The 115,343-nt window shown below is 65.7% G+C and carries 85 protein-coding genes and 1 pseudogene (2 of these 86 running past the window's edge); 21 read left to right on the forward strand and 65 right to left on the reverse strand.

The window, feature by feature from the left end; translation table 11 throughout:
- Together ACWPOC_RS07285 and ACWPOC_RS07290 are read right to left on the reverse strand one after the other, a co-directional pair.
- A protein-coding gene (locus ACWPOC_RS07285; RefSeq protein WP_051032979.1) for an ABC transporter ATP-binding protein crosses the window boundary here: on the reverse strand, positions 1-18 show its start. It extends 726 nt beyond the left edge of the window; the window shows 18 of its 744 coding nt (coding positions 1-18); it begins with the start codon at positions 16-18; its stop codon lies beyond the left edge, outside the window.
- Complete coding sequence (locus tag ACWPOC_RS07290; protein ID WP_455408287.1) at positions 8-832, reverse strand: ABC transporter permease; 825 nt, start codon at positions 830-832, stop codon at positions 8-10. Before ACWPOC_RS07290 ends, ACWPOC_RS07285 begins: the two co-directional genes overlap by 11 nt.
- Before the next feature lie 273 nt (positions 833-1,105).
- On the opposite strand from ACWPOC_RS07290, the gene ACWPOC_RS07295 reads away from it, so the two are divergent.
- The gene (locus tag ACWPOC_RS07295) at positions 1,106-2,455 is read left to right on the forward strand and encodes an LLM class flavin-dependent oxidoreductase (protein WP_455408288.1); all 1,350 of its coding nucleotides are present in this window, start codon (positions 1,106-1,108) and stop codon (positions 2,453-2,455) included.
- 36 nt (positions 2,456-2,491) lie between these two features.
- A complete protein-coding gene (locus ACWPOC_RS07300; protein ID WP_016692073.1) occupies positions 2,492-2,689 on the forward strand; it encodes a DUF4177 domain-containing protein in 198 nt (65 codons plus the stop codon).
- A 66-nt stretch (positions 2,690-2,755) separates the two neighbouring features.
- Here the strand turns inward: ACWPOC_RS07300 and ACWPOC_RS07305 are convergent, their stop codons facing one another.
- Both ACWPOC_RS07305 and ACWPOC_RS07310 read right to left on the reverse strand, forming a co-directional pair.
- Positions 2,756-3,238: a flavin reductase family protein gene (locus tag ACWPOC_RS07305; protein WP_016692074.1), complete on the reverse strand. Its 483-nt coding sequence runs from the start codon at positions 3,236-3,238 to the stop codon at positions 2,756-2,758.
- On the reverse strand, positions 3,235-3,741 hold the full coding sequence (locus ACWPOC_RS07310; protein WP_085469551.1) for an NADPH-dependent FMN reductase: 507 nt from the start codon (positions 3,739-3,741) through the stop codon (positions 3,235-3,237). Before ACWPOC_RS07310 ends, ACWPOC_RS07305 begins: the two co-directional genes overlap by 4 nt.
- Before the next feature lie 135 nt (positions 3,742-3,876).
- On the opposite strand from ACWPOC_RS07310, the gene ACWPOC_RS07315 reads away from it, so the two are divergent.
- Complete coding sequence (locus ACWPOC_RS07315) at positions 3,877-4,536, forward strand: DedA family protein (RefSeq protein WP_447816467.1); 660 nt, start codon at positions 3,877-3,879, stop codon at positions 4,534-4,536.
- A 4-nt stretch (positions 4,537-4,540) separates the two neighbouring features.
- Here the strand turns inward: ACWPOC_RS07315 and ACWPOC_RS07320 are convergent, their stop codons facing one another.
- The 36 genes and pseudogenes from ACWPOC_RS07320 to ACWPOC_RS07495 all read right to left on the reverse strand — a co-directional run bounded on the left by ACWPOC_RS07320 (position 4,541) and on the right by ACWPOC_RS07495 (position 45,461).
- Complete coding sequence (locus tag ACWPOC_RS07320; RefSeq protein ID WP_258260426.1) at positions 4,541-5,290, reverse strand: energy-coupling factor transporter transmembrane component T family protein; 750 nt, start codon at positions 5,288-5,290, stop codon at positions 4,541-4,543.
- Positions 5,287-7,284: an ABC transporter ATP-binding protein gene (locus tag ACWPOC_RS07325; protein ID WP_455408289.1), complete on the reverse strand. Its 1,998-nt coding sequence runs from the start codon at positions 7,282-7,284 to the stop codon at positions 5,287-5,289. The genes ACWPOC_RS07320 and ACWPOC_RS07325 overlap by 4 nt, the downstream gene beginning before the upstream one ends.
- 29 nt (positions 7,285-7,313) lie before the next feature.
- The gene (locus ACWPOC_RS07330) at positions 7,314-8,372 is read right to left on the reverse strand and encodes a DNA polymerase IV (RefSeq protein ID WP_455408290.1); all 1,059 of its coding nucleotides are present in this window, start codon (positions 8,370-8,372) and stop codon (positions 7,314-7,316) included.
- 130 nt (positions 8,373-8,502) lie between these two features.
- Positions 8,503-9,723, reverse strand: coding sequence for a bifunctional 3,4-dihydroxy-2-butanone-4-phosphate synthase/GTP cyclohydrolase II (locus tag ACWPOC_RS07335; protein WP_033098024.1), 1,221 nt, complete (start codon positions 9,721-9,723; stop codon positions 8,503-8,505).
- Positions 9,720-10,217, reverse strand: a complete 498-nt coding sequence (locus ACWPOC_RS07340; protein ID WP_159418760.1) for a flavin reductase family protein — start codon at positions 10,215-10,217, stop codon at positions 9,720-9,722. The genes ACWPOC_RS07335 and ACWPOC_RS07340 overlap by 4 nt, the downstream gene beginning before the upstream one ends.
- Positions 10,214-10,717: an NADPH-dependent FMN reductase gene (locus ACWPOC_RS07345; RefSeq protein WP_006552858.1), complete on the reverse strand. Its 504-nt coding sequence runs from the start codon at positions 10,715-10,717 to the stop codon at positions 10,214-10,216. Before ACWPOC_RS07345 ends, ACWPOC_RS07340 begins: the two co-directional genes overlap by 4 nt.
- Positions 10,718-10,891: 174 nt before the next feature.
- Positions 10,892-12,160: an LLM class flavin-dependent oxidoreductase gene (locus ACWPOC_RS07350; protein WP_039958221.1), complete on the reverse strand. Its 1,269-nt coding sequence runs from the start codon at positions 12,158-12,160 to the stop codon at positions 10,892-10,894.
- Positions 12,157-13,047 carry an LLM class flavin-dependent oxidoreductase gene (locus ACWPOC_RS07355; protein ID WP_229580226.1) on the reverse strand — a complete coding sequence of 297 codons (891 nt, stop codon included), beginning with the start codon at positions 13,045-13,047 and terminating at the stop codon, positions 12,157-12,159. Before ACWPOC_RS07355 ends, ACWPOC_RS07350 begins: the two co-directional genes overlap by 4 nt.
- Positions 13,029-13,865 carry an alpha/beta fold hydrolase gene (locus tag ACWPOC_RS07360; protein WP_006552855.1) on the reverse strand — a complete coding sequence of 279 codons (837 nt, stop codon included), beginning with the start codon at positions 13,863-13,865 and terminating at the stop codon, positions 13,029-13,031. The genes ACWPOC_RS07355 and ACWPOC_RS07360 overlap by 19 nt, the downstream gene beginning before the upstream one ends.
- Positions 13,865-15,178, reverse strand: coding sequence for an NtaA/DmoA family FMN-dependent monooxygenase (locus ACWPOC_RS07365; RefSeq protein ID WP_085469544.1), 1,314 nt, complete (start codon positions 15,176-15,178; stop codon positions 13,865-13,867). The genes ACWPOC_RS07360 and ACWPOC_RS07365 overlap by 1 nt, the downstream gene beginning before the upstream one ends.
- 81 nt (positions 15,179-15,259) lie before the next feature.
- Positions 15,260-16,783, reverse strand: a complete 1,524-nt coding sequence (locus ACWPOC_RS07370; protein ID WP_006552853.1) for a sugar ABC transporter ATP-binding protein — start codon at positions 16,781-16,783, stop codon at positions 15,260-15,262.
- Positions 16,780-17,796 carry an ABC transporter permease gene (locus ACWPOC_RS07375; protein WP_016692089.1) on the reverse strand — a complete coding sequence of 339 codons (1,017 nt, stop codon included), beginning with the start codon at positions 17,794-17,796 and terminating at the stop codon, positions 16,780-16,782. Before ACWPOC_RS07375 ends, ACWPOC_RS07370 begins: the two co-directional genes overlap by 4 nt.
- A 20-nt stretch (positions 17,797-17,816) precedes the next feature.
- Positions 17,817-18,962 carry a sugar ABC transporter substrate-binding protein gene (locus ACWPOC_RS07380; RefSeq protein WP_455408291.1) on the reverse strand — a complete coding sequence of 382 codons (1,146 nt, stop codon included), beginning with the start codon at positions 18,960-18,962 and terminating at the stop codon, positions 17,817-17,819.
- A gap of 352 nt (positions 18,963-19,314) precedes the next feature.
- A complete protein-coding gene (locus tag ACWPOC_RS07385; protein WP_455408292.1) occupies positions 19,315-19,446 on the reverse strand; it encodes a hypothetical protein in 132 nt (43 codons plus the stop codon).
- Positions 19,447-19,880: 434 nt separating this feature from the next.
- Positions 19,881-20,063: pseudogene (locus ACWPOC_RS07390) on the reverse strand (GntR family transcriptional regulator); the annotation flags it as partial.
- Between the two features lie 120 nt (positions 20,064-20,183).
- Positions 20,184-20,987: a GntR family transcriptional regulator gene (locus ACWPOC_RS07395; RefSeq protein ID WP_230791987.1), complete on the reverse strand. Its 804-nt coding sequence runs from the start codon at positions 20,985-20,987 to the stop codon at positions 20,184-20,186.
- A 120-nt stretch (positions 20,988-21,107) separates the two neighbouring features.
- Positions 21,108-22,442: an NtaA/DmoA family FMN-dependent monooxygenase gene (locus ACWPOC_RS07400; RefSeq protein WP_006552848.1), complete on the reverse strand. Its 1,335-nt coding sequence runs from the start codon at positions 22,440-22,442 to the stop codon at positions 21,108-21,110.
- A 238-nt stretch (positions 22,443-22,680) separates the two neighbouring features.
- Positions 22,681-23,712, reverse strand: coding sequence for an ABC transporter permease (locus ACWPOC_RS07405; RefSeq protein WP_455408293.1), 1,032 nt, complete (start codon positions 23,710-23,712; stop codon positions 22,681-22,683).
- Between the two features lie 22 nt (positions 23,713-23,734).
- A complete protein-coding gene (locus tag ACWPOC_RS07410) occupies positions 23,735-25,270 on the reverse strand; it encodes a sugar ABC transporter ATP-binding protein (RefSeq protein WP_455408294.1) in 1,536 nt (511 codons plus the stop codon).
- The gene (locus tag ACWPOC_RS07415) at positions 25,257-26,435 is read right to left on the reverse strand and encodes a sugar ABC transporter substrate-binding protein (RefSeq protein WP_455408295.1); all 1,179 of its coding nucleotides are present in this window, start codon (positions 26,433-26,435) and stop codon (positions 25,257-25,259) included. The genes ACWPOC_RS07410 and ACWPOC_RS07415 overlap by 14 nt, the downstream gene beginning before the upstream one ends.
- Before the next feature lie 132 nt (positions 26,436-26,567).
- Positions 26,568-27,218 (reverse strand): isochorismatase family protein, encoded by a 651-nt coding sequence (locus tag ACWPOC_RS07420; RefSeq protein ID WP_455408296.1) that lies wholly within the window; start codon positions 27,216-27,218, stop codon positions 26,568-26,570.
- Positions 27,215-28,702 carry an MFS transporter gene (locus ACWPOC_RS07425; protein ID WP_455408297.1) on the reverse strand — a complete coding sequence of 496 codons (1,488 nt, stop codon included), beginning with the start codon at positions 28,700-28,702 and terminating at the stop codon, positions 27,215-27,217. The genes ACWPOC_RS07420 and ACWPOC_RS07425 overlap by 4 nt, the downstream gene beginning before the upstream one ends.
- Positions 28,695-30,338: an amidase gene (locus ACWPOC_RS07430; RefSeq protein WP_455408298.1), complete on the reverse strand. Its 1,644-nt coding sequence runs from the start codon at positions 30,336-30,338 to the stop codon at positions 28,695-28,697. Before ACWPOC_RS07430 ends, ACWPOC_RS07425 begins: the two co-directional genes overlap by 8 nt.
- Entirely contained in the window at positions 30,335-31,303 is a 969-nt protein-coding gene (locus ACWPOC_RS07435; protein WP_455408299.1) for a carbon-nitrogen hydrolase family protein, read from the reverse strand. Before ACWPOC_RS07435 ends, ACWPOC_RS07430 begins: the two co-directional genes overlap by 4 nt.
- Before the next feature lie 72 nt (positions 31,304-31,375).
- The gene (gene rutA, locus ACWPOC_RS07440; RefSeq protein ID WP_455408300.1) at positions 31,376-32,461 is read right to left on the reverse strand and encodes a pyrimidine utilization protein A; all 1,086 of its coding nucleotides are present in this window, start codon (positions 32,459-32,461) and stop codon (positions 31,376-31,378) included.
- A gap of 132 nt (positions 32,462-32,593) precedes the next feature.
- On the reverse strand, positions 32,594-33,643 hold the full coding sequence (locus ACWPOC_RS07445) for a LacI family DNA-binding transcriptional regulator (RefSeq protein ID WP_455408301.1): 1,050 nt from the start codon (positions 33,641-33,643) through the stop codon (positions 32,594-32,596).
- 151 nt (positions 33,644-33,794) lie between these two features.
- Positions 33,795-34,595 (reverse strand): ABC transporter ATP-binding protein, encoded by an 801-nt coding sequence (locus ACWPOC_RS07450; RefSeq protein WP_120282040.1) that lies wholly within the window; start codon positions 34,593-34,595, stop codon positions 33,795-33,797.
- A complete protein-coding gene (locus ACWPOC_RS07455; RefSeq protein ID WP_455408302.1) occupies positions 34,592-35,644 on the reverse strand; it encodes a FecCD family ABC transporter permease in 1,053 nt (350 codons plus the stop codon). The genes ACWPOC_RS07450 and ACWPOC_RS07455 overlap by 4 nt, the downstream gene beginning before the upstream one ends.
- Entirely contained in the window at positions 35,641-36,660 is a 1,020-nt protein-coding gene (locus tag ACWPOC_RS07460) for a FecCD family ABC transporter permease (RefSeq protein WP_455408471.1), read from the reverse strand. The genes ACWPOC_RS07455 and ACWPOC_RS07460 overlap by 4 nt, the downstream gene beginning before the upstream one ends.
- A gap of 20 nt (positions 36,661-36,680) precedes the next feature.
- Complete coding sequence (locus ACWPOC_RS07465; RefSeq protein ID WP_006552834.1) at positions 36,681-37,718, reverse strand: iron-siderophore ABC transporter substrate-binding protein; 1,038 nt, start codon at positions 37,716-37,718, stop codon at positions 36,681-36,683.
- Between the two features lie 141 nt (positions 37,719-37,859).
- Positions 37,860-38,645, reverse strand: a complete 786-nt coding sequence (locus tag ACWPOC_RS07470) for an AraC family transcriptional regulator (RefSeq protein WP_455408303.1) — start codon at positions 38,643-38,645, stop codon at positions 37,860-37,862.
- Positions 38,646-38,703: 58 nt separating this feature from the next.
- Positions 38,704-41,226 (reverse strand): phosphoenolpyruvate synthase, encoded by a 2,523-nt coding sequence (locus ACWPOC_RS07475; RefSeq protein WP_455408304.1) that lies wholly within the window; start codon positions 41,224-41,226, stop codon positions 38,704-38,706.
- Between the two features lie 115 nt (positions 41,227-41,341).
- Positions 41,342-42,397 (reverse strand): AAA family ATPase, encoded by a 1,056-nt coding sequence (locus tag ACWPOC_RS07480; protein WP_120282036.1) that lies wholly within the window; start codon positions 42,395-42,397, stop codon positions 41,342-41,344.
- Positions 42,397-43,026 carry a nicotinamide riboside transporter PnuC gene (pnuC, locus tag ACWPOC_RS07485; protein WP_455408305.1) on the reverse strand — a complete coding sequence of 210 codons (630 nt, stop codon included), beginning with the start codon at positions 43,024-43,026 and terminating at the stop codon, positions 42,397-42,399. Before pnuC ends, ACWPOC_RS07480 begins: the two co-directional genes overlap by 1 nt.
- Positions 43,027-43,147: 121 nt before the next feature.
- Positions 43,148-44,026 carry a sulfurtransferase gene (locus tag ACWPOC_RS07490; RefSeq protein WP_120282034.1) on the reverse strand — a complete coding sequence of 293 codons (879 nt, stop codon included), beginning with the start codon at positions 44,024-44,026 and terminating at the stop codon, positions 43,148-43,150.
- Between the two features lie 214 nt (positions 44,027-44,240).
- Positions 44,241-45,461, reverse strand: coding sequence for an MFS transporter (locus ACWPOC_RS07495; protein ID WP_120282033.1), 1,221 nt, complete (start codon positions 45,459-45,461; stop codon positions 44,241-44,243).
- A gap of 11 nt (positions 45,462-45,472) precedes the next feature.
- Between ACWPOC_RS07495 and ACWPOC_RS07500 the strand changes: the two genes are divergently transcribed.
- Positions 45,473-46,138, forward strand: a complete 666-nt coding sequence (locus ACWPOC_RS07500) for a FadR/GntR family transcriptional regulator (RefSeq protein WP_120282032.1) — start codon at positions 45,473-45,475, stop codon at positions 46,136-46,138.
- Between the two features lie 9 nt (positions 46,139-46,147).
- Here ACWPOC_RS07500 and ACWPOC_RS07505 read toward each other — a convergent pair whose 3' ends face one another.
- Complete coding sequence (locus ACWPOC_RS07505; protein ID WP_120282031.1) at positions 46,148-46,507, reverse strand: hypothetical protein; 360 nt, start codon at positions 46,505-46,507, stop codon at positions 46,148-46,150.
- Between the two features lie 82 nt (positions 46,508-46,589).
- Between ACWPOC_RS07505 and ACWPOC_RS07510 the strand changes: the two genes are divergently transcribed.
- Positions 46,590-47,156, forward strand: a complete 567-nt coding sequence (locus ACWPOC_RS07510) for a helix-turn-helix domain-containing protein (protein WP_455408306.1) — start codon at positions 46,590-46,592, stop codon at positions 47,154-47,156.
- 3 nt (positions 47,157-47,159) lie between these two features.
- On the opposite strand, the gene ACWPOC_RS07515 is transcribed toward ACWPOC_RS07510, so the two are convergent.
- Complete coding sequence (locus ACWPOC_RS07515) at positions 47,160-47,963, reverse strand: NmrA family NAD(P)-binding protein (RefSeq protein WP_120282029.1); 804 nt, start codon at positions 47,961-47,963, stop codon at positions 47,160-47,162.
- 284 nt (positions 47,964-48,247) lie between these two features.
- On the opposite strand from ACWPOC_RS07515, the gene mreB reads away from it, so the two are divergent.
- Positions 48,248-49,237, forward strand: coding sequence for a rod shape-determining protein (gene mreB, locus ACWPOC_RS07520; RefSeq protein WP_088898761.1), 990 nt, complete (start codon positions 48,248-48,250; stop codon positions 49,235-49,237).
- Between the two features lie 4 nt (positions 49,238-49,241).
- Here mreB and ACWPOC_RS07525 read toward each other — a convergent pair whose 3' ends face one another.
- From ACWPOC_RS07525 to ACWPOC_RS07535, 3 genes are all read right to left on the reverse strand, one after another.
- Complete coding sequence (locus ACWPOC_RS07525) at positions 49,242-52,070, reverse strand: FtsW/RodA/SpoVE family cell cycle protein (protein WP_455408307.1); 2,829 nt, start codon at positions 52,068-52,070, stop codon at positions 49,242-49,244.
- A complete protein-coding gene (locus tag ACWPOC_RS07530) occupies positions 52,057-53,157 on the reverse strand; it encodes a hypothetical protein (RefSeq protein ID WP_455408308.1) in 1,101 nt (366 codons plus the stop codon). The genes ACWPOC_RS07525 and ACWPOC_RS07530 overlap by 14 nt, the downstream gene beginning before the upstream one ends.
- 336 nt (positions 53,158-53,493) lie before the next feature.
- Positions 53,494-54,231 carry a hypothetical protein gene (locus ACWPOC_RS07535; protein ID WP_455408309.1) on the reverse strand — a complete coding sequence of 246 codons (738 nt, stop codon included), beginning with the start codon at positions 54,229-54,231 and terminating at the stop codon, positions 53,494-53,496.
- Between the two features lie 109 nt (positions 54,232-54,340).
- Between ACWPOC_RS07535 and ACWPOC_RS07540 the strand changes: the two genes are divergently transcribed.
- Positions 54,341-55,885 carry an HD domain-containing phosphohydrolase gene (locus ACWPOC_RS07540; protein WP_455408310.1) on the forward strand — a complete coding sequence of 515 codons (1,545 nt, stop codon included), beginning with the start codon at positions 54,341-54,343 and terminating at the stop codon, positions 55,883-55,885.
- Between the two features lie 209 nt (positions 55,886-56,094).
- Here ACWPOC_RS07540 and ACWPOC_RS07545 read toward each other — a convergent pair whose 3' ends face one another.
- From ACWPOC_RS07545 to ACWPOC_RS07560, 4 genes are all read right to left on the reverse strand, one after another.
- A complete protein-coding gene (locus ACWPOC_RS07545; protein ID WP_159418789.1) occupies positions 56,095-56,460 on the reverse strand; it encodes a VOC family protein in 366 nt (121 codons plus the stop codon).
- Between the two features lie 187 nt (positions 56,461-56,647).
- The gene (locus ACWPOC_RS07550; protein WP_455408311.1) at positions 56,648-57,673 is read right to left on the reverse strand and encodes a DUF2235 domain-containing protein; all 1,026 of its coding nucleotides are present in this window, start codon (positions 57,671-57,673) and stop codon (positions 56,648-56,650) included.
- Positions 57,674-57,837: 164 nt separating this feature from the next.
- Entirely contained in the window at positions 57,838-58,107 is a 270-nt protein-coding gene (locus ACWPOC_RS07555) for a carboxypeptidase-like regulatory domain-containing protein (protein WP_363888995.1), read from the reverse strand.
- Positions 58,095-59,060, reverse strand: a complete 966-nt coding sequence (locus tag ACWPOC_RS07560; RefSeq protein ID WP_106200267.1) for a trypsin-like serine peptidase — start codon at positions 59,058-59,060, stop codon at positions 58,095-58,097. The genes ACWPOC_RS07555 and ACWPOC_RS07560 overlap by 13 nt, the downstream gene beginning before the upstream one ends.
- 328 nt (positions 59,061-59,388) lie before the next feature.
- Here ACWPOC_RS07560 and ACWPOC_RS07565 point away from each other — a divergent pair, with 328 nt between their 5' ends.
- The 7 genes from ACWPOC_RS07565 (at position 59,389) to ACWPOC_RS07595 (ending at position 68,772) form a co-directional block, all read left to right on the forward strand.
- On the forward strand, positions 59,389-61,245 hold the full coding sequence (locus ACWPOC_RS07565) for a DNA/RNA non-specific endonuclease (protein WP_455408312.1): 1,857 nt from the start codon (positions 59,389-59,391) through the stop codon (positions 61,243-61,245).
- 44 nt (positions 61,246-61,289) lie between these two features.
- On the forward strand, positions 61,290-61,610 hold the full coding sequence (locus ACWPOC_RS07570) for a hypothetical protein (protein WP_455408313.1): 321 nt from the start codon (positions 61,290-61,292) through the stop codon (positions 61,608-61,610).
- A gap of 105 nt (positions 61,611-61,715) precedes the next feature.
- A complete protein-coding gene (locus ACWPOC_RS07575) occupies positions 61,716-63,587 on the forward strand; it encodes a M12 family metallopeptidase (RefSeq protein ID WP_455408314.1) in 1,872 nt (623 codons plus the stop codon).
- Between the two features lie 414 nt (positions 63,588-64,001).
- Complete coding sequence (locus ACWPOC_RS07580; RefSeq protein ID WP_455408315.1) at positions 64,002-65,039, forward strand: HNH endonuclease domain-containing protein; 1,038 nt, start codon at positions 64,002-64,004, stop codon at positions 65,037-65,039.
- Between the two features lie 125 nt (positions 65,040-65,164).
- Positions 65,165-67,036, forward strand: a complete 1,872-nt coding sequence (locus ACWPOC_RS07585) for a DNA/RNA helicase domain-containing protein (RefSeq protein WP_455408316.1) — start codon at positions 65,165-65,167, stop codon at positions 67,034-67,036.
- A gap of 244 nt (positions 67,037-67,280) precedes the next feature.
- On the forward strand, positions 67,281-67,850 hold the full coding sequence (locus tag ACWPOC_RS07590) for an HNH endonuclease (RefSeq protein ID WP_455408317.1): 570 nt from the start codon (positions 67,281-67,283) through the stop codon (positions 67,848-67,850).
- 151 nt (positions 67,851-68,001) lie between these two features.
- A complete protein-coding gene (locus ACWPOC_RS07595; RefSeq protein WP_455408318.1) occupies positions 68,002-68,772 on the forward strand; it encodes a replication protein in 771 nt (256 codons plus the stop codon).
- Between the two features lie 86 nt (positions 68,773-68,858).
- Here ACWPOC_RS07595 and ACWPOC_RS07600 read toward each other — a convergent pair whose 3' ends face one another.
- From ACWPOC_RS07600 to ACWPOC_RS07615, 4 genes are all read right to left on the reverse strand, one after another.
- Complete coding sequence (locus ACWPOC_RS07600; protein WP_455408319.1) at positions 68,859-69,569, reverse strand: hypothetical protein; 711 nt, start codon at positions 69,567-69,569, stop codon at positions 68,859-68,861.
- A gap of 113 nt (positions 69,570-69,682) precedes the next feature.
- A complete protein-coding gene (locus ACWPOC_RS07605; RefSeq protein WP_455408320.1) occupies positions 69,683-70,633 on the reverse strand; it encodes a hypothetical protein in 951 nt (316 codons plus the stop codon).
- 77 nt (positions 70,634-70,710) lie between these two features.
- Positions 70,711-73,680: a Z1 domain-containing protein gene (locus tag ACWPOC_RS07610; RefSeq protein ID WP_455408321.1), complete on the reverse strand. Its 2,970-nt coding sequence runs from the start codon at positions 73,678-73,680 to the stop codon at positions 70,711-70,713.
- A 92-nt stretch (positions 73,681-73,772) separates the two neighbouring features.
- Positions 73,773-75,281: an ATP-binding protein gene (locus tag ACWPOC_RS07615; RefSeq protein ID WP_455408322.1), complete on the reverse strand. Its 1,509-nt coding sequence runs from the start codon at positions 75,279-75,281 to the stop codon at positions 73,773-73,775.
- 490 nt (positions 75,282-75,771) lie between these two features.
- Here ACWPOC_RS07615 and ACWPOC_RS07620 point away from each other — a divergent pair, with 490 nt between their 5' ends.
- The 7 genes from ACWPOC_RS07620 to ACWPOC_RS07650 all read left to right on the forward strand — a co-directional run bounded on the left by ACWPOC_RS07620 (position 75,772) and on the right by ACWPOC_RS07650 (position 95,114).
- Positions 75,772-79,890, forward strand: a complete 4,119-nt coding sequence (locus tag ACWPOC_RS07620; RefSeq protein WP_455408323.1) for a protein kinase domain-containing protein — start codon at positions 75,772-75,774, stop codon at positions 79,888-79,890.
- Positions 79,890-83,483, forward strand: coding sequence for a BREX-2 system adenine-specific DNA-methyltransferase PglX (pglX, locus tag ACWPOC_RS07625; protein ID WP_455408324.1), 3,594 nt, complete (start codon positions 79,890-79,892; stop codon positions 83,481-83,483). Before ACWPOC_RS07620 ends, pglX begins: the two co-directional genes overlap by 1 nt.
- Positions 83,484-83,515: 32 nt before the next feature.
- Positions 83,516-87,244: a DUF6079 family protein gene (locus tag ACWPOC_RS07630; RefSeq protein WP_455408325.1), complete on the forward strand. Its 3,729-nt coding sequence runs from the start codon at positions 83,516-83,518 to the stop codon at positions 87,242-87,244.
- Positions 87,241-90,051, forward strand: coding sequence for a BREX-2 system phosphatase PglZ (pglZ, locus tag ACWPOC_RS07635; RefSeq protein ID WP_455408326.1), 2,811 nt, complete (start codon positions 87,241-87,243; stop codon positions 90,049-90,051). Before ACWPOC_RS07630 ends, pglZ begins: the two co-directional genes overlap by 4 nt.
- A complete protein-coding gene (brxD, locus tag ACWPOC_RS07640) occupies positions 90,048-91,343 on the forward strand; it encodes a BREX system ATP-binding protein BrxD (protein ID WP_455408327.1) in 1,296 nt (431 codons plus the stop codon). Before pglZ ends, brxD begins: the two co-directional genes overlap by 4 nt.
- 3 nt (positions 91,344-91,346) lie before the next feature.
- A complete protein-coding gene (locus tag ACWPOC_RS07645) occupies positions 91,347-93,437 on the forward strand; it encodes a DEAD/DEAH box helicase (protein WP_455408328.1) in 2,091 nt (696 codons plus the stop codon).
- Positions 93,438-93,755: 318 nt separating this feature from the next.
- Positions 93,756-95,114 carry a hypothetical protein gene (locus ACWPOC_RS07650; RefSeq protein WP_455408329.1) on the forward strand — a complete coding sequence of 453 codons (1,359 nt, stop codon included), beginning with the start codon at positions 93,756-93,758 and terminating at the stop codon, positions 95,112-95,114.
- 135 nt (positions 95,115-95,249) lie between these two features.
- Here the strand turns inward: ACWPOC_RS07650 and ACWPOC_RS07655 are convergent, their stop codons facing one another.
- The 12 genes from ACWPOC_RS07655 to ACWPOC_RS07710 form a co-directional block, all read right to left on the reverse strand.
- Complete coding sequence (locus ACWPOC_RS07655; protein ID WP_455408330.1) at positions 95,250-96,191, reverse strand: HNH endonuclease; 942 nt, start codon at positions 96,189-96,191, stop codon at positions 95,250-95,252.
- A 275-nt stretch (positions 96,192-96,466) separates the two neighbouring features.
- Complete coding sequence (locus tag ACWPOC_RS07660; RefSeq protein WP_455408331.1) at positions 96,467-98,155, reverse strand: DUF262 domain-containing protein; 1,689 nt, start codon at positions 98,153-98,155, stop codon at positions 96,467-96,469.
- 134 nt (positions 98,156-98,289) lie between these two features.
- Positions 98,290-98,520 (reverse strand): hypothetical protein, encoded by a 231-nt coding sequence (locus ACWPOC_RS07665; RefSeq protein ID WP_455408332.1) that lies wholly within the window; start codon positions 98,518-98,520, stop codon positions 98,290-98,292.
- A gap of 79 nt (positions 98,521-98,599) precedes the next feature.
- A complete protein-coding gene (locus tag ACWPOC_RS07670; RefSeq protein WP_120282009.1) occupies positions 98,600-98,821 on the reverse strand; it encodes a PASTA domain-containing protein in 222 nt (73 codons plus the stop codon).
- A 443-nt stretch (positions 98,822-99,264) separates the two neighbouring features.
- Entirely contained in the window at positions 99,265-100,428 is a 1,164-nt protein-coding gene (locus ACWPOC_RS07675; RefSeq protein WP_455408333.1) for a TRAFAC clade GTPase domain-containing protein, read from the reverse strand.
- Positions 100,428-101,444, reverse strand: a complete 1,017-nt coding sequence (locus ACWPOC_RS07680) for a hypothetical protein (RefSeq protein WP_455408334.1) — start codon at positions 101,442-101,444, stop codon at positions 100,428-100,430. The genes ACWPOC_RS07675 and ACWPOC_RS07680 overlap by 1 nt, the downstream gene beginning before the upstream one ends.
- Positions 101,444-104,173 carry a GAP1-N2 domain-containing protein gene (locus ACWPOC_RS07685; protein ID WP_455408335.1) on the reverse strand — a complete coding sequence of 910 codons (2,730 nt, stop codon included), beginning with the start codon at positions 104,171-104,173 and terminating at the stop codon, positions 101,444-101,446. Before ACWPOC_RS07685 ends, ACWPOC_RS07680 begins: the two co-directional genes overlap by 1 nt.
- 1 nt (position 104,174) lies before the next feature.
- Positions 104,175-106,187, reverse strand: coding sequence for a hypothetical protein (locus ACWPOC_RS07690; protein WP_455408336.1), 2,013 nt, complete (start codon positions 106,185-106,187; stop codon positions 104,175-104,177).
- A gap of 14 nt (positions 106,188-106,201) precedes the next feature.
- Positions 106,202-108,931: a magnesium transporter gene (locus ACWPOC_RS07695; RefSeq protein ID WP_455408337.1), complete on the reverse strand. Its 2,730-nt coding sequence runs from the start codon at positions 108,929-108,931 to the stop codon at positions 106,202-106,204.
- Position 108,932: 1 nt separating this feature from the next.
- Positions 108,933-112,508 carry a tubulin-like doman-containing protein gene (locus ACWPOC_RS07700; RefSeq protein WP_455408338.1) on the reverse strand — a complete coding sequence of 1,192 codons (3,576 nt, stop codon included), beginning with the start codon at positions 112,506-112,508 and terminating at the stop codon, positions 108,933-108,935.
- A gap of 42 nt (positions 112,509-112,550) precedes the next feature.
- Positions 112,551-115,298, reverse strand: coding sequence for a vWA domain-containing protein (locus tag ACWPOC_RS07705; RefSeq protein ID WP_455408339.1), 2,748 nt, complete (start codon positions 115,296-115,298; stop codon positions 112,551-112,553).
- Positions 115,295-115,343 carry the end of a hypothetical protein gene (locus ACWPOC_RS07710; RefSeq protein ID WP_455408340.1) on the reverse strand. The gene runs 299 nt beyond the window's last position, so 49 of the gene's 348 nt are visible here — the last part of the coding sequence; the start codon falls outside the window, past its right edge; it ends in the stop codon at positions 115,295-115,297. Before ACWPOC_RS07710 ends, ACWPOC_RS07705 begins: the two co-directional genes overlap by 4 nt.

A 115,343-nucleotide genomic window follows, 5' to 3' on the forward strand; every position in this document is an offset into this window, starting at 1 on the left:
GGTCACATCAGTTGCCATCGAACGACCTCCTCCAGGTGAGCAGGCGGGCTTCGAGGGCACGCACGATGAAGATCGAGAGCAGACCGAGGAGGGCGTAGACGGCGATCAGGACGAAGACCACGTCGAGCTGGAAGTATTCGCGGGCGTCGCTCATCATCCGTCCCAGACCACGTTTGGCGTTGATGGTCTCGGCGAAGATCAGCGACAGCCACGCACCGGTCAGGGCGAGTCGCAGGCCGATGAGGAATCCGGGCAGCGCGCCCGGCAGGATGACCCGCCGGATCAGTTCGCGGCGCTGGACACCGAACGATCGTGCTGCTTCGACGAGTCCGGCGTCGACGCTCCGGATCGCGGAGAACGTGTTGATGTAGATCGAGACTGCCACGGCGAGGGTGATGAGCAGGACCTTCGGGGTCTCGCTGATACCGAACCACACGATGAGAAGCGGAACGAGCGCGAAATTCGGTACGGCACGCAGGATTTCCATATTGGCGTCGACGAAGTTCTCACCCACCCGCGACAATCCGGAGACCAGCGCGAGGACCAGACCAAGCGCGATGCCGATGAGCAGGCCGTTGCCGACCCGCAACAGGCTGACCGTCATGTGTTCCTGCAGTTCCCCGCCGGCGATCAGTCGCCACGCCGCGGTGAGCACCGACAGCGGTCGGGGAAGGACGTTCTCGCCGAACAGGCCGCTGGACGCGGCGAGTTGCCACGCCACGACGAGCAGGACCGGCCCGAGCAGCCGCTGGACCGAACGCGGAATGCGGGACGAACTGCGGGTCTTCCGGCTGATCGCGGTGGGATCGATCAGTCCCGATGGTCCGGTCATCGCAGGCGTGTCCGCCGCGTCCGGTGTGGTCCTGCGCGTCCTGTCGAGGATGGTCGCCACGATCAGCTCACCCCGGTCCGGCGTCGAAGCATGTGATTGCTCGTCATGGCCGCCGACAGTAGGGAGTGCCCGCACGGACGAACCACCCTTGTGATCGAGGTGATCGCAATCGGCCGCCGCGGAGGACGCAGCAGGAATCACCGTGATCACAACGGTTCGCTCCGCGTCGGAAATGGACTGCACTGGCAAGGATCTCTGTCGGGACTTCGGAAGGTGTCCGCCTTGCCCTCTCAGCTCCATCTCAACGTGTTCATCACCGGCGCCGGCCACCACGAGGCGTCCTGGCGTCTGCCCGGTACCGCACCGGAACGGGTCGACGACGTGCACTACTTCCGCGAGATCGCGCAGACGGCCGAACGCGGGAAGTTCGACTCGATCTTCTTCGCGGACGTCCCGGCCGTGGGTCGTCACTACGACCGTGTGGCCCAGAGCAGCTTCGAACCGCTCACCCTGCTGTCCGCGTTGGCACTGGTGACCGAGCGGATCGGGCTCATCGGCACGGTCTCGACGACCTATACCGAGCCGTACAACCTTGCGCGCCAGTTCGCTTCGCTCGACCACATCAGCCGTGGACGTGCGGGCTGGAACATCGTGACGTCCTGGTCGTCCGCCGCCGCGTACAACTTCGGTGTCGACGGACGACCCGGCCACTCCGACCGCTACACCCGCGCCGCCGAATTCCTCGACGTCGCAACGGCATTGTGGGACAGCTGGGAGGACGACGCGGTCGTGCTCGACCGCGACGCCGGCGTCTACGCCGATGCGAGCAGGGTGCACCGGATCGACCACGCGGGCACGCACTTCCGGGTGCGCGGACCGCTCGACGCGGCACGCTCCCCACAAGGCCGACCCGTGCTCGTCCAGGCCGGATCGTCCGCCGACGGTCGCGCGTTCGCCGCGCGTTACGCCGAGGCGATCTTCACTGCGCAGGTCGACCTCGACGATGCGCGCGTGTTCTACCGCGACGTCAAGCGGCAGGCCGCCGAGTTCGGACGCGATCCCGAGGCTGTGAAGATCCTGCCCGGCCTCTCCCCGATCGTGGCGTCCACCGAGGCCGAGGCGCGGCGCATCGAACAGGATCTCGCCGACCTGTCGATCCCCGAGGTCGGACTGGCGCACCTGTCGGCGCGGTTCGACGACGTCGACCTGTCGGGCTTCCCGCTGGACGGACCGGTGCCACTGCACGCTCTGCCCCGCCCCGAGGACGTGCAGGGAGCGCAGAGCCGATCACGCATCATCTTCGACCTCGTCGAGCGCGAGCCGGGTCTGACGCTGCGCGAGTTGCTGCACCGGCTGGCCGGGGCCCGCGGTCACGGCACGGTCGTCGGCACACCGGAACACGTCGCCGATCGCATCGTCGCATGGTTCGAGGTAGGCGCCGCGGACGGTTTCAACATCACGCCGCCCTACCTGCCCGGCTCGTTCGAGGTCTTCGTCGACGAGGTCGTGCCGATCCTGCAGCGTCGTGGAGTGTTCCGCACCGAGTACGAGGGCACCACACTCCGCGACCACTACGGACTGTCGCGGCCGGCCGGACTGTTCTCGCAGGTCCCCGCCTCATAGCGGAGCAGTTTCGCCGCTCGGTCGTACTGTGGAGCCATGTACTCGTACAAGGTGGTCGAGATCCGCGAAGGCATGTTCGGTGGCAAGATGTCCGGCGACAAACTCGAGAAGATCCTCAACGACCACGCCCGCCAGGGGTGGCGTCTGAAGGCCATCACCTCGGCCGACATCAAGGGACGGGTCGGTCCCGGCGGCGTCGAGGGAATACTCGTGACGTTCGAACGCGAGGAGTGAACACGATTTCGGTGGTTCCGGCCCCGCTGAGCGGGGGTGGAACCACCGAAATCGGTCCTCTGCGGGTCAGGAGGCGAGCAGGCGGCGGAACGAACTGCGGTGGAACACGATGGGTTCGACGTCGGCGTCGGTGAGCAGTTCGTTGATGCGCAGCACGACGATGGCGTGATCGCCCGCCGGGACCTCCTGCTCCACCGTCACGTCCATGCGCACGCTCGTGCCGGACACGAACAGGGCACCGCCCTCGCGGCTCTCGATGTCGATACCGGCGAAGCGGTCGCCGTTCTTCGCGGCGAGCACCCGCGCGGCACCGTCGTGCTCCTCGCTGAGCACGCTGATGCCCAGGTGCGGGAGCGACGACAGTCGCGGCCACGTGGTCGAGGTGTTCTGCACGCAGAACGAGACGAGCGGCGGGTCGAGGGACACCGGCACGAAGGTGCTCGCCGCCATCCCGATCCGCTCCCCGTCCACCTCCGCGCAGATCGCGACGACGCCCGAGGGGACGTGCGCGAATGCCTGACGCAGAGACGGTCCGTCGAGAGTGGTCATGAGGCAGCCTCGTTTCGGAGTGCGGCGGACAGCACCGGCGACCAGCGTTCGGCGTAGTCCGCGATACGGGTATCGGTTGTGTAGGTCGAATCGTGAAGATACAGGCCGGGCGCCGGGGTCGTGGCGCCCAGTTCCACCAGGACGGGCTTGAGCAGCAGGTCGGGCGCGAGTGCGTGAGCGGGCCCGGCACCGAGCATGAGCGGCACGGCGACGACGTCGCGCAGTCCGTCACCGGTGGCGAACTGGTCGAGGAACAACTTGAGGACGCCCGTGTAGGTGGCCTTGAAGGTGGGGCTCGCGAACACCACGAGATCGGCGGCCGCGACGGTCTCGACAGCGGCGGCGACCTTCTCGTCGCCCCAGCCGAGCAGCCCCGCGCCGAGTGTGATCACGTCCACAACGTGATCGGGCTCTCGCCCGGTGAGAGCCGTGGCGAGGCGGGCTCCGGCGTCGAGGGTTCGAGATGCGGGCTTCGGGTTGCCCGCGACGACAACGATCGTCACTGGAGTTTACCTTCCGGATCGGCCCTCCGGCGGAGAGCGAAGTACACCGCCATCCTTCTCCCCGGTCACACGGACCGGAACCGTTTCGATCCGGACGAGCGGAAACCTCGACGCCCCCTCGGTAGGGTCGGGTGGATGAGTGTCGCGGAATCACAGTCAGCCCCCACCGACGGTCTCGCGGGTTGGGCGCTCGACCTGATGGACCGCCTCGGCGGTGTCGGTGCCGGGATCGCGATCGCTCTCGAGAACTTCTTTCCTCCGCTGCCCAGCGAGGTCATCCTGCCGCTCGCCGGGTTCGCGGCGAGCCTGGGCAGCTTCACCCTGTTCGGTGCGCTGTTCTGGACGACCCTCGGTTCGGTGGTCGGCGCTCTCGGTCTGTATTCGATCGGCCGCTGGGTGGGTGAGGACCGGATCCGTAAGGTCGTGCGGAAGTTGCCGCTCGTCGACGTCGAGGACCTCGATCGTTCGACCGCGTGGTTCGAGCGGCACGGACGCAAGGCCGTCTTCTTCGGTCGGATGGTGCCCGTCTTCCGCAGTCTCATCTCCATCCCCGCCGGTGTCACACAGATGCCGATCTGGCAGTTCCTGGCCTTCACCACCGCGGGCAGTCTGATCTGGAACTCGATCTTCGTGCTGGCCGGTTACCAGCTCGGCGAGAACTGGAGCGCCGTGGAACCGTATGCCTCGGTGCTGCAGTACGTCGTGATCGCCGTCGTCGTCGCGGTGATCGGTTACGCGCTCGTGAAGCGGATCCGCTCGCGGTCGAAGGACAGTGCTTCGGAGAGCCGCGACTGACGGCTCAGCCCCACACGGTGATCGCCGCGCACGCGCCCGCGACGACCAGGACGGTGACGACGTCTCCGAGCCGCAGTCGCAGTGGCGGGCGGGTCGCCGATCGTGGTCCCCGCACCGACAGTGCATCGCCGAGATCGCGGACCTGCCGCATCGACACCGACACCACCGCGCCGACGGCGTCGATCACCTCGTGCCACCATCCCGCCGGATTGCGGAAGCCGGGCCGGCCGCGCACCTTGCGGGCGGCGAACAGCACGCGCATCTCGGCACGCACGGTCGGCAGCATGCGCAGCGCCAGCGCGCACACCGTCACCCATTCGTCGACGGGCAGCCGCACCAACCGCAGCGGGGCGAACAGGACCGGCAGGGCGTCGACGAGATCGGACAGCCGCGTCGTCCACCCGACCAGCGACGCAAGGACGAGCAGGCCCACGCCGAGCAGAATCGTCCGGAGGTAGGCGGTGAGTCCGCCACCCGCGGCGTTGAGTACCAGGCCGACGGCAAGGACCGCGAACACCCACCACGGAATCGTCGGGACCACCCCGCGGGGGATGCGCGCGACGAGCACGCCCACGCCCAGCACGGCGAGCAGGATGCCGAGCCCGATCCAGCTCGGCGCCAAACTCACCGCCACCGACAGTGCCGCTGCCGACAACACCTTCGTACCCGCCCACACCCGGTGCAGGGGTGTCTCCCGCGGCACAGGTCGCAGCAGGATGACGGGGCGGCGCTGCCGCGTACGTGTGCGACTCATGTGATCACCGCTCCCGTCTGCTCCACGATGCGTCCGTCCTCGAGAACCACGGTGCGCGAGCACACCTCTTCCATGCCGTGCAGGTCGTGGGAGATGACGACGATGGTGACGTGCTCGACCGCGCGCAGGTGGGCGAGGATCGAGACGACCTCGCGGCGGCCCTGCACGTCCAGCCCGGCCAGCGGTTCGTCGAGCACGAGGACCCGCGGGGTGCGAGCGAGCTGGGCGGCGATCGCGACCCGCCGCATCTCTCCTCCGCTGAGCCGGTCGATCGGGCGGTCGATCAGTTCGGGACGCAGACCCACCCGGTGCAGGACGGCGGCGACGTAACCGCGGTCGGTGTGCGGGAGTCCGGCCACCTCGGAGATCTCCTGCGCGACGGTCGGTCGTTGCAACTGGAGCCGGGCCTGCTGGAAGACCATGCCCACTTCCCCGTGCAGGTCGGCGGTCGGGGTGTCGTGCAGGACGGCCGTTCCGTGGGTGGGGCGCATCAGTCCGGCGACGATCCACGCGAGCGTCGACTTGCCCGAACCGTTCTCCCCGACGACGAGCATTCCTTCGCCGCGGCAGATCGTCAGCGACACCTCGCGCAGGGCGGTGTGCGCCCAGGGCGTGCCGGCCGCGTAGACGTGCGTGACGTCGCGTAGTTCGAGAACCGGCTGCGGGAAGGACGGGGCGGTCGCCGGGACCGGCGACGGCAGTGGCTGCGGCGCAACCCGCGGGACGATCCGGCCGTCGGCGATGTGCACGACGCGGTCTGCGGCGCGGGCTTCGTCGTCGAGGTGGGTGACGAGCACGACCGCGGTGCCGTCGTGCGCGACGTCCGCGAGCAGGCGGATCAGGTCCGCGCGACTGTCCGCGTCGACCATCGCGGTGATCTCGTCGGCGATGAGCAGTGCGGGTCGCCGGGCAAGAGCGCCCGCCAGTGCCAGTCGCTGCAGTTGCCCGCCGGACAGATCCTCCGTGGCGCGATCCTCCATCCCGACCAGGCCGACGCGGGCGAGCAGATCCTCGACGTCGACGTCGTCGATCCCCCACCGCAGGTCCTCGGCGACCGTGCGACCGAGCACCTGACTCTCGGGATGCTGCAGGATCATCGCGGTGCCACCGGGGCGTCCCGGCCCGACGGGCCCGGGACGGTCGACCAGGCCGACGGTCGGCTCCAGTCCCGCGAGCAGCCGCACGAGTGTCGACTTGCCCGAGCCGTTGCCGCCGACGATCGCGACGAACTCCCCCGGGTCGATCGTGAGGTCGATGTCCGACAGGGCGTCGCGGTCGGTTCCCGGATACCGGTAGCCGGCCAGACGCAGTGCGACGGGCAGCGGAGCCGGGTCGGCCGTGGGGTCCTGCTCGGGCCAGTCGACCGATCGGGTCGCCCACGTACTGCGCAGGGCGACCACCCGGAAGATCCCGAAGCACAGCAGTGCGGTGCCCACGGTCCCGATGAGCACTGCGCCACCGATCCACACCCACCACAGCCGCACCATGATCTCGAGGGTCCGGTCCCAGGTGTCGACGAACTGCTGGCCCGCACCCGCTGCCTCGAACGCCCGGATCGTGCCGCGCATGGATGCTTCGAGGGCCTCGAGCAGCAGCACCCTGGTCCGGTCGAACAGCAGCAGCAGACCGCATGCGGCGGCCGCGAGCAGCAACCCGGCCGGGACGGATCCGGCCAGCACCGCGAGCACCGCGGCGTGACCCCACCGGCGGTGCGCGAACCCGACGAGCGTTCCGATACCGGAGAGGACGACGACCGCGGCGACGGCGAACGGCCCACCGGCCACGAGCGCAACCACCCCGGCGGCGACCGTCGCGGCGACGATCGCGCGCAGGCGGCCGGTCGCGGCGAGGAAGGCGACGGGCAGCGCGACCAGCACTTGGGCGACACCGACGGGTATCAGTCCCGCGACGACCGACAGCACAGCCGTCAACGTCCCGAAGACTGCCGCTGCGGCGGCCTCCGGTGGTCGTAGAGGTCCCCGTGTCCTGGTCACCGATCGCACCGGGCCCAGTCTGCCAGCCGCTAGGGCGACCGCACGTTCTCCGGTGGCGTCATCTCCACCCGCACTCCGACGAGCCGCACCTCCCGCTCGTGATCGAAGCGGTCGAGCAGTCCGACGGCCGCATCCGTGACGGTCGCGAGGTCCGTGGTGGGCGACGGAAGAGCGACGCTCGCGGTGTGGGTGACGAACGGCGCGTAGCGGATCTTCAGCGCGACCCGCACTCCCTCCCGTCCCTCCCCGCGGACGTCGTCGACGGCCCGCGCCGCGAGGTCGCGTACGCACTCGGTGATCGCGTTCCAGTCGCCGACGTTGTGTTGGAAGGTCGTCTCCCGGCTGCGCGACCGCGCCACCCACGGTTCCGCCGACACCTCCGTCGAGCCCGCACCGGCGCCGAGGCCGACGAGCCACGGACCGATCTTGGGTCCGAACCGCGCTGCCATCTCGTCGACCGGGGCACGCGCCAGCTCGCGGACCGTGCGGATGCCCATGGCGTCGAGTTTCTTCACCGTGCGCGAACCGATGCCCCACAGCGAATCGGGTGAGCGCTCCCCCATCACCTCGAACCAGTTGTCGCGCATCAACCGGAAGATCCCGCGTGGCTTCCCGAATCCCGTCGCGATCTTCGCGCGCAGGACGTTGTCGCCGATCCCGACGGAACAGTGCAGCCCGGTCGCGTCGAGCACGGCGGCCTGCACCGCGCGCGCGAACGCCTCCGGATCGTCGGTCTGCACACCCATGAACGCCTCGTCCCAGCCGAGCACGTCGACGACCGTGCCGAAGCCGCGAAGGGTGTCCATCACGACCTGCGACACCTCGTTGTAGGTATCGGCGTCGACAGGGAGGAAGACCGCGTCGGGGATCTTGCGTGCGGCGACCCGCAGCGGCATCCCTGACCCCACCCCGTGCTCGCGCGCCTCGTACGACGCGGTGGAGACCACGCCGCGCTCGGTGGGATCACCGCGACCGCCGACCACCACCGGATGGCCCGCCAACTCCGGATTGCGCAGCACCTCGACCGCGGCGATGAACTGGTCGAGGTCGACGTGGAGGACCCACTGGTCGATGCCGGGCGTGCCCATGCCGACAACCGTAGGACGCGCGGTAAGTGTGCGTTCGAGAATTCCGACAGTGTCCGGGTTCGCTCGCCGAAACGAGGTTTGCCCCTGCTGCAGCAGGGGCGAACCTCGGTTCGTGCAGCGAGGATCCGATTCAGTTCTGCGCCGCGGGCAGCATGTGCCCCATCCGTCGCCGCTTCGTTTCGAGATACCGCACGTTCGCCGGTGCGACGCCGACGTGCAGCGGTTCCCGCCCTGCGACGACGATGCCGTTGTCCTCGAGTCCGGCGATCTTGGCGGGGTTGTTGGTGAGCAGTCGCACCGAGCCGATGCCGAGATCGTGGAGTATCGCCGCGGCGCCGCCGTATTCGCGTCCGTCGGCCGGTTCGTCGAGTTCGAGGTTGGCTGCGACCGTGTCGAAGCCGCCGTCCTGCAGTCGGTAGGCCGCGAGCTTCTTGAGCAGGCCGATCCCCCGGCCTTCGTGTCCGCGCAGATAGACGAGGACGCCGCCTTCCTGAGCGATCCGTTCCAGCGCGGTATCCAGCTGGGGGCCGCACTCGCAGCGCTGCGACGCGAACGACTCGCCCGTCAGACACTCCGAATGCACCCGGACCAGCGGGGCGTCACCCAACGGTCCGGCGATGAGCGCCATGTGATCGGCGCCGGTGTGGCGGTCGAGATAGCCGACGGCACGGAAGGTTCCGAAGCGGGTCGGCATCGATGCCTCGTCGGCCCTCACGACCCGTCCGGACGGCACCACCGGTGACGGAAACGGATGCGCCGCGCGGTAGCGGATCAACTCCTCGATCGTGAGCACGGGCAGGTCGTACTGCGCTCCCAGCGCTTCGATCTCCGGCATGCGCATCATCGATCCGTCGTCGGAGACGAGCTCGGCGATCACACCGACCTGCGGCAGACCCGCGAGTGCACACAGGTCGACGGCGGCTTCGGTGTGACCGGGACGCTCGAGCACTCCACCGGGGCGGGCCCGCAACGGCAGAATGTGGCCGGGGCGGATCAGATCGCGCGAGGTGGCCGTCGGATCGGCGAGCACACGCAGGGTCGTAGCACGATCCGCGGCACTGATGCCGGTGGTGACGCCTCGCGCGGCGTCGACCGTGACGGTGTAGGCGGTCTGCTTCGGATCCTGGTTGTCGGCGACCATTGCCGGCAGGTCCAGGGCGTCGGCGCGGGCACCGGTCATCGGGGCGCACAGCAGACCCGAGGTGTGTCGGACGGTCCACGCGATCCATTCCGGGGTCGCGTGCTGCGCGGAGAGGATGACGTCGCCCTCGTTCTCCCGGTCCGCGGCGTCCGAGACGAGGACCGGCTTGCCCGCCCGCAACGCCTCGAGCGCCGCCTCGATGCGGCTCACGACGCCACCAGACGCCGGAACGAGCTGCGGTGGAAGACGATCGGTTCCGTCGCGTGATCGGCTTCGTCGCAGAACAGTTCGTGCACGCGCAGCACGACGATCGCGTGATCGCCGGCCGGCACCTGCTGTTCGATCGACACGTCCATCCGCACACCGCAGCCGTCGATGAACAACGCTCCGCTGTCACGGGTCTCGGTCTCGATGCCCCCGAACCGGTCGCCGTTCTTAGCTGCGAGCACCCGGGCCGCGATGTCGTGTTCGGACGACAGGACGCTGATGCCCAGGCGCGGCTGCGCTTCGAGCTTCGGCCAGGTGGTCGAACTGTTCTGCACGCAGAACGCCACCAGCGGCGGGTCGAGGGAGACGGGAACGAAAGTGCTTGCGGCCATGCCGATCCGCTCACTGCCGGTGTCGGCGCAGATCGCGACGACACCCGAGGGGACGTGGGCGAACGCGCGGCGCAGGGTGGCGCCGTCGAGGGCGAGGGTGGTCATCGTGCCTCCGTCCGGATGGTGGATCGCAGCACCGGCGCCCAGCGCTCGGCATACTCGGCGATCCGGGTGTCGGTGGTGTAGGTGGAATCGATCAGGTACAGCCCCGCGGCGGGGCAGGTGGCGCCGAGCTCGACGAGCACGGGCTTGAGCAGCAGGTCGGGCGCCATCGCATGGGCCGGTCCGGCGCCGAGCATGAGCGGCACCGCCGTGACGTCGCGTAGTCCGACGCCGGTGGCGAACTGGTCGAGGAACAGCTTCAGGATGCCGGTGTAGGTGGCCTTGAAGGTCGGGCTGGCGAAGACCACGAGGTCGGAGGAGGCGACGGTCTCGACCGCCTCCTTCACCGCGTCGTCGCCCCAGCCGAGCAGGCCCGGGCCGAGGGTGACGACGTCGACCACGTGATCGGGGGCCTCCCCGGTGAGCGCGGTGGCCAGCACGGTGGCGGCGTCGAGCGTACGGGAGCCGGGCTTCGGGTTACCGGCAACGACAGTGACCTTCATGTGGATCTCCTTTCGGGCGAGGCTTTCCGCCCGTCACCGGATATTCGACCCGACGTCTGTGTCGGGAGTGCGACCGGAATGTGGCGTACATATTGCGCCGTTGCACATCGCCCCCGCAGACCGTTCACCTGCGGAAACTGTGCGACGCGGCGGTGATACCGCGGAAAACTCGATCTATCCGCCGGTGGGGACCGACCGGGCGAGGCGCTCCCGGAACGTGCCCTCCGCGTATTCGTTGCGGGCGAGTCCGCGGCGCTGGAGTTCGGGGACCAGACCGTCGAGCACCTCGTCGAGGTAACGCCGGGTGATGAGGCCTCCGCCACCGTGGAAGAGCAGGAAACCGTCGCCGCCGACGATCTCCATCGCTTCCTCCATGCGGTCCGCGACCGTCGCCGGCGTTCCGACCAGGTCGAGGGAGGTGGATTCGCCGGTGCTTTCGAGGACCTGCCGGAGCGAGGATCCCTCGGTCAGCCGCTTCATCGTGTCGAGGATGCTCTGCGCCCCGTTGGTGGTGGCGTCAGAGGGAATCGGTGCATCGAGATCGTAGGTCGAGAAGTCGATCTCGGAGATGTTGGACAGCTGGACGATCCGGCGCAGGAAGTTGTCCGACTCCGGCGAGTACATGCGGTCGCGTTTCGCAGCTGCTTCGGCGTCGGTCTCCCCCAGGATCGGTGTGACCATGTAGAGCACCCGGCATCGGTCCGGATCGCCGCCGCTGCGTTCGATCCGTTCCCGGATGCCGTCCCGGTACTTCTTCATGGCGTCGATGCCCACCGGGACGGAGACGATCAGGTCGGCCCATTCGGCTGCGAAATCCATGCCCGCGGGTGATCCGCCGGCCTGGCACAGGACCGGCCGTTCCTGCCGACTCATGGGGGCGGCCGGGCCGTTCACCCGGTAGTAGCGGCCGTCGAAGTCGATTCCGTCGGTACTCGACCACATCTCGGAGGTCACGCGGAGGTACTCGTCGGCGCGGAGGTAGCGCTCGTCGTGTTCCCACAGCTTCTCCAGCCCGACGTTCCGCGCCGCGAGGTCCTCGAACGAGGTGACGATGTTCCACCCGTTCCTGCCGTCGGACAGTTCGTCGAGCGTCGCCTGCATCCGCGCCAGCCGATCCGGTGGATACAGGCTCGTGCTCATGGTGGTCACCACGCCGAGGCGGCTGGTCTCCTGGGAGATGGCCGCCGCGAGCGGAAGCGGATCGTGTTTGGGGGCCTTCACGGTGGCCTTGAACTCCGCGACCATGTCACCGCCGAAGTTCTCCGGAACGACGCTCGAATCCTCGAGCATGACGAAGTCGATGCAACTGCGCTCGAGGGCCTTGGCCATGTCCACGTAGAAGCTGCCGTCGGTCCATGCCCGCGGATCCGGTCCTGCCCAGGGCCGGTTCCATCCGGTGGGCATGTAGTTGACGAACCATCCGAGCGTCATCGGCTCGTTCATACCGGTACCTCCTGTTCGGCGTGATACGGGACGAACTCGAAATCGGATGCGCTCAGACCGAATCGGTCGCGGAGGAGACCACCCCTCGGAGCGGGCACGAGCGCTGGTAGCGTCTCGTGCAGCACCTGCCCGAGCAGACGGCCGTCGGTGACGCCGCAGAAGGCGTAGCCGTCGGCCGAGGTCACCGGGGGTGCGGCCGTGGCCTCCCCCGCGACTTTCAACAGCACGCGATCCGCGCTCGCCCGCGCTCCGGGAATGTCCTCCTCGGATCCGACGACGAGAACGTCGGCGACGTCCGATTCTGCTGCGTTCGGCCGATATTCGGCGAAGCGCACCGCGCGTCCCTGTGGTGGGCGGGGCGCGTTCAGCGGACCGCGGGTGGAAAAGTAGGGGCCGTGATAGTTCGTGACATGGACGCAGTCGGCATCGACGTATCTCCCGGAGGGCACGTCCGCGACGAGAGCGTCGGGCTCCCACGAGTTGCCGAGCGCGGCGGTCGCGGCGAGATAGTCGGCGAGCGCGTCCTGCCGTTCCGCTGCGGTCGCGGTGCCGGCCGACCAGCGTCCACTGTCGTCGGAACAGGTGGTGCCGGTGTCGCGACCGGAGACGAACCATCCCGCGCGGCCGCGGGTCAGGGCGTCGAGCGTGCCCAGGGCTCGGGCGGTGAGGAAGGGCGGCCGGCTCCACGGTGAGATCTCCGCGACGAGACCGATCCGCGGCGCACGCCGTGAGGCCGCTGCGGCGAGCAACAACGCCTCCGGGCAGTCCGCCTCGTCGGGAAGGACCACCGCATCGGCACCGGCGAGATCGAGGTGGAGGACGGTGCGGAGCATCGTCGCAGCGTTGCCGGGTTCGAGGAACCACACGGCTATCGGGCTGGTGGGCATTCGACCTCCTCGGAGACGTCGGTGAGGAATTCGATGTAGTGCTCGAGGACCGTGGCGGGATCCTGGTCGAGGATGTATCCGCCGCCCTCGAGGGGGACGTACCGTGCGTGTGGGATCGCCCGCCTCGTTTCCGGGACGTAGGGATGGAGCACGTCGGAGGTGCCACACAGCAGGAGCGCCGGGGCCGCGACGGCCTCCAGCAGAGCACCGACATCGGTGGAGAAAACCGCGAGATACGCTTCGTGCCAACGCAGTCCGGCCCGGAGCTTGTCCACCACCTCGCGATGCCGGAGCGCGACGTCCGGCGCGAACGCGAGGTCCGCATCGATCGTTCCGACCTGTTCCCAGGCCGTCAGCAGATGTGCACCGTCGGCGGCCGGCGTCATCGCCGTGACCCCGGCGTGCCACCGGGCACGGTCCTCCGGCGACATGGCCACCGCCCCGACCATCGCCAGACTCGCGGTCCGGCCGGGGTGACACGCTGCGATCGTCGCTGCGATGGCGGCACCGGTGTGATGCCCCAGCAGGTGCGCGTGCAGGACACCGAGGGAGTCGAGCAGCGCGATCATGTCGTCGGCCCACCACTGCAGGGCGTACTGCTCACGTGGGGCGAAGGACATCCCGAAGCCCGGAGTGTCCGGGGCGATCAGCGTATAGCGCTCGCCGTGACCGGCCTCGAGGAACTTCGCGGCGAACGCCTCGTACATCTCCGACGACGAGGCCGTCTGGTGCAGCAGGAGCACGACCTCGGGGCCCGACCCCGCCGTGCGGGCGTGAATCTGCCCGCACGGCGTGTCGACATAGATGCGATACATCATCAGCTGAACGAGCGGAGGTTCTCGCGCAGCGTGGAGTGGGCGTAGTCGGTGCGCAGCAGACCGCGGCGCTGCAGCGCGGGAGCGACACCGTCGGTCATCTCGGCGATCGACTGGCGGCTGATGGGCTGTCCGTAGATGAGGAAACCGTCGCCACCGACCTCCTGCATGAACTCGTCCATCTGTGCGGCGATCGAATCCGGGGTACCGACCATTTCGGTGGTCTGGACGCGCATTCCGCTGAAGCCCTCGCGGATGGTGCGGCCGCCGAGCTGCTTGCGCCAGACCTCGAGCTGGCTCTGGTGGCCGTTGGTCGAGACGTCGTCCGGGATCGGCTGATCCGGGTCGAACTGGGAGAAGTCGATCTCCATGGTCGCCGCGAAGTGCGCCATCTGGACCTCGAAGTTGTGTTCCTTGCGGGCGTACCAGGCGGCGTTCTTCTCCTTGGCCTCCTGTTCCGTCTCACCGACGATCGGGTACACCACCGAGAACACCTTGATGTCGTCGGGATTGCGGCCGAACTTGGCCGCTCGGGCACGGATGTCGGCGCGGTATTCCTTCGCTCCCTCGACGCCGTGCGGGATGGTGAGGATGATGTCGGCGTGCTTGGCGGCGAAGTCGCGTCCGCGCGGCGATCCGCCTGCTTGGCAGAAGACCGGACGCCCGCCCGGTCCCGGAGGAACGTTCAGCGGTCCGCGCGACTTGTAGAAGCGACCTTCGTGGTGGATCGGATGGACCTTCTTGTAGTCGGCGTAGTAGCCGCTCTCCGGGTCGGCGAGGATGGCACCGTCCTCCCACGATCCCCACAGCTTCATCGCGACGTCGACGAACTCCTCGGCCATCTCGTACCGGAGATCGTGTTCCGGCAGTTTGTCGAGGCCGTAGTTCTGGGCGGCGAGGTCCTCGCTGGAGGTCACGATGTTCCAGCCCACTCGGCCACCGGTGAGGTTGTTGAGCGTCGCGAACTGCCGCGCCAGCTGGTAGGGGTGGTAGAAGGTCGTCGAGGCGGTGGCGATGATGCCGATGTGCTCGGTGGCGGCGGCGAGCATCGAGGCTGCCACGACCGGGTCCATCTTCGGTGCGTAGCGGGCATGCTTGAGTTCGATCTCGGCGGTGCCGCGGTAGATGTCGCTCACCATGAGCGAGTCCTCGATCATGAGGAAGTCGAAGCCGGCCCGCTCGAGGTTCCGAACCATGTCGACGTAGAAGCGACCGTTGAAGTAGTTGGTGGTGGCGTCGATGCCGCTGTACGGCGACTTCCATTCGGGGGCAGCGAGGTTGCCGAACCAGCCGAGACGGAACGGATCTGCAGTCATGTTCGTGGTCCTTCTCTTCGTCGAACGCGGTCCCGCTGTCGCGGGGCCCGGAGTCGGTGCCGTCGGGATCCGACGGCGAGGTCAGTGGGTTGCCAGGAGCGCGTCGTCCGCCGGGGACTCGCAGGCTTCGAGCAGTTGCTGCTCGGTCAATCGCGGACCGGACAGTTCGTCGATCAGGCGGCCGTGGTGGAGCACCAGCACCCGATGGCACACGGCCGCGAGGAGTTCGTGTTCACCGGAGAACACCACCACCGCAGCGCCCTTCGTCGCTGCTGCCATCGCGTCGGCGAGCAGGTCCTTGGCCGAGCCGGGATCCACACCCTGGGTCGGTTCGTCCAGGAGCAGGACCTTGGGGTCCAGTTGCAGCCATTTCGCGAACACGACCTTCTGCTGGTTGCCGCCGCTGAAGGCGGACATCGGCAGTTCGGGACGGTTCGGGTGGACGTTCACCTCGGTCATCAGCCGGGCGGCACGCTCACGCATCGCGTTGATGTCCAGCCCTTTCCAGCGCCGGTGCCGGTGCACCACGGGGAGGATCACGTTCTCCTCGGCGGTGCCTTCCACCCAGCATCCGTCACGCAGCCGGTTCCCCGGGACGAGGGTCATCCCGTGGTCGATCGCCTGCCGCGGATCACTCGCGCGCAGTTCGGTTCCGTCCACCACGACGGTTCCGGCGGTGGGCTTCTCGGCCCCGGCCAGGAGCATCGGCAGTTCTTCCTGCCCCATGCCCGCAAGGCCGGTGACGCCGACGACCTCGCCGGCGCGGACCGTGAGATCGACGTCCGTGACGCGCCGGCCGGTGAGTCCCCGCACCGTCAGGCGCGGGGCGCCGAACTCCACGCCGGGAGGGGCCGGGTAGAAGTCGTCCATGCGCCGCCCGAGCATGTGGGCGACGAGTTCGGAGCGACTCGTGTCCTCGATCGCGACCTCGACGACGTCGCGGCCGGCGCGCATCACCGTCGCGCGGTCGCACACCTCCATGACCTCGGCGAGCCGATGGCTGATGAAGATCACGCCGGCACCGGTGTCCGCGACGCGCCGCATGAGCGCGAGCAGCCGGGACGCCTCGGGACGGGGCAGAGCGGCGGTCGGCTCGTCGAGGATGAACAGCTGCTCGTCGGTGTTGCCGTCCATCAGGCGCATGGCCCGCACCACCGCGAGCAGGGCGCGCTCGGCGGGGCTGAGGGTCGACACCTGGGCGTCGAGCGGGAAGTCGAATCCGAGCCGGTTCATCAGTTCCCGGTAGACGGCCTTCTCCCGTCCGACCCGCACCGGGGCCAGCAGGCGGGCACCGTACCTGGCGTTCGCTCCCAGGTTCTCGAGCACGGTCATGTCGTCGACCAGCCCGATGTCCTGGTGGATGACGGCGATGCCGTGTTCGTGCGGAGCATCCACCGGCAGGGTCAGGGTACGGCCGAACACCTCGACCGAACCCTCGTCCGGTGTCACCACCCCGGTCAGCGACTTCACCAGTGTGCTCTTGCCGCAACCGTTCTGGCCGAGCAGAGCGTGGACCTCGCCGGGGCGGACGTGCAGGTTCAGGCCGTCGAGCGCGACCGCGCCACCGTAGGACTTGCGCAGGCCGACCACGTTGAGTGCCGTCATGTCCGGGCTCCTGCCCGGCGCTTGCCGACCAGCTTGGCGGCAGTGACGGACACGATGAGCGCGAGTCCGTAGAAGACGTTGGTCACCCAGGTCTGCGCGCCGAGCAACTGGAGTGCGGTGATGCCGACGGTCAGCAGGTAGAGGGCAGCGACGGTGCCCCACGCGTTGAACCGGCCCACGGTGATCGCGGTCGCGCCGAGGAAGGCCGCCGCAAAGGGCTGCAGCATGTACTGGGCGCCGACGCTCGGGTCGACCGCTCCGAAGTATCCGGCGAAGCAGATGCCGATGAAGGCCGCGATCAGGCCGGACACGATGTACGCCGAGGTCCGGATGCGGTCGACGGAGATGCCGGCCAACCGTGCCGCGGCGCGGTTGCCCCCGATGAAGACCGTGTACCGGCCGAGCGGCGTGCGCTGGTAGACGTACCAGAGCACCACCACGAGCACCCAGGCGTACCAGGTGATCATCGGCAGGCCGAGCAATTGCGAGCGGGAGAAGTTCACGAAACCGTCGGGGACGCCGGCCACGATCCGGCTGTCGGTGATCAGGTACGCGAAACCTGCCAGCGCCGTGTACGAGCCGAGTGTGGCGACGAACGAGTCGACACCCACCCGCACCACGATGAGTGCATTGATGGCTCCGACCAGCGCACCGAGGGCCAGGGCGGTGAGGATCGCGACGTAGGCCGGATAGCCGTTCTTCGTCATCACGGCCACGATCGCCGCTGTCGCCACCATCGTCTGCGAGATGGAGAGGTCGAAGTCTCCGAGTCGGAGCACGATAGTCGCGGTCAGAGCGAGCAGGAGCACCAGGGACTGGGCGTTGAGCATCGTGGTGAACAACGATGCCGTGCGGAACTGAGGGAGGGTGGCGACACACAGCAGGACGAGCAGTCCGAGTGCGCCGACGAGGGCCCAGCGTTCGAACGCCCCGTCGAAGCGGGAGGAACTCTTCGTCACGGGGGATACCGTCTCCGTGAGCGTCGTGTCGGGGGTCGTGGCGGAAGTCGTCATGGGATCTCCTGTTCGGCCGGTTATTGAGCCGAGGACCACGCGGACACGAATGCCGCCTGGTAGTCCGTATATTCGGGCGCGATCGACTCGACGCTCGCATCACCCACGTTGTCGGCGTCGACGACGCGGGTCGGGATCACGTAGCCCGGAGCGCTCTCACCGAGGATCGCGCGGGCGAGGTCGTCGACGGCCAGCCAGCCGATCCAGCCGGCGGGCGGGGTCGCGATGTCCATGTCCTGGCCGGAACCGCCCGCGATCGCGTCGAGGTTCGGCTGCAGACCGTCGCGGCTGAGCACCTTGGCCTTGGAATTGGCCGCGGCCAGCACGGGGTCCACGTAGGTCACGGCGCTGTCCCACACGGGGAAGATGTAGTCGATGTCGGGTTGGCGCTGCAGCGTGGTCTGCAGCTGGCTGCCCACATCGGTCGCCACATTGGCGACGTCGACGTCGATGATCATCACGGTGCAGTCGGGGCATTCCGCCTCGATCTGCGACTTCGCACCCTGGGCGAGGTAGTCCCACACGGTGACCGAGGTGGACGAGATGATCGCCAGGTTCCCGGCGCAGCCGCTGTCGGCCATGACCCAGTCGGCGGCCATCGCCCCGTCGGCGCTGAAATCCGCGGTGAGGTTGCCGTACATGCCCGACGGGACCGCGTCGTCCGGATCGGAGTTGAGGGTGTTCTGCACCGGGATGCCGGCGGCTTCGGCGGAGGCCAGTGCCGACGACACCACGCTCGGATCGATACCGACCAGGATGATGCCTGCCGCCCTCTGCGCGACGGCCTGTTCGATGCCTTCGTTGAAGCGGTTGGTCATGCCCTGACCGTCGAAGCGGACCACCTTCATCCCGGCGGCCTCGGCGGCTTCCTCGACACCTTCGACCATGTCCACTGAGAACTGGTTCATCGTCACGGTGATGAACCAGATGGTGTCACCTTGGAGCGCGGCGAGGTCCAGGGGTGCGGTCGGGGCGATCAGCTCGGACGGGGCGGTCGCGGCGGCGAGACGCGCCTGCACGCCGTCGACACATTCCTGCGCCGAGGCGGAGAGGGTCCTGTCCGAAGTGTCGTCCGATCCGACGTCGGTGGCCGCCGTGCAGGCGGACAGTGCGAGCGACGCACCGAGGAAGAGGGCCCCGACGGCCGTATGCTTGAGCGATTTCATGCGTTCTCCGGTTCCAGCTACACGCCCGTGATGCAGTGCATCGGCCGGGCACGGGATCGAGTTCACGGCGACACCACAACTCGTTCGCCTCAGTGACGACGCTCAGTCAACGCGGCATCGATTTCGCCGCCTGGTCGACGCATTTGCGCGTCGATTTCGCCGTGTAACCCTCTCGGGCGCTGCATCCGGTGAGCGATTCGTGCAGGTCGACGGGGTCGGCCGGTCCGAGCTCGATCCGGCATCCGGTCAATACGCCGAGAGCGCTCCCCTATTCGCCGGGGCCGCACTCCCCCGGAAAGCGGAAATGCCCGCATTCCTTCCGGAATGCGGGCACGTCCTCCCGAGTCGATCGTCAGGTGCGCGTCACTGCCTCCACCCGTTCGGGTGCCGTGCCGAGCGGGAAGGACACGCGATCGGCCCGGTAGTACGAGAAGGTGTACTCCTGCACGGTCCCCTCCACATCGCGCAGGAGCTGTTCGCGCATGAGTACGGGGGAACCCTCGCGCAGGCCGAGTACGCGGCGGTGTCCGTGTCGCAGGCGACGGCGTCGATCACGGTGTCCACCTTGCCCAACGGGACGCCGTAGACCAGTGCGAAGGCGTCGGCGAGACTCGGGCAGCGTTGCCACACCTTGGGCTGCTCGTACCGCTCGCGGTAGTAGGCCATTCGCACCCCCAACGGTTCCACGCCGGAACTCGTCACGTGTTCGAAGACGTGCTCGACGAGTCCCACACGGGTGTCGTGGGTTCCGAGACGCGTCCTGATGGACGGCCCCGACGGCACCACGCGATTGTCGGTCTGCCGCACCGCGAAACCGGGCGGGGTGTGCCACGGCAGGATGTCGTCGACGGGGACCTGGAAATACTCCTGCCGCACACGGGTTCCCGTACGCCGGCGCCGTTCCACCAGTCCGTCGGCCGCGAGTTGCTGGAGTGCCTCCCGGACCCGGGCCCGCGGAATACCCATGGTCTTGACGAGGCGGTCCTCGACGAGTTGTTCGTCGTCGACGAGAAAACCCGACCGGATCAACGATCGGATCAAGCCGTATGCGCGGCGTGTCTGATTCGTCGAACCTCGCACTGATGAATCGTCGCGACGCATGTCCTGCTGCACTGTGCCTCCTGGAACACCGACCGGACTCCACGCCGGTCATGGGTCGTTTATATCCCATCGGCGTTTCGAAATCGTTACGAGGACAATCCCACTCGACTCCGATGTCTCTCAGCGCAGGGGGTGGTGTCGCTCCGGGTCCTGCCCGCCGGTCGCGTGCAGGTGCGGAGAAGCAACCGCGGCGGTCGACGGGCGCCCGTGGACGAAGGTGACACGGTCGGCGCGGTAGTGATCGAATGCGATCTGGATGGGGCGCTCGTGGGAGTCGTAGAAGGTCTGGTTGCGTACGACGACCGCGGAACCCTCGGCGATCCCGAGGATCCGGGCGGTGCGCGCGTCGGCGGTCGTCGCTCCGATCGAGGTGTCGATCCGGGACACGGTGCGTCCGAAGAACCGGGCGGCGACCTCGCTCATCGCCGCGCGCCCGTCGTAGCTCACCGCTTCGAAGGACGCCCGGAAGTACGCCGTGCGGATACCGATCACGGTGCCGTGCAGCACGAACGTGTTCTCCACCATCCGCAGGCGACGATCCGAGGTCGACAGCCGGGTCCTGAGCAGTGAGGTGCTGGGAACCGTGCGCTGTTCGGTGATGACGATGTCCATCTCGTCCGGCGGTCCGTCGGCGAGACGGATGTCCTCCAACGCGATCCGCACTCCCGTGTTCACCACGATCGTGCCGCTGCGCGGATGCCGTTCGACGACTCCCTCGTCCGCCAGTTTCCGGAGTGCCTCACGGACGGCGGTGCGGCTCGCGTCGAGGTGGGCGATCAACTGGTCCTCGACGAGCACCTGGTCCTCGGCGTAGATGCCGTGGTGCACCGAGGCCAGCAGCATGTCGTGCACGCGCCGCGAGAGGGTGTTGCGGTTGCCGGCCGAGCCACCCACCGCGCGGGGATGCGTGGCTCGCTCTCTCATGATGACGTTCTCTCTCATACTTCTCGGTCTCCGGAAATTACGGGCCGGTGGACAGCGGAGGTGCCGAAACCGGTCGAGGACCGCATCGGGTGGATGCGGTCCTCGACCGGTGCCACCGGATCAGAACTCGTGGATGTTCTCGTTCAAGGTCGTGTAGGTGTATCCGTCGCGGATCGCTCCGCGACGCTTCAGTGCGGGGGCGAGTCCGTCGGCGATCTCCGCGATGCTGTGGCGGGTCATCGGCGAGTACAGCAGGAAGCCGTCACCCCCGACCTCGTCCATGATCTCCTCCATCTTCGCGGCCACGGTGTCTGGGCTGCCGACGAGACCGAGGTCGGTGATCTGGAACGACTCGGCCGCGACCTGCCGCAGGGTCTTGCCCTCGGTGTCCTGGAAGAGGTTGGCGATCGAGGAGCGCTCACCGTTGCCCTTGGACAGGTCGATGTCGGCGACCGGAGTGTCGAGGTCGATCGCACCGAAGTCGATGCGCCCGCCGCTCGTGTAGCTCATGTTCCAGAGGTTGTACTCCACCGCGGCATCGGTGTACCGGTACCGGCGCAGCGCCTCGGCCTTCTCCCGCGCCTCGGCGTCCGTGGGCGCGACAATCGGGGTGGCGAGGAACAGCAGTTTGATGTCGCTCGGCTTGCGGCCGTGGGTGATCATCCTGCGGTGGATGTCGTCCCGGTAGGCCTTCATGTCCTCGACGGTCTTGCACATCGCCATCTGCGTGTCGCCGTGGCGGGCGGCGAGCTCGCGGCCCGGCACCGAACCGCCGGCCGAGACGACGGGAATGTCGCGCTGCGGGCCGGGGATCGTGTTGAGGGGGCCGCGCGAACGGAAGTATTTGCCCTCGAAGTTGATGGGGTGGACCTTGGTGTGGTCGGCGTAGATGCCGTTCACGTCGTCGGCGACCACGGCGTCGACATCCCAGGAGTGCTGGAGCTGCTTGACGACGTCGACCCACTCCTCGGCCATCCGGTACCGCTCGTCGTGATCGAAATGTTGCTCGAAGCCGAAGTTCTGGGCCACGCGGTCGGTCACCGAGGTGACGACGTTCATGCCCACCCGGCCCTCGGTGAGGTGGTCGAGCGTGGTGTAGAGGCGGGCGGCGAGATAGGGGTGGTACTGGATCGTCGAGACGGTGGGAACGATGCCGATGTGCTTGGTGCGCTGGGTCATCAGCGGCACGAGGGGCATCGGATCGTTCTTCGGTGCCATGAAGCCCCGTCGGAGCGACACCTCCGCGGAACCGTTGTAGCTGTCCTCGACCATCGCGGTGTCCTCGATGAGGATGTAGTCGAAGCAGGCGCGCTCGAGCGAGGCCGCGAGATCGACGTACAGGTCCGGCTTCATCCAGTCCCGCATGTTCGCGCCGGTGTACACACCGTCGCCGCCGGCCGGGTTCCAGGGCTGGATGCCGAAGCCGCTTCCGAGAAACCATCCGAGATGAAACATGTCTTCCGCCTTTTCTTTCCGAAACTGGGTGACCGCATGTCCGCGGTGGCGTGTGAAGTGTCGTCGGTGAGCGGCGGCGATTCGGTTCCGTAGCGGTAACGCGCGCGTTGCGCGAGTCTTCGGAGCGGGGTTCCGGAGCGTTCGTCCTGATACGGGACGAGTGCCCCGCCGTGTTGCGCAACCGTGACAGCCGCGCAATACGACGAGGCACTCGCATTCGACGATCTCGCGGCCCGTCTCAGCGCGTGGAGCGTGACGCCGTGCGGCGCCGCACCGCGCCGGACAGCGCGACCGCGACCACCAGTGCGCCGCCGTAGAACAACTGCTGGACGAAGCTGGCGACACCGAGCATCTGCAGGCCGACCACCCCGGCGACGAGGAAGTACACCGCGACCAGCGTGCCGAACGCGTTGAAGCGGCCGGGGACGATCGCGGTGGCGCCGAGGAAGGCGGCCGCGAAGGCGGGCAGCATGAACGACTGGCCCGAAGACGGGTCGGCGCCACCGAGCATGCCGGCGTAGACGATGCCGGCCAGAGCCGCGACGAGCGCGGAGGTGACGAGTACGCCGCCGCGGATGCGGTCGACGTGCAGGCCGCTGAGCCGGGCCACCTGGGCACCGCGTCCGACGAAGAGCAGTCGGCGTCCGATCGGGGTGTACTGGAAGACCACCGCCATGATCAGCACCAGGGCGAGGGCGTAGTAGAACTGCAGCGACACCCCGAAGATGCGGGTGCCGATGGTGGCGTCCACGAGTGCGGCGTCGACACCGGTGACCGAGGTCGAGTCGGAGATCCACTGCACCACACCGAGGACGACGGTGCCGCTGCCGAGGGTCGCGATGAACGAGTCGATCTGCAATCGCACGACCAGCAGTGCGTTGATCAGGCCGACGACGAGGCACGCGAGTACGGCGACGGCGATGGCCGGTAGCAGCGACCAGCCGTGTTGCACGTTCAGCACCGCGATCGTCATAGCGGCCAGCGACATCGTCGACACGGCCGACAAGTCGAACTCACCGGCGGTGAGCGGGACGATCAGTCCCAGGGCCAGGACGAGCAGGACGGCCTGGGATCCGAGGATGTTCTGCAGGTTGTTGGCGGTCGGGTAGGTCTCGGGTCGCAGGGCACTGAACACGACGATGACGGCGATCAGGGCCAGGACGAGTGCGTACTTCTCGAACAGCGGACCGAGAGAGCGACGGGGGCGCGCGGGATCCGATTCGGTGGATGCGGTTTTCGCGGTGGTGCTCTTGTCGATGGTGACGGACATCAGGCGATCACTTCCTGTCGGGTCAAACCGAGGACACTGTCTTCAGACCGAGAACACTGTCCGAGATGTGGTGTTTGGAGAGGTTGTCGCCGGTGAGTTCGGCGACGACGTGCCCGTGGGAGAAGACGAGGACGCGGTCGCACAGGACCGACAGTTGCTCGTAGTCGGAGCTGGCGACGACGATGCCCGCTCCCCCACGCGCGGTCTCCCGCAACATCTCGAAGATGCGGGCGCGGGCACCGATGTCCACACCCTGGGTGGGTTCGGCGAGGAGCACCAGTACCGGGTCGGTCTGGAGCCACTTGCCGAGCAGAGCCTTCTGCTGGTTGCCGCCGGACAGCGACCCGTAGACGGCCTGCGGGTCCCGTGGCCGGACGTCGCAGTGTTCGGCGAGCGCGGTCGCGATGTCCTTCAGTGCTCGTGGTTTGACGAAGCCTGTACCGAGCACGGGCAGGGTGACGTTCTCGGCGACGGTCAGTTCGGGCGCGCTGCCTTCGACCTTGCGGTCCGGCGGCACGTAGACGACCTTGCGGGCGAGCGCGTCGATCGGTGTCATCGCGGGCAGGTCCACGCTGTCGTCGCCGACCGTCAGCCGCCCGCCACGGGCCTGCCGCGCCCCGTACAGGGCGGGGAGCACGTCGTCGTAGCCGGAGCCGGCGATGCCGGTGAGTCCGATGACCTCCCCGGGCCGCACGTCGAACCCGACGCCGTCGACGGTGGTGGTCCCGAGGTCCTCGATCCGGGCGAGGGCCGGTACGTCCTCGAAGTCGCGGACGGGTCCGGCGACGCGCGGGTCGGCGGAGTCGAGACTGCGTCCGACGATGAGGTCGATGAGCGAGGTCGCGGTGAGGTCGCGGGTGCGGTGCGTGCCCTGCGACACCCCGTCGCGCAGCACGGTGACGCGGTCGGTGTGGTCGAGCACCTCGTCGAGATCGTGGGAGACGAACAGGACGGCGGCTTTCTTGTCGGCGACGATCTCGCGGACGACGGCGAACAGCAGGTCGGTGCCCTCGCGGGGCAGGAAGACCGTGGGCTCGTCGAGCACGAGCAGGGTGCGGCGCTCTCCCAGTTCCTCGGTCGCCCGCAGGATGGCGAGGAGGGCACGTTCGGTCTCGTTCAGGCTCGACACCGGTGCGTCGGGGTCGATATGGAGTCCGAAGCGCTCGAACAGTGCTCGGGCGGTGCGCTTCTCGCGCCGCCACGAGATCCACGGCGTCGATCCGGCCACGACCGGTCCGACGCGGAGGTTCTCGACCACCGACAGGTCGGGCACGAGGGCGAGGTCCTGGTGGACGAAGCTGATGCCGAGGTCGCGGAATCCACCGGCCGGGACCGGCAGTGTCACGTCCCTGCCGCGCACCTGCAGCGCGGCGCCGGGGTCGGGGGCGTGGAAGCCGGCCAGGACCTTGATGAGCGTGGACTTGCCGGAACCGTTCTCCCCCAGCAGACCGTGCACCTCACCGGCGTGGATCGTCAGGCCGACCTTCTTCAGCACCGTGTGCTCACCGAAGGTCTTGGACAGACCGACGATGTTGACGATGGGATCAGGACTGCTCACTGGGCCCCCACAGTGCTTCGTAACCGGTGACGTAGGCCGTGCCGTAGCCCTTGTCGGGCTGCGGCGGGGTGCCGGTCTCGTCGATGTTCTCGGCGGTGATGAGCTTGAGCGGGGTCTCCTGCGCACCGTTGGGGACTGGGTCGTAGCCGAGCAGGAGGCGACCGGCCTGGTCCATCGTCGCCCACGCGAGCCACGGGATGGATTCACCGACGTTCATGGTGACGATGCCGTCGTCCTGCTGGATCTTGAGGACGGCGGGGGTGCCGTTGACCGAGGAGATCTCGACCTGCCCGGTCTTTCCTGCGGCCTTGATGCCCGACTGGGCGTAGAGCGACATCGAGTCGTAGATGGGCAGGATGAAGTTGATGTTCGGGTCGGCGGAGAGTGCGGACTGCACCTCGGACTGGATCTTGGTGGCCCACTCGGTGACCGGGACGTTCACGATCTTGTAGGTGCACTTCGGGCAGTACTGCGCGATCTCGTCCTCCATCGCGGCCACCTCGGCCTTCGCCGGCGGAACCTCGTTGGAGGTGATGATGAGCGCGTTGCCCTCGCCTTCGGTGCGGTCGATCATCCAGTCGACGGTGAGCCGGTTGGCCTCGGAGAGCGGGGCGTCGGTGGTGGCGTCGATCAGTCCTTCGAGGTCGGCGGGCACCGGTTCACCGCGCAGGATGGTGTGGGTGAGCAGAACAGGAATCCCGGCAGCGTCGGCCTTTTCGAGTGCCGGCTTGATGAGGGATGCGTCGACACCCTGCGACAGGATGATGAGGTCGACCTTCTGGTTCACGGCCTGTTCGACACCGGTGGCCCACTGGGCAGGCTGGCCCTGGTTCGTGTACTCGATCCAGGTGGCGCCGTAGCTTTCGGCGACCTTCTTCGATTCCTCGTCGACGGCGACGTTGTACGGGTTCTCGCTGTTGGTGGGGATCGCGAAGATCGTCTTGCCTGCGATGTCCTTCATCGGGAACGGCTCGGCCTCGAGCGTGAACTCCGGGTCCGCCTCGTACAGGGCGAGCTGGGCGCGGGCGTACTCGATTCCGGCGGTGACGTCGGCGTCGGACACGTCGCCGCCACCCGAACCGTCACTGCTGCACGCGGCGAGACCGAAGACGGCCGAGAAGGCGAGCGCGGCGATCGCGGCGCGGCCGGGAAGGGAATGACGCATGGATTCTCCTGGGGGATGAGGAGTGTGCCGAAGAAGAAGCGGCCGCGTCGTTGCGGGACCGGCTGGGGAAGGCGATGACTTCGAATGTATCCGCAGCGTGTTGCATGCGGCGACATCCTTGGTTCGATCGTGTTAATTGCGTGCGGAGATCGTCTCCAGGTACTCCTGCGCCCGGGCGAGCGGCCACACCTCCGCCATCTTCTGCTGCATATCGAACAGGTTCGACGAATGGATCGCCGGATCACGATCCCCCACAGCGTCTTCCACGACGATCGGAACGAAGCCGTGCTGCATCGCATCCAGTGTCGTCGCGCGGACGCAACCGCTGGTGGACAACCCGGCGATGAGCACGGTGTCCACGCCGAGCGACGTGAGGTGCGAATTGAGAGTGGTCCCGAAGAACGCACTCGGATACTTCTTCGTCACCAGCATTTCCGCGCACGTCGGTTCGAGACCCTCGATCAACTCTCCGTACGGACTGCCTTCGCAGAACGCGACGAGAGTGCCCGACTTCTTGAAGAACACCCCGGCGTCGGCACCGTCGGCACGCAGGCGGACCTCGGTGATCACCACCGGGATTCCGGCTTCGCGCGCCGAGGTGAGCAGGGCGCGCATCGCCTCGACGTTCTCCTCCACCCCCGCGTACAGCGGGCAGTCGGGATCGATGTAGGCGCGGGCGGGGTCGACGACGATCAACGCGGGACGACTCCCGGGCTGCAGTTCCTGCCCGAAACCGGCGCGGGCGTAATCGACGGCCTGTTCTGCACGATCGACGATGGTCATGCGGACTCCTTCAGTGGGGTGACGGATTCGAGGGTGTGGACGGTCGCGGCCGGATTGCGGCGCGGAAAAGCGAGGCACACACCGACACCGAGCAGGGCGACGACGGCGAGCGTGATGCCGACCGCTCGCACGTTGTCGACGAACCGCGCCACCTCCGCACTGCCGAGCGTGCCGAGAGTTCCGCCGTAGGCGGCCTGGCGGGCAGCGGCGCTGAGGCCGGCAGTGGCGAAGACGAGCGCCAGTGCGGTGCTGAGCAGGTAGCCGACGTTCTGCAGGGTCGAGCGCAGTCCGTTGGCGATGCCACGGCGGTCCGCGGGGGCGGTGAGCATCAATGCGCTGGTGCTCGGTGTCATGAACAGTCCGGTGCCGCAGCCGAGTACGAACAGGAAGGGCGCGGTCGCCCCGAGCGAGCCGCCGTCCGGCGACAACAACAGTGCCACTCCGAGCAGACCGACGGCGTTGAGTCCCATGCCGGTCGCGGTGAGCGTGCGAGGACTGAAACGCAGCATCAGAGATCCCGCTGCTGCCGCGGCGACGACGGTGCCGATCGCGACCGGCATCACCAGCGCACCAGCGGCGACCGCGGAAATTCCGCTCACCGCCTGCCCGTACAGCGACACGAGCAGCGTCACGGCATAGGTGGCGATCGCATTGACGAGCACCGCGGCGAGAACGAGCGCGATACCCCGGTTACGGAACAACGACAGGTCGACGAGCGGATGGGTCCGTCTGATCTGCACCGCGACGAACGCTACGGCGAGGACGAGGCTCGCTGCGCCGCACGCCCAGGGCAACCAGGGCGTCGAACCGACCCCCGGGGTGAGAGCCAGGACGACGGCGGCGAGCAGCGCGGTGGACAGCACCGCGCCGGAGACATCGAAGGGTTCCCGGGTCACCGCTCTGGAAGGACTGCGCGGAATCACGGCGATCGACGCGGCGATCGCGAGCAGCCCCACGGGCAGCACCACGAGGAACAGCCCGCGCCACCCGAAGACTGCGGTGGCGGCACCGCCGATCACCGGTCCCACCACCTGCGCGACGGCTGCGACCGTCGCGTTCCAGCCCAGCGCCCGGCCGAGGGTCCGCGGCGGGAAGGTGTCGGTGAGCAACGCCGTGTTGTTCGTGACGATGGCGGCGGCCCCGGCCCCTTGGAGCACCCGGGCCGCGACGAGCCATCCCGCCGACGGCGCCAGCATGCACAACCCCGTCGCGACGGTGAAGGTGATCAGTCCCGCGAGGTAGAGCGGCCTTCGCCCGATGATGTCGGCGAGCCGCCCGAACACCAGGATCAGGGCGGTCGTGACGAGCATGTAGCCGAGCAGTATCCACGTCGACTGGGCGCCGGAGGCATCGAGTTCGCGTGCGACCGTGGGCAGTGCGACGGTCAACCCGCTCAGGCTGAGGAACACCGCGACGACCCCGATGCTCGTCGCCGAGAACACCCGCCACGGATGCGGATGACGCTGCGGGGCCAGGCTATCCATCGGACCGGCGGTTGTGGACGTCGGTGACGGATTGGAGCACCTGCGCCAGGCGCAGGCACGTGTCGTCCGCCCACGGCCGTCCTACCAACTGCACACCGACCGGCATCCCGTCGGAGAAGCCGGCGGGCGCCATGACGGCGGGCAGGCCGAGATAGTCGAACAGCCCCGTGTTGCGGCCGACGATCGACTGCATCGGGTACCGCACCCCGTCGATCTCCATCGTCACGTCCGACAACCGCGCCGCCGTGGCGCCGATACCCGGCGTGACGAGCACATCGATACCCGCGGTGTCGAAAGCGCGGATCGCTTCCTGCTGGGCGAGCGTACGCCGGCGCACCGACCGCAGATAGTCCACCGCCGAGGGCACGAGTCCGCGCGCGATCCGCACCTGCGTGCCGATGTCGTACAGCGCGAACTTCTCCAGGGCGCCCTCCTGATTGGAGGCCAGCTCGCAGGTCATGACGATCGTGACGTCGTCGTGGAGACGGTGGGCGTCCGGGATGTCGACGGGCACGATCTCGGCGCCGAGGTTGCGGAAGGTGTCCACGACGGTCTCCCAGGCGGCAAGTACGCCGGCGTCGCACAGTTCGGTGAACCAGGTCGTGGGGACACCGAGGCGTACACCGGCCAGGGACGGTGCTGCGGCTGTTCCCGCGGCCACGAGTCCGTCCCGCACCTGCTGTGCTGTGTCGTCCGGTACGGCAGCCGGGTCGTATCCGTCCGGCCCGGCGAGCACCTCGAGGGCGATCCGCAGGTCGGCGGCAGAACGTGCCATGGGACCGATGTGGTCGAGGCTCCACGACAGCGACGCGACGCCGGTGCGCGGCACGAGACCGTAGGTCGGCTTGATGCCGGTGAGATTGCACAGGGCGCTGGGCACCCGGATCGATCCACCGGTGTCGGTGCCGAGAGCGAGCGGGACGAGCCGCGCGGCCAGGGCGCCGGCCGAACCGGTCGACGATCCCCCCGTCCACCGGTCCCGGTCCCACGGATTGGTCACGGCACCGTAGCGGGCGTTGTGCGGTGCACCGCAGGCGAATTCGGTGGTGGCGGTCATGAGCACGGGGATGGCTCCGGCCGCGCGGAGGCGCGCTACGACGGTCGCGTCGGTCGCCGCGATGCGGTCACCGGTGGTCCGCGAGCCTGCGGTGACGGGCGCCCCGGCCACGTCGATGATGTCCTTGACGGCGAAGAAGATGCCTTCGAGCGGGCGGGCGGTGCCGTCGCTCCATCGTCGGTCCGAGTCCGCGGCCGCGTCGTCGGCGCCGTCGATCACGGCGAGGATTGCCCCTCCGGACAGTTCCGGGTCGCTCCACCGGGCCCGCAGCGCGTCGAGGGCGGCGGTGGGTGTGGTCGCGCCGGACCGGTAGGCGGCGAGCAGGTCGAGGACGCCGAGTTCGTGCACGGGTGCGTCGGTGCGGACGGTGTGGGCGGGCACCTCGATCGGCGAGGCGAGGGCCGGGCTCGCTGCCAGCAACGCGGTGGAATGGGCGGGCTCGCAGGCCGGGCCGTCCGGCACCGGGGCCAGGGGTGTGCGTCGCCCCGCCTCGAGGAGCGGCTCCATGTCGGCGTGGGCCTGTGGGAGCAGGTCGTCGACGGTCGTGGCGGTGAGGTCGGGATAGTCGGTGGTCGTCATCGGAGCACCTCCGTCGTCGCGGAGGCCGGCCGAGGCAGCGGAGCGGGCCGCACGGTGCCCGCGGTGAGGTCTGCGAGCAGGCGCAGCACGTCCGGGCGCCGGTCCCGGGTGAGCGGGAAGGCGGCACGTTGCGTGGGGACGGCGTCGAGGTCGAGGGTGAAGCGCAGCGTCTCCCCCGCACGATGGGCCGGGGCCTGGGCGACGATCGCACCGTTGGGGGCGATCACGCACGACAGGCCGAAGTAGTCGACCGTCACCCTGTTGAGGGTCTCCGGGCCGGCGCGGTTGGCCGCGACGATCCACATCTGCGATTCGAGGGCGCGGGTCTGCAGCTCGGCGAGGAAGAGGTCCTCGCGGGTGCCGAGCGACGAGACGATCGCGAGCATCACCTCGGCGCCGAGTGCACGGGCGACCGCCCAGTTCTCGGGGAACGTGCGGTCGTAGCAGATGACGCACCCGAACCGGGTGCCGAAGGCGTCGACGGTCGCGGGCGCCTGCCCGGGCGCGAAGTGGTACTTCTCGTCGATGTCGACGTCGCCGACCTTGCTCGCCGGCAGCGACAGTTTCCGGTAGGCAGGCAGTGTTCCGCCGTCGGGGGTGCGCCAGCTCAGGATCTCGCCGGTGGCGTCGATCATGACGACGGAGTTGTGGGTGACGTCGTGGGCGGTACGTTCGAAGACACCGAAGGCGATGGCGCAACCGAGTTCTCGCGCGAGTGCGCCGAACAGGTCGGTGGCGTCGCCGGGGATCGTCTCGGCCCAGGACGTGCGGTCGACGTCGTGGCTGGTGCAGAAGTAGGGGGTGGTGATCAGTTCGGGCAGGACCAGCAGGTCGGGTGTGGTGCCGTCGCCGTCGGGTGCGGCTGCCGCGCGCACGAGGGCGGCGAGCCCGGCAAGGTTACCGAGGAGGTCCTCGGTCAGTTCGCCGGCCTGAACGATGGCGACGTCGAGGGTGCGCGAAGTCAAGAGGAACCTCCTGGAAATGGGAGGACGGGTGGGAGCGCGGCTCGACGCTCACGCTCCCACCCGTCGTTCGTGTCAGGCTGCGGCGGCCTGGATGGTGTTGCGGCTCTTCATCAGAGGCTGAATGTGGGTGCCGAAGTTCTCGATGCCCTCGACGAAGTCGTCGAAGGTGAGCATGATGCCCTTGATGCCCTCGAGTTCCGCGACCTCGTCGAGCATCTTCGCGACGGTCTCGTAGGAGCCGACTAGGGTGCCCATGTTGAAGTTCACCGCGCCCTCGGGAAGCGAGATGGTCTTCGCCGTGGAGGAATCGTCGGCGGTGGCGTCGGCGGCGGACTGGTCGGCCATGTATCCGAGTGCGGCGAGGTCGGCGTTGTCGTGGTAGTCCTTCCACTTCGCCTGTGCCGCTTCGTCCGTCTCGTCGGCGATGATCATGAACAGGGTCAGCGCACCGACGTCCCGACCGGTCTCACCGGCTGCGTCGACGAGGGTTGCCACGGAGTCCGAGATGGCGGTCGGGGTGTTGATCCCGGTGCCCATGATGAAGTTGAAGTCGGCCATCTCGGATGCGAACTTCATGCCGCTCTTGGACTGTCCCGCCGCGACGATCGGCACCCCGCCTCCGGTCGGGCTCGGCGAGAGCACACACTCGTCCATCGTGTAGTGCTCACCCTTGAAGTTGCTGACGCCATCGGCCCACAACTGCTTCATCACCGTCACATACTCGGTGGCCTGCGCGTAGCGGTAGCCGAAGTACTCGTCGCCGGGCCACAGACCCATCTGCGTGTATTCGTTGGGCGCCCAACCGGTCACGATGTTGACGCCGAACCGTCCGGGAGCGATCGAGTCGATCGTCGACGCCATCCGGGCGACCATCGCCGGCGGCAGGGTGAGGATCGGAGTGGAGGCGAACAGCTTGATCTTCTCGGTGACGGCCGCGAGACCGGCCATGAGCGTGAAGGATTCGAGGTTGTGGTCCCAGAACTCGGTCTCGCCACCGAAACCCTTGAGCTTGATCATCGAGAGCGCGAAGTCGAGGCCGTGCTTCTCCGCCTTCTGCACGATCGTCTTGTTGAGCTCGAACGACGGCATGTACTGCGGGGCGCTCTTGGAGATGAGCCAGCCGTTGTTGCCGATGGGGATGAAGACGCCGATTTCCATGTCACTCACTCCTGAGAGGCGGGGAGATTCGAGGAAGCGATCCGGCGGCACTGCCTGGCTCGCTGTGACTTCGAATGTATTCAGGAGTTGTTGCCGGATGTGTGTCGACGGGTAACGGGATTGTTGCCCGCGTTAACGATCGGCGACGGATTGCGCAAACGGTACCGCGCAGGGGGCCGCACTCCCCCGCGGCACCCACTCGACGTCGAAGTTCCGGTGCACCGGCCGCCCCTCGTTCCCGTCGATGCGCGCCAGGAGCAGCTCCGCCGCGGCCACAGCCATGTCCTCGAGCGGTTGGCGCACGGTCGTCAGGTCGAATATCGACCAGCTCGACTGCTGCAGGTCGTTGTATCCGACCACCGAAACCTCGCCGGGCACATCGAGATCGAGCCGCTTGGCCGCGTCGAGCGTGCCGTACGCGATGTAGTCGGTCGCACAGAACACCGCCGTAGGACGATCCGGTCCGGCCAGCAGCATCAACCCACCGGCGAGACCCGTGGCCGCGTCCACTGCACCACGATGGACGCGCCCCTCGTCGATCGGTACACCGCGCTCCTCGAGCCGGTCGCGGAAGCCCTTCTCACGCAATCGGATGCTGGGGTTGTCCAACGGACCGGAGATCAGGGCGATGCGGGTGTGCCCCATGTCGAGCAGATGGTCGGCGACGAGCCTGCCACCACCGATGTTGTCGGAGGTCACCCGATCCACCCGGTGCGCGTACCGACCGTCGACGTCGCGGTTGAGGATGACGAGGGGAATCCTCCAGTCGATGATCTCCGAGACCATCGGTGAATCCAGTCGCGAGGAGATGAACACCACGCCGTCCACCAGTCCCCCGCGCAACGCGAGGATGTCCTTCTCCAGAGATCCCTCGGTGCGGTCGCTCATGAGCAGGACCCGGTAGTCGTTGTGAGCGAAGCAGTCCTGCAGGGTGTTCACCAGCGTCGGGTACGACGGGTTGTGCAGGTCGCCGCTGACGATCCCGATGGTCGACGACCTCCGGGTGATCAGGCTCCGGGCCGTGACGTGCGGGACGTACCCCATCTCCTTCGCGAGAGCCCGGATGCGCAGGCGGGTCTTCTCCACGACGCGCGGGTCGTCGCGCAGGGCACGCGAGACCGTCGACTGCGACACTCCTGCGCGGCGAGCGACGTCGTAACTGGTGACCGACCTGTTCCCCATTCCCGGATTGTAGGGACACGAGACAGGGAGAGCAGAGTTCACGCGGAGAACAGGACGAACCCTCCGTCCTCTCCCGCGCATTCGCTACGACTTCTGCTGTCCGCTGCAGAAATTTCCGTAGCGGATGACCATTCCTGTAGCGGATGGACGGTCACATGATGTGGTGCCGACCCACGGGCAGGACGAGCGGCTTGCCGGAGACGGGATCGGAGATCACGCGACTGTCCAGACCGAAGACCGCCTTCACCGTCTCCCCGGTGAGCACGTCCGAGGGGTCCCCCGAGGCATAGATGCTGCCGTCGGCCATCGCGACGAGGTGGTCGGCGTACCGCGCGGCGAGGTTGAGGTCGTGCAGGACCATCACGATCGTCGTGCCGCGATCGCGGTTGAGGTCGGTGAGCAGGTCGAGGACCTCCACCTGATGGCTGACGTCGAGGAAGGTGGTGGGTTCGTCGAGCAACAGAAGGTCGGTCTGTTGCGCCAGCACCATCGCGATCCACACGCGCTGCCGCTGACCGCCCGACAGTTCGTCCACGGAACGCTCGGCGAGTTCGGTGGTGTGGGTGGCGGCGAGCGCATCGGCGACCGCCGCGTCGTCCTCGCGGCTCCAGCGCGAGAGCACCCGTTGATGAGGATGCCGGCCACGGCCCACGAGGTCGGCGACGACGATGCCCTCGGGTGCGATCGGCGACTGCGGCAGCAGCCCGAGGGTGCGGGCGAGCTTCTTGGCGGGCAGGCGGTGGACGTCCTTGCCGTCGAGCAGGACGTGCCCGCCGCGCGGCGACAGCAACCGCGACATCGACCGCAGCAGCGTCGATTTCCCGCACGCGTTGGCGCCGACGATGCACGTGATCCGACCCGGCGGCACCTGCAGGTCGAGGTTCTCGACGACGGTGCGATTGCCGTAGCCGAGTTCGAGATTCTCGGCGATCAGGGTGTGCGTTGCGGTCACAGCGAGCCTCCCGCGCGGTTGGAGCGAATGATGAGGTAGACGAGATAGGGCGCGCCGAGCGCACCCGTCACCACCCCCACCGGGTAGCGCGTGCCGAAGGCGTACTGGCCGACGAAATCCGCGACCAGCACGAGCAGTGCCCCGACGAGTGCCGCCGGGACGAACAGCGACGTGCCCCGCCCCACGATCCGCGCGGCGATCGGGCCGGACAGGAAGGCGACGAACGCGATGGGTCCGGCCGCGGCGGTGGCGAACGCGATGAGCCCGACCGCGGAGACGATCGCGAACACCCGTGTGCGTTCGACCCGCACGCCGAGTGCCTGCGCCGCGTCGTCGCCGAGCTGGACCATCGACAGGTTGCGCGTCTGCACGAGCAGCACGGGACCCAGCACCACCAGCGCGACGATCACAGGCACCGTCGCACCCCACGTCGCACCGTTGAGGCTGCCGGTGAGCCAACGCATCGTCTCCTGCAGGTCCCACGTCGCTGCGGTGCTCAAGAGGTAGGACGTGACGCTGTCGAGCATGGCGGCGATACCGATACCGATGAGGATCAGGCGCGTGCCCGCCACCCCACCACGGTAGGACAGTCCGTAGATCAGGAGAGCCACGGCGAGACCGGCGACGATCGCGAAGACCGACACCCCGGTGCCACCGAGCCCGAGCACGATGATGGCGAAGGCCGCCGCGGCACTCGCGCCGGAGCTGATGCCGATGATGTCGGGGCTTGCGAGCGGGTTGCGCAGCATCGTCTGGAAGGTGATGCCACCGAGGCCGAAGCAGACGCCGGCGACCACCGCGAGGACCGCGCGAGGAAGCCGGAGGCGGCCCACCGCGAAGTTCGCGCCGGCCACGTCCTGTCCGAGGACGACGCGCAGCACGTCCTCGGGCGGGTAGAAGGTCCGGCCGAACATCAGGCTCGCCACGAAGGCCGCGACCACGAGGGTCGCGAGCACGGCGATGACGAGACGGCGTCGGCGTCCCCGTCGTATCCGGCTCGCGGCGAGGTCGTCGATGCCGGTGTCGATGGTCTCGAGTGTGGCGGTCACAGTTCGCGCAATTTCTGCCGTCGGACGATGTACACGAAGAAGGGCGCCCCGATGAGCGCGGTGATGATGCCGACGTCGATCTCGGCGGGTCGCGCCACGATGCGGCCCACGACGTCGGCGGCGGTCAGCAGTCCTGCTCCCACGAGAGCGGAGAAGGGCAGCAGCCACCGGTTGTCGATGCCGATGAGCAACCGGCACAGGTGCGGCACGACGAGGCCGACGAACGCGATGGGACCGGCGATGGCGGTCGCCGCCCCGCACAACAGCACCGCACCGAGCGACGAGATGCCGCGGGCGAGAGCGACGCGCTCTCCGAGCCCGGCAGCCATTTCGTCACCGAGCGCGAGCGAATTGAGGCTGCGCGCCGACAGCAAGCAGATGACGAAACCGACGACGAAGAACGGCAGCGCCTGGGAGATGGCGTCGTAGTTCGCGCCGCCCACGCCGCCGATCTGCCACGACCGCACGCTGCCGGCGATGTCGCCGCGCGGCAGGATCACGGCGGTGACGAACGACGCGAGCGCCGCCGAAGTGGCGGCACCGGCGAGGGCGAGTTTGAGGGGTGTCGCTCCCCCACGCCCGAGCGACCCGATCGTGTAGACGAACACCGCAGCAGCGGCGGCACCGATGATCGCGATCCAGATGATCGAGGTCTGCGTCCACAGTCCGAACCACGCCATGCCGATCACGACGGCGAGCGAGGCGCCCATATTGACGCCGAGAATGCCCGGGTCCGCCAAGGGATTACGGGTCACCCCCTGCATCACGGCACCGGCGAGACCGAGCGCCGCGCCGACCAGCAGCGCGAGCACCGTGCGCGGGATGCGCTTGGCGATCGCGCCCTGACCGATGTTGTCGGTGGCGCCGCCGAGGGCCGCGACGATGTCGGCCCAGTCGACGTTGCGCGAACCGATCGTGATCGATGCGATCACCAGCAGGACGAGCACACCGAGCAGAACGAGAAGCCAGACGGAATTGCCGATGGCCGAGCGCCCCTTCTCGGGGGCGCTCGGCATCGACTCGTCGTGTAGTGCGGTCACTCCGCGTTCGTCTTGGCAGCTGCGTCGGAGAGCAGCTGGACGTAGTCGGAGAGGACCCAGGAGATGGCCAGCGGCGTCGGGTTCGCTGCGGTACCGAGCGGGCCGGAGCCGTCGAGGAAGACGATCGAGCCGTTGCGGACGGCGGGCATCTGCGACAGCAGCGGGTCGGCTTCGAGCGCGTCGACGAGTTCCTGGTCGCCGTAGGTGACGATGATCTGCACGTCGTCGAAGACGTCGACCTGCTCGGCGCTGACCTTCTTGGAGAAGGCGTCGTCGGTGGAGGCGTCCGCGACGCTCTTCGGGGTGGCCAGTCCCAGGTCCTCGAAGAAGGCGGCGCGGGTGTCGTTGGCGGTGTAGAAGCTGACCTGGCTCAGGTCGGCGGTGTCGACGTGGGTGAGGAACATCGTCGCCTTACCCTCGAGTTCGGGGTGGGCGGCGGCCGCGTCGGAGATCTCCTGCTCGAGGCTCGCGACGAGCTCCTTGCCCTCCTCGGCCATACCCAGCCCGGCGCTGTTGAGCTCGATCATGTCGCGCCACGAGGTGGCCCAAGGAGCTTCGGGGTACGCGACGACGGGAGCGATCTCGCTGAGGGTCTCGTAGTCCTCCTGCGTCAGACCGGAGTAGGCGGCGAGGATGACGTCGGGGTTCGTATCGGACACAGCCTCGAAGTCGATGCCGTCGGTTTCGTCGAACAGCACGGGGGTCTCGGCGCCGAGTTCCTCGAGACGTTCCTCGACCCACGGCAGCATGCCGTTGCCGTCGTCGTCACCGAAGTTGGCGGCTGCCATTCCCACCGGCACGACGCCGAGCGCGAGCGGCACCTCGTGGTTGGCCCAGTTGACGGTGGCGACGCGTTCGGGTTTCTCGTCGAGGGTGACGGTGCCGAGCGCGTGCTCGATGGTGATCGGGTACTCGCCCGAACCGGCGGAGCCGGACTCGGCGGTGTCCGAGGAGTCGGAGGATCCACAGGCGGTGAGACCGAAGGCGACCGCGACGGATGCGGCGGCGATCGTCAGAAAGCGCTTCGAACGCATGGAGGCAGAACTCACTCTCGTACGGGATGGGGACTCGGCCCTATCTGCCGCGAGCAGTTAGGCGAGGTTTGCCTAAACTTAATGTCGATCCCCGTCCGACGCAATCGCTCGATCGGGACATCTCCTGTAGCGATCGGGACATCAGCCGACGCGGAACACCCCGGGCGTCGTGCCGGTGACCCGGCGGAAGGCCGCACCGAACGCACTCGCCGACCGGTAGCCCACCTGCTCGGCGACGTCGTCGACGTCGGTGCCGTGACCGAGCAACATCACCGCTCTCTGGGCACGCACCGCCGCGACCCAGCGCCCGAGACTCAGGCCGGTCTCCGACCGGAAGGTGCGAGTGATGGTGCGGGTGCTCACACCCAGTTCGGCCGCCCAGTCCGAGAGCGTCCGCGGATCGCTCGGGTCCTCGGCGATCGCCTCGACGATCGGCCGCACGACCGGCGACGAGGGCACCTGCACCATCAGTTCGTTCTCGGCCGGTGCCAGCACGTCGATCACCATGCGTTCGGTCAGCGAGCGCGAGTCGTCGCCGAGGCGATCGTCCGTCAGCCGGTCGAGCAGCAGTCGCAGCAGGGATGTCATCTCCACCGCCACCGGTCCGTCGGACAACGACGGGGCCGAGTCGATCCCGAAATGCGCGGTGCGGTACCAGGTTCCGGCGGGCAGGACACCCCAGTGCAGCAGGCCCGCCGGAATCCACAGGCCCATGGTCGGGGTGATGGTCCATGTGCGCGAACCGATGGTCGCGGTGGAGGCACCTCGGTCGTTCCACAGCAGTTCGTGCGTCGGATGCGAATGCGCCTCGAAGCGGGTGTCGCGGGAGACGAGCTCGTCCATGCCCGCGATGACGAAGGGCACGTCGATCTCGCCGGCCTCGTAGACCGGCAACGTCCTGCTCTCGACCGCCTCGACGCTCTTCACCCGACGCCCTCCTCCGCTCCGCGACGACGACAATCCTCACATGTCCCGCCGCCGCGGCTCAGGTCAGGATCTCGACGTACCCTTCCGTGCCGTGTACGCGGATACGCTGCCCGTCGCGGATGATGCGGGTCGCGCCCTCGACACCCACGACGGCCGGCAACCCGTACTCGCGCGCGATGACCGCGCCGTGGGTCATCACACCACCGACCTCCGTCACCAACGCGCTGACGGTGACGAACGCCGGGGTCCAGCTGGGGTCGGTGAACGCGGTGACCAGGATGTCGCCGGGTTCGAGATCGGCCCGGTCCATGTCGGTGACCACGCGGGCGCGGCCCTCCACGACACCGGTGGACACCGCGATACCGGGCAGGGCACCGTCGGGCAGGCCGTCACGGCTGTACGCACCGGTGAGTGTCTCGCCTGTCGACAGCAATACCCGAGGGGGTGTGAGAGGGGCGAACGAGGCGAACTCCCGCTTCCGCTCGGCGACGAGGTCGCCGACCGGTCGTGGTGCGCGCACCACGTCCTCGAGTTCGTCGAACCCCAGGAAGAAGATGTCCTCCTTCTCGTCGATCACCCCGGCTCGGACGAGACGCTCCGCCTCACGCAGCAGCGCCTGCTTGTAGACGAAGTAGCGGCCGATCATGCCGTATTTCGGATACTCGCGATATCCCGCGAAAGCGCGGACCCGGTCGACGAGCCTCTCTATCTCCCGCGCCTTCTGCTCCCCGTCGGGCAGACCCCGGACGCGTTCGAGGAGTTCGCGCTTCTTCTCCTCCGCTTGCCGGCGGCCCTCGTCGAAACGCTGTGTCGCGGCACCGGGTTCGAAGTTGTCGAGATTGCTCACGATCATCGGCACCAGCATCGTGGGGCGCTCGCCCCACCTGGGCCGGGTGATGTCGATTTCCCCGACACACCGTCTGCCGTACTTGCCGAGGAAGTCATCGAATGCCGCTCGTACCTGCGGTCCGCCCTCACGCGCGCCGAGTGCGTCGAGGAAGCGTGCGTCGTCGAAGCCCTCCTCGTCGACCTGCCGCAGGAACGCCACGACGTCCGGGTACGGGCGCGCGGCATCGGCGACGTCGAGCAACGCCAACCCCATCTCCGACGTGACGTTGTAGGGCACCGAGCGGGAGACGACGTCCGCAACGTTCTTCTCCCCCAACCATTCCTGCCCCGACTCGTTGAGCCGCTCGGCCGCCTGCATACCGGCAGCGAGCACCTCTCCGACCTCTTTACCGAACAACGAATCCTGCAGCTCGCGGATGTCGGCGCGGATGACATCGAGTAGCGCCGAACCGGTTTCGTTCTCGATGCGACGTGCCGATTCGGCGATCGCGGCCTCGTTGCGGGCGACGAGTTCGGGCACGACGGCCGGGTCGATCTCGTCCGGGGCAGGTGGCAGACCGACCCGCGCGGCGGCAGGGTCGTCCGGGCGCGTCGGGACGAATCCTCGATCGAGCACGGTTCGCAGCGCGCCGCCGAAGAGCGGGTCGGAGCTGCCGATCATCCCGACGATGCCCGGCCCCTGGGTGGGTGAGGCCAGCATGGGCGTGACGTCGACGAACAGCCGTCCACCCGCGTGCCGCATGGGCGCACGGCTGGTCAACTGCCACACGGAGATTCCCAGTGGCTTCAGCGGATCGGTCATCATCTGCTGGTGACCGACGGACAGGTACACGTGGTTGTCATCGTCGCCGGTCTCCGGAACGGGAAACAGCGTGGTGATCGGGCGGCTCTGCACGATGTGGAAGACGTCGTCGGCCAAGCACCATTCGATGTCCTGGGGACGCCCGAAGTGCGCTTCGATGCGTCTGCCCAGCTGCACGAGTTCGACGAGGTGCGTGTCGGTCAGCACCGGTACCTCCTGGCGCTGCGTCCGGTCCACGACCTCGCCGGCACGCACCGCGTACGCGTCGGCGTTCACCAGACCCGACACCAGGTCGTCACCCAACCCGGCGACCGCATCCACCCGGGACACCGTCCGGTCCGAGGTGACGGGATCGGCGGTGAACAGAACACCCGAGACCTGCGGGAACACCATCCGCTGCACGACCACCGCCATGTGCACCTTCCGGTGGTCGAAGCCGTTGTTCACCCGATAGGCGACGGCGCGCTCGGTGAACAACGAGGCCCAGCACCTGCTCACGTGCCGGAGAACGTCCTCGACGCCCCGGATGTCCAGGTAGCTGTCCTGTTGCCCCGCGAACGACGCCGTCGGCAGATCCTCGGCGGTCGCGCTCGAGCGCACCGCGACGGGCACGCCCTCCCCGAGTTCGCGGACCCGCACGGCGATCGCCTCCGCGATGTCGCCGGGGATCATGCACTCCTCGATCTCCGTACGGATCTGCGCGCTCAGCGCTGCGATGTCGTCGGTTTCGGCCTTCGCGAGTCGCTCGAGCAGGTCGTCGACGCGCGGTAGCTCGGAGAGCACCATTCGATAGGCGTCCGTCGTCACACAGAACCCGTCCGGCACGTCGACGTCGCCGATACGCCACAACTCCCCCAGACTCGCCCCCTTGCCACCCACGATCGACACCGCCGTGCGGTCGATCTCCCGAAAATTCTGTACGTAACCCATTCCAGCTCCCCACCTGCGACTTCAATGCTGCGTGGGCGAGTATGAACCCAATTTTCGATCCTCATGAGGACCGAGGATCCGGTATAACGTGAGAAGGGGAAGACGAAATCCACCTCTACAGCGGCGCGCCGAACTGCGAGCCCAACCGCAACGCCTCGTCCGCCACCCGTTCCGCCAGGTCCACCCGTTCCTCGAGACTGCCGGTGAGCAACACCCACGAGCGCCTCGTGGCAGTGAGCGCGTCGACGAACCACTCCGTCATCTGCGCGCGGAGGTGTTCGCCGTCCCGGATGCCGTCCTGCACGAACGGAACACCGTCATGATCGGTGAGCAGATACAGCGCTTGCCGGTCGCGGACACCGCGCCACGCCCGTTCACTGCTGCCGAGATAGCGTCGCTCCCACACGGTGGTCGCGAAGGCATCGGTGTCGCAGACGAGCAGCGGAGACCCTTCCCGTGCTGCCTGTTCCTCGAGTCGCGTCTGTTCGACGGCGATGTTCTCGAAATCGTCGCCGGTCCACACGATGTCGTCGACGATTCCGGTGCCGAGCTTGTCGTAGGTGACCTGTCGGCCGTATTCCGGCACCCAGCCGGTTCGTTCCCACACACCACCGCGAGCCCGGAATCGGCACACGAGCTCTCGACTCACGGTGGTGGTACCCGTGGATTCGGCGCCGAGAACGACGATGCGGGTCGCGAGGCCGGCCCGGGCGGGTGCGTCGAGATCGTCCCAGCGTCCCGCGAGATCATTGCGGCAGGCCGTGCCGGAGGCAGGATGCGCGACACGCAGCGGGTCGACGCACACGTGCGTGGCCGAGAAGCGTCGAGCGAGTTCGTCACCGTACTTCTCGCTGGAGACCACCGCATCGACCGGAACATCGGTGACGGTGCGCGCAGCTGCTTTCATACAGGCGACCTGCGCGGTCCATACGGTGTCCGATTCCAGGTCCATCGGTGCGTCGCACGCAATTCCCGTCACGGTGACCGTGGTGTCGGCGGCGTGCGATTCCCGCATCCACGACACGCGGTCACCCAGCGGAATCGTCTCGGCCGCAGAGGACATCACGACGACGGTGACGCGTTCGGCGACCTCCGCAGCGCGCCGGACGAGGTGATGATGACCGACGTGAGGTGGGTAGAATTTTCCGATGACGAGTGCGTGCCGATACATCAGCGCACCTCCACGAGTTCCCGCTCGGCCGCCATGGAACGTCGCCAGGCGAGCAGGCCCCGAATGCACAGCAGCAGGAAGCCCGCGTACAACAGCGCCGTGAGCGTCAGCCCCTTGTGCAGGTAGAGCGGGATGTAGATCAGGTCGGCGGCGAGCCACAGCAGCCACGACTCCCACCGCTTCTTCGCCTGCCCCCACGTCGCCAGCAATGACAACACGGTGGTGGTCGCGTCCCAGAACGCAACGGTCGAGTTCGTCGCGACCTCCAGCAGTGCCGCCAGCCCGATCACCGCAGCGACACCGACGACCGCGAGCACGCTCCATTCGGTCGTGCTCGTGCCCGTCACCGGCAGGGCCTCCCCGTTCCTGCCCCGCGCCCAGTTGCTCCACCCCCACACGGCGAGCGCGATGTACACGACCTGCAGTCCGGAGTCGGCGTAGAGACCGGCGGTCGCGAAGAGCAGGATCCACACGAGGTTGTTGGCGATCCCGATCGGCCAGTTGAGGATCGACTGCCGTCCCACCAGGTACACGCACCACGCGCCGCTGACGAAGCCGATCACCTCGGCCCAGGTGGTGGGCGTACCGAGTGCGGTGAACGCCGTCGAGTTCAGAAATGCGATCATCATCGCCGCCTTTCGCTTGTGGCAGCGATTAGATCATGTTTGCTCTAACTGATGCAACGGTGAAATCAACTTCGGTGTTCTCGACAGCGCTGTGCGACGTCGAGAACACCGAAGTTTCGGAGAATCAGCGGGGGTCGGGGCCCTCCACGAGCGGCAGGGACTCGTCGGCGGTCCACGCATTGAGCGAACCGTCGTAGACCGCGACATCCGACCGACCCGCAGCGGCGAGCGCGTGCGCGAGGCCGGAGGCAGCGATACCCCCGCCGCAGTAGGTCACCGGCTTGACGTCCGGGTTGAGAGCACCTGCCCTGTCGAAGATCTCGCGTAGTTCCGCCGCCGGCTTCAAGCGTCCGGTCGACGGGTCGACGAGGTCGCCGAAGGGGATGTTGATGCTGCCGGGGATGTGGCCGCGTCGCGGGTAGGACGGGCTCTCACCGCGGTAGGTCGCGGGATCCAGGGCGTTGATGATCAGCGTGTTCGGGTCGTCGAGCGACGCCGCGATCTCCTCCGTCGACCGCACGAGCTCGGGCCGATGCCGAGGGGTGAAGGTCGCGCCGTGCGGGACCACTTGCTCGTCCGAGACCGGATATCCGGCGGCCTTCCAGGCGGGCAGTCCGCCGTCGAGCACGGCGGCGTCGTCGAAACCTTCGAGCCGCAGCTGCCACCACAGTCGCGCGGCCCAGATGCCGTTCTTCTGGTCGTACAGCACCACCCGACGTCCTTCACCGATGCCGACCGCACCGGCGGCGGTGGCGAACCGGTCCGACGATGCGGCGGTGAACGGTTGCGGCGCTTCATGATCGGAGAAGTCGGTGAACAGGTCGGCGTAGACCGCGCCGGGAATGTGTTCCTCCAGGTAGGTCGCCAACCCGGGTTCGATGTGCACGGACCCGTCCGGCGGCATGCTCAGGTGCACGGTCGCGTCGACGATGACGAGGTCCTCGTCCCCCAACTGCTCGTACAACCACTCCGCGGAGACGGTGTTCGGCTTCGTGTCGTTCATCGAGGTCCTCCTCTGCTCTCGGTGTCTCCCTCCAGTAGAGCAGCCATACGACTTGGGTGGGTTCGTCCCCGCTGAGCGGGGTCGAACCCACCGAAATCGACGTCAGATCTGTTCGGTCCAGGCAGCGGCGAGGTTCTTGCCCCGGGTCTCCGAGGCGATCCACGCGGCGAAGATCGTCACACACGCGGTACCGAAGAGCCCCGCTGGGCGGGGTCTAACCCACCGAGATCGGGCGGGCGTTCCAGCTGTCCTCGACCACCCGCGGCTTGCAGGCCTGATAGGCGCCGGTCACCAGTACCGCGACGGCGACCGTCATGAAGGCGAACGAGGCCGTCCAGCCCGAGGTGAGGTCGTGGAAGACACCGAACAGCAGCGGGCCCAGGCACGCGACGGTGTAGCCGACGCCTTGCGTGAAGCCCGACAGGGCCGCGGATCCGGCGTGGCTGCGGGAGCGCAGGTTGATGAGAGTCAGGGCCATCGGGAACGTGCTCGGCCCGAGTCCGAGCAGCACGATCCACAGGATCGGGGCACTCATCGGCGCGATCCACAGACCGGCGAACGCGATGAGGAAGCACGACGCACACGCCACGACCACCGGGAACGGATTCGTCATCCGCGCGCACAGTGACGGAGCGCCGAACGCGGAGACCAGGCCGAGCAGGGCGAACAAGCCCACCATCGCACCGCCGAAGGCGGGGCTGGCACCGGCGTCGGCGAGGATGTCCGGGATCCACGTGAACATCGAGTAGGTGACGAGGGACGTCATGCCGAACATGCCGGCCATTCCCCAGCCCACCGGCGACCGCCACACCCTGCCGTCGACGTTCCGGTCGACGGGAGCCACCTCCCCGGCATCGGCGTTCCGATGACGCAGCAGCACCCACACCCACGGAACGGCCGCGGCGAATCCGACGAGTGCCCACACTCCGAGCGAGACGCGCCAGCCGAAGGCGTCGGCGAGGGGAACCGCGACGAAGGCGGGCACGATGGTGCTCAGCTGCACGCCGACGATGTATACCGAGCTGACGAGTGCCAGCGTGTCGGAGAAGTAGCGCTTGACCAGAGGAGGGATGACGACGTTGCCGATGCCCATCCCACCGAGCGCGAGCCCCGACAGGAGCAGCAGCGACCAGGTGTCGGTCATGAGCGCGCGGGTCGCCATGCCCACACCGGCCATAAGCATTGCGATCAGCGCGGTGCGTTCGAGCCCCCATCGTCGGCCGAGCGCCGGGGTGGCGAGGCCGAAAGCCGCGAACATCGCGGTCGGGATCATGCCGAACACGCCGACGACCGTGGACGAGAAGCCGATCTCCTCACTGATCTGCGCGGCGAGCGGGCTGAACGAAGTGACCGCGAGTCTCAGCACGAGGGCCGACATCGCGATCGCACAGAACACCAACAGCCGACCACGCAGAAGACTCACACCGGAAATCATAGGATGATGGGATGACTTTGGGAAAACCTGTTCAGCGGACGAACCTGATCGAGCAGGTCACCGAGCAGTTGCGCAGTGAGATCTGCAGCGGACGCTGGAAGGTGGGCGAGAAGATCCCCACCGAACCGCAGCTGTGCGAGTTCACCGGCACCGGACGCAACACCGTCCGCGAGGCCGTGCAGGCACTTGTCCATACCGGCATGCTCGAACGCCGGCAGGGCTCGGGCACCTATGTCATCGCGACCTCCGACGTCACCGGCACCCTCGGCAAGTACTTCGCCACCGCCCACGAACGCGACGTCCTCGAACTGCGGCAGGCACTCGACGTCACCGCCGCCGTCCTGGCCGCGCGCCGACGCACCCCCGACGACGTGGCCCGGCTCGAGCAGTTACTCGCCGAACGCAACCGGTTGTTCGCCGGATCCGACACCGACGCCGCGGTGGCCGCCGACGTCGCCCTCCACCGCGGCATCGTCGAGGCCAGCCACAACGCGGTGTACCTCGAGTTCTACGACTCGCTGCTCCCGTCGATCCGGCGGACCATCGACCGGCACGTCCGCGTCACCGGTCTCGGTTTCGAACCCGAACACACCACCCTGGTCACCGCCGTCATCGCCGGCGACGAGAACGCGACCGTGGAGGCGGCGCGGGCACTGTTCGCGGAACTCACCGACTGAGGCCGCCGCTCATCGGACCCCGGCCGAGCGCAGGGCGTCCGCGAGGGTGTACGCCTCAGGAGAACTCAGGAGAAGTTCGTCGAACTCGACGCCGGGGCCACCCAGCGCGACGCGCAGCACCGGATGACCTCGCTTCATGGCGACCAGGCGCTTGATGCCGCGCGGGTGCCGGAAGGTGCCCACTTTCAAGAGGCCGGAGATCACCATGCCCGATCTGATGCCGAGGATCTCGGACGTCCATCCCGGGAGGACCTCCACGCGGGTGATCGCCGAGATCGGCATCTCCATCGCGGCGCGGCAGACCAGAAAGGCTTCCCACCGAGAGAAGGACAGGTGGAGGGTTGCGTTGTCGTATGTCGTTTCGGCCATGACGTCGGACCTTCCGTCGACGGTAAACTGGCTACAGCACTGAGAACATTATCACGGTGATAACAATGATGGGTAGGTACCGATGGCGAAGACGTCCCCGCTCGCGGAAGTCGTGCTGCACCCGGTTCGACTGCGGATCGTGCAGCAACTCGGAGGACGGCAGCTGACTACGAGCGACCTCCGGTCGGCACTTCCCGACGTCACCCAGGCCACGCTCTACCGACACGTCGCAGCATTGATCGACGCCGAGATCGTCACCGTCGTCGACGAACGTCGCGTGCGCGGAACCGTCGAACGCACCCTCGCGCTCGGCGACCGCATGGCACACGTCGGCCACGACGACCTCGCCGCGATGAGCGACGCCGAACTGCGCAATGCCTTCGTCACCTTCCTGGGTGCGCTCGGCGAGAGCTTCGACAAGTTCATCGAGGACGACGATCGGAGCCTGCGGGACTATCTGGGCTTCGGTACCACCCCGCTCTACGTCACCACCGACGATCTCGCGGAGATCCAGAGCAGGTTCGCCGACATCCTTGCCCCGTATCGCACGGATACCGGTGACGACCGGATGCGCATCACCCTGACGACCGCGGTGATACCGGCTCCTCCCGGCGCTGCTTCCGAAGAGGAGAAGCGCTCAGAGGAGTAGACCTCAGCGGAACTCGTCGACGTGCGCGTCGGCCCACTGCGCGAAAGTCGTCGCGGGCCGGCCGAGCACGTCCGCGACCGCCGTCGTCGGCAGTTGCGGGTTGTCGACGAGTTCGGCGCGACCGTCGAGATACCAACCGGCGTACTCCCCCATCGCGTCGGCGAGCACCGCTTCGGCCTCCTCGTGTGGCACTTCGACGAACGGCACGTCGCGGCCGAGGGCACGTCCGATCTCGTGGACGATCTGCGGGTGGGTCAGCGACTCCGGTCCGGTCAGGTCGTACGTCCGGCCGGCATGCGAGTCGTCGAGCAGTGCGCGGGCCGCGACCGCGGCGATGTCCTCGAGAGCGATCGGAGCGTTCGCCGCCGTGGGATAGGCGCCGAGGACCCGGCCGGTCGTGCGGATCTGCCCGGCGAAGATGGTCGCGTTCGCCATGAACTCCCCCGGTTCGAGATGCGTGCACGGCAGACCCGATGCTTCGACGTCGGCCTCGATACCGTGCCACTCCGTCCCGGGCCCTCCGGTGAGGGTGACGAACCGTTGCGCACCCGCATCCCGGGCGAGTACCGCAACATCGCGCGCTACGGCCGGAACCGGAGCAAGATAGACGGTGTCGATGCCGTCGAAGACGCCGTCGAGGGATTGCGGTCTGCCCACATACCCTTTCACCACCTCCACACCCTCGGGTAGTGCCGCCCGAGCGGGATCCACTGTCAGTGCGCGAACACCCGAGGCGCCTGCCCGCACCAGTTCGTCCACGACGAGTCTGCCGACGTTTCCGGTCGCCCCCGTTACGAGAATCGTCATTTCTCCAGGCTAGGACTGGAATCGATTCGTAGACGCCGAGTTGCCCGCTTCCATTGCAACGCAACGGAAGCGATCGCACCATCGAGTGCGGTCGGCCGCGCGTCCCCGAACCTAGGTCACGGCCCGGTCGCCCACCGAACGCTGTGCGGGCCACGAAAATATCATTCCGGCAAACACCGCTCTGCAGGTTATTCGACAGCGGTAACTTTGGGGCACCACATTCCCCTAATGCCTCTGCACCACATCATCGGAAACAACCCTGCTGGACTCTCTCGGAGGCCGACGTGCGTGGATTCGGTATCGATCTCGGAACAGCCAACACCGTCGTCGGAACTCCCGACGAAGGCATAGTCCTCAACGAACCGTCGCTGATGATGGTTCGGACGAAGGAACCGCGCCGCGCGCTCGCGATCGGCAAGGAGGCGAGCGACCTCGTCGACCGCACACCCGGTGGGATCACTCCCGTCCACCCCATACGCGACGGGGTGATCGTCGATCTCGAAACGGCACGGACATTCGTCACGGCCGTGCTCGCCCAGCTCGCACCGCGCCGCCGCTACGGCATCCGTCCGATGGGCGTCATCGCAGCTCCCGCCGGGGCCACGCCGCTCGAGCGTCGGGCGCTGCTCGAGGTGGGGCACGAGGCCGGCCTGCGGAAGGTCGGATTGATTCCCGAGCCGGTCGCCGGTGCCATCGGGTGCGGCATCGACCCGCTCGAACCCAGAACCCATCTCGTCGTCGACATCGGCGGTGGCACTTCGGAAGTCACAGCTCTCTGCTACGGCGGTGTCCTGTCGCACCGCAGTTGCCGCATCGCCGGGGACGACCTGACGAGCGCGATCCTCCGATACCTGCGCGCGGAACACCAGATCCTCGTCGGTGAACTCACTGCCGAGCGTGCCAAAGTGGGTGCGCCCGAGACCGCCGACGAACGGTCGCTCGTGGTCGAGGGTCGCGACGCCGCGACCGGCCGCGCGCGTCTGGTGACGCTCGAGACCGAGGAGATCATGGATGCGGTCCGGCCCACCACGACGAGCATCGTGCAGACGCTGTCGAGCTGCCTCGACGACCTGCCGCCGCGCGCGATCAGCGACGTGATGTCCGAAGGCATCCTGGCGATCGGCGGAGGATCGATGCTGCGCGGCGTGCCGCAACTGCTCGAGGAGGCCTTCGGCCTGCCGGTGAAGACCGCCGAGCGGCCGCTCACCTGCGTCGCCGAGGGCGCGACCTCGTGCATCGAACACGCCGACGTGATCGCCGCCTACGCCGCCTGACCTGTCAGGGATTCGGCGTCCGGAGCTGCGCGAGGTAACGCTCGAGCAGACCCTTGACGACCGGTCCCGAGGTGGCCGATCCGAAACCACCGCCACGTACCAGCGCCGTCACCACGACCTCCGGCGACTCGGCGGGCACCACCGCGGAGAACCACGCGTTGAGTCCCTTGCCCGGTGCCGACGGATCCTCTGCCGTGCCGGTCTTGGCGGCGGCCGTCACCGGCAGGCTCGCGAGCTGACCGGCGGTGCCGGCCGAAGCCGACGCCCGCATGCCCGCCCGTACCGGTTCGAGCTTGTCCGCGAACGACAACCGGCGCGGTTCCTCGGGGGGAATCGGAACTGCGTCACCGGGTCCGTAGGCAGCTGCGAGCTTCGGGGTCACCATCTGGCCCGACGCGATACCCGCCGTCCACCGCGCGACCTGGATCGGCGTGGCCGTGACGGTGCCCTGACCGATACCCATGAGCAGGGTCGAGCCCGGATACCAGGCGCCGCCGATGCTCTCCACGTTCTCCGGGGTGCCGACGAAACCCGCGGATTCGGCGGGCAGGTCGATCCCCGAGAGAGCACCGGCGCCGAGTTCGGCGGCGGTCTGCGCGATGCGGTGGGGACCGAGGAGATCGGCGAGTTGGTAGAAGTAGACGTTGTCGGACCACTGGATCGCCCCGAGCAAGTTGTTCGGGCCCATCGGCTGCCAGTTGGCGAAGGTGTGACCGCCGTAGGTGTACGCCGCCCCGCCCGCCAGGAAGGCATCCGGGGACAGCACGTCGAACGCGGCGTTCGTCGACGCTGTCACGATCTTGAACGTCGATCCGGGTGGTACCGCCGTCTGCACCGCGTGATTGAGCATGCGGCCCGGACCCGATGCCGCGGTCTGCGCCGCGATCGCGGCGAGGTCGGCCGGGGGTCCGTAGACGTTGTTGTCGTAGCCGGGAACGCTGGCCAGCGCCAGCACCGCGCCGGTGCGGGCATCCATCACGACCGCCGCGCCGAGGTCGCCGCCGCTGGTGCGCACCGTCTGCGCGAGCGCGTCGGTCGCGGCCTGCTGCATGCCGAGATCGAGATGCAATCGCAGGTTGTGGCCGCGGATCGGATCCACCCGCTCCCCCGTGCCCACCGGACGTCCGGACGGATCGACGTAGACGCACTGCCTGCCGTCGACTCCGCGCAGCAACGCGTCGTACTGCCGCTCGAGCCCCGCCTTGCCGACCCGTGATCCGAGCGCGAGGGTCGGCCACAGCTCCATGTCCTGCTCGTCCGCGATGCCGACGTACCCGAGGAGCGACGCCAACACCTCCCCGTGCGGATACTGTCTGCGGCCCGTCGGATAGACGAGCACCCAGGGCAGCTGAGCGTCCACGATCGCCCGGGCCTGGTCGGACCCGACGCGTCCGAGCACGACCTGCAGGTCCCCGCCGGTACTGCTCCGCAGTTCCTCGTCGAGCTTCTCCGGGGGCATGCCGAGCAACGCGGCGAGTTCGTAACGCACCGACGGGACGCCCTCGGCGAACATCCGGGCGACCACCGCGACGGTGTACTCGGCGACGTTGGTCGCCACGGGAAGGCCGGCTCGGTCGAGGATGTGGCCGCGTTCGGCGGGCAGGCGGATGCAGCGCAGCATCTGCGTGTCGCTCGTCGCGCGGAACTCGGTGCCGTGCGCGGTCTGCATCTGCCACGCGAACACCGACATCGCGGCGAGCGAGGCCGTCAGCGTCAGCGCACCCACCGACACGCCTCGCGGCAGGCGGCGCTTCTTGGGTTCGGTCACCCACAGCGGCCGGGTCACGCCGTCGCGGCGCACCGCGAGCACCAATCCGATCGAGACGAATCCGATGATCGAGGCGGTGCCTCCGTAACTGAAGATCGGGATCGGCATGCCGGTGTGCGGCAGCAGCGACAGGCTCTGGGCCACCGACACCACGGTGTGCAGCCCGAACACCCCACCGATACCCGCTGCGACGAGCGCCGCTTCCCGGGTGCGTGCGACGCGCGCGGCGACCACGGAACGCCACACGATGATCACGACGGCCGCCACCACCGCAATGCCGGCGACCAGGCCCCACCCGTACACCAGGCTCGCGAAGGCCAGGTCGTGTTCGGACTCGGGGAGGTACTGGGCCCGCAGGTCGTAGTCCGGTTCGCGCCCGAGCCCCCACCACCCCGCGCTGCCGATCGCGATGTCAGCCTGCCATGCCGCCCAGCCCGATCCCTGCGGGTCGGCGTCGTTCGACAGGAAGACGTGGATCCGCTCGAGCTGATACGGACGCAGGAACAACACGGCCATCGGCAACGAGGCGAGCCCGAGCGCGAACAGCGGGAACAGCGACCGCAACGGGACTCTCGCCAGGATCAGCATGAGCAGTACGGTCGCGACGAGGACCACGGCGGTCGAGAGGTCGGGCTGGAGCGCCACCAGGGCGATCGGCACCGCCGACACGATCAGGACGCCGACGAGCCTGCCGAGCGTGTACCCGCCGGCCAGTATCGCGGCGGGCACCATGACCAGCGCGAGCTTGGCGATCTCGGAGGGCTGCAGGGTGAACACACCGAGATCCAGCCAGCGTTGAGCGCCCTTGGTCGCAATGCCCACCAGCGGCACCGCCGCGAGCAGAACCACCGAGGCGGTGAACAGCGCCCACCCGAAACGGCCCAGAGCGGCGATCCGCATGCGCGAGGTCACCCACATCGCACCGAGTCCGACGGCAGCGAGCAGGGCGTGACGCACTGCGAGCGACGACATGCCCGTCGAGATCATGTTGAGCATGCCGAGAGCGACCAGTGCGACGGCCGCCGTGACGAGCCAAGGATCGGATAGGTGCCTATCCGCCGTCACGAGAGCCCCCGGGCACGCAGGCGGCATTCTCGGCGGGAACGTACAACGGCTCGGACGCGGCCGCTGCAGGGACGGTGGTGACCGCGGCGACGGCGAGTGCCGACCCGGGTGGCAGGTCGACGCTTCCGATGCCGTAGGCCTCCAGGCTTCCCGGTGGCACCGGCACAGTGACCTCCCCGCCCGGCAGTGTCACGCCCGTACATCGGTCGTAGACGGTCAGATTCCATGTGACCGCACCGATATTCGCCGCGGGGTCGAGCCCGACGTCGACGCGCACGGTGCACGATTCTCCCGGCTCGCACGGACCGTTCGCGAAGCTCGCGGCGACCCGCGTGATCGGTCCGGCGCTGCCGGGAAGACCGGTGCCGACGGGCCCCGGCACGGGCGCTCCCGGCGCGACGTCGGGCACCGGTGGCGGTGGTGACACCGGATCGATCCGGTCGTCCATCGACGACTCCACGGGATCGAGAAGTGTGTGCCAGCCTCGATTCAGTTCCGTCCACGCCGTGGGAGCCACCCACACCAGCCCGACGAGCGCGATGATCGCGAGCAGCGCCATGACGGTCCGGCGTCGCGGCAGCCGTCGCTTCTTGCGATGCCACACTTTTCCCGCCGGCGGGCGACGGCGATTCGGGACGAAGGTCCTCTCTTCCGTCAGGCGCGGCACGTTCGTCCACTCCGCCGTACCGTCCACCGGACGAGCATTTCCCTTCACCACCGAGACGAGCGCGGCGATCTGCGATCGTTTCCTTTCGACCTCGGGGTCGTCGAATTCGGTTGCGGCAGCATAACGAACGCGTCTCGCCAGACCAACGAGATCCGTCGACTCGGCGATCGCCACCTCCACTCGCTCCCCGAGCGCTTCGTTGCGGCAATTCGTCACGATTCGGCGAAGAAGACCCGCCGTCGCGTCGCGCACCTCGTCCCAGGATCGTGCATTCTTGACACAGTCGATGGTGAGCTGACCGCCCTCGGACACCATCACTGCGTCGCCTCGGAGGCGGATCGGATGGTGGCCCCGGGCGTGCGCGAGTTCGAGTTGATCGACCGCATCCGTGACGAGCAGCGCGGCCTGCGCAGGAGTCAAAGTCGCTACGGCAAGCAGTCTTCCGAGTTCTACGCCGCCCCCTGCGTCGTCGTCCGTTCGCGTGGGCGGGACGGATCGAACCTCGACGGGCTCGTAGTCTCTCGCATGGATTCCCAAGACTGCTTCGATCATCGCACATCCCGAAAACGCCAGGCCTCCCGCAAGTGTCAGCAGACCGGAGCGGGCGGGTGAATTGACCTTGAATTGCCTTTCCCACTTGACGACTCGTTACCGAAATCCATTGTGTGTCATTTGCGCAAGAGTTGCCTCGACTTTCGAACGAAACCTTGTGACACTCCCGTCCCGGAGACTGTTACCCCCGGGAACACCCACCGGTCACTCGCCGTCCGCATACACCGTGCCGGGACGTGCCGGGAAGTGACGCCGAGCGTCGAACGGTTCGAGCCAGACCTGCACCGTGGCGAACAGTCCGCGCTGCGGGAGCCGGAAGTCACCGAGGCGGTCCTGCTGGGTCAGTGGACCTTCCGGGCCGAGATCCACTCCACCGACGACAGCGCGCCCGGTGTGCGCGGCCCACAGTTGTCGCGGGTTTGCCCGGAACCACTGCCCGTTCGGCAGGTGCCCACCGAGCCGCATCCGGCCGGCGCCGAGCACCGGTCCGGCGACGCGACCCATCGCGGCCAGCACCGTCGGGCTGTGCCAGAGGGCGTCGGGCATCAGACTGCCCGCCGCGTTCATGAGGGTGGTCGCCGGCGAGGTGGTCATCCGGAGATCCCACTCCAGTTCGCCACCGACCGTCACATGCAGGTCGGCCGGTCCGGTCCACTCGGCGCGCACGTCGGTCTGCTCGGTGCGACTCAGCGCGCGACCGAGATAGCGCGGGCAGCTCAGCTCGGCGGGCACGTCGCTGTAGACAGTCCACGTGCCGACCGGGTTGCGGTGCCAGACGGACGTGAAGCCGTCGCCGATGCTGTTGATCGGGAATCTGCGCAGCGCGAGATAGTGGCCGCTCGCAAACGGCGCGCCGATCACGGCGTAGCCGGCGAAACGCTCTCCGGAAACCCGGGGCAGTTCGCAGGACTGCTGGGCGGCTTCGTGCGGGGTGATGGTCATGTCGTCCTCCTCGATTGCGGGTACTTCGATCCTGTGCTCGCCGCGTCCGCACGTCATGAGGCCGCTGCCTCATCTTTCGGACCGGGCATCGTGCGAGGACACTGATTCCATGACGTCCACGGGTGACGGTCCGCGACGGGCGGAACTGGTCGCCGCGCTGTCCCTCGCCATCGATCTGGGTCTCGGTCAGCCGATGGAGCACATGCTGCGCTCGGCAGTGATCGCCACGCGCATCGCCGACCGGATGGGGCTGAGCGCCGACCAGCGGGACGTCGTCTTCTACGCCAACCTGGTGGCCTGGATCGGGTGCCACGCGGACTCCCACGAACTGGCACGGATGTTCGGTGACGACATCGCGTTCCGCGCCGACACCTACGCGGTGGACATGACGGGGCTCCCCTTCTTCCGCATGCTGATGGGCCACAGCGGGCGGGGACTGCCGTACGCGGAGCGCTTCCTCCACGCCACGACCTTCCTGTTCACGGCGCGCCGGCAGGTGTCCGAGCTCATCCGGTCCCACTGCGGGTCCGCGAGCGTCCTCTCCGATCGCGTCGGGCTGGACCCTCGCGTGAGCGGCATGCTGACCTTCACCTTCGAGCGCTGGGACGGCGCGGGGCTACCCACGGGCGTTCGCGGTGACGAGATTCCCGTCGAGATGCAGATCGTGCAGCTGGCCGATGTCGTGGAGGTGTACGTGCGTCTCGGTGGGTCCGCGCAGGCGGTCGCTGTCGCTCGTGCGCGAAGCGGAACCCAGTTCGGTCCTCGTGTAGTGCAGGTGTTCGTCGACGACGTCGACGCCATCACGGCGGGTGTCCTCGAACAGGACGCATGGTCGGCGGCGCTCGCCCAGGCGTCCGATCGTGACTACATCCTGAGCAGACCCGAACTGGACGAGATGCTGCGCGCAATGGCGGATTTCGTCGACCTCAAATGTCCTTACCTGTTGGGGCATTCGAGACGCGTCGCGGATCTGGCAACAGCTGCGGGCCGGCATCGCGGACTTCCGGTCGACGAGGTCGAACTCCTCTACCGCGCAGGTCTCGTGCACGGACTGGGAAGGATGGGTGTGCCCAATCAGATCTGGGAGAAGGTCGGTCCGCTCACCACCGCGGAATGGGAGCGGGTCCGCTTGTATCCGTATCTGACCGGACGGATCCTCAGCCGCGTCGCAGGGCTCGAACCCGTCGTCGCCGTCGCTGTGACACACCGCGAGCGGCTCGACGGCTCCGGATATCCCGGCGGACTCCGGGCCGCCGACCTGGGCGTGACGGCGCGCATCCTCGCCGCCGCGGAGACCTACCAGCGGCTACGTGAACCTAGGCCGCACCGCAAAGCACTGACAGCGGAGGCCGCGGCGGCCCGGATGTGCCGCGACGCGCAAGCCGGCCTGTTCGACACGGAAGCGGTCGAGGCCGTGCTGCTCGCGGCGGGGCATCCGACGAAGCGACGCGCGCCCTGGCCTGCGGGACTGACGGGTCGCGAGGTGGAGATCCTCAGACTCGTCGCTCTGGGCTATTCGAACCGGCAGATCGCCGACGAGCTGGGCATCGCACACAAGACGACCCGCAACCACGTCGAGCACGTGTACACCAAGCTCGACGTCCACAACCGCACGCAGGCAGGGCTCGCCGCCATCGACCTCGGCCTGAGCTGATTAATGTGGATCTGCCCCCGCTTTCCGGGGTCGAACCCACACAAATCAGTGTCCGCACCAGACGATGCGCCAGATGTATGCCGACGTACTACAGGACTGGGTACTTCCTCGCCTCCGCACGCGACGGCGCGACGAGCCGGACGATCTGGTGTTCTCGACCGATATATACGCCGTCGAGAACACCGGATCGGAACGGCGTCCTCGTCCCCTTACCGCGGGTCGTCGGAGTGGCTGACGATATTGACGACCGTGCCGTCCGGTGCGCGCACGAAGAACCGCCGCACTCCCCACGGCTCCGTCGTCAGCGGATACACGATCTCGAACCCCCGACGCTGCGCTTCCTCGTAGGCCGCCTCCACCTCGTCGCCGACGTGGACGGAGATCGCCGAGTCCACGGGAGCTGACTCGTCGCCGCTGACCAACTGGACGACGGCACGACCATCGGGAGTGGTGAACCGCGCGACCCACCCGAGGTTCATCTCTTCGACGCTCAGCCCCAGATAGTCCGCGTAGAAACTCCGCGCCTCCCCGATGTCCGGGACGTTGATATTCGTGGTGATGCCGGTCGGACGCATGCGGTTCACTCCTTCGACGATCTTGGTGGGTCAGACCCCACTCAGCGGGGCTGACTCCACCCGAATCGGGGCGATGGGCCATCTCGAATTCGAGTACACCACTACTCGCGCCTCGCGGGTTCGATCGCGCCAGACTCGTGTGAACACCGAGTTTCCCGTCGTCGATATCGATGCCGGCGGAGACCGGTTAGATGCGAACCACCGAGGCGAGCCGGTACGACGCCGACAGTCGCCGCGGATTGTTGTCCATGGTCAGCGGAGGTGAGTATCGGGAGTTCATGGTCACCCGGAAGACCACCGAGTCGGCCACGCGCGCGTCGCTCCCGACCGTTCGGCGACGAGGAAAGCCCCACAGTGGATTCCACGACTCGTTGACCGGACCGAGTGCCGCAGTGCAGTCCAGCAGGAGCGCGGGATAGGTCGACGCGACAACCGGATCGATCTCGACACCGTGCCTCTCTGCGTTCGACAACATCCATGCCAGGCTGATGTCGGCCAGCGAGGTCGTCGGGAAGCCACCACCGACGTCGCAGTGCACTCCCGCGAACCAGACCTGTTCGATGGTCTGCCCGTCCGCCGCTGGACCTTCCCAGAGGGTCGGCGGGAACTGTCGACGCCGCTCATCGAGCGACAGCGCGTGGTAGCCGGCCTTGACGTCCCGATGGAGCCGGGTGTCCAGGAAGCCGTAGTCCTTCTGGTCGAGCCGGCCGAAGAGTGCGCCCGGGATTCCGAGTGTTCCGACCGTGTCCCACACGCCGATCATCTCGATGTGCCCGTCGACCATGCGGATTCCGTTGGAAGGTCCGACCCACTTCTTGTCGGCGGGTGTCCGGTTGCGGTAGGCGTGGAAGGCCTGATCAACGAGGTGACTGGTGGGACGACGGGACGGCAGCCCGCAGTAGGCAATCATGCCGCCGAGGCTCCGCGCGGTGTACGCGCCGCGGCTGAAGCCGATGAGGAAAAGACGGTCGCCTTCCTCGAAAACGTCGGCGATGCGTCCGTAGCCTTCCCGTACGTTCTCGACGAGGCCCCGCCCGAAGGCACCGCCTCGCAAGCGCGAGAGCAAGTTCCCTTCCGTACCTACGCCAGGGTCGTAGATCTTGACCTGGGTGGGGGTCGACGCGAGCGCTTCGTGGAAGCGGTGCACATTCGTGTTCGTCCGCTTCCCCGAGTTCCAGGTTCCGTCAGCGCAATAGATGATGTTCTTCGGCATGTCGATTCGTCCTTGCCGCATCGGTTCGAAGCTGGTGCAACGATCGTCACGCGGCAGGGTGCGACAGGCACGAGTAGTGCGCTACGCGAATGTCGTCGCCCCCATTCGGAACAGGGAGAATGCACTTCCATCGCACGATGCATATGCGGGGGGCCATCCGGATCTCAGAGCGAGTCGGGGCGAAGTTCCACCGCCACTTCCACCGAGTCCTCAGGGTTCGACACGTCCGCAGTGAGATGCGCCGGTCGGTACTCATCCGCGTAGATCATCAGTGCATACGGCCCTCGATAAGGTGTGTCGACGGCGAATTGCCCGTCGGCGCCGGACAGGATGGCGATGTCGGGCATCGGCCCCGGTCCCATCTCCACCATCACGCGGGCGAACGGGACCGGGGCACCAGCAGACCGGACAATTCCTCGGATCACGCGGTCCACGCTTTCAACCGGTCGAAAACGGGCTGGGTGATCCGTACACCCGAGTTCACGGGTACTCCCGGGGACACACCGTTGGTGTGAATACCGACGGCGTGCCGCTGGCCGTTCTCCAACCTGTACACCGCGCTACCGCTCTGACCGCCGAAGGTGTCGACCTCGTAGCGGAGCCGCTGCGCCGTCACGGATGACATGCGACGAGAGTGGTACCACTGCGTCCCCGTCGGCTTGTCACCCGGGTAGCCGGCGATGTTCGCCGTCGTCGCCAGGAGGGTGGCATCGCTGTAGTTCGCGAATCCGAGCCAGCCGGTCTGCGAGCCGAGGTTCGACGGCAGGATCAGTGCGCCGATATCCCAGTTCGAATCTCCGCTGTTCGTCCAACCCGATACCGACCGGATCCCTGCCGCACCAACAACGACCGAGCCGTAAGGCAGAGACGTGCCGTTCCGTCCCGGCATCACCGTCACCGACCGTACCCACCCGCGACTGGGGCCGGTGCCCTGAACGAAGACGCAATGGCCGGCCGTGATGACGGTACGCGGACCGATGAAGAATCCCGTGCCGGAAGCGAAAGATCCGTCCGCCATCTGGATCAGCAGTGACGCGTGGACCCGCCAGGGGTACACCGCAGTGTCGACGATCCGCACCCGGTCGTCCGTCCCGATCACGGACTCGGGAGACGGCTGGCCTTGTTCCGCCGGACCGAAGGTCGCTTCCGCGGCGTCCGGCAATTGCCGGCGCAGCAGCTCTTCCAGTGTGGTGCCCAGGGGTTGCGGGGTTCCCGCATAGTCGGTGAGCACCTCTACGCCAGACAAGGTCCGATCGATCACTCCCGAATCGGATCCGGTGGATGGGGGTGATTGCTCGAGTACCGTCTCGGCGGCGACGAGATCCAGTGGCGAGGTCTCTTCCGCAGCATCGGTCACGACGACGGCACCGTTGAATGTAAGGGTCATTGTTCTTCCTTCCGAATTCGACCGAGAGTTTCACTCGGACTCGTGTCGAGGATGGAAGCGGACAGCGCCGACCGCACGAGTGCCCTACTACGCGGATTCGGGTGGCCGAGGGGTTGCCGAATCGAGTAGACGTCGCGAGGTCGGATCCTGCTGTCGTACTCGGGCAATCGTCCGAGTACGGAATCACCGTGCTCCCGTGTGCGGGTGGCGTCGCCCCGTCATTTCGGGTAGCGCCCTACTCGTGTAGTCCCCAGGAATCACCGCGACGATTGGGGCGTGCCGACGGCGCCACCCACCATTTCAGCGCCGTGTTGAAAGGGGATCCAGGATGCCTGCAAAGAATCGCGGAAACGGGCGCACACCCCGCTCTGGAAAGGACGACCTCGCCGTCGCTCTACGGAAGTTCATCCGCACCAAGGGCGCTGGCTACCTCGACGATCCGAACGTCTCGTCCGTCGGCGTCGGTTACAAGCATGTGGACGGCAATCCGACCGACGAGCTCGCCGTGCAGTTCACGGTGAACGAGAAGGTATCGGAGCCCGAGGCTCTCGAAGCGTTGGGTACCTCCCCACTTCCCGAGAGCATCACCGTGAACGGTGTGGAGGTTCCGACCGATGTGATCGAGAGGTCGTACGAACCCGCATTCCATCGCGTCCCGGAAGCAGCGACGCCGCCTCGGAAGACGCGACTGGATCCGATCGTCCCGGGTGTGAGCGTCGGGCACACGAGTGTCAGGGCCGGGACGATCGGATGCATCGTCTACGACGTCGACAACCACACCCCGTACATGCTCAGCAACTGGCACGTTCTGCACAACGCGACGGGTCGGGTGGGCGACACGATCGTCCAGCCCGGCCCGCACGACGACAATCGCATCAACGACAACCGGGTAGGACGACTCGTACGGTCGCATCTGGGGCCGGCCGGGGACTGTGCCGTGGCGACGATCGAGGATCGGCAGTTCGATCCGGAGATCTGCGGGCTCGGCGTCGTGCCGGACGCGATCGGAGAACCCGAGCTCGGTGACAAGGTGATCAAGAGCGGTCGCACCACCGGCATCACCCACGGTCTGGTGCGTCGTGTCGATGTGATCGCCAAGATCACGTATCGAGGGGTCGGCACGAAGTCCATCGGTGGGTTCGAGATCGGACCCGACCCGAAGCATCCGGCAGCCGACGGTGAGATCAGCAGCGGCGGCGACTCTGGAGCGGCGTGGATGTTCCGATCCGGAACCGGCGCGGCGACCACCGTCCTGGCCGGTCTGCATTTCGCCGGCGAAGCCAACGGCAACTCCGATGAGCACGCGCTGGCGTGCCTGCCGCAGTCCGTCTTCGAGAAGCTGGGTGTGACCCTCACCCCGCCGGCCTCGGAAGAGTCGGTCGCGGCCGTCGGTTACGACCCGAACTTCCTGTCGACGCCCGTCCCCCTTCCCGAAGTGACGGCCGAGGTGAAGCCCGACATCGCGAAGGCGAACGACGGGTCCGAGGTGCTGCACTACACGCACTTCTCGCTGACGATGCGCAAGTCGCGTCGGTTCGCGGCCTGGGTGGCGTGGAACATCGACGGCGGATCCATGAAGAAGCTCAGCCGGAAGAACATCGACTTCGTCAAGGACCCGCGTCTGGCTGCGGACGCTCAGGTCGGCAACGAGCTGTACCGGGCGAACCGACTCGATCGTGGCCACCTCGCACGACGCGCCGACCTGCTGTGGGGCAGCACAAGCGAGGCGAAGAAGGCGAACACCGACTCGTTCTTCTACACCAACATCACCCCGCAGATGGACGACTTCAACCAGAGCGCCCGCGACGGCGTCTGGGGCAAGCTCGAGGACGCCGTCTTCGCAGACGTGGACGTCGACGATCTGAAGGTATCGGCGTTCGGCGGCCCCGTGTTCGCGGACGACGACCGCGAGTTCCGGAGGGTGAAGATCCCACGCGAGTTCTGGAAGGTGCTCGTATTCGTGGAGAACGGCGAGCTCAAGACCCGAGGCTTCCTGTTGAGCCAGAACCTCGACCAGCTCGAGGTGCTCGACCTCGACGAGTTCCGGGTCTACCAGGTGCCGTTGACCGAGATCGAACAGCGCGCACTGCTGCGGTTCCCGCAGACGTTGCGTGATGCGGATCTGCAGGTCGCGGCGGAGGCGATCACCGAACCACTGGATTCGGTGGCAGCCATCCATTGGTGACGACTCAGCCGATGTGAGGACGCGTGAGGCATGTCCGCGGAGTCGTGACGATTCCGACCGATGCACCCACCACGACGGCGCGGGTCGTGGTGGAGGTCAGGGACGTGTCGTACGCGGACGGGACTGCGCCGGTGCTGGCGAGTATCGCGATGGAAGGCATTCCAGTACGGCCCGGCGGACGTATCCCCTTCGTACTCGATGCACCGGAAGTGCCTGCTGCAACCGCACTGTCGTTGCGTTGCCATGTCGACCTCGTCGGTGACGGGACGGTCGCGGTCGGCGACCTGCTGTCGACCCGGTCGATACCGGTGCCGGTGACCGGCGACGCCGGTCCGCTCACAGCGCCGGTCGACGTGGTCACCTGACGATTCTGCGATCACAACCTCTGCGGGAGAAGGCCATCGGATCCCGTACCGAACGAATCGACTCCCGACCGGGACGGTTCGCACCCCACGGAAGGAACACATCCCATGTCCATCGACGAAGCACCACTCACCCACGCCGAGGACTACGGCGACACCGGCGAGTATCAATCGGGACCGGTCGCCGGCACGGCCGTCGTCCACACCGCCGACGGTGATCGGGAAGTTCAATACGCCGATGTGGACGGCCTGGCCGTGTTCGAAGGCGACATCGTGCTGGGTACGGTCGAGGAGGTCGCAGCCCAGGCCGGTCCCGAGGGGATCGGCATCACGGGAGCTCACCTGCGCTGGCCGAACGCGACCGTCCCGTTCGAGGTCGACCCCGCATTCCCCAACGCCCAGCGCATCACGGACGCCGTGGCGCACTGGACCGCCAACACCCGAATACGGTTCATCGCGCGTGCGGGACACGCAAACTTCGTTCGGTTCCGTCCGAGCACAGCGAGCCGGTCACCGGTAGGTATGCGCGGTGGTCGTCAGGACATCGAGATCGCTGCCAATGCTCCTGTCGGCACCGTCGTCCACGAAATGGCCCACGCGTTGGGACTTTGGCATGAGCAGAGCCGCGAGGACCGCAACAATCTCGTCGAGATCCGTTTCGCGAACATCGATCCCGCCAATGCGCACAATTTCGACCAGCACATCACTGACGGTGACGACATCGGTGCCTACGACTTCGGTTCCGTCATGCACTACTCGGCGACAGCTTTCAGCACCAACGGGCAACCCACCATCGTGCCGAGAGTCCCGCTGCCGCCCGGTGTGGTGATGGGGCAACGGAACAGCCTGTCGCGCGGCGATATCACCGCGGTGCACATGCTGTATCCGGATTGGTCGGGCATCGGTGACCGATGGCGCAACATCGGCGGCGTCTTCCCGCCAGGGGCACCGCTGTCCGTCACCTCACGTGGCGCCGGCAACCTCGATGCGTTCATCACGGGCAACGACGGTCGCGTCTATACGTCGTGGTGGTACCAGGGCAACGACTGGTCGGGTGTCGGCGATCGATGGCGGAACATCGGTGGCGTCTTCCCCAAGGGCGCTCCCGTCACCGCGATCGCGAAGTCGTCGAACAGCATCGACCTGTTCATCACCGGCAACGACGGCCGCGTCTACACCTCATGGTGGTACTACGGCAGCGACTGGTCGGGCCTGGGCGACCGCTGGCGCTCCATCGGTGGGTTCTTCCCTCCGGGCGCACCCATCTCGGTCACCTCGCGGAGTCCCGGCAATCTCGATCTGTTCGCCACTGGAAACGACGGACGCGTCTACACCTCATGGTGGTACCAAGGCGGCGACTGGTCCGGCATCGGCCACCGCTGGCGCAACATCGGTGGCGTGTTCCCGAAGGGCGCGCCGGTCACCGCGATCGCCAAGTCGTCGAACAGCATCGACCTGTTCATCACCGGCAACGACGGCCGCGTCTACACCTCATGGTGGTACCAAGGCGGCGACTGGTCCGGCATCGGTGACCGCTGGCGTTCGATCGGCGGTTTCTTCCCTCCGGCCGCCCCTGTCGCGGTCACGTCGCGCAGCGCCGGCAACCTCGACGCGTTCATCACGGGCAACGACGGTCGCGTCTACACCTCGTGGTGGTACCGAGGAGGCGACTGGTCGGGCCTCAACAACACGTGGAGGAACATCGGCGGTGTCTTCCCGAGAGGTGCGCCGGTGAGCGCGGTTGCCAAGTCCCGCGACAGCATCGACCTCTTCATCTGCGGCAATGACGGACGTGTCTACACGTCGTGGTGGTATCAGGGCGGCGACTGGTCCGGCATCGGCGACCGCTGGCGCAACATCGGCGGGGTCTTCCCGCCCGGTCGCAAGGTGACGGCAATCGCGCGTAGCGCCAAGAATCTTGACGCGGTCATCTGCGGCAACGACGGTCGCGTGTACACGTCGTGGTGGAAGGGTTCGTAGTCCAGAAGGCCCGACGCCTGCCTCCGGGCCGCTGGCGCCCGTGCAACTCTCGCGCGCTGAACCGAGGCTCGCCCTGCGTGTAGTGCGGGCAAACCCCGGTTCAGCGCGCGAGGAAGCCCACAGCACTCCCCTATCGCCTACATATCGAATTCGGGTTCGAGTTCGATCATTGCGGGCCGCTCGTCGTCCCTGTCTCCGTTCGGATCCGCCCCACAAACAGTGGCCAAACGTCACGATGCGGCTCGCCCATGCTTGAGCCGAGCAATAGATCGCTCTCACGTCGCAGGACATCTTCGATGAACGATTCGGATTGACAGAAGAACCGCATCGACCGAGCGCTCTCACCGCACGACCTCCGGTTCGGACTTCGTAGCGCGAAAGCCTCACGGCTCGAGCGGCGGATATTGTGCCGGGATGAGCTACGCGGCACTTGATCCTCTCGACGTCGCCGGTCGCGTCGTGCAACTCCTCGAAGCCGGTCGCCGCAATTCCACGTACAAACTCGCGACTGTCATGGCACTCGTCGACATCTGTGTCGAGAACACCGCTGCTCCCGACGGGAGTCTCACCGTTCCAATCGACGAGATCGCGCACCGGATCATCAGCTATTACTGGAATCAAGTTCGGTCGTTCCACCGCCACGGACGACTCGTTCAGGTCCGGCGCGGACGTTCGATCCCGGATCGCATCGCAGAGGTCCGAGATATCCTGATATTCGATGGGCTTCGCACCGCGGAGGCAGCTCGGGAGTCCGCCCATCCGGTCTATCGACGACTCGTTCGCTCCCTACGGCTGACGATCGCGCAACAACCGCTCACGCATCTTCAGACCGTCCCCCACAGCGCTACCCGCGACGAGTTCTTGTACGACGCGGCGGGCTTTCACAAGAAGATGACCATGAGTGACGTCGACCGGATCGCCGTCATCGTGCTGCGCCCAAGTGTGCCCGAGGGGCTACGCCGCACATCCGTGCTGCTCAGAACCTTCGTCCGCTCCGTATGGGCGCACGATGTCATCGATCTCAACCGCGCCGAACTCGATGCCGAGGACGTCGACGGCTTTCTCTTCGGCACCGACCGCACCGCGCTGCGTGCTCTCGTCGACCCGCTCCGTGACCTGCAGTCGGGTCGCTGCTTCTACTGCGACGGTCGTCTGCACTCCGAAGTCCACATCGATCACGTGGTGCCGTGGTCGATGATCCCCATCGACGGTGTTGCCAACCTGGTGGCAACCGACGCGCGATGCAACCTCGACAAGTCAGCCAGCATCCCGGTGCAGGACCATGTGACGCGAGCCCTGGAACGACAATTCTTGGCCGACGTTTCCAGCCTCACCCGGATCCCGGTTCTGCACAAGCGGACGGCGTCGGCCGCTCACGGCGTCTATGCGGCCTTGCCTGCCGGCTCGTTGCTGTGGAGATCGTCCGGTACGTACCAGCCGCACTCGCCCTGAACGAGTTGCGGCAACCCTCACCGATATAGTTCTGTCTGCGGCCCGACGGACTTCCGCTGCGATGAGCAGCCACGGACATGCCCCCACCCGCACGAGTGGATTCGTGCTGCCTTGGGGACCTGACTGTGACGCTGCTTCGTACTACCGCCCGCCGGATCGTCGACCTCGATCGTCCCGAATCGCTCGCGGAGCAGTTGTTGGAACAGATGCTGTTTCGCACGGGACGACGCGCCGGAGAATCCGAGCAGAAGTCCTGGGCACGGAGCCTGCCCGTTCTCGCTCGCGACCTCGTCGACGCCGGGTTGGACGACGTCGAGATGCTGCTCGAATATCACCTTCCTCTGACGTCCCAGCGTGCCGACGTCGTCCTGGCAGGGACGCATCCGCAGACCGGTGCGGCCTCGTATGTGATCGTCGAGTTGAAGCAATGGTCGGCAGCCCGCCGGTACGAGGACAACCCCGAACTTGTCGAGGTAGCCGGGATGCCGGGAGGGCCGAAGCTGCACCCGGCCGCGCAGGTGAAGGGGTACTGCGACTATCTCGTGGACTTCGCCCGCACGGTGTCCGATCAACCCGACGCCCTTGCCGGTGTCGCCTACCTCCACAACGCCACCGATCAGAGTGCCGTCGCCGATTTGCGTTCCTATCCGATGAGCGTCACGGGACGCATGTTCACTGCCGCCGAGCGCGGAGACATGATCGCGTTCCTTCGGAGTCGTCTCGCCCCTGCGCCCGGCTATTCCGCCGGCGACGCTCTGATGAAGTCGGCGATCGCCCCCTCCCGGCAACTCCTCGAGGTTGCCGCCGCAGAAGTACGCGACCGCCCCCAGTTCCATTTGCTCGGAAACCAGCAGCTCGCCGTCGACCTCGTACTTCACGAGGTCGAACAGTCACGTGCCGCCGATCGCAAGCGCGTCATCATCGTCACCGGCGGTCCCGGCAGCGGTAAGAGCGTGGTGGCGTTGTCACTGCTCGGCGAGCTCGCGCGGCGCGGACGAACCGTCCTACACGCGACCGGGTCTCGATCGTTCACGCAAACCCTCCGGAAGGTTGCGGGGCACCGTGCGCCGCGCGTGCAGAAGATGTTCAAGTACTTCAACCAGTTCATGACAGCAGATCGAAATGGGTTGGATGTCCTCATCCTCGACGAGGCCCACCGCATTCGCGAAACTTCCGTAGACCGCTACACCCGAGCCGAACTCCGCACAGACCGACCGCAGGTCGACGAACTCATCGCGGCCGCGCGCGTCCCTGTCTTCCTTCTCGACGAGCACCAGGTGGTACGCCCCGGAGAGATGGGGTCTTTCGCCCAGATCGAACGTTATGCAGCCTCACTCGGCCTCGAGACGCAGCACATCCATCTGGGAGAACAGTTCCGCTGCGGGGGTAGCGAAGAGTATCTGCTGTGGGTGAAACGGCTGCTCGATCTGGAGGACGGAGGGCCGTTCGAGTGGAAGGGCGACCCGCAGTTCACCGTTCGTGTTGCGGACAGCCCTGAAGAGATGGAACATTTCCTCTCCCAGCAGCGGGAGCGCGGATACTCGGCGCGGATGACGGCAGGCTACTGCTGGCCGTGGAGTAATGCGGACAAGGCCGGAAATCTGGTTCCCGACGTTCGGATCGGCAGCTGGGCGCGTCCGTGGAACAGCAAGAGCGACCGCCGGGTCGGCGACGCTCCCCCAGCAGCGTTGTGGGCTACCGAGGATGGCGGCTTCGGCCAGGTCGGTTGTGTCTACACCGCCCAGGGTTTCGAATACGACTGGAACGGAGTCATCCTCGGACCTGATCTGGTCTGGCGTAACGGACGATTCACCACGGTCCGAGAGGCCAACCGCGATCCGGACTTCAAGAACCGCACGCGAATTTCCGACGTGCGCTTCGACCGGTTGGTCCGCAACGTCTACAAGGTGCTGCTCACCCGCGGAATGATCGGCACCGTCATCTACTCGACCGACGCCGAAACGCGCGACGCGCTCCGCGCACTGATCGCCGACTGACACCATCTACTTCTGGATAACGGGTCAGGGCAACGGGTTCGTCGCGTATGCACGAGCAACTTCCGGCCTCTACGAAATCACTCCCAGCGCGCCGCCCGCACATTGGAGCGACGTTCGGACCGGCGGCTACACCCACCGATTCGAGTTCGACACACTCAGTGAGGACGTAGTTTCATCGCCCACCTGGGCTCAACTACAGAAGTTGCTCGGGAGGAATCTCGCGGCGCAGGCCGGAGCCAACCAAGTGTCCGACCCATCTGCCGAGAGTCGCTTGCGCTCTCTGTTCGGCCCGGAAGCCGATCTTGCTTTCGCCCACTTCCCCGTCATCGATGTGGAGCTACCAAGCAGCCTCCCGACATACGAGAAGGGCGACGACGTCCGTAAGCGCGCTCAACGAGCTATTGCTGTGCGATACGGTCAGCCCAAGTTCCGTCGCGCATTGCTGGCAGCGTATGAACGTCGTTGCGCAGTTACGGGATGCGACGTCGAGGCGGTCCTGGAAGCAGCCCATATCGACCGCTACTTCGGAGAGCACAGCAACCATGTGACCAATGGTCTGCTCCTCCGCGCCGACCTCCACACTTTGTTCGACCTGCAACTGTGGACGGTGCGCAGCGACCTCACCATCGAAGTGGCTCCCCAACTCGCGGGCAGCGAGTACGCCGCACTGGCCGACAAGGGACGCTGTGGCAATCGGCCGGCATCGAGAAGCGTGCAGCTGGATCCGATCGGCTCCCTAACTCCGGGAGAAATACTCGATGACGACGACGCAGAGATGTCGCGGCCCGCGTGGGCATGTAAACCGTTGCGGTGAAGCGACTTCGAAGATTCTCCTTGCGCGCACATCCAGAGGAGTGCCAAGATCTCAAGATCGTCACCGATCCGCGTGGCGTCACAATTGAAGAAGGCCCGCCAGGAGCGGCAACTCCCGACGGGCCGGGTGTCCGACTAGTTAGGAGTCGAACGTGGGCCAGAATACCCTGGCTGGCGGCGTGCGTCGTGGACCGCGCCTGGCCAGCAACTTCACCATCCTCAGCAACGCCGTCATCAACGACGAGCGCCTGTCCTTCCGAGCACGCGGTGTGCTCATCTGGTTGCTGTCCAAGCCGGACGACTGGCGAACCCGGTCCGACTCGATCGCCGGCCAGTCACCGAAGGAAGGTCGCGACGCCATCCGCTCTGCCCTTCGTGAGCTTGCCGAACTCGGCTACCTCATTCGAGAGAAGATTCAGAACGAGCGTGGCCAGTGGATCACCATTCAGACGATCTACGAGGAGCCGCACGTCCAGCCGGGGCCTGAAAATCCGACCCGCGGCAGCGCGGACATCGGAGAGCCAGGCGGTCTTTTAAGTACTGATTCACCAAGGACGGAAACCAACCGCACGTCCCGGGTCTCGAACGCATCGCACAGTCCCGAGGTCGCCCGTTTGGCGGCGGCATGTAAGCAATCCGGACTGACAGCCACGTTCGCGTACCTCAGGCCGGATGCCGTAGCAGCGATCGAAGCGTTGATCGCGACGCACGGTGTCCCGACGCTGGTGGCGGCAGCGAAGGCGGCACACCGCGCGAGCGATCCGATGCGATACGCGCACGCGTGGCTACCGATGTGGCAGGGACTGTCCGTTCCACGGATCCGACCGGCGAAGTGCGGAGCGTGCGACGAGTACGGGTGGCTACCGGACGACGAGCACGGCAGGGCGGTGAGGTGTCCTTGCCGAGCACGTCAGGCGGCGTGAGGGGGCAACGGACGACTCCGGTCGTGTCGCAAGCTGTTCAATCGGTTCCGGCAGCGAACGTCCCCGGCGTTCGTCCGGATCCTCGATCAGCCCGCCAGTCGCCGACGCCCTGAAGCTGCCGGCCCCACCGGACCGATGGGCGGTGCCGAAATGCGCTTTTTGGCACCGTGCTGCTCGAGCCAGAAACTGTCCCCGATGTCTGCCACGGTCGACACCCAGCTCGCAGCCTGCTGCAGCCCCCTGATCCGAATCCATTTCTGAGTGTCGGGAGGCAACGGGTCGACGATGTCACCGGGTTGCTGCATAGCCATGCCGGCATACCGCGATATCGCGCCACCCCGCTGACCGACGAATACGTGAGGGTAGACCTCACACACCAGTTCACGACCTGAACGGAGATAATGGGAAGCCCGCACCTCGAACTCCACCGTCCGCTTATCCCACGACCTCAAACGGCCCTCGACGTCGAGGAGAGCGTCCGTCGCCGACCCAGCCGGCAGAGACCAGCGACAGCGACGCCGCTGCGCGATCCGCTCTTCGGCCTGCCGGTCACCCCGGAGCATTTCGACCCAGTCGGCCGCAACCTCGACAACGTCATCCTCGACGACGAAGATGTCGTCTTCCTCTCCGGACTCGATTGCGGCAACGTCGACCGGCACGTCCGCCCAAATTCTCGCCGCCCCGCCCCCTGTCCAGAACACCCGTCCCGTTTCATCGACGAAGACGTCGGGATGCACCTCACACGCCCGTACCCCTGTGGACGTCACCGCATGGGTGGCGCGCACCTCAAACACCATCCCTTACTGTCTCCTGTCTATCTTCTGAAGGTCCACGAAATTCCGTAGGTCGAAGTTCTAGGCATTCGAGCGCCTCAGAAGGAAGCCACAGATACGGCCCGCGCGTTAGGCTTTCATCGACTCCGCCATTGTTCCTGGTGCAGCCTCAACCACTCACTCTGCTTCGAGTCGAATTCGATGTCCACGCGACTGCCGTGGAGTGCTTCGTAGGCGGGATAAGCACGAATATCTTCGGCAATGTCGACGATACCTGCACCGTCAACGACGAGAAGACCCATGTCGAACAACTTGTGGATATCCCGCCGCATCAGCAGCCCACCCTGGTCTACCGACTTACCTGGCACTGAGTAGATGTCAAGACGACACGCTTCCAACACAGCTTCGGGTGCGGGACCTGTTACTGCGCAACGCGGCCCGTACTCTGCAAGAAGTCGGGCGCGCATCGAGGCTCGTGCTGTGCGCACACGAACCGGACCAACCCTGGTATTCCCGGCGGACTGCGCCGACAGTTGTTCAATCGTCTCGTCGAGGATCCGCAAAGGATCCCCGTCGGTGGCAGACCGCAATGCCCTTCGGAACTCTTCGAACTTGAGTTTGCGAAAACTGTTCTGCTCCCGCGGATACACGCAGAGCGATCGCAGGGACTTTCCGTCCAGTACACCTTCGAGGTCGATCCATGCCTGGTCGTGGCTGCCCCGGTAGGTAGTGACATTTTTCTTGCCGTAGACCGGTTCATCGAACTCAGCACGGCAGTCATCGCAACGGAAAACAGGAAGTTTGTGCTTCCTCGAAACGACATTGGATCGACCACAGTGCGGGCACTTGGATGTTGTTTTGGTCCCCGTCCCCGTCTCGATCCGATCGATCACGGAAACTCCGAGAAGGTACTCGTCCCAGATCACGATGACGTCGCCGACACCAACTTCCTGGTGATGCACCACCGAACTGTCCCAACTGTAGTGGGACGCAGGATTGTCGTCGTACTTGTCGTTGCCCACGATACGTCGATAGTCGGCTTGCTTGGACTGCGCCAGCCAGGCCGTGACTTCTGATCGAATTGACACTCCACTACTTCCTTCGACGCGTGAGGATCGCAGCCTCAACGCTGCGGTTACCGAACGAACAGTTCTAGAGAGTCTGTCTAGCTTCTCCGGCCGTCCACTACGATCTCGTTCGCTTGATCTGCAGCAACGACCGTGTACTGGATGAGGTCACGTTTGTTCCTGACGGACTCATCGGGTACGCGGAGCGACATCAATCCGACTACGTCACTGCGCCCGATATCGACATTTTCGTTGTCGTTTGCTATGTCTGCGACGAGCGAGATGACGACCACACCACGAGTCTTACTTTGGCCGAGCACCGGCACCGGCAGCCCTTCCGGAATAGGCTCAGCAGCGAGAATGTTTCTCTTGTTTTCACCCGTGAAGTCGATACGCGGTGCAGATCGTCGAGCACGTTTGAAGACGGGAGCCTCCAGCCCCAATTCGCTGATCCAGAGCCTCCGGCCAGCGTCTGTCTTCCGTTGCGGCCAGATAATTGCCCAATCCACGATCCGCTTCTTCCCCATCGCTGACGCAATGAACTTCCGCAAGGGCTCGATGACGGACGCGTAGTCAGGATGCCAAGTGTGCCTATCGAAGTAGCTCAGGAACTCCTCGGCGGATATCAAGCCAATCTTCGCCGGCTGGACGCTACGCACGCCGTCCGCCACATACGGGAGATCGACTGCACTCGTCGTCTTCGCCAAGAGCGGGATGATGACGTTCGCGAGATTCGATTGATTTTCGCCCTTTGCACTTCGCGGCGGTATCGACGACAACTGATGGAACGAGCCGACCGACGCGCGTGCGGCGATCACGGCGTTGAACATCTTGTTTCGTGCAGTCGGCCTGAGCCACGGGAGATGCTGACTGACGAGCGGTGGGATCTGCCAAGGCTCGACGATCGGTTTGCCTTCCTCGTCCAGCCCTTCGTACTTGGCGAGTTCGTCGCGGAATGCTTCTTCGTCGAGCAACAGAGCTTCGAACGCTTCGTACAGGTCGACGGTTTCGTCGCGTCGGATGTAGAGGCGCACAAGGTCGCGATACCCGTCCCGGAAACCGAACCACCTCCCCGCCTGCATCAGAGTGTCAGCCTGTCCGGCCTTCCGTCGGAAGTAGGATATGGTCAGCCCCTCGACGGTAAACCCCCTGCTCAGCTTTGTCCCGCCGACGAGTACGCGCCATACCTTTCCCGCATCGAAGTCCAGTGCTTCCTGCTGGTCTTGGATGCTCTTGTCCGAATTTACGACCAGGACCGGTACCGTTCCTGCACTCGTCATCTCGGCATATGCCGCTGCCACATATGGCTTGAGATCATCAAAAGTTCCTGGTACCGCGCCATCCTTGCGCGCCAGCATCACAGGGTGGAAGTCGCTGTCGAAGAGAGCTTTCAGACGCGCCAACCCCGCGCTCGACGTGAATTTACCTTTGCCCCAGAGAGACTCTACGAGATCAGCAGCTTCGCTGTGGGTGGCGTTGCTCGTATGTTCGTGAACGAGCATTGTGTGATGCCGATACTCCCTAGGCTGCCCAACCTCGGGGTGTGCTTCGCGGAACTTCTTGATAGCTCCACTGAGAACCCAGGCGTCGAGTGCACGGGCGAGCTCTGATGTTCGCCGTGCTTGATCACTGTCGGGATCACCTTGAAGAGATCTGACATACGCGAGTTCGTTCGAGGTCGCGACGGTCTTCTTCCTCGCCTCCCAGTCAGGTTCGATGTCGTGGAACTCTTGAACCCCCATATAGTCCTTGGGCCGCGGAAGCGATAGGACGAAGTTCGACGGGAACAAATCGCGAACGTCGTCTGGGTCGATGAATACGTTTGCAAACGGAGTCGCCGTATAACCGACGTACTGCGCGCGTGGAACGATTTCGAGGATCTCGGTAATCAGATTATTGATCGTGGTTCGCGCAGTCGACTTCTTCGGATCCTTTGTATTCACAGAAGCCAGATCTGACTCATCATCGATGACCAGCGCAGGAAGCTCATCGAGCATGTTTCTCAGTGGCTTCAGATCTTTGATCAACTTCTTGAGTGGTGCCTGGTTCTTCTTCACCACGACCACGTACGCGTCGGTATGGAAGAGGTTTTCCTCCGCGTTGAGCGGTTTCGTCCGATCGTGGCGCTCATACCGCAACTGGGACATACCCTGCGGAAGACTTTTGTAATCGGAACCATGTGTCGTGACCCGTCGGATCCGCGCGACTCCTGGTTGATTGAGAGCCCGCTCGGTGTGACGAACGAAGCGATCATTGATCCAGTCTTCGTCGTTCTGGTAGTCGAGGCCTTTCGCGACGTCAGGGTCCTTAGGGTCCTGGCCTGCCAGTACGTTCTCGACGCCCATGAGTTCCATATCGATGCGGCGTTGGGTCTGCGCCCGAAGAATTTCGATCGTTCCAGTCATGACCACGACGAGTCGGTATCCGGCGTCGATCGCCTTGGCGATGACGCCTGTAAAATTCGCGGTCTTTCCACTTTGGACGTAGCCGACCACAAGGCCTTTGGTTTGCTTGATCTCCGGGCGGGTCGGATCCGCCAGTCTCTCGACGATTTTGTTCGCGCTTCGTTCGAGATCGGTGATCGAGTCTGTGGGCCAGTTCTTCACCTCATGCAGGTAATTCTTGTAGTCATCCCAGTACATACTTCCGCGTTTGGTTCGCGCTTCGTCGTACCAAGGCTCGAAATCCGTTGAGATGACCACGGTTCCTTCACGGTGGATGGGTACACACGAATTTATGACGTCCCCGGCGTTCGTCGACAGCCCCAGGGCCGCGATGACTGCACGACGACGCTGCTCTGTTCCGGGGTAGGTTTGGACACCCTCCGAGTCCAATATGTTGAGCTTGTCACTCCCGTCCCATTCTGCAAGGGCTAGGCGTAATGCTATGAGTGCATTGTTGTGACTCGGCGCGTTCTTGATGAAGTCGACGAGCTCCGGTTCGGTAATGCGACCGTTGTAGAAAAACCCGATCGCAGGAATCAGCGGACGAGGCTCCTGGTTCGCCAGGGCGTGGAGTACGTTCTTCAGAGCATCTGACCACTCAGGCTGCACGGATAGATCGATCACTAACTCTCCTAGTGTGCGTTGATCGGGAACGCTCCGTGAAGCGGCAATACGGAATTTGTAGCTTTCGGGTGCTTCTCGACGGTGGTCGGCGATCAGTCTTTCGCGCCCTCGCGCATAGCTTGCTCGAGTTCGACGGCTTCACCGAGGATCGCTCCCCACAGCGCGATGTTGTCCTTGTCTTTCGGTCCGAGGTGCGCACCCTCGAAGACTTGATGCGTGAGAAGGAAGAGCAGCGATTTCAGCACCGGCGAGTCGTTCATGCTCCCGCCTTCCGGAGCGAAGAGAGGTCGGTATCTCTGATTGATCCAGAGCGTCTGTTCCTTGAAGTCGACATCGATGAATTCGCCGCGTGGAAGCCTCTTCCACAGGATCTTCAGGTTTTCTCCACGCTTGAGAGGGAGCTCGGCTTTGATCGCGCGTCGCAGGCCAGGCGCAAAGCCTCGGTCCGGGGAGATCACGGGCTGCCTTCTTCGGCTTCTCTTGCTACCTTCGGCATACGCGGTCTCGGCGTCGGTGAGGTACCGGTCGAAGGTCGTTCCGTCTTTCGACTTGGCTACGGCGAGTGCTGCTTTGAATGCAGGCTCGAAACGCAGTCCCGACTTCTCGGGGTTCATCGTAAGGAAGGTGCCGACGGCGTTCGGGTCGTCGATGACTACCCGCGCAAGTTGCCGCTTCATCGACTTCGATGCCATGTTGGACCAACCGCCGATCTGCAGCAGACGGTCGTTCCTGTAAATGTAGAACCCTTGGAAGTGCTGGCCCTGCTCGCCGAAGATGCGGAAACCGGGAACGTCGCGCTTGGCTGGCCAGATGTGGCAGGTGACCTGGACTTTTTTCCCTGCCACGTCGGCCACCAGTGTCTTCGGATAACCTGGCCTGCCTGAAGTGGGATACCCGAACGGGTTTACGGGGGCGACCGGTGTGCCGATTCCGTCGGCGGCATCGAGCTCGTCCACGAGGATCTCGATGCGCAGCGCCCCACTGGATATGAGGCGATGAAACGTGACACCAAGGTGCTGACGGATGGTGCGTTCGATGTCAGCCATCCAGATCTGGGCCTCTTCACGGTTGGAACCGCTGTAGACCCCATCGCGTAAGGCAGTCCACACCACGCTGGTCCCCCGCTTCGACCCCACGATGTGGTCGCGACGTCTGGCGGCGGCACTGGCGGCGCGTTGAGTCAATCGCTCACACGAGTAGTCCCTAGCGAAATCGTCACGTCGGATACGACGACCGACGGCTTGCGATCCTTCGGACAGCGACCACACCGTCAGGACATCGCTGTGGCTGAGGGACGCCGCCTTCATCCCGATTCCGAAGTGACCAAGATCGCTCCCGCCGTACTCGCGGCGGTGACCGAGCGTCATGGACTTGTCAATTTCGGTTTCGCTCATTCCTCGGCCGTTATCCACAATCTCGACCTGTACGAGGTGGTCCTTCTTGGTCAGTAGCCGAATCACCACGCGATCGCTATTCGCGTCGACGCTGTTGTCGACGAGATCGGCGATTGCCGATGGCAGGGTGTGGTGTGCACCAAGACTTCTGACGAAACCTGCGTCCGGTTTGAGTTTGATTACGTCGACAACGTCATCTTCAGCCACGTCGCCCCCTCCTCGTGGTCTTCCCTGGCACCGTTCTTGCTGCGCGCCCGTTGTGGCTCGGACGTCACGTTTCCTCCGGCGAGTGAAGCCGTGTTGGTCGTCGCGGTAAGCGCCGTAAGGACGATGCGTTGGACAGTGCGAACGCCGCCGGCGAAGGTCCACACGCGGCCACCGTTCGCGCTCGCCTCAGGTGCGGTTCGAGCGCACAACCATATTCTTCGACAGGGCGTCGTTCCAGCGTCGGGCATTGCTCGATCAGTCGTCCTTCCATCGTGCGGAGCGCCCCGACGCGATACCGCAAGTGTCGAATAAGAGATAGCAGACAATCCGCGCCAAGCCAGCACAGGGAGGCGATTGGCATCGGTACCCCATCAACGTGAAGTCGCCTCACGTGGCACGGTGCTTCGAGAACCGAACAATTGGTACCCTCGCCTGCGAAACCTGCGCGACCCTAGTTCGGCCGCGATCGAACCGAGAAGTAGGCGGTGACGTGGCACAAGGCGATGACCGTTGGGTTGAGGTCTCGAAGTCGGCGTTTGCGCACGAGACCGACGGTCTGGCGATGCTCCGGTACATCGTGCCCAAGGCATCCCCATACCGTGCATGGACGAACTTCGAGTTCATGGACAACCACGGGCAGTGGCATGAGATCGACGCTTTGGTTCTTGGGCGCCGCCGGCTACACCTGGTCGAACTCAAGCACTACACCGGCGTCCTACAGGGCACAGAAACAAACTGGGTGCGCACGACCCTTGGCGGCAAGACACGTACGCAACGATCGCCACTGCTGCTCACTCGACGGAAAGCGCAGCGCCTTGCGACGCGTATCCAGGAGGAAGCGCTCAAGGTCGCGAAAGAGGCCGGCCTCAACGTCGGAAAGGTGCAACGCGCGCTCCCGTTCGTGCAGGAATCGGTGTTTCTACACGGAGCCCCTTTCAAGGCCGACATGCCGGACCTGGCGAAGTCTAGCCTGTTCGGTCCGGACGGGTTCGAGGACGAGACCGGTCTGCCCGGCATCTCGACCCGGTTGCTGGAACCACCCACCGAGACCAAGCGGGTCGACGAGGATCTGTCGGTCATCATCGCCCTCGCATTGAAGAATCTGGGTATCGCCCGCCGCACAGAACGCGACGCAGGGTCGTGGACGATCACCGGCACTCCCCTGGCCAGTGGCGACGACTGGCAGGAATGGGCGGCCACCCACAAGGGCACCGAAGAACGCGCACGTGCCCGCATCGTTTCGTTCCATCGCGGCACCCCGGTGCAGGCCCGCGCGGCTTCGCACCGGCGGATGCAGCGGGAGTTCTCGCTGCTCTCCTCGCTGCGCCACGACGCGATCGTCGCGCCCCGCGATCTGGTTCAGGACGACGACGGCAACACCGTCATCGTCTACCCGGACATCCCCGGTTATGAGCCACTGGACCTGGCACTTGCAACGCGCACGCTCACCGCGGAGCAGCAGCTGCTGATCCTCACCCAGACCGCCGAGGCCGTCGCCTACGCGCACCGCAACCACGTTGCGCACCGAGGTTTGGGGCCGAGCACCGTGCTCGTCCACACCGATGCTCTCGATCGAGGCGAGGTGCGTGTGCGCCTCGCCGACTGGTCGTGGGCCGGCCGCGTGCACACCGGCGATACCCGGTCGGCGACGATGCTCGGCACTGCGGTCGCGCCGGGTAGCGCCCCGGCAGACGCGGTGTACCAGGCGCCGGAGGATCGGTGGGCTCCGGATGCCGACCGGCTGGCGCTGGACGTGTTCTCCCTCGGTGCGCTCGCCTACTACCTACTTTCGGGTGGGCAAGCCCCGGCCCGCGACAGGTCCTCGCTGCTCGAACGGCTGCGTCTCGAACAGGGTCTGGATCTCGCGGCATCGGGCGGCGGGTTCGTCGATGAGACCTTGCGCGCGTTGGTGCTGCAGGCAACGGCTCCGTCGGTGTCGTCGCGTATGAAGACGGACCGCAAGACCGGCCGTCCCGAGTTCGGAGCGCAACAGTTCGTCGCCGCGCTCTCCGACTACCGCCACAATCGGTTGGCCACGTCCGAGATGCCGGAGGTGGATCCGCTCAACCCTGCTCCGGGGGCCCTCCTCGGGGGCCGCTTCGACGTCGTGCGGGTACTCGGAGCCGGTTCGACTGCACGTGGTGTGCTGGTCACCGACCGGGAGCACGACGACCGACTCCGGGTCCTCAAGGTGGGTCTCGACGATGCGGCCACGGAACGGCTGCACGACGAGGCGCTGGTGCTTAGTGAGCTCGCCCGCCAGTCCCCGCCGGTACCCGGCGTGGTGGAGCTCATCGAGGGACCGATCGAGCTGGCGCACCGCACAGCGTTGCTGCTGAGCAACTGCGGCGAGCAGACGCTCGCGGACGTCGTTCGTTACACCCCGTTGGGTGAAGCGCAGTTGCGCACGTGGGGTAAGGAACTCCTCGACGTGGTGGTCGCGCTCGACGCGGCCGGCATCACTCACCGCGATCTCAAACCTTCCAACCTGGGCTTGGCAAAGCCCGAGGGGAAGGCCAAGGCGAAGGCCCGGCTCGCGCTGTTCGACTTCTCGTTGTCGCGCGCTCCCGTCGAGCAGATCGACGCGGGCACCCCGCCGTACCGGGATCCGTTCCTCGGCACCGGACTTCGCACCTCCTACGATTCGGCGGCCGAACGGTATTCGGCGGCCGTGGTGTTGTACGAGATGGCTACCTCCGGAACCCCTGTATACGGGGACGGTTTGAGCGATCCGCGTGTGCTCGACGACGATGTCTCCGTCTCGGCGGAGGACTTCACGGCCGGAGGCATGAGCGCCACACGTGCCGATGCGTTGGCGGAGTTCTTCCGGATCGCGTTGGCTCGCGACGTGAAGAAGCGGTTCGATACCGCGTCCGCCATGCGCGATGCCTGGGCCGCCGTGTTCGCAGCGCAGGTAACCGAACCGGCACCGGCGCGGAAGAAGAAGCGCACCCCGCCGTCCGGTTCGGAACCGGTGCAGCCACTCGGCTCCACCGCGACGTACACCTCGCTTGCAACGCTGGCAGACGAGTTCGCTCGCGCAGCAGCAACGAAACCGTCGGCTATCCGTCGACAGGTCGTGGAACTGGTTCTCGGGTCTCATCCCAACAGCACCGACGATCCGTTCATCACCTACCAGATGGTGGCGCCGCGTGCCGGTGTCTCCTCGGGTCGTATCGCCCAGATCTTCGGCGAGTTCCCGTCGCTGTGGGCGAAGAATCCGCAGCTCGCGGCGACGGTGGAGGACCTGTACGAGCAAATGGTCAGGCTGCTCGAATCGTCCGGCGGGGCCTCGACCCCTGATCTGCTTGCACAAGCGCTCGCCGGTGGTCTCCACACCGACGGAGTAGAGAACCCACAGCGGACGGCACTCGGTGTGCTACGGCTCCTGTTGGCGTCACCTCCCCGCGCCGAGAACGACGAGGAGAGCGCGGCCACTGCCGCAGTGCACATGGTGCGACGGCACGGTTCGGGCACCGTCGCGATGATCTCGACACCCTCGGTCTCACGCAAGCTTCCGGCGGTGCTCGCTGCGCGCGCCGAAGCGCTGGTGGACGACGCGCAGGCTCAGGGATCGTTGCTGGTCGCCCCCGCCGAGTCCGAGTCGGCATTGCGCAATGCCGCGGCAGCACTACTGGATGTCGCTGCCGGGGATGTGGAAATTCCGGGCCACGCTCTGCTGCGAATTGCTGCGGCAGCGTCGACGCAGGTCGCCTTGTCTTCTCGTGACGAGTTGCATGCGCGCTCGATGCCGGTCCTCGAGGCATTGCGCATGCTGCTGCGCGGTCTCTCCGCGGCAGATGCCTTCGGCCGGCCCGAACTGGAATCGCGTCTCGCGGCCCGTTTTCCTGCGTTGGCGAAGTCGCTGCCCCGCCGTCCGGAACTCGACGCGGTGGTGCTGTCGCTCGTACCGGACATGCAGTGGAACGAGCTGCGTGGTCGCTACGAGTTCGCGCAGGAGGAGGCCGCGGCGTCCTATGTTCCGACACGGCACACCCGCACCCCAGCTCCGGCGCACCGCGAGCACGGCACCTCCGATATCGAGTACCTCCTGACCTCGAGCGTGCAGGAACGAACGTTCCGGGCCCTCGGTGTGCCGTTGGGTATGTCCGACAGCGTGGCGGCGGCGCTGGTCGCGCGATTCGGCGCCACCCACATCGACGTGACGGAACTTCTTCTGAGTTCGCTGCGCTCGAAAGCCGCGGCCGCGGGCATCGACTGGAACATGATTCTCGCCGCTGATGCCGGTGCTGCCGCCGACCGCGAGGGTTTGAAAGGTTTCGTCGCTCAGGCAGTTCCGACGCTTGTCGAGGCGGTCTCGGCGGCGGGCGGTCCGGTGGTTCTCACCGATCTGTCGACACTCGCCGCATACGGACAACTCGACATACTCGGCAAATGGACCGATCTCACCACCCCGCCCTCGCACGCCGTGTGGGCGCTGGTGCCGCAACGCAACGAAGCGGGCGGTCGTCCCGGATCAAAGGTGGACGGCACGAGGCTGCCGATCAACAGCCCGGAACAATTCGCGCAGATCGACGATACAGAAGTAGCGGCGCTCCTCAGCGCGGCAGCACAGACCAAGGATTCGACAGTGAAGGAGCACGCCTGATGGCATTGGCCACGATCGCCGGAACCCAGTTGACGGCCGCACTCAAGCCGCAACTGACCCTGCTGGTCGATGACATGCGGGCACGGCTGAACGCCGACACGCAGGAACTCGAAAACTGGCGCACCACCCACCGCGAAGCAGTCCGTGAACAGCGCACCGCCACGTCATGGACCGACTGGTCCGAGGACCAGCTCACCCAGGCCGCCGTCGGCTGGCTGCTGACTTCCGTGTTCGTGCGGTTCTGCGAAGACAACCTGCTGCTCGGCGACACCGCGGTGTGGATCGCCGGCCCGACTCCCCTCCTGCGGCAGCGGGCGGTGGACGCCGAGAACGCCTTCTACCGCGAACACCAGGACTGCTCCTACCGCGAGTGGCTCGAGCAGTCTTTCGACGCACTGCGCCGCAACCCCGCCACCCAAGCCTTGGTCGACGAGCACGCCGCGCTCAACATCATCTCCCCGTCCTCCGACGCCGTACAGCAACTGCTCGGGTTCTGGCGCCGGACCGACGACGCGGGCGAGTTGGTGTGGTCGTTCCGCGACGAGAGCCTCTCGACGCGATTCCTCGGCGACTTGTACCAGGACTTGTCGGACTTCGCAAAGAAGAAGTACGCGCTGCTGCAGACGCCTGAGTTCGTCGAAGAGTTCATCCTTGATCAGACCCTCGAACCTGCGTTGAAGGATCGACCGCTCGAAGGCTTCAAGATCATCGACCCTACCTGCGGGTCAGGGCACTTCCTCCTCGGCGCTTTCGATCGGCTCGTGGAACGCTGGCACCGCCACGCCCCGAGCCTCGAGTTGCGAAGCCGCGTCGACAACGCGCTCGCCTCGGTCTACGGCGTAGACCTCAACCCGTTCGCGGTCGCGATCGCCAAGTTCCGACTCATCGTCGCAGCGATGAAGGCGTGTGACGAGCCGTCTTTGGTCCATGCGCCGAAGTTCACCCTCAACCTCGCGGCCGGCGACTCGCTACTGCACGGACCGGAGCAGGGCGGCAAGGAGGCATTCGACTTCGGCGATTCGGCATTCGATAAAGACGCTGTTGCTTCGGGTTTCACATACAGCACCGAAGACGCGAAAGTACTGCGACGCATCCTTGCACCGGGGCAGTACGACGCCGTCGTGGGCAACCCTCCTTATATCGTGGTTAGCGACAAGGCCCTCAACGCCCGTTACCGTGAGATTTACCATTATTGCAAAGGTCAATATGCACTGACTGTGCCATTCATGGAGAAGTTCTTCGACCTGGCCAAATCGGGTGAGCGCGCCGGCTGGGTCGGCCAGATAACCTCCAACTCATTCATGAAACGTGAATTCGGCGTTCCGCTCATCGAGGATTTCCTGAGCCGCAAGGATCTGCGTTTGGTCGCCGACACCTCCGGGGCATATATTCCCGGCCACGGTACACCCACGGTCATCGTCGTCGGCCGGAACCAATTTGCGGTTCACGCCACTGTCCGCGCTGCCCTCGGTATACAAGGCGAACCTGGCGCGCCGATCAATCCAGCTGAGGGTCTTGTATGGACGTCAATCGCTGATCATGTGGATTCTCCTGGTTACGAAGACCAGTGGATATCGATAACCGACCTTCCTCGCGAGAACCTCCGGATGCACCCGTGGAGTCTTAGTGGTGGTGGTGCAGTCGAAACACTCTCGGCGATCGACAGCGCAAAATTCGAAGTCGTAGGCACCGTAAGCGATGAGATCGGACGAACAACGGTAGTTGGAGAGGATGACGGATGGCTCTATCCGTACTCAACTGTGCGGCGGGCCGCAGGCACTCTTCCTTTCCGTCATTTTGTTACGGGCGAGGACGTACGCGATTACGTTATCGCCGCTCGCACATATGCTTTGAACCCCTACTCGGATCCAGCAAACTCTGTTCCAGTTGAGCAAGATTCGACAGTTGTTTCATTTCTGTGGCCGTTGCGAACACTACTGGCTGCACGAAAGGTCTTCGAGAAAACACTGTCCGAACGTTCCCTCCCGTGGTGGGTCCACCTTGAGAGTTACTCGCGCAAACTCCGCACACCACTCTCCATCACCTTCGCCTTCGTCGCCACCCACAACCACTTCGTCCTTGACCGTGGCGGCAAGGTGTTCAAGCAGTCCGCACCGGTGATCAAGTTGCCGGAGGGGGCGAGCGAGGATGATCACCTGCGGCTGCTGGGCACCCTCAACAGCTCGACCGCGTGCTTCTGGCTCAAGCAGAATAGCCAGAAGAAGGGTGGCGGCGGACATGGAGGCGGAGCTGCTGATCAACCCTGGTCACATACGTACGAGTTCACCGGCACCACCCTCCAGGACTTCCCGCTAACGAAGGAAGTCCCGCTCGAACGTGCGCGTTTGCTCGACACGTTGGCACGGCAACTTGCCGCACAAGAACCTACTGCAGCAATCCAAATCGTAGGCCCTACCCGCGCTGCCATCGATGCCGCGCGCACCGAGCACTCTCGCCTTCGTGCGTTGATGATCGCCGAACAGGACGAACTCGACTGGGAGGTCTACCGCCACTACGGGCTGATCGACGAAGATCTCACCCTGGCCGCCGGGCAGGCACCCGGAATCGCATTGGGTGAGCGTGCCTTCGAGATCGCGCTCGCCCGCAAGATCGCGGCCGGTGAAGCCGAAACCGAATGGTTCGCTCGCCACGGCTCGACTCCGATCACCGAACTCCCTAGGCACTGGTCTACCGAGTACCGGGAACTGGTCGAAAAACGCCTCGCCGCCATCGAATCCAATCCGTTCATACGATTGCTCGAGCGTCCCGAATACAAGCGCCGCTGGGCGGGTGATTCATGGGACGTGAAACTGCAGCGCGCCCTGCGGGATTGGCTGCTCGACAAACTCGAGGATCCGACTCTGTGGTTCACTCCGCACGGCACCCCGCTCCCCCGGTCGGTCAGCGAACTGGCCGGACATGCGGAAAAGAACCCCGAGTTCATCGAAGCCCTGGATCTCTGGGCAGGGCAGAAGGACGCACCCGTCACTGCAACTCTGGTCAAGCTGCTCTCCGACCAAGCCGTCCCCTACCTGGCTGCCCTGCGCTACAAGGAGTCCGGTCTGCGTAAGCGCGCCGAATGGGAAAGGGTGTGGGATCTGCAGCGCGACGAAGACGCCGGTCTGATCAAAGCTACCGACATCCCCGTACCGCCGAAGTACACCAGCGCCGACTTCCTCAAGTCCTCGTATTGGTCGCACCGCGGCAAGCTCGACGTACCGAAAGAACGGTTCATCCTGTATCCCGATGCCGGCCGCGATACCGATCCGACCCCGCTACTCGGATGGGCGGGCTGGAACCACGCGCAGCAAGGACTGGCGCTCGCCACCATTTACGCGATGCGCGAATCCGAAGGCATGGCACTGACTGCGTTGGTGCCCGTCGTTGCCGGCATCGCCGAGGTACTGCCCTGGGTCAGACAATGGCACTCCGGTGTCGACCCGAATCTCGGAGTCGATCTCGCCGAGTACCTGACCGCCCAGCTCGCCGAGAAATCCGCCGCTGTCGGTGTGCCGGTGCAAGATTTGCCGGCGTGGCGACCTGAGAAGAAGACCCGCGGCCGCAAGGCAGCAACCGGAAAGGCAGGCAAGTAGTGTTCCCCGGCGCTTCGACTCCCTCGCGCACCTTGCGCGAGACATTCGACATTCCCGAATCGCACGGCACCAACGACTACGTGTTGCGGCTGTCCGACTCGGTGGGCGAAGACCACCTCGCCGCGACCGTCGACTCCTATGTCGTGACTCCCGCCCTGGCCGAGGCGTTCGACTCGGCGCTGTCGGTAGTCGACGAGGCGCTACGTTCCGGTGAGAACAAAGCCGCGTTCCTCCACGGCTCGTTCGGCTCCGGTAAGTCACACTTCATGGCTGTGCTGCACGGCATTCTCGGCCACTCCCCCAAGGCGCTGTCCGTACCGGAGCTTCAACCGATCGTGGCCAAGCACCCCACGCTCGACCAAGCGAACCTGCTGCGCCTCACCTTCCATTTCCTCGACGCGACAACCGTCGAATCGGCGCTCTTCGAGCAGTATCTGCGGCAGATCACCGCCGCACACCCCGACGTGCTGCCGCCGGTATTGCACTCGGCAGGTGGCTTGTTCGATGACGCTGACAACCGGCGTCGCGAGGTGGGTGACGAGAAGTTCTTCGCCGCGCTCAACAGCGCAGGGGGCGCACAGGCCTGCACCACGGTGAACTGGTCGGCCTTAGGCCAAACGACCGGCACGTGGACACCCGAAACCTATGCAGCTGCAAGCGCTCCCGGGGCGGACCCCGCCGAGCGCGCACGCTTGCAGCAGGCCCTGGTCTCCACCTACTTCACCAGCTACTCACGCAACACCGATTGGCTCTCCCTCGAAGACGGCCTCGCCGTCATCGCCGACCACGCCAAAGCGCTCGGCTACCACGGTGTCGTTCTCATGCTCGACGAGCTCGTACTGTGGTTGACGTTCCTTATCACCGAACGCGAACGGTTCAACGCCGAGGTGCAGAAGATCACCAAGCTGGTCGAAACCAGCCGGGGACGCCTCGCCGTGCCTGTCATCTCGTATGTCGCGCGGCAGCACAACCTCGCCCAGTGGGTCGCCAGCGGGCCTGACGCCGGTGCCATCCAGCAGGCAGTCGAGCGGGCATTCGCCCATCAGGAAGGCCGATTCGGACTCGTCACCCTCGGCGACGAGAACCTTCCGTACATTGCACACAAGCGGCTGCTCCAGCCGCGGGACGCCGAGGCCAAGGCTGCACTGGACGCCGCGTTCGCACGTCTTGATCGCAGTCCACAGGTGTGGGACGTACTTCTCGACGGTGTCAACACCGATGACCGGCACCGAGGCTCCGACGCCGATGCTTTCAAGCTGACGTACCCGTTCTCGCCTGCGCTCATCGCGACGTTGCGCGAGCTGTCGGGACAAATGCAGCGTGAGCGCACTGCGCTGAAGGTCATGCAGCAGATGCTCTCGGACAACGCCGACCGGCTCACCATCGACAACGTGATTCCTGTCGGCGAGGCGTTCGACTACATCATCGACAGCGCCAACGCGACCCCCATCAACGAAGCCGCCACCCAGACGTTCAAGACCGCGCGCTCGCTGTGGACCGACAAATTGCGTCCGCTGCTGTTCCGCAATGCGAATGTTCCCGAGTCCACGCCCGACAAGGACGTGCCGCCCGGCCTGCGGGCAGACATCCGTATCGCAAAGACGTTGCTCATGTCGGCGGTAGCCCCGAACGTGCCCGCGCTCAAGCAGATCGACGCCTCTCGGCTGGCCTCACTCAACCATGGCAGCGTCATCAGCCTCATCCCGGGTGACCAGATCGGCCAGATCACCGGCAAGGTCAAGGCGTGGGCGGCCGAAATCCCCGAACTTTCCGTCACGGCAGACGCCAACCCCATCATCTCCGTAACTCTCGAGTCGGTCGACTACGAGCGGATCGTCCGCCGCGCCCAGGCCGAGGACACCGACGGCCGCCGCCGCGAATTGATGCGGGAGTTGCTCTCCGAACAGCTGGGTGTGGTGGGCGCCGACCACACTGTCGACAACGCGCTGCTTCGTCAGGTGATCTGGCGCGGAACCCAGCGGCAGGTGGAGGTGGTGTTCGGCAACATCCGCGACCACGGCTACCTGCCCGACGAAGCATTCCGTCCCTCGATCGACGGTGCGTTGCGGCTCGTCGTCGACCTCCCGTTCGACGACGCCGGCCACACGACCGGCGAGGACCACGACCGCATCGACCAGCTCCTGCGCACGGGGCAGGACCGATTCACCGTGGCATGGTTGCCGAACTTCTTCAGTGAGAAGGTAACTCGCCAGCTCGGCCGACTCGTCATCCTCAACTACGTGCTCGCCGGAGACCGATGGGCGTCGTACGCGAACGAGCTTTCCGACGCAGATCGCGTCGCGGCCCGATCGATCCTGCAACAGCAGCAGACGCAGGTGCGTGGTCAGCTGGGAACCGCCATCCAGGTTGCGTATGGGGTAGCAGCCGGATCCGGTTCGGCCTTCGCGCCCGATCAGCCGCCTCTGCGGTCGCTGCACGCAGGGTTCGCGGTGCAGCCCCCGATCGGGCACGATCTGGGCGAGGCCGCCAACCGGTTGATCGCCGATGCGTTCGCCGCCCTGTATCCCGACCATCCGGAGTTCACACCTGCCGATCAGCTCATCACCCGCCGTCAGTTGAATACGACGCTGACGCGGTTGCGGGAAGCCCAGGCAGTGGAAGACGGGCGGATCCCCCTCGACCGCGGTGAACGCGACACGGTGCGACGCATCGTCGAATCCCTGGGGATCGCCCGCACCAACGACACCCATCTGCTGTTCGGCTCCGAACATTTCGCGAGTTGGCGCAATCGCATCACACAGGAACTCTCACGCGCAGGATTCGACGAGTCCGGGGACGTTCACATCGAGGATCTGCGTAACGCGATCGTCGCCAGCGGACCGAAGCGCGGTCTGACCGACGACATGGTCGACCTCGTGGCGGGTGCGTGGGCAGCGCAAGGCAAGCGGTCGTGGTTCCTGCATTCGTCTCCCATCACCGAACCCGCCCTCGGGGAGTTCCGACGTGGCACCACACTGCGACTGGAGCCCTTGCCGGACCGTCAAGTGTGGGCTCAGGCATGTACTCGCTGGAAGACGCTGACCGGGCTCGCTGTCAACGACTACCTCACCGCCACGAACGTCGCTGCGTTCGTTCAGCATGTGCGCGACCACGCGGCTACCGGACGCGCTGATCGGTCGCGGCTGGTCGAGGTCCTCACCAGCGGGTACGCCTACTTCGGTCTCGAGACCGGCAAACGACTGCAACTCGCCCGCGACCTGACCGGGATGCTCGACGCCCAGCTCAACCATCTGGACAATCTCGCCGTCGTCGAAGCGATCGCGAAAACACCCCTCGCAGGCACCGACCACGAGGCAGGCAAGTGCCTCACCACGGCCGGAACTGTCGCCGATGCTGTGAGCCGCTTCAACCTCGCCCGATTGGACGTGCTGCGGACTGCCGCTGCAACCGGCGACGACCGGGGCCGGCAGGCTGCTGCCATCGTCGATGCTCTGGGTTCGGCGTTCACCGAGCACGAGCTCTCGCGGCCACTCGCCGAGGCGCTGCGAGTTGCAGGAGAGGCGCGGGATGCGTGGTTGGAGGCGGGGATCGTGCATCCACCGAAACCGCCGGTCGTCAACCCGCCTGTTATCGATCCGCCGGTAGTTACTCCGCCCGTGGTAGATCCACCGCGTACCGACAACACCTTCACCGTCTCGGGTCGTGGCGGCCTTTCTGCTATCGAGGACAGCCTTCGGGCATTGCTCGACGCAGATCCGAACGCCACCTACACCGTCACCATCACCAAGGTGGTGCCGTGAGCGTCGCTGCCGGACTGCCCGAAGCCGACATTTCGGCGGTGCGCAGTCTTGTCGCCGGATTGCGAAACAAGAACTACTCGCGCGGAGTGATTGCTCTTTCAGCTGCGCCCGTGTGGACCGGCCCGGAAGAGCTCGACTTCAACGGCCAATCGGTGCGCGTGCGTGTGGCGCCGAGTGTGCTCGCGATCCGTGATGCACTCACCGAGCGGCACCGCGCCGACTGGGTGGTGATTCTGACCGATCGCGACTCCGCCGAATTGCCCGCAGGAGTGCTCGAGCACCTCACTGCGGGTCGACTGTCGAATCTTGATCCGTGGCCCGCGTTGCGCGAATTGTTCCAAGCTGCCCGGCAGGAATTTCATCTCCTCTCGCTGAGCAACGACGCCGCCCGCGCTGCGTTGCGCGACCTCGACGGCGTGCGTGCTCCTGCGCCCGGTGGGGTGCTGACCAACGATCATCTGTTCGCCACGCTGGCCGACCGCAAGTTCGGGCTCCGCCCAGCCGAGTACACCCCGCACCACATCGCGTTGTGGTCGATGGACGACGCCACAACCGCCCGGTTCGAGGTGTGGCGGCGGCACACGGACCCTGTTCTGCTCGACCAGTTCTACGGCTGGATCGGGAGCCGGCTCGGACCACTCGGCTCGGTGTTCGTCGCAGTGTGGCGCAGCAAGGGCCCGGAGCACCTCGTCCCACTCGGTCTCGTCGCTGCCCTTCTCGGCGACGGTAGCGACGCCTCGGTAGCGTTCCCGGCAGCACGAGACACCATCGTCAAAGTCCGCACGTTGCTCGAGGTCGAGCTCGATAATCACGCGCTCACCGAGCAGCAGCTCACTGCGTGGGGTAACGCCGCCACACTTGCGGTGTCGGGCACCGATGTTCCCGACGAGGTGCTACGTCGGGCAGAAGAGGCAGTACGTCGCCTACACGCCGAGTCGCTGGTCGCGCGGTCCGATGTCCTGCCGATGGCGCTTGCCCCTCGCATCGCACAGTTCGCGAAGGCTCTCGCACCCGCCGTCGATTCTGGTGATCTCGCAGCGGCGGAGAATGCGTGGGCAGATGTGGTCGCTCACCGCGGTGCACACGTCGGCACCCCCTATGCACCTCGGAACGTTCAGGTCGGGGCAGCGGCGCTGCGGTTGCTACGCCGTCTGAACCTTGCGTGGTCCGACCCCGCCGGTCTGTCTCACTGGATGGCGTACTACCGACGCGACCTGTCCTGGGTGGACGACGCCATCAACGATGCTTTTGTCGGGGCCGATGACCGCGACCTGGCGACTGTGGCCGACCGGATAGTCACTGCGGTGCGTAACCAGCGGTTTGCAGCGGACCGCCAGTTCGCGCGCCAACTCGCATCCGGGGGTGGCCACCGCGCAGGATCGGGTGGCCCGCTCTACGTCGAAGACGTGCTCGACCGAATCGTGAAGCCGCTGACAGTGCCGGCGCCGGGCCCCACTGGCGGGCTCGCTGGCGTCTCCGCAGGTGGACCGAGCCCGTCCCCGGTGCTGCTCGTGATCGCCGACGGGATGAGCGGATCGGTCGCGAACGAGGTGGTCGCCGACGCGCTGCGCCGTCACCGACCGCAGTGGCAGGAATGTCGATTTGCCGGTGCAGACCAGCCGCATGCGGCACTCGCGGCACTGCCTACCGTGACTCGATTCTCACGCTGTTCACTCCTGACCGGAGGCCTCGCCGAGGGCGGACAGGACAAGGAGCGATCCGGTTTTGCGAATTGGTTGCAGCGCAACGGGTTGAGGGCGGACGGAAAGGTTCTGTTCCACAAGGCCGATCTGGATCTGGTCTCCCGTAGCCATGCACTTGCCGACGTCGTTCGCGATGCGGTGGACGACACCGAGCACCGGCCGGTGGTGGCGTGCGTGCTCAACGACATCGACGATGCCCTCGATCGGTCCGATCCCATCGGTACTACCTGGAGCACTGCGAGCTTCAAGCATCTCGATCCCCTGCTCACCGCCGCTGCAGCAGTGGGCCGCACCGTAGTGCTGGTCAGCGATCACGGACATGTGGTCGAGCGCCGCGAACAGCCGAGCGTCCAGCGCGGACAGCAAATCTCGGCGCGGTACCGATCCGCATCCGGCCCCGACTCGGAACCACGTGAGGACGAAGTGCTCGTCGTCGGCGAACGAGTTCTGTCCGGAGACCAACGCGTGATCCTCGCGGTGGACGAACATGTGCGCTACACAGGGCTCAAGGCCGGCTACCACGGCGGCGGCTCACTGGCCGAAGCGGTGATCCCGGTGTCGATCCTCGTCAACGGTGCATTACCGCAACATCTCGGGCTCGAAGTGGCACCTGCGCCGCAGCCGGCTTGGTGGGAAACACCGCGCGCCGCGCCTGTCCCAACAGCCACTCATCCCGTTTCGGCGTCACCTGCACCGAAACGCAGGAAGGCGCCAGTCGCAACGAAACCCGTTATGCAGGCCGATGCATTGTTCGACGTCGGCACAACGGTGGCAAACCCAGCCGCGACGGCGCCCGTCGATCGGGACCGGGTGGCAGAGGTTCTCGCCAGCGAGCTCTTCAAGCAGCAGTACGCACAATTCCGCCCCAAGTTCACGAAACCGGTGATCGGGAAGTTGCTGCAGGAAATGCTCGACGGCAACGGTCGGCTGGCGTTGAGCCGAGCGGCGGACATTCTCGGCGTCAAACCCGCCCGCGCTCGCGCCGCGATCGCCGTACTCGCGCAGGTGCTCAACACCGACGGGGTGGTGGTGCTTTCCGACAACGGTACCGAGGTCGAGCTCGAATCGGCTCTGCTGTTCGAGCAGTACGGAGTTTCGTCATGACAGCGCTCTCACCGGTCAGACGACGGGAAATCCTCCAGGCACTGCGGCAAGGCACGGTACCGGCCGGCAACCTCGATGTACTCGCTGTAGGCATCGACAAGTTCGCACCGACCGTCGACGACGACCTCGATGCCGTCGCCGCCGGCGGGTCGGTCTTCAAAGCTGTTCGTGGTGAATACGGCTCGGGCAAGACATTTTTTGCCCGGTGGATACAGCAACGCGCTATGCGTCGGGGCTTGGCGGTAGCCGAGGTACAGATCAGCGAACTCGAAACACCTCTCCACAAACTGGAAACGGTCTATCGGCGGACCACCGAGTCGCTACGCACTGCCGCGTTCCCTCCGTCTGCCTTCCGCAGCGTGCTCGACGCATGGTTGTTCGGTGTCGAGGAGGACGCAGCAGCCGCCGCGGGAGTGGATGAAGCGTCCGAGGAACAGATAGACGCGCTCCTCGAGCAGCGGCTTGCTTCGGTCGCTACTGCGACACCGGTGTACCCGATGGTGCTGCGTGCCTATCGCGCCGCCCTCGCCAGAGAAGATGCCGCAACCGCAGATGCGCTCGTCGCCTGGCTCGGTGGGCAACCACACGTGGGAGCTGCGGCGAAACGTGCTGCAGGGGTACGTCAGGACGTCGACCACTTCCTTGCAATGGGCTTTCTCCAGGGGCTCTTGGCGGTGCTACAAGGAGCACGCCATCCGGGGCTGTTGTTGGTGATCGACGAAGTCGAGACGCTCCAGCGGATGCGCTCCGACAGTCGCGCCAAGGCGCTCAACGCGCTGCGTCAGTGGATCGACGAGCTCGACTCGGGCCGCTACCCGGGGTTGTATCTGCTCATCACCGGGACCCCCGCGTTCTTCGACGGTCGGCTCGGCGTCCAGTCCCTGCCGCCACTCGCACAGCGCCTGCACACCGACTTCACCACCGACGCCCGCTTCGACAACCCGCGGGCTCCCCAGATCCGCCTCGCCGGATTCGACTTGGAGAAGCTCGTCGAGGTAGGCACTCGGGTGCGTGAGGTCTACGCGGATGGCGCATCGGCACCCAACCGGGTTCGCACTCTGGTCGACGACGCGTACATACGCGACCTCGCGTCCGCGGTCGCCGGCAAACTCGGAGGACAGGTAGGCATCTCGCCTCGCCTCTTCCTCAAGAAGCTGGTACTCGACGTCCTCGACCGAGTCGACCAATTCGACGACTTCGATCCGCGGCAGCATTACGCATTGACGGTCGCGTCGACCGAGCTGACAGACACCGAACGCGCCGCGGTTTCTGCAGACGACGTGGAGCTGTAACGCATGGCCGGCTTCGACCTGCTCGATCCGGTGCTGCAGCACCACATCGTCAACTCCCTCGGCTGGCCCGGTCTACGACCGCTACAGGACGAGTCGGTCGCGCCGATCACCGCCGGATCGGATGCGATCCTCCTCGCGCCGACTGCAGGCGGCAAGACCGAAGCAGCAATGTTCCCATTGCTGACACGCATGCAGGCCGAACGGTGGACCGGTATCTCCGTGCTGTACATCTGCCCGCTCAAGGCGCTACTGAACAACCTGCAACCGCGGCTAGCGGACTATGCGGCATGGCTCGGTCGCGACGCGATGACGTGGCACGGCGACGTCGGTCAATCCGTCCGTGGTCGCATCAAACGCGATCGACCCGACATTCTGCTCACTACCCCCGAATCACTCGAGTCCATGCTCGTCTCCGAAAGCGTAGATGCAGCAGAACTGCTCGGCGGCGTACGAGCGGTGGTCGTCGACGAGGTACACGCATTCGCCGGTGACGATCGCGGTTGGCACCTACTGGCAGTGCTGGCGCGACTCGAAACCTTGCTCGGACGACGTGTGCAACGGGTAGGTATGTCCGCGACCGTCGGCAACCCGGACGCGTTGCTCGGTTGGCTGCAGGGCGGCACAGCGGCTCCCGGCCTCGTCATCTCCCCCACAGTGTCAGGCGCGGCGCTACTTCCCGAGATCACCGTCGACTCTGTAGGCGGCATCGAGAACGCTTCGAAGGTGATTGCCGCGTTGCACACCGGAGAGAAGCGACTGGTCTTCGTCGACTCGCGCAGGCTCGCCGAGGAGCTGGGAACCCAGCTGCGTCGACGGGGCATCACCACCTTCATCTCTCATTCATCGCTGTCGGCCGCGGAGCGGCGTGAGTCCGAGGAGGCATTCGCCGAGGCCCGTGATTGCGTCATCGTTGCCACTTCCACCCTCGAACTCGGAATCGACGTCGGCGACCTCGACCGCGTGATCCAGATCAACGCGCCTCGCACCGTGTCGTCCTTCCTGCAACGTCTCGGTCGCACAGGCCGCCGCCCGGGTACCACCCGCAACTGTTTGTTCCTTGCTCTCACCGATCAGGCAGTACTCGACACGCTCGGCATGTTGCAGTGCTGGTCTCGCGGGTGGGTCGAACCGGTATTACCGACCCCGCAACCTCGGCATATCGCCGCCCAACAGTTGTTGGCCGCAGCGTTGCAGACTCGTCGCGTACCACTCGTAGGGTGGCAACAGGCGTGGGGAACTCTCCCCCTCTTCGACAGCGACGGGCAGGAAATTCTCGACCATCTCCTTGCGGAGGGATTCCTCGAACACGATGCCGGCAGCGCATTCATCGGGCCGGAAGCCGAAAAACACTTCGGGCGGCGGCATTTCATGGAACTACTCGCGGTGTTCACCGCCGCTCCGGAGTTCATAGTATGGGCAGGTAGACAGGAGATCGGCTCGGTAGAGACCAGTGTGCTCACCGACGATGTCGAGGGTCCGCGCATCCTGTTGCTCGGCGGGAGGTCGTGGAAGGTCACCCACATCGATTGGAAGCGACGGCACGTGTTCGTCGAGTCCACCCACATCCAAGGTCGCGCCAAGTGGAGTTCGCTGCCCGACGGCGCATCGTTCGAGATCGCGCGCGGCATTCGCGATGTACTGCTTGGTGCAATGCCCTCCGGCGTGACGTTGACGCGACGCGCCGTCGCAACGTTGGAGGATCAGCGGTTGCAGCGTTCCGGTCATGTCACCGACGGCGCGCTCGTCATCACACGAGACGATCGGGACGACTGGCGATGGTGGACGTGGGCCGGGTCGAATGCCAACCGCACCCTCGCGGCGTGGGCTCCGGACTTGGTTCCGCCGCGGCAACGGATCGGCGCTGAGTCGCTGCGATTGCACGCGGATTTGTCGGTCGCTGATATCCGTGACGGACTAGCCGCACTACGTGCTGGGAGTTCGAGACAACTTCCAGCTGTAGATGCCAGCGCACTGCGGGGATTGAAGTTCTCGGCAGCGTTACCCGAGCACCTTGCACGTGCCACCCTGGCCATCCGCGCCACAGACGCGACCGGGGCAGACACTGTAATCGGCGAGAAGACGCAAATCGGATGACCACCGCATCCACCATCGAATGGAGCAGCTGGTTTCCACTGCTGGGTATCTCCCGCAAGACCTCTGTTCCTCGGCTCCCAGGCGTGTACCCTGTTCGCCACAAGAGCTTCGATGGTCTTGCGAGACCAGGCTCACGTAGGCGGCATGGGTTCACTGGCTAGACGCCCGGACGACGCACAGAAGGCGCAGCGCCCACGTCGTTCGACGGTAAGAAGGTGGTGCGCGATGCGTCGCCGCACGCGCAGCCACCTGTGCCCCACACTCCTTCCACAGTTGCCACCCGTCCGGAACCGGTACCGGTCGTATATTGTCCTGATCATGACTGTCATACGGGTCAAGAATTCCGCCCAAGAACTGCAAGAATCAATCAAGCCGTTCTTTAAAGCGCTTCACGTATTCATTGAATCCATTCAGTCCGTACGCGAATTGAATGGATTCATCGACACGAACGAACACGCACTGATCGGCGTTGAGGACCAGTTTATCGCCGAGTCCAGAATTAGATTTCCAAGCACTCCCGTAGAATTCCACCGAAAGGTCGCCACATTAATCCAATCAAAAGTTAGCGAGTTTTCGGCGGTCGCAAAAAATATGGAGGATACTGGTTCGACCCGAGAAGAAGTTGATGACTATCGTCGAAAAGCGGGTGATTTGTTAGACCGCGAGGTTAATTCGTTGACCGAAAGTCGCAAACGCTCCGCGCAATACGCAAAGATTTGGAATGCAGTTAGCACCCGTAAAAGCGGCGCCCATATACTGCGGGCTTCACTACTGATCAGCGTCGTAAGCGAATTTGAGGTATTGGTCTCCGCAGTCGTTCGCGCAGCAATTTCATCACAACCGGCGATACTTAGGTCAAGCGGACAACAGTACACGATGCAAGATATCGACAGTTACGAATCTCTGGAGGACTTCCGCAGAGCCTGTGGCGAAAAACTTGCCGACGAACTGTTGTTTGGCGGATTTGATAAATGGATGAACTGGTTTAGCAAGCAGGGGGTGAGAATTGAGGGTGTATCCGAAACCAATCCAGAGCTAGTGGAAGTATTCCAACGGCGCCACCTGCTCGTACACACCGGCGGCGTAGTGAATTCCATTTATCTGAACAAGACCAAAGGAATAACAAGCCTGGAGAAGGTGGGTGACACGCTACGAATTAACTCATCCTACCTACGCAACGCCACGGGCGCTCTACTAAAAGCGGGGATAATGCTCACCGTCGGCGCCACTCAGAAGTTTACAGGCAAACACGATCCAGATTCTTTGATCGAGAAAGAATCAGAATCAGCAACTTTCCAACTGCTCCTAAGGGGCGAGCATTCCGTAGTCGAATCATTAAATTCATGGATTCTAACCTTCGCGCAAGATCCACATATACGTACAATGTTGAAGGCAAACCTCTGGCTCACGAGAAAGCGACTGCAAGGGATTGACGCGATACGATCGGAAATTGAGGCATGGGATACAGCGGGCGGAAAAAAGTATTACGAGCTGATGAGGCTTTCGCTACTAGAAAGAACTGAAGAGGCGAGGCTACTTGCAATTAGCCTCTTAGAGAAGGGTGACCTTGACGAAGACGATTGGCAACATTGGCCAGTATTCGAGGTAGCGCGCGAATCATTTCCCAATTCGGAAGATGAAACGATCGAGGCTAACCTCTGGTCCTTTGACCGGTAACCAAACTCCTCGACGCGACCGTAAGATCCCAGATTCAAGGCATGGTCAACCGCCACAGTTGCCGCGATAATTATTGAGGATGCGTGTTATCGATGCCGGCGTCAACTAATGACGCGATGCGCCATCAGCTGATCCTTACCTGGCACCTGATGGCGCGATATCTCGTACATCGCGGGTACCGACGGCGCGGGCACACGCGTCAATCCGACACGAAATCTTGGTCCGATGCCAACCAAGATAGCGACGGTTGGGCAGATCCGCATTGCTCGGAAGAATCAATTTGTCCGCTAATGGAGGCTTCCCGAACGCTCGACGTAATGGATCGTCTTCTTCCAAAGCACGCTCCAGGTCTTGTGCATAAGTGATAGACAGGTCTTCGGCGACGGTGATCAATCCGGTGTCGAAAGCGACGTCGTGGGTGGGGCAGGCAGCCAGCCCGTTCAAATGGTCGAGCCTTTCCTTGTTCGAACTGTCACGCCACGGCTTGATATGACTGGCCGTCAGCATTCTCGGCCGACGTCGACCACCGACGACGCTGCTCATCCCACAAAAAACGCACCGATTGCCGTGGTTGCTCATCACAGCTCTTGCGAAGCGGTGTTGTCCGATTCGCACCGTTGAAGTGAGTAAGCGCGGCGTTACTTCGATCGGGACGTCCGTGCGGTCACGTGCCCATTTCTCGATCGTCCCTTCCAACTCCGACTCGATCTCACTGGGAACGAGTTCCTCCTGACCTGCAAGCCAGAGAGTTCCTCCGTGCTCCAGCTCTAGGAAATCCGGCAACGAATCACGATCGATACCTTCCGCCCGAGCCGCTCGCAGAATTCGAAGATAGACATCCTGCAACAGCGCGCTGTCGGCACTCATTCGGGCCGAGACTTCGAGTTCATGTCGGCCACCATTGCTACGCGTCCCGTCGAGGTTCGCCATCTTTGCCAGGATGCTCGTCGGGGGCCGTTTGTACAGTTCTGCAAGTTTTTGCACCGGGAAGCCCGCACGATGCGCGCTGCCACTACCGAACCGGCTGTGGTCGACAAGCAGTGAGGCACACAGGCAGAGGACGACTTCGCTCGGCACGAAGTTCACCTGCTTCTGCCTTGGCGTTACCGGCTGCCTGGCCAGAACTGAGCGCCATTCTATGCGGAGCGATTGGTCCGACGGCTCCAGAAAGTCACTGAGGCTGTGCATGCCCCGGCGATTCACCACTGTCCTACCTCCACATCCACACGCTCGTCCGTCGCGCAAACAAGATCGATGTTCGGCGCGAAGCGCACGCCCCGGGACCAAGAAAACTCAGTGGTCCCGAGGCGCTACCCCGATGAACGGACGATCCGATCGCCTGTCTGAGACGACTACCACAGTCCGCCTTCGAGCCTCCACTCCTTTGTCAGCAGACCAACCAGTTCTTCCTGACGCTCCTCGAGGATGTCGGCCGTCCACTTCTTCTGTTGCAGGACCTGAGTCGTGATCGCGAAGGATGCCACGCCGTACTTTGCCGTGAAGTACTGGGTCTTCTTGCGGTCGAAGTCGTAGTTCCCTGCCGAAGCATTCTTCGTCCGATTCAGCAGCACCAAGTTGCCGAGTCGATGAGTCCAGAACTCGCGCTGTGCAGGAGTGAACCATTTCATCCAATCCGACCCGACCTTCGGATTCTGCGGGAGCACATGCTCGACCGAGATGCGCGGGTGGTCGTACGACACTCCGGACGCATCCGACAACAACTCATCGAGCCGGAGAAGTACGTACTTCCGCACGGGAGCAACCTTGTAGATCTCGCCACGCAGGCGATCACCGGTTTCCTTGACCTCGTCGCCACTCAACTCGAACGCAGGCGAATCGAGACCGTGGCCGGCCGTAAGGTCTTTCAGCAACTGGATGTAGCGAGAGGCTCTGGGAGTCGCATACACGCGCCGGACGAGCATGCTTGCCGCGAGTCGCTCGAGGGAGCGGAAGAAGCTGTTGAGGAACTCCGGGTCATCACTCTTGTTTCTCAACGCCCACAGAGCAGGTGCACGCCAATCGCTGTTATCCAGCTGGTCCAGTCGCTTCAGCCAGCGGTTCACCTCCTCCGAACCCGACGAAGAGGTGTAGTTCTGATCCCGCAAGGTGCCGTATGCCTCGGCGTACGGCACTACGACAGAGTCGACAAACTCCGCTCCCTTGCCTGGAATGTATGAGGCGAGAACCGATTCCTCGAATTCCTTCAGCAACTCCTTCTTGGGACGTTCCTTGACGACAATCGTTCTGATGTGCAGGAAAAGATCAGCGAAGTCGTCTGTTCCCAGAGCCTCTTCAGCATCGTCCCACCGATCCGCATACTCGTCACGACGACTCTCGGCGACGTCGCCGACGACCCGTGCTTTGAAGATGTCCGCTGCCGACAGATCCAGACCACGAGAGTTCATGACGCTGAAAATCCTGTGTGCGCTCGCAAGGTCCGGAGTAGTGACCACCACGAGGAAGGTTCGGGCCGCAAGCATTTTCGTGAGTTGAAGCCGCCGCCCCTCGTCCCATTCGGATATCGTTCCGAACAGCGCGCGACCATTTCCATGGATGGCGCGCTGCGCGTCCGTCCTCAGATTTCCCGGCTTGACGTATTCAAGAAGCTTGATCCCGCTCGGTGACTGGACGTGCTCGGCGAAGAACTCGCGATCCCTGGCTCGAAGCGCCAACCGCGGTTTGCTTTCGAGGTCGAGCATCAGGCTTCCCTGCTCTTGCAGCATCGCATCGATCTGCTTCGCAAGTTCCGGGTTCGTCGTGGAGTCACGAAGCACCGCGAGCAGGATTGTCAAGGTCGTCAGACGTTGCTGACCATCGATGACTTCTGCGCGCGCCGCATTCGGCGATTTCACCAGAACGATCGATCCGAGGAAGTAAGGCTCGTCGCCGCCGCGATCCATCGCTTCCACAAGATCCTCGAGCAGCTGATCGGCCTGCTCGACCTGCCATGCATAAGGCCGCTGATACTCCGGAATATGGAAGTCGTAGTCGCCACAAAAGACCTTGTTCAGCGGCACTTCACGCGCCTCGAGCTGTTGCATGGCGTCCATCATGCAACATGCGCTGCGGACTCAATGATGCAGCCCCCCAAGGCCACAAAGACCAGCGGATCAGGTTCGGCACACAACAGCGATGGCGTGCTTCGAGCGATCCGCGATGAGGTACCTGAGGCCCATCAAGCAAATTGCCGTTTGAAGATCGCAAGGTAGAGCTGACCCTTCACATTCCCCGTGAGATTGCCCATCAAAGGAATGTTCTGGTAGCTGATCATTTCCCACCCCTGCGCCCCGAGACCGTTCAAGCGGTCGCTGAAGTTCTGCAGCGACTCTGCTTGCTTCTTCGGGTTCCACCGCTCGGTGACACTGATCGACTCGGTGAGATATTCCCACTTGACCAAAGGATGCACGTCCACTCCGTTGTTCTGGTATCCGAACCGGGGTCGTCACGGTCAGCGCGACCCCGGGGCTCATACATTCGATGTCGATTCAGCAGGGATTCGGCTCGGTCAGCTTCACAACCGAGAGCACCGCGTCACCTTCACCGATCGGAACCCCTACGCCCGGAGTCTGTCCGACCACGACCCAGTTCGCATCGAGTACCTGGTTCCGTCCCTTACCGGTCGCATCGGTACTACGCGAGTAGAAGACGCCGAGCTCCTGAATAAGGTTCTGCGCGTCCTGAAGATTCATGCACACCACGTTCGGCATGGGAACCGTCGTCGGGACAGGCGCAGCCGACGACGTGGTGGTTCTCGGCGCAGCCACAGGAGCAGGAGGCAGCTCGGTAGTGGAAGAACTCACGGGTGCTTTCGTCGTGGTCTCCGCCGACGTACGTGCCTGGGTCGTCGTAGACGGTTGAGACACCGACGATGTCACGGACGTCGAGGCCGATTCTGCCGTGGACCCGGAATCCGAACCGCAGGCCGACAGACCTGCCGCCAACCCCACAACCGTCAAGACGGCCCCTGCAGCACGAACAGAAGTACCGACACTCCACGACATGATCTATCTCCTTCTGAGAACCGGCACTTCGAAGCGGACAATGGAGAATCGTCGCGAGTAACTCTGTCGTTACACGTGATTCGGGATGGGAAACAGCCTTGTCGACCGCGCATGCTTTCCGAAGTCAGTCGGCCATCGCACGCGCTGTCTCACACCCACACTCCCCGCTGCGCGAGAATCCACCGCACCGGATCCAGGCACCGGAACGGCGAAATGCCGTTGTGATGCAGACGATCCCCCACCGGCGACTCGCCGAGAGCCGACACAGAGAAGAATCTGCTGTTCAGCGTCACTCCGGTATGCGGCTGATCCACCGACATCACCATCGACTTCGCTTCCAGTTTGTCCAGCAGGCTCCGGACCTCCTCGTGGAGGAGTCGCCCGTCCATCTCGTTGTACGGCGCGTACTGCAGACTCGGGTCGCGGGAGAACGCTGCACCCGGCTGTCCCATGATCTCACTCCAATCGCTGCCCTCCACGTTGTGGAGAGCTTGGAGCGCATCGAATTTGGACAGCACCACGGCAAGGTTCGGCGTGGAGTTCCCGATGATCGAGAGAACTGTGCGTAGCACCGAACGCGGGTCGCCGCCGACCCTCTCCTGCACCGGCACCAGGTCGTGCAGTTGCTGACGCACGGATTCGACCCGGAGCGGATCGAACATGAACACCACGCCGTCGGCTTGCGCGAAGAAGCGCATGTGCTGGACGTGGACGTTGTTCGGGTTCTCCAGGTCCTCCCCCGCCACGTCCCGCAGGATCAGGTACTGACGACGTCCGTTCCATACTCCGAGCGAGAAGATCAGCGGCTCGCGCTGATACTGGTTGCTCGTGTGCGCGGCGGGAGTCGGTTCGAGGATGCCGCGTTCTTCATAAAGCGGCTTCTCGTACAGCTCTCGATACACCATCTCCGTCTCGGACGTCGCCGGCTCCACGACGCAGTTCAGTCGCTCCCCGAGCAGCTGGAGCGCCTTGACGAGAACCGCAATGTAGACGGTCTTTCCGGTGGCACGCGCTCCGGCCATGGCGATACAGGTGGTCTGCGCACCCCGAAGTCCGACAGGTAGTCGGTAGTGGCAGGTCGGGCATGCCTCGACGGCCGACCCTCCGGCTTTCTCCTCCACCGTCTGGGCTTCGGGCCACCAGTCCTCCCCTGCTGCAGCGGGGCGGTCGAGGTAGACGACCTTCCCCGACCGGACGGGCGTCCCTTGATGAGCGGTGGCGATCTGGTCCGGCTCCGCCTCGGCGGGCGCAGTGGGCAACCAAGCAGTCCGGTCGGCCGGCAGGTCGGTGAAGCACCGTGGGCATTTCGTCATCAGAGGGCACCTTCCGTGTGCATGCCGGTGGCCAGTCCCGCCACCAGCGACTTCACGGTGCGGAACAGATCCTGCGGATCGTCCAGCCATCCGCGACTCGCGTGCGTCTCGGTCGCGGTCGATACGACCGTGCCGCCCGGTTCGAGCTCGTTCCGCGAGTCCTCTCCGGCCTGCAGGATGACGGGACGCCGGCGCACCCCCTCGACCGGCACCGCCGTGTGATCCGCCGGCACAGCGTCGGTCACCGTGAAGACAAGAGTGGATTCGGCGGGGTGCGACCGGTCGACGGTGGAGGACCGGAAACCGATACCCAGTCCGGCAGCGTCCAGCGCACCCTGCACGGTGTCGGCGGCGCGACGTAGTTCCTCGATCGGCAGGGGCGTCACTCTGTGTCCGATCAGGTTCACGTGCAGTTCCTCCCGACGTCCGACGACAGCAGCGATGCCGGTCAGAAGGTCGACGACGTCGCGTACGGTGCCGTTCTCGATGAGGGGAAGCATCGACATTGTGGTGTCGATGTCGACCTCGACCCGAACCTGCCTGGACTCCGGCAATCGGTCCACACCAAGCACTCCTCGGGCGGCCGAGCGCGCTCGCGCACCGAGTTCGTTCAGCGGGACGTCCACTGCGGTCTTGCGCGCGCGGACGACGAGCCGATCATCGACCGGGGTGATGGTGGCAAGTTCGACATGGTGCAGTCCCGACACGTCCAGGGGCGTGAGCTCGGCCCGATCCGGGTCGACGGCATTCGTCGTGTCCACTGCGACGATCGCCTGAAGCACTGTGCCCTGCGGGAATCCCGAGTCGCTCCCAGGGGTGGCAACCACGACGACATCCCTGTCGATCCGCGGCAACACCACGAAGCCGGGCTTCGGATGCAGCGCCGATGATAGGTCCTGGCCGTCCGCGGTCGTCGCACGAACGACTACCGGAACGTCGAGCGCTGTGACGGTGACGGCCAGCGGTTGCCGAGGCAACTCCACCCGCCCTGCACCGTCGAGTACGTAACCCGGCATCAGATCGATCCTCTCGGTCCGGAAATCACACGTTCGGCGTCCGCCAGCCGCTGGTCGAACCACCACACGACGAAGGCTTCGTAGGCTTCGCACACCCGGCTAGCATCGCGGCGACCGCGAGCTCGCAGTTCGGCGTGGATCGTCGTCATCACAGCCCCGGGCCCACGGAACCACGACGCGGGCAGCAGACGCGTCACCACCTCGTCGAGCAGTCCCTGCCGGCCACCGTCGGACTCGATCACGAGCCGACTCAGCAACTCGGTCTGCGCCGACAGTCCGCCCTCTCTCGGTGCTCTGGGCGAACTGAACACCGCATGCGTGAGCAGCCACTCGATTCCGATGACACCGGATTCGACGAGTTCGACGATCGACTCGATTGCATATCTCGCTTCGGTTGCAACAGCGTCGACGAGTGCGTCCTGGTGTGTCGCCGGCAGGTCGAGTTCCGCCCACGGATCTCGATGCGGTCGTGCAAGTGCTCCCAGGAGAAAGACGGCAAGCCGCGCGAGCACGTCGCTCGGAAGGTCGGCTGCGTAGTGTCGGGCGTAATCGATGAGTACCGGTAGTCCGTCCTGCTGCCAGGCACGATCGAACTCGGTTCCTCCGATGGTCGACCAACTCTCCTGCCAACGGATCGCGGCCCAGCTCTCCGCGAGGGCATCGAGGTGCCGATCCCCATGCCAGCGTCCCCTCAGCTCACCGCGACGAATTCGTATCAGGTGAGCGGCGACCGCTTCGACATCCGACGCCCATGCGTTGCACACGACCGCGTCCTGCAGATATCGCGGCGCGACCACCCGGGGGAATGCCTCGATTGCCTGACACCATTGAACGGCAGTCCACTTCTGGGCTGCGACCACCTCATCCAGGCTGTCGACACTCTCAGCACCGTCTTCGAGTTCGAAGAAAGCTCGCCACAACGCAACCGTCGCCAGATCGCTACGAACACGTCCACCGTCCGCGGTGAGCCCGAAGACACCTTCGGCAACAAGGACACTCACCGGGGACGCCACGACGGAGCTGTCCGCCACGAGCTCATCGAACGTCGGCCGCTCCCTCAGGCTGCTGGCGACCCATGCGAAGACCGAACGCTCCAAGCGGCGCCCCAGTGGTCGGGCGAGGAAGTCGGGATGCGTGACCACCGCCGGCTGCACGAAGTCGACACAGGTGGTCTCCCCCACCTCTCCGATCTCGGCGACCACCGCAGGTCCTGCCTTCGGATCGCACAGGGCGGGCACGACCGCGAGTTCGAGAATCTCGAAAACTCGATCCTCACTGCGTGCGGTGAGGAGTCCTGCGCGCACCACCACATCGATCGTGCGTAGCGCTTCCACAGCGATGTCGAGGCGATCGATTCCCACACCCACCTGGTGTCGGAGCCGGTCGATCGCGCGCTCTGCCGCGGTGACGAGTTCCGGTGCGCGATCGCAGTGATCGAAGAGTTCGCGGCGCACCGGGTCGGCACTCGCGATCCATCCGACCTCGTCGAATGCGCGATGCGCAAAGACCACGGCGGCGAGAGTGCACACCGCCGGTGCCAGGGTATCGTCGCGTGACCAGCGATCGAGTGCTCGAGCCGCGTCCTCGGTGCTGTCGCCGAGGTTGTGTTCCACAATATTGGCGATCAGTGCCGCCCATTCCGTACCTGCGACAGTCTCCGGACTGTGTTCCAACAGAATCGTCGTCGCTTCGTCGAGAGCGTCGTGGAGTTCGTCGTCCGACGCCACGGCCATCGCCAACGGCCACATCGGTGAGAGACCGTCGTCGCCTACTTCCGCTGCGATCGCGTCCTGACGGGTAAGCGCACGTCGTGCTGGGTCTTCCTCCACCAAGACCGTCTGGACGAGCAGCGACCAGGGAGTCACCGGCACGAGATCACCGTTGTCGACATAGTGCGGTTCGCCGTCGAGTTCACCGAGATCGGGAGATTCGTCTTCTCCGAATACGACGCATCCGGGTGTATCTCCGGGCAGGTCGTCGAGCGGCACTGCGATCAGGTGTGCGCCGCACGCGACAGCGTCGTCCACCGCATGGAGCCGATCGAAGGTCGACCATCCGAACCGCCGGCTGGTGCCGGGCGACATGAAGTGCGAGACCGATGCGATCCACAGCGCTGCTCTGTGCGGATCCCGACAACCGAGAACCACCGGCGGCCCGCCTTCGAGCGCTCGTGCCACCGCATCCAGAAGAACACTGAAGACACCGACGCGCCATGTGTCCGGATCGAGCAGGAAGTCCAACACGGCGCCGCGGGAGACGAGATCGCTCGGTTCCGGTTCGGTGGCACCGAGAGTTGCCGCAGCGACCTCGTCCGCACCGTAGGGCACGAGCCAACCCGACGAACCCCACCGCTCGATCGGACGACCATCGGTCGCCTTGACACCGACGCGATCGATGAGACAGTGCGCGAAGACGTTTCCGGGTCGTCCCGATGCATCCGCACCGGCCGGAACCGTGTGCCAGTACATACCGGTACGACCCGCTCCGGGCGCATACATCAACCGTCGTGGACGATTGCGAAGCTCCTCCGCATTCGGGAAACGAGGAATGGGAGGGACCGCGTCGAATCGCGTCACGATCCCCGCTCGCAACCATTCCTTCTCGTCCGCGTCGAGGTCGCCGGTGATGTCCTTGACCTGCCAGCCTCCAGCGGTCGCGGTACCCGGACGGTCGAAGGAGGTGTAGGTGAGCTGGCCGAACCTCGGGCGTTCGGCATCGTGGGCACTCACGTCACTCCAGCGGATCGTCGATCGGACGCCGGTCGATCAGATCGAGGTTGATCTGCTCCACCGGCGGGTCGAGCAACGCGATGGTGCGCGCCTTCTCGGGTCGCACATCCGCAAACACGCGCACGAATCCCCGGGCGTCGCTCACGTCGACCAACCACGGCTGAGACCACTCGCGGCGCAGACCGTTCGGATGGAAGCTCCGCGCTCCCGGTTGCGTGCCACTGCCCCCGCGGACCTCGAGCGGTTGACCATCCCGCGCGCTCAACGGCAGCCGCCTGAGATTGTGCACGATGAGGAAGGGTGGTGCGGTGGACAATTCGATCTCCGACGCCAACCGGATGGCCAGGACCAGGCCTCCACCCGGAGCAGGCCGGGATTCGATCGTGTACTGGATTCGCAACAGTCCCGGATAGTCGACGGTGGACGGCTTACCGACGATGCGTTCGCCCGCCGTGTAAGCGATGGCGACGACATGCACGGCGCACCCCTGCTCGGGAAGTTGGTCCCGCAGATGCAGCCCACCGTCCCGCTCGTATTGCGAACGGGAGATCTCCGCGACCGGTCGCTGCTCGATGGCGTGTTCGGCAGGCACCTGTGCCGCGCTCACGTAGACCGACACCGACGCGGCGCCGTCCGGCCACGGAAACGTCACCACCTGCTCGGCACACCGCTCGACGATGCGAACACCCTCGAGCGCCGGGAGCGGCCGGGTCGCGATGACGGTACGACCCACCTGCACCTGCCCGTCGAGAACGGTCACCGGAGTGAAGTAGGCACGCACCCACCCCCGCGGCCACGACACGTTGGCCATGCTGTGGCGGCCCTGCGAATCGATGACGACCGGGTGCACGAGCCGCGCGGACGCGGGAAGCCCACCGGAGACGTCCAGGGCACTCGCTTCCAGGAGTTCCCGGTCGATGCCCGCCTTCGGCGCGGTCTCCGTGCGGTACATGACCACGCTGCCGATGTCCGGAGGGGTCCACCCGAGGTCGAAATGGAGACCGTCCTCGTGTTCGTGAGTGGTGACCTGCAGATCGGTGACCGGTTCGAGGACGGCGGAGACGAGCACCTCGGCCTGCGCCGCCGGCGACAGGCGCGTCTGACCGTCCACCTCGATCTCGCAGATCGCGCGGTACAAGTAGCGGTGGCCGCGCAGTGCATCGCGGTCGACGAATCCACCGAAGTTCGGTTGATCGGCAAGGATCCGGTAGCGGGGGTCGTTCGTGACGGGCGAGCGACCGTCGAGTGGGATCCGGAGGACTCGGACGCGGGAAACCCCCGGCCACACCGACCACTGGCCGATCACCGCACCGTCGTCTTCGATGACGACGAAATCCTGGACGGCACTCAGGACGTGTCCTTCGGCGATGAGCACCGGCTGGCGTTCCGCGGCATCGCGCTCGTTGCTGCCGATGTGCGCCCACACCTGCAGGTGGCGCACCGCTGCTGCAGCAGGTTCGACATCGACGATCATCGACCCACGGGTGACGCCGACGAGTCGACCTGCCTCGGGCTTGTAGGCCCGATGGGTCTCCCCGGACACCACTCGATACAGCACCGTCTGTCCGGACCGCCCGGGCAGCGGTGTCCATTCGACGCGGTGCCCACCTCGCGGTTCAGCGGTGATGGTGAGCGGACCGACCTCGTACTCCGACTCGCCGTGCAGATACTCGCAGAAGTCCTCGGTTCCGAGGTCGACCAGGAATTCGCTGCCCGGAAGCGGCTCGACCGGTTCGACCACCGGCTCCGGTTCGGACTCCCGCGTCGCGGAGGTCGTCTCGGACGGAGCTGTGTCGGGGCTCTGCGCGGTGGCCGAAGTGAGCGCTTCGACGAGACCCTCGACGAGAGGCTTCGCGTGGCGAGGGAGCATCGACTCGATCTCGGCGACCGTGCGCCGATTGGTCCGAACGATCTGCTGCAGATGGGTGTCCTTGATCAGTCCCGGCCGCAGTCGACCCTTGTCGATCTCGGTCTGCCGCCACTGCTGCAGCGCTTCGATGACACCTTCCGACACGGAAATCCTCGCTCTCAGAAGTTGATGCCGTCGACGGCAGGCGCGATGTACGAAGTTCGACCCGACTTGTCGGCGGGCGATTCCTCGCGCTGCGCGGGACGCAGATCGATATCGGGGATCTCGTGGATCTCCTCTGTCCGGACATGCTTCGACGTCGGTCGGGCGAGATCCTCGGCGGAGACACCCTCGGTGAACTGGGTGGTGACCGCGACGAGTCCGCAACCGACCCGTGTCCGCGAGTAGAGCTCACCGGCCACTGCCGAGGCACCACGCATCGTCGCAGTGTCGGTGAAGGCCGCGCGGTCGAGGAAGCCACCCTCGGTCGGCACCCCTACCCCGGCGAGGAAGTCGTCGATACCGGAGCGATGGACGGTGCCGTCGATGCGGTATTCGATGACGTCGAGAAGGTCGCGAGCCAGTTCGGTGCGAGGACCGGTGAGTTCGTTCATCGCTCGCTGCCAGAGCACCGCCGCACCGGTGGACTGCACCCGGCCGCGGTAGAACATGAGCGACCATTCGTCGAGGGGAGAGCCGGAGCCGGCACCGGCCTTGGTGGTCAGCAGGCTCGGGTCGCGGGTGATGTCGTGTGCTACCCCGCCGAGAGCCACACCGGCTCCTGCTGAGACCGTGTCCCACGGTTCGGTGAGCCATCCGACGGTGAACAGATCCTGCCGCAACTGATCGGCAACGCGAGCGATCTTGTCGTCGTCGGGGCTGCCGGATCCAATGGCACTGTGGCGCGGCAGACCCCAGTCGATCCGCCTGCGGGCGGTCAGGACGTGCTTCGGCACACCGAGGGGTCGGGCCAGGAAGGCCCCGAGCGCGCGACTCCACGACAGGTACTGCCGGTAGGCTCCGGTCAGAACCTCGATCTCACGCAGAGCCGCACGAAGATTCACTCGGTCGGCTTCGTTGGCGGCGGTGATGGCTTCCCTGCTTGCCAGCAGATCCTCGAGGTACTGCTGCGCCTTCTGGCAGATGAGCGTGACAGCGATGGCCCACCCGAGGACACACAGCGCGATGATCGGGCCGCCCGCCCACCAGGAGATGAACTCCTTCCACGCGAGGACACCCGCTACAACACCAAGCACGACCGCGATCAACGTTGCGATGCGCACGCGCCAGAACATTCGTCTCTGAACCTCGGCGCTCTCCTCTGCGGGGTCCCGCAGAGCTTCGACACCCTTGATCCGCTCGAGCAGAGTGCCCGCCTCGGTGATGTCCGCGCTGAGCCGGCTGGTGAGAATCGAGCCGAAGGACACCGCGAAACTGTGGCGCCGCTCGGCGGCCCACGTCTGGATTGCTGCGCCGGTGCGGCGCGCGTCGAGACCGATCACCGGATCCTGTTCGAGACCACGCAGTGTGGTGCGAAGCTCCTCGACACCGAGGAGGTCGGGGGCCTCGGCCACGTGCAGCTGCGTCGTGGCGGAGACGACGCCGGGAATGTCGGTGAAGTCGTCGTCAGGGCCTGGGACGATGTCCGCTGCCGACCGCAGGACGGCACGGTGCGCACCCACCTGGATCGGGGGCAGACCCGCCGATCGTTCACTGGCGTCGGCGAGTGTCAGCGCACCACGGGCGTAGTCCCGCCACAGGGCCGACAGGTCGGGCGCCGCCACTTGCGGCGTGCCCTTCACCTCGTCGAGTGCCGCGCCGAGCTGGCGCGAGGCCGCTTCGTACTCGGTCCACGACACGCGTTGTCCGTCCGCGTCGACGCCGCCCACAAGGACCCGGTATGCACCGGGCGTCGATCCGAACAGTGCTCGTTGCGCGGCGGAGGCCACGGACGTGGAGGCTCGATGAATTGCCCGCGTGATGAGGATGGACGGAGCATTCTTCAGCACCGCGAGAAGAAAACGTCCGGTCATCCGCACCGCGTCCATGAAGGTGATGGTCCGGACATCCCGCTTCGAAGGCGCGCTCCTTCGCGGGCTGGTCAACAGATGACCGTGTTTGACCCACACAGCATGTGCCATCTGCCGGGTCGCTGCCGGCACATCGTCGGCGTAGAGCACCGCGGTGCCCGCGTCGCGCGGAAGCGGAAGTTGCCCGTCGAACTCCAGCAGTTCGGAATGCAACCGGTGTTCGGCATGCGACGTGTCGAGGCGGCGATAGAACGACCGCACTACACGCAGCGAATTGCCCGGTAGGACGGGAGCATCATCGAACGGGGTGTGCTTGATGTCCGTCCACAATCCGGTGATGCCGGCGATCACCGGTGCGGCCTGGCGGCCCACATCCACCGGATCGTGCGTCGCCCTCAGCGACTCGTGGCCCATACCCGGTCCACGTGAATCCTCGGGTGCGACAAGCAGGTTGTGCCACCCGGCCAGAGCGGGGATCGCGGAAGCAGACTGCTCGTCGGCGGGGCGACGCAGCAGAACCCGCAGACGCACGCACCGCGCGCCTCCCGAGTTCGACGACAGCAGCTCGGCGAGCATCGTCTCGGTGCCCAGACGTACCGGTACAGCGCCCGGCCCACTCGGCACCAGGACGCACAGGCGAACCAGGTCGTAGTGGCGTGACGCCAAGACGTCCTGAAGGGTGACCGACCGGGAGATTCCTCGCTCGGTCTCCACGGCCGGCACCCGGGTTCTGGCGTCACCGATCTCGGCGTCGTCCACCCACACGAACGAACCCACGAGCTCCGCTGTCGAGAGGTCGCGCAGGACGTCCCGAACGCCGGCGGCCGGACCGGCAGAACCGACGAAGACCGTCAGAACGCTCTTGCTCTCCGTCGCCATCTCAGAACTGCCCCATGTCCGGGATCCGGAAGGTCTGCGCCGAGGTGGTCGCGGTGCTCACGGCGGGAGTGACCGTGTCGACGTGCTCGGGCTGCTCGGCGCGAGTCTTGCACTCCTCAACCAATGCGATGAGTTCGCCTGTCGCCCAGTACACATCGGCGGCGATGTCGCGGTAGATCGGGGTCTGGGACGCCTGCTCGCGCACCGTGATGGTCGAGAAGACGCCTCCGCCGGGCGCTCCCTCCCGACCCGGTGCCAGATAGTGCTGGCCGGTCAGATCACGGACCTTCGTCAACCAGGCGATCGCGTTCTTCGCGCGCGCATCGATCGAGACACCCGCGCCGGTGTCGGCGACCTGGGACTGCCAGCCGGTTCCCGTATCGCCGGTGCGCAGCCAGTCGGTGAGCACGGACTTGGCCGACACCTCGAGGATGCCGCTCGCCGGCTTCTCCGCCGACGCGTCGTAGATTCCTCGCAGCGCGCGGTAGGGAGCCATCGACGACATGACGGGCGACTCGTGCGAGCGAGCCATCGCGATCAACACCGATTCCATGATGGCGGGAAGCCAGTCGTTGTTCGCGAGGAAGCGTGCAGGCGGGGTGAGCAGCGGGTTCGGGAAGTCCACCCAACTCGACGTGGCGCCGTCCCACACGCGGACCGGCTCGTCGTAGGGCTCGGAGGGCAGACGCAGTCGACCCGTCACCAGACCGAGGAACCACCCGGCGGTCATCGCGCGCCGTTCGCTCTCATGCATCGGCAATGATGCGGCGAGCGGACGCGCACGACGCCACTGCCAGAACGCTTCCTGCTGCGCCGGAGTGGAGTCCGCCCACTGCTTCGCGGCCGGAGCGAGCACGGAATCGTATGCCAGCGGGGAGTAGTTCGGATACGACCCAAAGATGTCGATGCGAGTGAGCTTGTCCTCTTCGGACAACAATCGGACGAACTCCGACCGGGTCTCGTGATCGATCATCGGGTTCTTCTGCAACACCTGCGACAGAGCATCCGCCACAGGGAGATTGAGGAACGGGATCGACGTGAACTTGTAGCGGTACTCGATCTGCTGACCGGGATGCAGCGCCTCGAGGGCCTGCTGGTTCACACTCGCCAACGGTCGAGCGAGCGAGAGCGCCTCGACGAACTTGGAGCGAAGACGCTCGCGTCGCTCGTCGAGTGCGTACTCGGGCACCGAGATGTCCTCGATGTACTCACGCAGGGAGACCCGGCAGAACCTGTCGAACGACTCCCCCGTCCTGGCCACGAATTGCCGTGCGCGTTCGAGCAGTTCGGCCGGTCGCACGTGCACGTCGAACCGCGCGGCGGAGGGCACGAGAGCTTCACGGGTACCGGGATCGAACGGAAAGGCACGGGTGCGCCATGCCGAGGTGCGTTCGAGCAGCGGGTGCTCCTCCCCCGGCGGCCGGCTGCCGTCGATTGTGGTCCAGATACCGGTGACCACCTCGGCGACCGCGCGATTGACGGCCTCCTCGAACGGCGGAGTGCCCAGACTGTCCGACGCCACTGCGAGCGGAAGGTCGGACCGGTACTGGTCCATGAAGTCGGCCGACGGAGTGAGCATCACTTCGTTGTTGGCCTCGGCGAAACGCTTCGGGACGCGATCGCTCTTGTCGGCCGGCCAGGCACCGTACTGGTCCGTGGCAAGGCGGGCGAGGCCGACGTCGCTTGCCGGCTTGCTCCGCGCCTTGCGCAGCGCCGTCTGGGACTCGTTGAGGGCGTCGAGCAGCGGCTTGAGGATTTCCGGCACGAGTGCGGCCGCGACCTCGGAGACCTTGCCGGACAACGATGCGTACAGCTGGCGGTAGACATTGTTGCTGCAGCTGGAGATCACCCGCTCGAGGAGGTCGGCGTCGCTCTCGATGTTACCCTTGAGCGCGGAGAGCATCTGCAGGGTGTCGGCGGACTGGACGGTGATGTCCTCGGGCGCGTGGCGCGAGAGTTCCTCGGCACCGGCCCGGATCTGGTCCTTCACCAGGATCGACAGCCTGTTGACCACTGCCGTCGCGTAGGGCAGTCCGAGGTCGGCAACCGCCTTGGCCACCTGCTGCTCGATGCGCTGCGCCAGTCCTCGGTGCCACTGGAAGGCGTGACCGAGCGCATGCTGTTCGGCCGAGTTCACCAGTGCCTGACGACGCGCCGCGAGTGCTCGCCGGACCTCGGGAACCCACTGCGACGCGCTCAGGCCACTGCCCGAAGGGAGGTAGGCACGCAGCTCGGTCTCCACGATCTGACGCGCCATCCGCTGGGCTTCCGCCGACGGAAGAACGCTGTCGGTCAACCACGGTCCGACACCGACCTGCGCTCCGGCGGGATTGTTCTGCATGACCGGCAGTCCCATGTTCGTCAGCAGTGTCTGCCACTGGCTGTCGAGGATCGCGTTGACCTGGTCCTCGTCGGAGGCAACGCTGGCCGCGTTGCGGTGGCCGTCGAGCAGGCGATCCACGGTGCTGCGTGCCAGTCGCTGAGCGGAGTACTCGGCGTAGCGGTCGCGTCCCATGCTCAGGCTGGAGAACCCGTAGGTTCCCCACGGCAGGTTGTCCCACTGCCCGCCCCAGCCGATGTTCTCGCGCTGGCCGGACAGACCCGCGCCGTTTGTCAGGTCGTACTGCACGAACTGGCGGGTCGCGGCGCCACTCATCATCATGCCCGCGAGACCACGTGCAAGCCCGCGGTAGATCGCCTTCTGCGAGCCGTCACCGAAGGGCGCCCCCTCGACGCCCACGCGGCGACCGACCGGGAACACACGGGCGAAAGGCACCTTCTCACCTTCACCGGCCTGCTGACCGAGGGCCCGCAGGATCTCGACGTCGTGCTCGCGCGCGGAGCCGAGCTGGCTGGCGACGATCTCGCCGAGCATCGCGAGCGCGTTCGCGCGCACACCGGTCGTCGCGCTGCGACCGAGGCCGTCGAAGATGTCGGGAGCCACCATGAACACGCCCATCAGGCGCGGGTCGAGCTTGGGAATGAGGGTGAGCAGTCGGCAGATGTCCAGTGCCATCGATGCTCCGGCACCACCGGCCATCGACGAGACGACCAGGACGATCGGCGACTCCTCCTGCTCGAAGCTTCCGCCACCGGGGATCTTCATGGCAGACATTTCGGTCGCCGTCTGCACCGTGAACAGCTGGTCCCACGCCTGCTGCAGCGTGTCGCGGATGCCGCCGGCCTTGCTCAGGGTGATCATGCGACCAAGTGCCCGATACTGACCGGCGCCCGAGCCGATCGGCACCGTCACCGCGGAAGGGTCGCGGGGTGCCCAGGTCGCGATCTCGTGGAGGCTGTTCCGTGCGCCCAATTGATTGCTCAGCGCATTGTCGAGCACGGCATACGAGTCGCCCTGCGGGCCGCTACCGAAGTAGTAGCCGCCCTGGTCGCGCACGTTGCCCAGACCGTCCGGGCCGGCCTCTGGGGCGGTGGGCACGTCGACGCTGACGAACTGCCAGCCGCCCGGGATCTTGTCGATGCCCACGGCAGCGAGATCGGACCGGAGCTGGTCCATCATGTACGCGAGGGTGACGGCACCGGATCCGCCGCAGCCAACTACCAGAAATCGCCTCATTGCGGTCCTTCCGAATCGAGATAGAGAGTTGTTGCGCGGCCGTCAGGAACCGGGCGGACGGAACGGGTCGAAGGGTTGTCCCGGCGGTGTCGAGCCGGGACCGGTCGGCGGTTGACCCCCGAAGCCGGGACCACCGGTGAACGGCGGCGGAGCACCGAAGGTCGGAGCCGAAGGTGTCCCCGGTGCGGCGAACGGATCGAACGACGACGGAGCGCCTGCCGTCGCCGGCTGAGGCGAAGTCGGGTTCTGCGGTGTGTTGCTGTCGGAACCCTGTGCGCGGGCCCGCAGGTCGTCGATGATCCGCGGTGCTCGCCGACCTGCCTCGTCCACGAGTCCCCGCACGCGCTCGTTCGACGCATTGGCTCCGACGAGCAGGAGCAGGACCGCCTCGTCGACAGGTCCCTTCGGGTCGTGGAGCAGCACCCAGTTGTTGTGCACGGCGAGAGGCAGACGTGCCTGGCCGGTGCTGCGATCGGTAGCGGGAGTCGCACCCGAAGCGCCGAGCATCCCGTCCGCACGGACGAGGACGTAACCGGCGCCGACGGGCGACATCCCCATCTTGGCTTCGAGGCGAGCTCCGTCGACGTCGAGGTTCCGAGCCGGTTTGTCGAGGTTGCGGACGATCTCTCGCAGGTCGTTGTCGTTGAGTGTGAACGGTCGACCGTCACGCAACAGCCCACCGTCGGACACTCGCACGAGGAAGCTCTGCGACTTGAGGGTTTCGGCCGGGATGCGAGACGCCCACCACTTGAGCGCATACAGGATGGCGAAGGGGATTCCGACACCCAGGAGGAACACCGCCAGGAAGCTCAGCAGGAATCGTGTGGTGTCGAGCGGCTTGAGCAGATCCGCCGTGAACGGAACGTCGACGGGCATCGCGCGATCGGGCTCGCCTTCAGGGGCGATCATCAGACGGACCGCACCATTGAAGGCACCGTTACCCGCTTCGGGGACAGCGAGTTCGAGGGGCAGGGTGCCGCTCGTCCCTTCCTCGATGGTGAGGCAGTTCTCCGGCGAAGCTGCTCCGCCGACGGTGAGTGCGGCATCGCCGACACCGTCCGGAATTGCGTCGACACGGACGGGCGAGGCAGGGTCGACCCACACGCACCCAGGCCCCTGGATCACGAGCTCGCCGGGGAAGGTACCGGAACCTTCCACCTGCCCGAAGTCGATCCGGCCGGGCACCGTGGGGTAGCCGATCGGCGGAGCCAGGTTCAGCGGCACGTCCACGTACTGCGGCGTGAGGTCGGTGCCGGGAGCGATCACGGAGCCCGACTCGTCGGTGGCGTCCGCCGTGGTCACTTCGAGGACGAGACGCAGTGTCGCCTCACCGGGCGCGACGTTCGTCAGGTCCAGCTCGATCGGTTCACCGATCGCGTCCTTGGACACCCCGGACGCCAACGTGTGATCCACCTGCGCCGCGTCGGTGAGCGACACGCCCAGGTACGCGGATCCGAGAAGTTCGGACGGGTCGATCTCCTGACGGTCGGAATCGACGATTCCCAGTCGGACCGCGGACGTAACCTCACCGGCGTGGATGGCGGTGACGTCCTGACCGAGCAGCGCCGGGAACAGGTTTCCGGATATGTGGATGTTCGACTTGGAGCGGGCAGCCGGCTCGGACCCGTCGGGGTCGACGAAGACGAGAGCCCACATGCCTTGCCACTCGCCGGCGGCGTTCCCCGGCTGCTCCATCGTGAACGACACCGAGCGATCGGAGAGCCAGCGGTAATCGACCGCGACGCCGTCGACCGACGAACTCGACTCTGCCGAGGTGTAGGCCATGGGGAGCTCTTCGCCACTCGGGTTGACGAGCGTCGGTACCAGACCTTCGGCATCGGCGAATCCGAGAACCGTGACGGACCCGATCGAGTCGTCGAGCACGAAGCGGTGCTGCGCCTCCTCGCACACCTCGTAGGCGCAGACACCCGTCTCGTTCTCGAGCGGAGCCTGACCGGGACTGCTGAACGCGTCGAAGGCGAACAGCAGATCGTCGATGTTCTGCGCGAGGTAGAAGTCGCCCGGCGTGGGTTCGGTGCGCGCACCACACGCTTGACCTGCCACAGGCTCACCTGTCGCGATGGAGCGCATCAGATCGAAGTCGGCGGCCTGCGCGGTGCCGTTGGCGAGGCCCACCGCGAATGTCGCGATACCGGACGACCGCAACTGGTCGGCGACGCCTGCGGGTCGGCAGATCGACTCGCGTGCCGCGCCAACGACCTGAGTGACACCTTCGTCAGTGGACAGCGAAAGACCCGGCGCATAGGGCTTTTCCCCATCGCGAGCGGTGAAGTCGAGTTTGCCGTCGGAGAACCACGCGATGGCCTGGCACGACGTGGAGCCTCCGGACGAGTGCTCCGCCAGAGCGCCTCGGGCGCCGTCGAGCGCGAGCCAGTAGTCGGTGTCGAGTCCGGATGTCCGGGAGCGGAACGCATCGACCTCGGATTGCAGTCCGCCCAGCGTTCCGGGCTCCAGACGGGTCCACGGCGCATGCATCGTGAACTCGGACGAGAAGCCCGCCACGGCAACATCGAGCGCGACACCTGCGGACGCACCGAAGGAAGCAAGCTGGCCGAGAAGATAATTCGCGGCTTCGACGCGGGCGGCATCGGGGTCCGACTGCTGCAGACTGCCCGATTCGTCGATCATCAGGAGCAGGTCGCCCTCTCGCTGCGACGCCAAGCAGCCACCGAAGTCGGCCACCGCGGTCTCACGGGGTTGGCCGGACGCCGTCGGCGCGATCAGCAGGCAGCCGAGGAGAACGATGATGACGGTTGCAAGCTTCTTCACAGTCGACCGAACCAATCCGCAATCTGCCATGCGCCGAGGAGCACT

It is taken from the genome of Rhodococcus sp. 5G237, assembly GCF_053764735.1.

Excerpts from the sequence above, each read along its gene's own strand:
- ACWPOC_RS07290 (WP_455408287.1), bottom strand. The coding sequence starts at position 832 with ATGACCGGACCATCGGGACTGATCGATCCCACCGCGATCAGCCGGAAG.
- ACWPOC_RS07300 (WP_016692073.1), top strand. The coding sequence starts at position 2,492 with ATGTACTCGTACAAGGTGGTCGAGATCCGCGAAGGCATGTTCGGTGGC.
- ACWPOC_RS07305 (WP_016692074.1), bottom strand. The coding sequence starts at position 3,238 with ATGACCACTCTCGACGGACCGTCTCTGCGTCAGGCATTCGCGCACGTC.
- ACWPOC_RS07315 (WP_447816467.1), top strand. The coding sequence starts at position 3,877 with ATGAGTGTCGCGGAATCACAGTCAGCCCCCACCGACGGTCTCGCGGGT.
- ACWPOC_RS07320 (WP_258260426.1), bottom strand. The coding sequence starts at position 5,290 with ATGAGTCGCACACGTACGCGGCAGCGCCGCCCCGTCATCCTGCTGCGA.
- ACWPOC_RS07330 (WP_455408290.1), bottom strand. The coding sequence starts at position 8,372 with ATGGGCACGCCCGGCATCGACCAGTGGGTCCTCCACGTCGACCTCGAC.
- ACWPOC_RS07340 (WP_159418760.1), bottom strand. The coding sequence starts at position 10,217 with ATGACCACCCTCGCCCTCGACGGCGCCACCCTGCGCCGCGCGTTCGCC.
- ACWPOC_RS07345 (WP_006552858.1), bottom strand. The coding sequence starts at position 10,717 with ATGAAGGTCACTGTCGTTGCCGGTAACCCGAAGCCCGGCTCCCGTACG.
- ACWPOC_RS07350 (WP_039958221.1), bottom strand. The coding sequence starts at position 12,160 with ATGAACGAGCCGATGACGCTCGGATGGTTCGTCAACTACATGCCCACC.
- ACWPOC_RS07355 (WP_229580226.1), bottom strand. The coding sequence starts at position 13,047 with ATGCCCACCAGCCCGATAGCCGTGTGGTTCCTCGAACCCGGCAACGCT.
- ACWPOC_RS07360 (WP_006552855.1), bottom strand. The coding sequence starts at position 13,865 with ATGATGTATCGCATCTATGTCGACACGCCGTGCGGGCAGATTCACGCC.
- ACWPOC_RS07365 (WP_085469544.1), bottom strand. The coding sequence starts at position 15,178 with ATGACTGCAGATCCGTTCCGTCTCGGCTGGTTCGGCAACCTCGCTGCC.
- ACWPOC_RS07370 (WP_006552853.1), bottom strand. The coding sequence starts at position 16,783 with ATGACGGCACTCAACGTGGTCGGCCTGCGCAAGTCCTACGGTGGCGCG.
- ACWPOC_RS07375 (WP_016692089.1), bottom strand. The coding sequence starts at position 17,796 with ATGACGACTTCCGCCACGACCCCCGACACGACGCTCACGGAGACGGTA.
- ACWPOC_RS07380 (WP_455408291.1), bottom strand. The coding sequence starts at position 18,962 with ATGAAATCGCTCAAGCATACGGCCGTCGGGGCCCTCTTCCTCGGTGCG.
- ACWPOC_RS07385 (WP_455408292.1), bottom strand. The coding sequence starts at position 19,446 with ATGCGCGAACAGCTCCTGCGCGATGTGGAGGGGACCGTGCAGGAGTAC.
- ACWPOC_RS07395 (WP_230791987.1), bottom strand. The coding sequence starts at position 20,987 with ATGAGAGAGCGAGCCACGCATCCCCGCGCGGTGGGTGGCTCGGCCGGC.
- ACWPOC_RS07400 (WP_006552848.1), bottom strand. The coding sequence starts at position 22,442 with ATGTTTCATCTCGGATGGTTTCTCGGAAGCGGCTTCGGCATCCAGCCC.
- ACWPOC_RS07405 (WP_455408293.1), bottom strand. The coding sequence starts at position 23,712 with ATGTCCGTCACCATCGACAAGAGCACCACCGCGAAAACCGCATCCACC.
- ACWPOC_RS07415 (WP_455408295.1), bottom strand. The coding sequence starts at position 26,435 with ATGCGTCATTCCCTTCCCGGCCGCGCCGCGATCGCCGCGCTCGCCTTC.
- ACWPOC_RS07420 (WP_455408296.1), bottom strand. The coding sequence starts at position 27,218 with ATGACCATCGTCGATCGTGCAGAACAGGCCGTCGATTACGCCCGCGCC.
- ACWPOC_RS07425 (WP_455408297.1), bottom strand. The coding sequence starts at position 28,702 with ATGGATAGCCTGGCCCCGCAGCGTCATCCGCATCCGTGGCGGGTGTTC.
- ACWPOC_RS07430 (WP_455408298.1), bottom strand. The coding sequence starts at position 30,338 with ATGACGACCACCGACTATCCCGACCTCACCGCCACGACCGTCGACGAC.
- rutA (WP_455408300.1), bottom strand. The coding sequence starts at position 32,461 with ATGGAAATCGGCGTCTTCATCCCCATCGGCAACAACGGCTGGCTCATC.
- ACWPOC_RS07445 (WP_455408301.1), bottom strand. The coding sequence starts at position 33,643 with ATGGGGAACAGGTCGGTCACCAGTTACGACGTCGCTCGCCGCGCAGGA.
- ACWPOC_RS07460 (WP_455408471.1), bottom strand. The coding sequence starts at position 36,660 with ATGCCGAGCGCCCCCGAGAAGGGGCGCTCGGCCATCGGCAATTCCGTC.
- ACWPOC_RS07465 (WP_006552834.1), bottom strand. The coding sequence starts at position 37,718 with ATGCGTTCGAAGCGCTTTCTGACGATCGCCGCCGCATCCGTCGCGGTC.
- ACWPOC_RS07475 (WP_455408304.1), bottom strand. The coding sequence starts at position 41,226 with ATGGGTTACGTACAGAATTTTCGGGAGATCGACCGCACGGCGGTGTCG.
- ACWPOC_RS07480 (WP_120282036.1), bottom strand. The coding sequence starts at position 42,397 with ATGTATCGGCACGCACTCGTCATCGGAAAATTCTACCCACCTCACGTC.
- pnuC (WP_455408305.1), bottom strand. The coding sequence starts at position 43,026 with ATGATGATCGCATTTCTGAACTCGACGGCGTTCACCGCACTCGGTACG.
- ACWPOC_RS07490 (WP_120282034.1), bottom strand. The coding sequence starts at position 44,026 with ATGAACGACACGAAGCCGAACACCGTCTCCGCGGAGTGGTTGTACGAG.
- ACWPOC_RS07495 (WP_120282033.1), bottom strand. The coding sequence starts at position 45,461 with ATGATTTCCGGTGTGAGTCTTCTGCGTGGTCGGCTGTTGGTGTTCTGT.
- ACWPOC_RS07500 (WP_120282032.1), top strand. The coding sequence starts at position 45,473 with ATGACTTTGGGAAAACCTGTTCAGCGGACGAACCTGATCGAGCAGGTC.
- ACWPOC_RS07505 (WP_120282031.1), bottom strand. The coding sequence starts at position 46,507 with ATGGCCGAAACGACATACGACAACGCAACCCTCCACCTGTCCTTCTCT.
- ACWPOC_RS07510 (WP_455408306.1), top strand. The coding sequence starts at position 46,590 with ATGGCGAAGACGTCCCCGCTCGCGGAAGTCGTGCTGCACCCGGTTCGA.
- ACWPOC_RS07515 (WP_120282029.1), bottom strand. The coding sequence starts at position 47,963 with ATGACGATTCTCGTAACGGGGGCGACCGGAAACGTCGGCAGACTCGTC.
- ACWPOC_RS07535 (WP_455408309.1), bottom strand. The coding sequence starts at position 54,231 with ATGACCATCACCCCGCACGAAGCCGCCCAGCAGTCCTGCGAACTGCCC.
- ACWPOC_RS07540 (WP_455408310.1), top strand. The coding sequence starts at position 54,341 with ATGACGTCCACGGGTGACGGTCCGCGACGGGCGGAACTGGTCGCCGCG.
- ACWPOC_RS07545 (WP_159418789.1), bottom strand. The coding sequence starts at position 56,460 with ATGCGTCCGACCGGCATCACCACGAATATCAACGTCCCGGACATCGGG.
- ACWPOC_RS07550 (WP_455408311.1), bottom strand. The coding sequence starts at position 57,673 with ATGCCGAAGAACATCATCTATTGCGCTGACGGAACCTGGAACTCGGGG.
- ACWPOC_RS07560 (WP_106200267.1), bottom strand. The coding sequence starts at position 59,060 with ATGACCCTTACATTCAACGGTGCCGTCGTCGTGACCGATGCTGCGGAA.
- ACWPOC_RS07565 (WP_455408312.1), top strand. The coding sequence starts at position 59,389 with ATGCCTGCAAAGAATCGCGGAAACGGGCGCACACCCCGCTCTGGAAAG.
- ACWPOC_RS07575 (WP_455408314.1), top strand. The coding sequence starts at position 61,716 with ATGTCCATCGACGAAGCACCACTCACCCACGCCGAGGACTACGGCGAC.
- ACWPOC_RS07580 (WP_455408315.1), top strand. The coding sequence starts at position 64,002 with ATGAGCTACGCGGCACTTGATCCTCTCGACGTCGCCGGTCGCGTCGTG.
- ACWPOC_RS07600 (WP_455408319.1), bottom strand. The coding sequence starts at position 69,569 with ATGGTGTTTGAGGTGCGCGCCACCCATGCGGTGACGTCCACAGGGGTA.
- pglX (WP_455408324.1), top strand. The coding sequence starts at position 79,890 with ATGGCATTGGCCACGATCGCCGGAACCCAGTTGACGGCCGCACTCAAG.
- brxD (WP_455408327.1), top strand. The coding sequence starts at position 90,048 with ATGACAGCGCTCTCACCGGTCAGACGACGGGAAATCCTCCAGGCACTG.
- ACWPOC_RS07645 (WP_455408328.1), top strand. The coding sequence starts at position 91,347 with ATGGCCGGCTTCGACCTGCTCGATCCGGTGCTGCAGCACCACATCGTC.
- ACWPOC_RS07650 (WP_455408329.1), top strand. The coding sequence starts at position 93,756 with ATGACTGTCATACGGGTCAAGAATTCCGCCCAAGAACTGCAAGAATCA.
- ACWPOC_RS07660 (WP_455408331.1), bottom strand. The coding sequence starts at position 98,155 with ATGCAACAGCTCGAGGCGCGTGAAGTGCCGCTGAACAAGGTCTTTTGT.
- ACWPOC_RS07670 (WP_120282009.1), bottom strand. The coding sequence starts at position 98,821 with ATGCCGAACGTGGTGTGCATGAATCTTCAGGACGCGCAGAACCTTATT.
- ACWPOC_RS07675 (WP_455408333.1), bottom strand. The coding sequence starts at position 100,428 with ATGACGAAATGCCCACGGTGCTTCACCGACCTGCCGGCCGACCGGACT.
- ACWPOC_RS07680 (WP_455408334.1), bottom strand. The coding sequence starts at position 101,444 with ATGCCGGGTTACGTACTCGACGGTGCAGGGCGGGTGGAGTTGCCTCGG.
- ACWPOC_RS07695 (WP_455408337.1), bottom strand. The coding sequence starts at position 108,931 with ATGGCGACGGAGAGCAAGAGCGTTCTGACGGTCTTCGTCGGTTCTGCC.
- ACWPOC_RS07700 (WP_455408338.1), bottom strand. The coding sequence starts at position 112,508 with ATGAGGCGATTTCTGGTAGTTGGCTGCGGCGGATCCGGTGCCGTCACC.